The sequence below is a fragment of the Rhodococcus sp. RCBS9 genome, from assembly GCF_029457415.1.
Taxonomy (GTDB): Bacteria; Actinomycetota; Actinomycetes; order Mycobacteriales; family Mycobacteriaceae; genus Rhodococcus_F; species Rhodococcus_F qingshengii.
This window is the reverse complement of record NZ_CP120422.1, coordinates 2,224,847-2,338,274: the sequence shown is the minus strand read 5'-3', so window position 1 is coordinate 2,338,274 and position 113,428 is coordinate 2,224,847. Positions and strand designations below refer to the sequence as shown.

Genomic DNA, 113,428 nt, shown 5'->3' with positions numbered 1-113,428 from the left:
ACGAAGGCCGTCCGCTGTATTGCATGGTCGTGGAGTGTTGCCTCGTGGAGTGTGAGCACGGGTGTGACACAAGCGTTCAGGCCGTCGAAGACCTCGACCCAGGCGTCGCGATCGTGTGTGGCGAAGGTTCTGCCGAAGCGTTCGGACAAGTCGTCCCAGGTCGATTGGTCCCAGCGATTCGGCAATGAGGCGGGATCCAATCCGAGTCCGAACACGAAGCGGTCGTAGTACACGTCTTCGAGGGCCCCTACCGCCATGTACCTGTGGTCTGCGCACTCGTACGCGCGGTAGAACGGGGCAGATCCGTCGAGGAGGTTGGTTCCACGACGGGCTGACCAGCGGCCGGCATGCTGCCACGATCGGACGAGCGCAGTCAACGAACTGGCGCCGTCGACCATCGCTGTATCCACCACCTGGCCTCGGCCAGTGCGTTCTCTTTCGTGCAGCGCGGCAAGTACTCCTACGAGCAGGAACATCGATCCGCCGCCGAAGTTCCCGACGTAGTTCAGCGGCGGTGACGGCGGCCCGGAAGCCGGTCCGAGCTGTTCGAGCGCGCCCGAAAGCGCAAGGTAGTTCAGGTCGTGCCCGGCTTCTCGGGCCATCGGTCCCTTCTGGCCCCAGCCACTCATTCGGCCGTAGATCAGCCCCGGATTGTCCTGCAGGCAGATCTCGGAGCCCAGGCCGAGCTTCTCCATCGTGCCGGGCCGAGAGCCCTCCATCAGGACGTCCGCTCGGCCGATCAGCCTGCGCACCTTGGCGAGATCTTCGGTCTTGGTCAGATCTGCAGTGAGTTCGGTCCGCCCTCGGAGCATCCCCGCATTCGCATCGTCGATTCCGTCATCTGCTCCCATCGAGATGGGGCGCACGATGCGCACGACATCGGCGCCAAGATCTGCCAACATCAGACCGGCGTGCAGTAGCGGCCCTATGGCCTCCATTTCAATGACCCGGATACCCGACAGCGGCCCGCCGTGCACTCCGCCGGTGGCTTCGTCCTGCATGATCACCCTCGCGCGGTCGGAGTCGGGACCGACTCGGAGCGTGCCGGCTCGGTACGAAAATCTGCCGGGTCGACTCGGTAGGTCATGGCCCAGTAGTCGTTGATCCGCCATGGAAGGACCGACACGACGCGACCGTCCGGGTTTCGGTACCAGTTCTCCATTGCCGGATGGGTCCAGACCATCTGTGCGTGCTGTCGGTCGACGGCCTCGTTGTATCGATCGTTGACCTCGGCCCGGCACTCCATCGCGCCGAGGTTTTCCGATTGCATCAACTTCAAGGCATCCATGATGTAGCGGACCTGACATTCCAGGATCGTGATGAAGCTCCCCCCATGTCCCAGGCCGGTGTTCGGTCCGGTCATGACGAAGAAATTGGGGAAGTCAGGAACTGTGATTCCCAGGTAGGCGCGCGCGTCGTGCTCGCCCCAGATTTCTCCGGTGGACCGGCCGGATCGACCGACGATGTCCATCGGGTAAAGAACGCGCACACTGTGGAAACCCGTCGCCATGACAATGACGTCCAGCTGGTGCTCGACGCCGTTCGTGTCGACGAGTCCAGAAGGTGTCAGGGCGTCGACTCCGTGGGGCACCAGTGTGACGTCGGGCTTACGAAGCATCGTGAACCAGCCATTGTCCAGCAGCATTCGCTTACCAAAGGGCGGATAGTCCGGAAGAGATGCCTCGATCAGATCTGTTCGATCACCCAGCTGATCGCGGAGATAGCGTTCGTAGAACTTGCGATGACCATGGTTGGTCGCATTGATCGAGGCGCTCGGCTCTGGCCAGTCGGGGTCGACCTGGAGGGACGAGTACACCTTGTCGTTGAAGATCCACGACAGACGCGCCCGGTACCACTCGCGATAGCCGGGGATGTTGTCCATCAGCCAGTGGACGCCGTCGTCGATGGTCGTGAAGTAGTCGTCGTTCGGTGCGATCCACTGTGGTGAGCGCTGGAAGATCGTCAGCGATCCGACACGATCCGCGATGGCCGGGCCGATCTGCATAGCACTGGCTCCGGTACCGACGATGCCCACTCGCTTTCCGCGGAGCGACTCGGGATCGTCGAGCTCGTTCGGCCACTCGGCGGAGTGGAAGAGGCGACCACGGAAGGTCTCGATTCCCGGTAGATGCGGGATCTTCGGACGATTGAGCAGACCGACCGCGCTGATCAGGATGGGAGCCTCGAGGGTCTCCGGCGCCTCACCTGGTCGCTGGACGGACACACGCCAACTCTGTTTCGACTCCTCGAACTCGGCGCGCGTCACCTCATGGCGGAAGCGGACATTGCGCCGGATGTCGTTGGCCTCCGCAAAGTCCTCGAGATATCCCTGAACCTCGTCGCGCTTGCCGAAATGGGTCGACCAGTTACGAGGGAACGACGAGATCGAGTAAAGGTGGCTCGGTGTATCAACTCCGGCGCCCGGATAGCGGTTCTCCCACCATGATCCGCCGACGTCGTCGTTCTTCTCCAGGATCACGTGAGGGATTCCAGCGCGGGTGAGCTCGACGGAGGCCAGCATCCCCGCGATGCCGGCTCCGATCACGATGGCGTGGAGTCGCTCGTCGCACTTGGCGGTGGCAGGCTTGATCTGCGGACCATTGACTATCTCCGCCATCATCGGCGCGAAGTCCGGCGGCACGGTCTCGCTGCAGGTGAAGTTGAGGATTCGCTCGACTTCCGAGCTGTCCAGCGTCCGCCGGGACGGCTCGTCCAGCGTCCACCAGCGTTCCACTGCGTCGATCAACGCGCTCCGGATTTCGGACTGAACTTCCTCCGGAAGTCCTCCCGTGGAGTTGTCATCCATGCCCCGACTGCGCGTGGGTTGATAGCGGGGTGCCACCCACCGCTCATCGGCGGTCAGCTCCAGCAACACGGCGAGCATGGTCGGAACGTTGCCCCGTAACACCGCCGAACGCAGGTGGTCACGGTCCAGGTCAGTGACGATAGTCATGTCATGCAGGCTAACAGCCGTTAGCGACACAACCAAGTGTGATTTCGATATTCCCATTGTTGCTTGGAAACTCTGCTTGACCCGCGTGGATGCCGATGACAGTATGAGCCACATCATACTAACCGCGGTAAGCATTCAGGAAGTTGAGGAACCATGGATCTGTCGACAAGTGTCGAATCGGATGCCACTGATATGCGACGGAGTTCAGGTCCGCTTGTCCGATCCCTCACAGCGACCCAGTCGTCACCGCTAGGGCGAGCGACGTTGGGCGACCAGCTTCGCCGCCACTCGCAGAGTCGACACTCGAAGCCGGCGATCGTGTCGTATGCCCCAGGTGGTCGACGCACCGTGACCACCTACGGTGCGCTCAATCAGGATGCCAACCGGGCATCCCACATGTTCCTCGGACTCGGTGTTTCCCGCGGTGACCGGGTCGCCGTGATGGCCCGCAATCGCGTGGAGTCGGTAGTCGCCTACTACGGTGCTCTCAAAATAGGGGCGGTGTACTCCGGCATCAATGTCCTTTTCGGGCCGAACGAAGTGGCTCAACAGATCGGGCACCTCGAGCCCGCGGTTGTGGTCGTGGCCGCGGAATTCCTGCCGGTACTGGAAGAAGCGCTGGCGGGACTCGGTACCCGCCCCGAAATCGTTGTTCTCGACAGCACGGACGAGTTCGGCGGCCACTGCTTCGATCAACTCCTCGAGTCCTCGTCGCCGACAGAGCCGGATTGCGATGTCGACGAGCACGATCTCGCAATGATCGTGTACACCAGTGGAACCGAGGCGGCTCCGAAGGGCGTCATGCTGCCGCATCGCAACTACCTGGTCTCCACTGCACCTGCGTACACATGGGGACTGCGATGCCTGGACGATGACGTCTGGCTCTACGTCATGCCATTCCACACTATTGCCGGAATCGGCTCCCTGACCTCGCTCCTGCTGTTGGGAGCGACGCTCGTGCTCCCGGCCAGCCTCGCGCCTGCCGACGCTTTGCACATGATCAAAGCGGAGCAGATCACCGTCCTGGCTCAAACCCCGACGTTCTTCATCTCGCTCGCAGATCATCCTGACTTCGGTCCTGAGACTGTCGGGACCATCCAGCGCTGCCTGACCTATGGAGGTCAGGTCTCGCCGCGAACGGTGGACGCATGGCACCACGCGGCGCCCGCATCGGTGTGGGGCACCTACTGGGGTCAGTCCGAGTTGACGCAGTTGGGCTCCGTCGGCTGGTTCAAGCGACTCGAGGACATTCCCGATCAGGATCCGACCTGGATCGGCAAGCCTGTAGGCCATCTCGAGGTCAAGGTGGTCGATGCCGACGGAAATGAAGCAGAGCGAGGTGAACTCCTCTGTCGCACGCCGTCGGTGATGCTGGGTTACTACAAGGATCCCGAGAAGACCGCCGCTGTCCTCGACGGTGGTTGGGTCCACACCGGCGACATCGTACGTCGCGATTCGGAGGGCAACATGTTCTTCCTCGATCGCAGCAAGGACATGATCAAGACGGGCGGCTACAACGTGTCCTCGCAGGAGGTCGAGCGCGTACTACAAGCCCACCCCGAGGTGTCGCGCGCCGCCGTCGTGGGACTTCCGGACGAATACTGGTCCGAGGCGGTCACAGGCTTCGTCATCGTCATAGACGGCAGCGACCTCACCGGCCAGGAGTTGCGAGACCACTGCAAGACCGTGCTCGCAGGCTATAAGGTTCCAAAGGCGATCAAGATTGTGGATGAGCTGCCCACGGACCCTCAGGGGAAGCTGCTCAAGAGAGAACTACGCCGCCTGTATGCAAAGGACTGAAACGCTGAACATCGATCCTGCCAGCAGCGCGACACCCGGATCCGGTCGACCACGGCTTGAAGGGCTTCCAAGCAGACGTGACGACATACTGGCCGCGGCGGCCGAATACTTCGCTGATCAGGGCTACCACTCGGCAGGCATGCGTGGCATCGCAGATTCGGTGGGAATCAAGGGCGCGAGCCTCTACAACCACTTCACCTCGAAAGAGGAGATCCTCTACGCGATCGCGCTCAAGATGACCCGGGACCCGGTCGAGGAGCATCTACTTGTCCTCGACGAGACTGGAACTCCGGTCGAGCGACTCACCTCGCTGATCGATGTTCATCTGCGGTATTTGGCGATGAACAGGGTCGAGCATCTGGTAAGCCTACGAGAGATCTCGGCGCTTACCGACGAACACCGTATGAGGGTGCTCGAGTACCGCAAGTACTACCAGAGGCGTGTGCGCGATGTGATTGCTGCCGGGGTCCGCGCCGGAGAGTTCGAGATCGCCGACCCACAGCGTGCGGCTGTTGCGGTGCTCGACCTCATGAATGGCGTGAGCTGGTGGCTTCGAGACGACCACGATATCGAGGCGCTGGTGGCAACCTACGTGGATTACATCGTCGTCGGAATTCTCCGTCACCGTCCCGGAACGCAGAGTGGTAACGGCGGTACGCCCAGCTGACGGTTACGCCCGTTCAGCCCGAAAACAAGTGATCCCCCTCCACCCGACGTGGAGGGGGATCACTTGTTTTCGAGCTCGATCAGAGTGCCCGCCGCAACAAAGGAACCAAAGCATCCGGATTCGCGATGGGGTTCGGATTGGTCCCGCACCAGATGTCCTTGAACGTGTACGTAGCCAGACTGGGGAGGTCGTTTTCGGTCAGCCCGACTTCTCCCAGCGATCTCGGCATGCCGAGCCGCCGGATGAGCGAGTCCGCCAACTCGTGTGCGGGCGTTTGCGGCGCACCCAAGGACGCACTGATCAGCGCCTGGCGATGCTCGTTGACTTCGCGGTTGTACTCGAGCGCGAAGGGCGCCATGACGCAGGAGGTGTACCCGTGTGGGACGTTGAACGAACCGCCGAGTGCATGCCCGACGGCATGGCTGACGCCCATGTCGAGGCCTGCGACGATCGCGACCATTGACGACCACGCACCGACCTGGCACATCAGACGCGCATCCACGTCGTCGGTGTTCTCCTTCACTCGGACGAGTCCTTCGGAGAGCAGTCGTATGGCATTCATCGCCATCCCGTCGTAGTATCCGTTCGATTCGAGCGAGCCCAGGGTCTCGAAGGCGTGGTCCAGTGCGCGAACCCCGGTCGATAGCCACAGCCACTCCGGAGTGTGCAGCGTGAGTGCAGGATCGAGGATGACAGCCTTCGGGGTCATTGCCGGATGCAAGTAACCCTCTTTGACGTTGCTCTTCTCATCCGTCGACCCGGCCAACGCGTTGAACTCACCTCCCGCCAGGGTCGTGGGCGCCACCACTACCGGGATCTTCGGGGCGGAGAAGGTGGGGGCGGTCACCGATGTGTCGGGATTGACCTGCAGGTGGTAGGCGTCCATTTGCGATGCCTCGCGAACTCCGTGCTCCAGAGTGATTGCAAGGATCTTCGCCAGGTCCGTCGCCGATCCGCCGCCCACGCACAACAGCATGTCCGGATCGGCGTCGGCAGCAACTCGGGTGGCAGCAATGACGTCTTCGCGCGGTACATGAGGTCGAACCGCATCGAACAGTCCCACGAATCGATCACCCAATGCCTCGATCACCCGAGCGATCTCGTCGGTCTGCGAGTTGAGCGTCCCGCTACATACGACGAAGACTCGGTTCGCCCCGAGCAACTCTGCTTCCTGGGCCGCGGCCTCCGCGACCGGAGCGCCAATGCGGACTCTCTCCATGGACGGCAGAGAGACAAGTGATGACTGCACGGCAATACCATCTTTCTTTCTTGATCCTCAATCCACCACGACGTCGTCAAGAGCGCTCAGCTCTCGCTCGGTCTGTTCAGGAGTGGGATAGAGCGTGGATCCGGCGCTGGGAAATGTCTCGCACCCCGTCGCAGGCTAACAATGGTTACCCTATAGAAGATTTGTGGCGCACGCCACAATCGTTTGTCTTTTGGCCAGCGGAACCAGAGGGCGAGGTTAGTCCGTGGGCGTCAATACTGACTTGATCTGCAGTTTTTCAGAAATCCTCATGGCTCTCGGCGGCGCGCCGTTGCATCTCCAGTGGAGGGCGAGAATCGGTTACGGTGGATTCGATCCCCAAAAGGTCGAATTACCTAACCGCCGATTGCCTAATTTCGGGAACAGCTGCGTGATGACGCCTGGGTTGAGTACTGGGGCTGTAGCCATCACTGGCACTCTGGTGACGGACGCCGAATCCAGTGCGCACCCTTCCCGGCACTCAGGTGAATGGTGTCGGCGGCGCGACATGCATCGACTTCGCCGTGGAGAAGCGCCTCGAACTTTCCTTGGTCGGAACAGCGGCACTGAGGTGAACAATTATCGCGAGGCGTGCCGCGGGCCGATCCCGCTGCAAAGAGACTTTGCATATCGGGGACGAAGGTTCTTCTTCCGAGATTCACTCCGCCGAAGCTGACCATTGCAGTCGGTCCGGCAAAGTTAGTCGAGACCCTCGGCTTCTGCTGGGGCTTCGAGACTGGGCATACCCACGGTAAATCCGCTGCTGTCGTACGACGCGAACTGTTTTTCGACTGGATGGACCGTCAGCTCGAGGACATGATTTCGGGGTTCGATTACCTGCGTATCGAAAGGAGGTGCTGCGTTATCTGCGTGAGCAAGGGGCCCCGAAGAGCAGATCACGATGATGTTGCGTCACTTCGGTTCTAAGAGCGCGGTGTCACATCGGCAACCGCCTTTTCTGCTTGCCGCGCCACCCTCGCCGGAGGCCCTGGTCGTGTCACTCGCCCTCGATCAATGGATCTTCCAGTTCGAGAAGCGCGACCTCGTCCGGATGCAAGTTTTCGTTCGGATCCACGGACCGGGTCAACCGATCGTTCGGACCCAATTCGTCTGGCGCCTGGATGATTTGAAGACCTCGAGCCAAGATCTCGACTCGTCCACGGTTCTCGTTGCTCGTGAGATCTGCTGCGAAAGCAGCAGCTACGGCGTCGCGTGCCAGAGCCTCCGCCAGGTCCCAATCATGGATGTAATCCTCGACCGAAAGGTTCGCTTCTCGCCGGCTCAGCGCGGCCGAAGTGCATCCTTGAAAGTAGAGAGCGACCAACTCCTGAGCGCCGTCCCACTCCGCCTCCAGGCCGAGGGCTACCGCGTTCTCCCGCAACGCGGATCGAAGGTCGAGCGCGTCAGCTGCTCTCATCGGGGGTGACGCGCGCACCTTGCTCACGTACTCCTCGAACCCGATCACGGCGACAGTCCCGACGACATCGATTACTGCGGGCCAATTCGGCCCCAGATGGCTGGCGAGGTCGACGTCCGTGATGGTTGTCGACTCGATGTGCCGGACAAGCGAATCGAGCGAACGATCTGCGTCGTCGTAGAGTCCATCTCGTTGCGCCTGACGAAGCCACTCCGCTTCTGCGACTATCGCATCTCCGGGAATCGAACCGGCGTTCTCGAAAGCTTCATCAATGGATAGCTCAGTACCGACAGCGACTTGGGGCCCCCAAGCCGCTCCGTTGACTCGCAAGAGCTGCGCAGCAGTCTGTACCACGTTCGTCAAACGAACCGACGCGTCAGAAGAGCGACGCAACGTAGCTGCATCGGGCCTCGACGGGATGGGTTCACACGCTGGATTGTGCCGTCCACGTTCCGCTTTCGTGATGGTCTCTTCGATATTCGCAGAGGATGGGCGTGCAGCGAAGATCTTCGATACACCGATAGCACCAGCAGTAGCCACAGCGATGATCAATCCCGCTGCAACGAATTTCGCCCTCCGGGTCGGTACCGCATGCATGCTCTTGATTCCCCTTCGGTGTGCCCCGGACGATGCGAGCGAAATATCGGATTCTATCGCGAACGCTATCGGGCGCGTGAGACTTCAGTGTTCGGTCAAGCGCAAGATTGTTGCGGGGATCGGGGCGCCATAGGGAGTAGGTGCCTTGAAAGGGTTGTCAGACGACTTCGACGATCGCACAGTCGGGACGGGCGCGCCGGGCTCTCGTCCTTGCTGTATGCAGTCGAAGCCAAGAAATGTCGGTGGACGTAATGGGGGGAGCTGCTGCGGGCCGACGGTGATGTTTTGGTAGCCCCATGGCCACAACGTCGAGTAGATCGTGTTCGGTGCCGATCGAAATCCTTGCGGTCGTCACTCTGATGACCCCAAGCAATTCGGAGTACACCTCCTTTCCTCGTCCTGACGTCAATGATCGTCCGGACGCACCCGAAACGATCGAGCGGCGATGGCAAGCCGCGAGGCGATCTGGAAGAGCTCCCCGTCACCGCACGACGCATCGAGGACGAGGTATCGGCGGCACGCGGGTCGACGAGCGCAACGGCAGGGGCATTCGCGAAGAACTGGCCGACGGTAGCGCCCAGTGGGTTCGGACGTAGTCAGGCGCTGACTGGGTCCAGGAGGCCGGTAAGCCGTCCGGCAATCAGTGCTTCGGCCTCTGTGACAATTCGTTCCACCAATTCACCCACTGTGGGGATGTCGTGAATCAATCCTTGCACAGTGCCAGCCGTCCAGATGCCAGCCTCCTGGTCGCCGCTGTCGAACACCGCTCGGCCCCGCGCACCGGCCACAAGATGTCGAACGTCTTCGAATTTGCCACCACTGGAGAGGATTTCGACAACTTCTTGGCTGATGCTGTTGCGTGCTACGCGAGCGGTATTGCGCAGTGACCTGAAAATCAGCTCCGTGTCGACCTCCGAGGCAGCGACTATCGCCTGCTTGATGTTGTGGTGAATCGGGGACTCCTCGGTACACATGAACCGAGTGCCCATGTTGATGCCGTCGGCGCCGAGCGCGAGGGCCGCCACTAATCCTCGCCCATCGGCAAATCCACCGGACGCGATCATGGGAATGCTGATCCGCTCTGCTGCTGCAGCGATGAGGACGAGACCCGGTACGTCGTCTTCCCCTGGATGCCCGGCACATTCGAACCCGTCGATGCTGATGCCGTCGACGCCGAGGACTTGGGCTTTGGCCGCGTGGCGGACGCTGGTGCACTTGTGGAGCACCTTGATGCCTGCGCCGTGAAAGTGCGGCAGATGGGGCGCGGGAGACGATCCAGCTGTCTCGACGACTTTCACTCCGCAGTCGATGATCACGTTGCGATACTCATCGTAGGGCGGAGGTGTGATCGTCGGGAGGATTGTGAGGTTGACCCCGAAAGGTTGATCGGTGAGCTCGCGCGTTCGGGATATTTCTCGGGCAAGATCGTCAGGTGTCGGCTGTGTCAGGGCAGTGAGCATGCCGAGCGCGCCGGCGTTTGCAACTGCCGCTACGAGTTCTGCTCTCCCCACCCATTGCATGCCGCCCTGCACGATTGGGTGGCGAACTCCGAACGTCTCGGTAAATGCGGTGGTCAGCACTGGACATCTCCTCGATGGTGCATGGCTATCTGTTTGTCAGTTACGTTGGTGCAAAGTCAATTTCGACCCGAACGGCGCATTCAGCGCGTCGATGTTGTCCACTCGTTCAAGGCCGGAACCTGTGAAAGTTCAGTTCGTGCCATCGGAGGTTCGGCGCGATAGGGCATGGCAGGCGTCAAGTATTGTTCGCCACGTTCGTTGGTGCCGGGGATGAAGGTACGGTTCGCAACCACGTCGTCGGCGCGGATCACCTGGTCGTAGTCACGCACAAGTGCGGCAACCACTCCGGCCGCAGTGAGATGCTCAACCGCTTCCGCGGCGCTACGGTGGCACAGCTGCTTCTCGATCGTGGCGACGAGGTCAACACGGTTTTCCACGCGCAGCGCGTTGGTGGTGAACCTCGGGTCGTCGGCCAACTCGGGTAGGTCGATCGCCTTGCACAGTTCGATCCATGCGCGCGGTTGGTATCCGCTGATCACCAGCTCGCCGTCGGCGGCGCGAAAGACGTCTGCTGCCGGTGCGACGCTTGGTTGTCCGTTCCCTTTGCGACTCATGGGCTTTCCGGATACCTGCCACTCGATCCAGTTGGCGGTCTGCAAGTGGATTGCGACGTCCAGCAGGGAGACTCGGACGGACGATCCTTTGCCGGTGCGCTCACGTCGAAGTAGCGCTGCTAGTGCCGCCTGCGCGACGACATAGCTCGTTGCATGGTCTATGACCGGTGCGCCCACACGTTGTGGTGGGCTATCCGCCTCACCCGTCACCGACATCAGTCCGCTCTCTGCTTGCGCAGCGATGTCGAGCCCCGCGCGGGTGGCGGACGGGCCTTCCGCCCCGTACCCGCTCACCGAGACGGCGATGATTTCCGGTCGCAGGCGTTGGAGTTCGGTAGAGGAGAATCCCAATCGATCGAGGGTTCCCGGGCGAAGATTGTGCAGCAAGATGTCGCTCGATGCGATCAGATCCCGAGCTCGCTGCAGATCGGCGGAGTCTTTGAGGTCGAGGCAGATTGAACGCTTTCCACGGTTGTACCCGTAGAAGATGCCGCGCGCGTAGTCGGCGTCGATTTGTCGGGCCGGTTCACCGCCGGGGGGCTCGAGCTTGATGACCTCCGCACCGAGGTCGGACAACTGCTGCCCGGCGCTGGGTATTGCGATCAGCTGACCGATCTCCACTACTCGGACACCTGCCAACGGCAGGTCTACTTCGTCGGTCATCGAATGATCTCCACATGAGGCGAAGTGACATCCTCAGCGGGCTCCAGGCAGCGCGCCAACAGAATTCCTTCGGTGTGGTTGCAGGGGTTCAGTCGGTTTCTGTCACCTTCTGCTCCCCCGATTCGGATCGTCACCGTTCCATCGTCATTGCGTTCGAAGTGTGCGTCGTTGAGGTTGACGGTGTGGTCGCGGTACTCGAAGGACTCGAACCAGTGGTTGTACAGCATCACTCCGAAGTAGGTGCAGTCCGGGAGAGTGAATGTAATATCCACGGCAGTAGCGTCTTTCAGTGACCACCAGCCGGCAACGTATTGGTTGGAGCTGGTGCCGTAGAAGTCTCCCCACCCTCGCTGCTCCGAGGTCACGCGAATCTCGTTGGGAGACTGACTGAGTGTTTCGATGAGCTGAAGACTGCGTCGAAGGCTCACGTCCATGCCACGAGCAAGTTTCGTGAGGCGCTGGGTCAGCCACGCCGTGTCGAGATCGGGGCGTGCACCAGGCGGCGGACCGAGGCGCTCGATGTGGAGAACAGGATCGATCTCCGCGTTACGCGTCTTGTGATACACACGAACTACTACGTCGAAGCAGCGCTCATCCAGCCGAATGCCGCTGCGCCCCTCCAGCTCTTGTGCGACGAAGATCTCGAAGTTGCCGTCCGCGTCACACACCTTGTCGTCGATGACGATGTTGTCGGCGACCCGGTCGGTCCCAGACGCGCCCACACGATTGGCGAGGACGGCGACGTAGGGCACTGTGCCACGGTTACCGTGAATGCGATATGTCTCGTTGGGGTCGATCATCGCAGTCCAGTAGTCGACGTCGATGCCGTCTCCCCAGAACTTTCGCATCGGTGACATCAGGGTGAAGAGTTCAGGCCGGAGCACGTCTTGGCGCTCGATGTTCATCTCGGCGAGGTATCCGAACAGGCGAAGTGCGTGCCGTACACCTTCGGCGCTGTCCAGCGGCGATCCGGTAGCGGCAGCGGTCGAACCGAATGTCGCAAGGCTGTCGGTGACTGCAGACCAAGCCTCGGTGAGCTGCCGGCGATCGTGCTGGGACTCGGATTGTGTTGACTGGTCAGTGAGTTGTGTCATCGTTTCTTCTCTCTCGTGGTAGACGAACTGGATTGTGTATGGGGGCGTTGGTCAGCAGAGGGGGTCGAAAGGGACGTCTGCGTCGGACTTGCCCGAGGTCTGGTTGTTCACCCATCTGACGTTCTGGGTCCATCGGTCGGCCGAAATCTGCACAGGCCAGAGGCTCTTCTGCGAAGCCCACACCTGGTTGGCTTTGTCAGCAGGAACATTCATTCGCTCGGTGAGAAGTTGAGCTCCTGCTTGCTCGTTCGCGGGATCGGCTATCCACCCTGCTGCGGCCTCGAGCGCCGCACACACGGGGGCAGCAGCATCGGATTCAGCGAATGTGGCTGTCGTGACGAGCACCGTGCCCAGGCCGTATGAACTCACGCCGTCAGAGCCCACCGGGTCTACTTCTGTAATCGCCGTCATCGGAATTCCTTGAGCATCGAATACGGCCTGGCTGGCAGCGGTGAGAACGGCGGCATCTATGTCGCCCTTTCGTGCGAGTGGTATCTGACTCGCGGTGGGTGCCGCTGCGATGAATTGCACCGTGGAGGCGTCGATGTTTCTCTCTGCGAGAAGCTGATTGACGAATTGCTCGGCCGCGCCGCCACGCGACGGTATGGCGATCCGCTTGCCGGGCAAATCCTCGATGGTGGTGATGCCGCTGTCTTTCGTCACGGCGATGGCAAGATCGATCGACCCGTAGGGGGACAGTGGCCGCAGACTCTGCCCTTGCTCTATGGCCGGCACGACGGTTCCGGGTGCACCGACCGCGAGATCGGTTGTACCGCCGATGAGACCGCTGATGAGTTCGGGCCCGTTCTTTCCGTCGATGAGCTCGACGTGGAGGCCTTCCTTGTCGAACATTCCTTGTTGGACAGCGACGTAGACAGGCAGGGACAAAGCACTCGCAGGGTAGACCCCGATGGCGACGCTACCGTCGTTCGGACGCCCTCCCCCTCCACACGCGGAAAGCAGTAGGGCCGCTGCAATGACTGTGCCGACAAAAGGTCGAAGTTTCATGGGATTCCTGTTCCTTGATGGCTGGGCGCATCAGAAATCAAGCTGAGTTGGCTGGGCACATCAGTGGTCGAGCTGACCACGCAGCCGGTTGAAGATTTCGATGTATCGAGGTTCGGCGGTGAGGGTTTCGAGTTCGCGGGGGCGTTCGATGTCAATGCTGACGTCGTCGATCACCCGGCCGGCCCCGAGCAGCAGAACGCGGTCGGAGAGACAGATGGCTTCGCCGAGGTCGTGGGTTACGAAGATGACCGTCCGGCCTACCTGAGATTGCCAAAGCTCGAGGAATTCTCGCTGTACTTCGACTCGGGTTTGCGCATCGAGGGCGGCAAAGGGTTCGTCCATCAACAAGATGTCCGGATCCAGTGCCCACGTTCGGGCCAACGCGACACGCTGGCGCATCCCTTGGGAGAGTTGCCAAGTCCACAGCCGTGACGCCTCGGACATTTGAACGGCCGCAAGCCAGCGCGCTGATTGAGTTCGTCTCTCCGCCTTGGGTACTCCCCTCAATTCGAGACCGTACTCCACGTTCTTCTGCGCTGTTCGCCACGGGAACAGCGCATCTCGGGCCATCATGAAGCCCATCCGAGAACGAGCGTCGAATGGTGTTGTGCCGAGGACCTCAGTCTTCCCTTCTGTTGCGTCCACCAATCCAGCGAGCGCGTTGAGCAGAGTGGTCTTTCCGCAACCGCTCCTGCCGACCAAGCTCACGAACTGTCCGCGAGGGATGGTGAGGTCGAGATTGTCGACCACAGTTTTCGTCGACCCTTCGGGTGAGGGGAAGGATATCGTCAGTCCGTCGAGTTGTACGGCGGGTGTAATCACGTTGGTATCCATGATGATTCCTGTCATCGTCGAGCCGGCGGCTGCCACCGAAGGAGGTAGCGCTCGGCGAAGTTCATGACCTGGTTGAGGACGACTGCGACGATTGCGAGAAGTATGAGGATCGCGTAGACCGCTTCCATCCGGAACTGGGCCGAGTAGATCGACACAAGCTGGCCCAGCCCGTCCCGTGACGAGATCAGTTCCGAACCGACAACGCCAAGTAGCGAATAGATCAGCCCCAACCGAAGACCGGCAAAAATGCCAGGTGTTGCGACGGGGAGGAGGATGTGCCAGAACACCTGTGTCTTACTGGCATTCAGGACAGTGGATAGTCGGAGCCATTCGTCGTCCACTGTCTTCACACCGGCTCGTGCACTCGAGCAGACGATGAAGAAGACGAGTGTGAACGCGAGAGCGACCTTCGCCGTCATCGTGATCCCGAAGATGACGATAAGCAGAGGCGCCAGCGCAAGACGTGGCATGGCATTCGCCGCATCCAGGAACGGACTCATGATGCGTTCGAGGGTCGGAAGCAGTCCGAGAGAGAGTCCGACCGCCACCCCGACTGCGCTGGCGAGGATCCACGCGATCACGACGGCAGTCATCGTGGCACGCAAGTTCGACGAAATCTCGCCCGACTGCACCGCTGCGGTGAAGTAGGCCCAGGCCTCGCCTGGCGTTTTGGCCAGAACTGGCTCGATCCAACCTTGCGATGCGACGAGCTGCCACGCTCCGAGTAGGACCAGAAGCAGCGCGACCTGGGCCAGTCGTACCCCGATGGTGAGTCGCGTACCGGATCGACGCTGTCGAGCGGGCTTCGGCTCAGAGCGTGCCCGCCTCGCAGAACGGGGTGACGTAGCACCGGATGGCGAACTTGCGGTGATGGTTTCGGTCATTTCGGCGCCTCCTCCGTGGTGCTCGCAGGCGGCGATAGGTGCTCGACAAAAGCAGACGGGTGCCTCTGGTCGAAGCTCCCCGGGTTGTTGCTCACTGCGTTCATATGTGAAGCAGATCACGGGATTCTTCTTCCCGTCTACGCCACATTCGAGAGGTATGCCATAGGGTTTCCCTATGCCTGACGGGCGCAAAATCGGGCGCGCGCGAGGACTGCCACGAGAAGGGAACCCCGAATGGACCGGCGTCATCTGGAATACTTTCTCGCCCTTACTGATCGGGGCAGCATTTCCGCTGCGGCTCGCGGACTGGGGGTCAGCCAGCCGACAATCTCGGAGGCTCTCGCCAGAATGGAGAAAGAGTGCGGCCTGACGCTCGTCCGCCGTGGCTCGCGGGGAGTCACCCTGACCGACGCTGGACGCGATCTCACAGGTCCGGCGGCCCAAGTACTTCGGGCATACCGGGATTTGGATCACGCTTTGCATCCATTGAACGTCGTGCAGCGGGGTCGGCTGACGGTCGTGTGTCCGCGAACACTGGCGCGTGATCCAGCGGCCACGGCCCTGGGTGCGTTCAAAAGCAAATTTCCGAACGTTGCGGTGACGATGCTCAGCAATGACACCGACGGAATCGGAACGGTGGTCGCCTCGGGTCAGGCTGATATCGGCCTCGGGGTGGACGAGGTGTTCGACGAGGGCGTTGAACGTATCCTTCTCGGCCGGCAACAAATCGTTGCGCTGGTGCCGGCCGCACGAAGTGAAGGCGAGGGGGCAGCGGCGTTGACGGATCTGTTGCGAATCGGATTGATCACCAGCCCGCGTGACGATGTCACTCGGCGACTGTTGGCGGAACGCCTGGGCGAAGGCACTGTGGACGAGGCGGTGGTTGCGGAGACTATCTCTGTGGCTTCGATGATCCCACTTGTACGCGCGGGAGTCGGCGTCGCTTTCCTTCCCGAATCTGTCGCCGATACAGTCGGAGAAGGTGTGGTGCTGTGTCGTACTCGGCCCCCGCTCACTCGTGATATCTGGATGTTCCACGGTTCGACGCCATCGCCTGCGGCACAAGCGTTTATCGAGACGACCAGCCGATTACGTGACGAAGGTGGAATGGGGAACGCCGGATGAGCAAGTTCGGAGAGTCCGCCACCCCGCGAATCGATCCGCGGCAGCTACAAGACTTCCTTGCCGTCGTCGAACACGGCAGCATCACGGCGGCAGCGGCAAATCAGTTCACGGGTACATCGAGCGTCTCTCAATCAATTGCGCGGCTCGAAAGACGCGTCGGAGGACGGCTTTTCAATCGAGGCCGGACCGGCGCGACGCTGACTGCGCGCGGACGGAATCTCATCGATCCAGCACGCGAAGCGCTGGCCGCGCTCGACCGATTAGTGGTCGAGCGCGAGTTCTTACTGTCAGCAGTCCCCCACCTCAGTGTTGCCACGACAGCGAGCCTTGCGGACGATCCCGCAGCGGTACTGCTCGGAGCGCTGCGCACGGAGGTGCCGAACCTGAGGATCACCATCTCGGATCCGCCTGGGTCGTCCGTGGCCGATGCGATTCACCCGGTCATGGCAGGCACCGCTGACGTGGCAATAATGGAGTCGCTGCCCACCGGTGTTCCCGGGACGCGCACGGTGCGCCTTCCGGACCACAAGTTGCGGCTCGTCTGCCCGCCCGGTACCCCGCCACCGGTGGACGGGGTATTCATCGGCGAGGACCTCATGCGCATCGGCTTGGTTGTCGCACCACGGTTCGAAACTTCCGATGTCTATCGCCATCTGCGGTCGATCGAACCGCGAATCGACCACGCATTCGTGATGAGGTCACAGCACCGCGATGCCTTCGCGGATTTCGCGTACGAAGGGATCGGTGCTGTCATCCTCGAACTCTCCAGTGCCGAGCGAGCATCCGAACGCGGGTGCACTGTGGGCGAGATATTCGAACTGCCCCCACGGAAGATCGCAGCCGTGGCAAGGGACGGCCCGAACACGCAGATCGTCGAACATTTCCTACGGCTGTGTGCCGAGCAATCCGCGCGGAAGCCGTAGGCCGAGGCGAACTGGACCTTGCGCTCTGGGTATTCGCGTCGGCCGGGCGTCCACCGAGAACGATGATTTTGTCCACAGACACAACACTTCTGGGATAGTCCGTTTCCTGAAACAAAGCCGACGGGTTGCCTTCCCGTGAATATGTAATACACGTCACTCCGGATCAACTTCGAAAGGTTGACTTTCATGCGAAAGTCTGTGAAACATTTCGTGAATGCTGCAGCGGCGGTTGCGTTGTGCGCGACGCTAGGACTCACGGGCGCAACCGGAACAGCGGCTGCCGATGCGCCCGGCATCCCGAGCGTCGGGCACGATTGGGCGAGTGCAGGGCCGTACACCCCGAACGTCTCGATCGGGCTGGTGCACACTCTGTACTACCCGCGCCAGCTCGGCGCGCGCGGCGAGAAGCACCCTGTTGTGATCTGGGGGAACGGGACCGGTGTGCTCCCCGGTGCGTACACCTCCTTGTTGCGCCACTACGCCAGCCACGGATTCATCGTGGTCGCCGCCAATACCCCGGCAAGCAATTTCGCCATCACCATGCGGTCGGGAATCGACCTCATCGCGGACAAAGCGGCCAGCCCGTCGAGCGTCTTCTTCGGCAAAGTCGACCTGGAACACATTGGTGCGGTGGGGCACTCGCAGGGCGGGTCTGCGGCGATCAACGCGGCGATCGACGACCGCGTCGACACCGCCGTCGCGATCCAGCCAGGCCCGCTCAATGATGTCGATCTCATCGACGAGCCCGTTCTCTATCTGGCCGGCCAGGCCGACGCAATCGTTTGGCCGGCGATCGTGCGGGCGATGTACGAGGACGCAGACCACGTGCCTGCCGAGTATCTGGAACTGCGCGGCGCCACGCACTTCGGTACGGCGATCAACGGCGGCGATATGCGCGGGCCGAGCACGGCGTGGCTGCGGTACTGGCTACTCGACGATCCGAACGCTCGCACCGAGTTCTTCGGAGCGAGCTGTGGATATTGCACTGACACCCAGCAGTTCTCCGACTTCGACCGCAACGATCTGGCCCGGCAGATCCCGGGCTGACGGTAAGTCGGGAGTCGAAGACGAACGACCTGTCTGTTCAGATCGGCGGAGTTGCGAAGCTCAAATGACGACGTAGCCGTACATTCGTTCGCCCTGAGCCACAGCTCTGGTCGCTAGTTCGACGAAGGCGGTCAGGAACGGCACTGAGTCCTCCGACGGTTCACTGGTCTCGTCGATCGCCCAGGCGGCCGCAGCGGCCGCGACGCCTTCTGCGTTCAATTCCGCTAGTGCATCACGCAATTCGTCGGTAACCGTGAGCACGAGGGTGTCGCCGTCGTCGCTCATCGCGACGAGTTTCCCGCAGCGTGGACCTTTTGCAACTTCGTCGTAGGGGCGAGCGGTGAGGGCTGCTTCCAGTCGGCCGAGCGCGACAACTGGATCGACGCCTTTCGCCTGCAGAACTGGAGTCCCACTCGCAGCCAACTGGATCCGCGGGCGAGAAGCTGCGTTCGCCTCCATCACCTCTGGGTCCAAGTCGACGAGTCCCTCGAGGGCAGAGGTGGCATGCTCATCCGTGCGCGCGGTGAAGTAGTCGGTGATCGCAGACATGGCGCGATCATCTCACACACGATGCATCTCAATGCCCCGGACTCCTTCCGCGACTTACTGATCGACGTCAGGAGGGACAGGTGTGTGCTTCCTCGATCGCTTTCGCGAAAGCGCGAAGTCGTGGGCTTTCGAGATCGGTACGCCACACGAGACCCAAAGCAGATTCGGGTAATCCGTTGATCGGTACGAATGTGATGTCCGAGCGCTGGCTGTATGCAGCGGTTGCAGCGCAGAGGATGAGGCCGACCTGACTGAATGCGACCTGCGACAGGCCTTCCTGAACGGTGCTCGCCCCACCCTGCGTGGGAATCGTGGCTCCGCCCGGCGTCGTGCTCGGGGAATTCACACGCTGCCAATAGTCGGGGGCGGGGCCGGTGATGGGTACGAGACAGATCTGCGCCAACTGCTCGGCGTCGATCACGCCCAGTTCGCTGAACGGGTGATGGACTGAGATGGCGAGGGTCTGGGGCTGTCGAGAAAAGACGAGCCCGGTTGTCAGTTCCGGCTCATCTACGGGGAGAAGGGCCACTGCCGCATCGATTCGCCCGGCGAGTACATCACTGAACGGATCACCCAGGGGTAATTCTTTGATGGTCACGCATGTTTGCGGATGTTGTATCTCGAAACGAGAGACAGCAGCCGCGATCGAATCGTAAATTGCTCCTTGGAAACCCACCCGAAACGGCGTCGGCGTGTTGCGTGCTCTCGATTGAGCGTCCTCGATTACTCCGACAAGCGCACGATGCGCGGGAGCCAACGACGCAAGAAAATCGGCACCGAATTCAGTCAGGTGCACGCGGCGACTGGTCCGCGCCACCAGGCTTGTGCCGATACGACGCTCCAATGCGCTGATCAGCTGACTCACTCGGCTCTGGGAGATGAACAGCCGCTCGCCGGTGCGACCGAAGTGCAGTTCTTCAGCGAGAACGAGGAAACACTCGATCTCACGCATCGGAGGCTCCGACATTTTCACTCCGACCTTCGACTCATTCGACCACTCCATCATGGCTCATCGATGAATTGAGCTAATGGTTGGATGAGCGATTCGCCGTTGATCCTTCGGCGTGCAGGAGCTTCTCTGGTTACATGCCCCACTCCGCATCTGCACAGAACAGCCCTGCGTCCACGTCCTCAACCCACGCACACACCATTGAGAACCACTGGGCTGCGGTCGCGCTGATCGCAGCGTCCACCTTCATCGTTGTCGCGGCAGAGATGATGCCGGTCGGGCTACTCACCCCGATCGGTGCTGCTCTGGTGGAAAGTGAAGGGACCATCGGGCTCTCACTGGCCATTACCGGATTGGTGGCAGCGGCCACTGCCCCGTTTGTGCCCATCGTGACCCGGCGCTTCGATCGTCGGTCGACGCTTATCGTTCTGATGCTTGTAGTCGCCGCGGCGAACGCCCTCACGGCCCTTGCTCCGAGCTTCGTTGTCCTCGCTGTGGCTCGCGTCCTTCTAGGCGTGAGCATGGGTGGAGTCTGGGCGCTCGCCGCAAGCCTGGCTCCCAGGTTGGTGGAGACCAGATCCGTCGGGTTGGCGACCACGATCATCTTCAGCGGAATCGCGGTCGCCTCAGTTCTCGGTGTCCCCGCGGGGACGTATATCGGAGCAGCGGCCGGGTGGAGCGTGGCATTCTGGACTCTCAGCTGCGCCGCGACGCTGATCGCGATCGCCATGATCGCTGTCCTACCCACGATGCCAGCTGATCGGGCCTTGTCGCTCGGGAGTCTCGTGGCGGCCTTTCGGAACCCAGGAGTCCGGGTCGGATTCGCGATTACCGCGCTCATCGTCACCGCTCATTTCGCGGCGTACACCTATGTGCGTCCGGGGCTGGAGTTCTTCGCGGGGTTGAACGCTTCGCAGGTCGGCACAATGCTCCTGATCTACGGTGCATTCGGTGTCGTCGGCAACTTCATTGCCGGGCCGTCCGCTGCAAAGTCCCCGAAGGCGGTGGTCGTCAGCCTCAGCGTGGGAATAGCGGTCACACTCGCCCTGTTTCCGATCTCGGCTACCACCTTGATCACAGCTGCTCTGCTCATGGCGGCTTGGGGCCTCTTCTACGGTGGTGTATCGGTGAGTACTCAAACATGGATCGCACAAGCCGCTCCCGTTCACCGAGAGGCCGCTGCGGCTCTGTGGGTTGCAGTCTTCAATGCAAGCATCGCCCTCGGCGCGTTCGCGGGTGGACGCATTCATGACCACTCCGGTTCCGAAACGGTCTTCTGGACAGCCGCGGGAATCGCCACTCTCGCAATGCTGCTCGCCACATTCCGCAATCCCGTCGTGGCAAAGCATGAACTGACAACCTAGCCGCCTACACAAAACCTTCATAGAGGCAGGACAACAGATATGCGCCAGACACCCGTTTCAACCTTCATGGATGTGACCGAGATGATCGAACGCTACCGGGATAAATCGCTGTCTCCGGTGGAGGTACTCGAGTCCACCATCGAACGTATCGAGGCGCTCAACCCGACCTTGAATGCAGTGGGACACACTTTCTTCGATGCGGCACGGGCGCAAGCGAAGTCAGCGGAACGCCACTACGCCCGCGGCTCGGATGTCAGCCTTCCGCTCGCCGGTGTTCCCGTTGTGGTGAAAGAGGATGAACCGGTGCAAGGACAACCTTGGACTCAAGGGTCCAAGGTCTATGAGGATGTGATCGCCACTCACACTTCGACTTTCGTGCAGAGAATCATCGACGCCGGTGCCATCGTCCACGCGCGATCGACGGCGCCCGAATTCTCCTCGGCCGCGTTCACACAGTCCGAGTTGTGGGGCGTCACTCGCAATCCGTGGAACACGAAATACTCCTCCGGCGGGTCTTCCGGTGGATCGGCAGTCGCACTTGCCGCCGGTATGACGCACTTGGCTACCGGTTCCGATGTTGCAGGTTCGATCCGAACTCCGTCGTCTCTCAACGGAATTGTCGGGTTCAAGCCACCGCACGGCCGTGTCCCCGTCGATCCGCCATTCAATCTCGATCGCTACTGCCACTGCGGTCCGATGGCTCGCACCGTAAGTGATTGCCTCACAATGCAGTCGGTCATCGCGGGACCGACCTCCACTGACATTGCCTCGCATGTACCGGCATCGCCGCTGTCCGGCCTCGCAACGCATTCGTTGACAGGAATGCGTATCGCCGTGATCCCCGCGTTGGGTGACTGGCCGGTTGATCCGGACGTTGCCGCCAACACCGCCAAGTTGGTGGACACCCTCACTGCGCTGGGCGCACGCGCGGAGATCATCGAAGTCGACTTGTCACGCGCTGCAATCATGCGTGCGGCCGCCATTCACTACGATCACGTGTTCGGTGCATCGATCTCCGCCGAAGCGTCCGCGCACCCCGACAAAGTCACGGAGTACGCGAAGGAATTCGCGCAATGGGCACGCCGCACCCGTGGTGACGCGACTTTCCTCGACGGACTCGCGATCGAAGCCGAACTGTATTCGTCGATCGGATCCCTGTTCGACACCTATGACGCGTTGATCACTCCGGCAGTGGCGACGGAGGGCTTTCTTGCCGGCGACGACTACGTGGGGCACGGAATCAATGTGGCTGGAACAGAATTGGAGTTCTACCTCGAGGCTGTACCGGCCATCACCTTCAACATCCTGAGTAGCTGCCCGGTGCTGACAATCCCCACAGGTTTCGCTCGGAACGGAATCCCCACGGGCACACAGATAGTTACGCGACCGTACGACGACCAGACGGCCTTTGCGATTGGGCTCGCCCTCGAGAAGGTCCTGCCGTATCCCGGCAATCACCCGGACTGCCATGCGGCCCCGCAGGTATTGTTCGGCGTTTGAAGCTAGCTCTGGTGGAGAGTTGACCAGAATGTAGTTAGGTGCCATATTAGTTGCATGGCAGTGGACGGAACCGATCACGACTCACCCACGTTGGATCAGGCGCGGCGGCAGTTGGAGCACTACGGCCTCGGGTCCGATCCGCAGGCTGTGCTGGTTGCGGTGCGGCTGATCTCGGCGGGCGCGCGGCTCGGTCGAGCAACCGAGGTTCACTTCGCGAGGTATGGACTGTCGACCGGCCGTTACCGACTGCTTGCGGATCTGGAAGACCACGACGGGGAGAAATCTCCCTCGCGACTGGCCGCTGATCTCGGCGTCTCGCGAGCCACGGTCACCGGCTTGGTCGATGGGCTCGAGCAGGAGGGTTTGGTCGCTCGACGTCCGTCCGCGGAGGACGGGCGTGGTGCGGTGGTCGTCCTGACTGCTCGCGGCGCTCAGCGTTTACGTGACATGGCGCCCGAACACTTTGCTCGTCTCGAGGAAATGGTCGACGAGCTCACTGTCGACGAGCGTGCGGTTTTTCTGGATCTGCTCTCGCGGGTCGTTCGCGGTATCGGTGCGCTGACTGCGGAGTAGTCGGCTGGGATTCCAAGTATTCGCGTAGCGATTCGAATCGTCGTCAATTCTCGACAGAGACTTCTCTTTTCATGCCCAAATAGTTAGTCACCTAATTATAATCGGAAAGTTGGTCTCCTTCATGTCCGGACTCACCCCACCGATCCGTCGCGAAAACGAAAGGGAGATAACCGATTCCAATCGACGCGTCCCGGTTGCCGATCGTCGCGGCGCACGACCTTTCACCCTGTGGAGGGAGGTGCTGGTCGCCTACCTTGCCCCTGCGCTGATGGCGGGTGCGGGCGGAGTCGCATCCGGCCAATCGGGCCTCACGATGGCGGCATTTACGTCCATCGCGGGCACGTCGGCAGTGGTGGCGTTGCTGATCGGCTCCTGGCTGCAGCGTCGCGGGAGGTCACGGCCGTGGACCACGACACTGCCTCGCGTCATGGTGGCGGCAATTCTTGCCGTCGCAGCCGCTGTGATTGCAGGCCTCGTCGGGTGGTTCGCCTCCCGTTGGCTACCAGCTCACACGAGCGTGGTCGACACTGCTTGGCTTGCTCGCCTGCAACTCGATCTACCGATATCTGCCGCGGTCGCTGCCGTCATCGTGAGCTGGCGATGGCGCCGTCAGAATCCCTGACCGACAACACATGTCAAAGATCCCCGGCTTCCCGGGGAAGACCGAAAGGAACACGATGATCGTCATCATGGGAGCGTCCGGAACCACAGGCGGCGCGTTGCTACACAGTCTCGCATCCTCGGGTGTGCCGAGCCGAGCGCTGTCCCGCGACCCGGACAGGCTGCGCGCCCACCTCGGCGACTTGGCCGACGGTTTGGTCGAAGTAGTGCCGGCCGATGCCTCAGACCCAACTTCGCTACGGACGGCTTTCGAAGGGGCCGAACAACTTTTCCTCGCCATGGCCAACGGCCTCGAACAGGTCGAGCTCGAGACGCGTGTGATCGACATCGCCGCCGAGAGCGGCGTCGAACACATCGTCAAGATCTCCGACCCCGCCGCCGCGGCCGACTCCCCCATCGCTCTCTCCCGCGGCCACCATGCCGTCGGCGAACACCTGCGTGCATCCGGGATCCGCCACACTCTGCTCCGCCCTTATGCGTTCATGCAGAATCTGTTGCTCCTGGCTCCGGCGGTGGCTGCGCAAGGGGTGATTCTGGGCGCGATGCGGGACGCGCCGTGCAACTGGATCGACTGCCGAGATATCGGTGACGTCGCCGCGGCCGTGCTCACACGCGCCGACCTCGCCGGCGGTACCTACGTCCTGACGGGTAGCGAGGCAGTCGGCTACGGCGGCATCGCCGATTCTCTGACCCGCATGCTCGATCGCCCCGTCCAATATATCGACCTGCCACCGCACGAACTGCGGCAAAACCTCGTCGATCATGCCCACATGCCTCCGTGGCTGGCCGAGCACATTCTGGAGATCCAGCAACTTGCCGTCTCGCGCCCGGAGTCACCCACCGACACGGTGGCACGTGTCCTGGGGCGTGAGCCACGAACCCTGGATGCGTTCCTGCGTGAGCATCTGGACCGTTTCCGCTGATTCACGCTGCGAGAGCAGTGCCGCCAGAAGTCACGCGGTTGATCAACGAGCCCACCGAATCCTGATCGGACCTCGTACGGATTCCGGGTCGACGACTTCGCCGCCTTGGGTGATCTGCACTTCGCCGTGGGCCACCATGTGGCGGGCAGCCTCTCGGACGGGTTCCATCAGCGGACGCCAATTGTCGGGTGCTGCTGCGCGGGCCACATCGGAGGGGCAGATGCTCGACTCGGCCGATCGGGCATTGAGTAGTTCGCGGATCTTCGCCGCCAGTTCTTTCTCTTCCACCGTATGACCTCAGTTTCCGGTCGTGACCGTAGGCCTTTAACAGAGTATGAACCTTCGGTTCGGCGAGTTGCGGCGAAGGAATGGTGCACATCGATAATTATTGACGGCGTGGAGAATTCGAGTGCAACGCGCCGCGACGTAGTCCGAAAGTCGTATTCGGCCAGATCCCAGGAGTACACGGACCTCTTCGGCTCGATGGATTCGACGCACGTATCTGATCGGGACCTGGTGACCAGCTGGGCCGCCACTTTGACCGGCCCCGTACTCGACGCCGGGTGCGGGCCGGGGCAGTGGACAGACTTCCTGGCCCAGAGCGGGCTGGCTGTGAGCGGGATCGATCTAGTGCCCGAGTTCGTCGAACGAGCCCGCACCCGATACCCCGATCTCTCGTTCGAGGTCGGGGGCTTCGAGGCATTGGACGCGAAAACGAATTCACTGGGCGGCGTGCTGTCCTGGTACTCGCTCATTCACCATCACCCGCAAGATATCGAGGCACCGCTCGCTGAATTCGCGCGCGTGATCCGCCCAGGTGGTGGGTTGCTGGTGGGCTTCTTCGAAGGCACAACGGTAGAGCCTTTTGATCATGCCGCGACGACTGGTTATCGATGGCCGGTGACCGAACTTGCCGAGGTGCTGGTCACAGCGGGTTTCGACGTGATCGAGACCCATACCCGGACGGGGAGCGGCTACAGGCCGCACGGCGCAATCACTGCCAGCCGGCGCGGCGTCGAATAGCGGATCGAGACAGGGCGAGCAATTCTCTTTCATTCATTTCGTGTGAGTGGTGTGCTGGATGAGTCACTTCCCGGCTTTTTCAGCACCGGATCATCCACAGTTGAAAGAAGGCGCCATGACCACGATCCATCTTCACAAGACGACCACTGCGACGCCCGAACAGGTCCTTGCCGGCCTGACCGACTTCGGTCCGGGCCGTGAGGAAATCTTCGGCCGCAGTGCGGACAGCTACCTGAAAGTGCACAAACAAGGACCCCACGATGCTGATGTCACCGAGGGCTCCAGTGGTATCTGGGAGCGTCTGCATTACGACTGGACCGACCCGCACCGCGTCGTGATGACAACCACCGACTCCAACCTGTGGGGCGGGGCGTCGAGCCATACCTACACGCTGACCCGGCAGCCGACGGGCCTGACCGATGTCGACGCCGTCGTGGTCCGGGACGGCAAGAACCTCAAGGGAAAGCTCCTGGCGTCGGTACTCGGACTCGTCGGCACCCAAGTGCTGGGAAAGTCGTTCACGAAGTCCATCGATGCCATCGAAGCTCGCAACGGTGGCGCGAGCGGCGGCAACACACAGTGACAAGAACCTGACGGACTTGTCAGAGCGCTTCGAGGGCTTCCGTCATCTTCTTCACCGTCTCTGGTGCCACTTTGGCTTCGAATCCCGCCTTCAGGAGAGGCGACGCAATCTTGGCGGCACCGTTGAACTCGACGTTCGCGTGATACTCGATCTCGGTCGAGTTCGGACCCACCGAAGTCAAGGTGATGTCGTCGGTACTGGTGGCAGTCTTGTTCTTTCCTTCGAGAACAACGTGATTCAGCTCGTCGGTCACCAGCGTGTACGTCAGTTCCGTGGTGACGCCGAACAGCTTCGACACGTTGTGCCACTGGGTTCCGACGCCGACAGGACCGTCGGAGATCTGCGTGCAACTCTCGGTGCCCGGATCCCACGTCGGCGCATTGGCGAAGTCGCGGAGAAACGCCGCAGCCTTCTCGATCGGTACCTCGGCGGTGAAATTGCGGGTGACGTCAACCATGCGGTGGGCCTTTCGGTTCATTTTTCGGCGGTAGTGCCGCGGTGAGAGTTCGTTCCGACGCCCGGGCTACCCAAACTCGACAAACGGTAACCGTCTTCAGAGGACTGCGCGGTCCAGTGGACGCGGAAGCGGATCGAGTGCGCCGGTCTCGCGCAGGCGCTCGTACGCCCGAACGACCCCATCGACGGCCCCGATCTGTAGCAACACGCCGCCCGGTAACGCGGCAACGCCTACGGCCAGGTCATCCGGGATCGCGTCAGCGCGAGCGGAAGAGAGGTAGCCGACGCGGCCGATCACGGGATCTCCGACGCGATAGTCGGACTCGTCTTCGAGAGCGTCGAGGATGTTGTCGTCGGTGACGTCCCCGAAGTCCGGTTCCCACACCGCGGCGAGCATCCGAAGTAGTTCTGTCTCAGGAACTTCGGCGGCGTCCGGCGCGCTGACGGCAATAATCATCGACTGAAGGACGATTTCAGGTTCGCCGCCCGCCAACCCGGAGAGCTCGAGCCCCCATTCGGGCCCTCCACTGGATGCGAGCCTCAATCCGATTCCCAGACGATCCGACCAGTCTTCGGCGGCCTGCGCTTTCTCGAGGACCTGCGCCAACTGGTCGACGGTCACGGCAGTAGCAGGTCCAGCGGAATGGATCTGTTGCCACGACCCGCCGACCACCTCGGGCAACAGGAATTCGACTTGCTCCAACGTCCGACGCCACCGGGAGGCCACGGCCGGCACCGATTCCGGCCGTCGTCCCCAGAAAACTCGAATAGCGCGTCGTGTCATCGAGTCCTCCGGTAAGGATCGTCCATGGGTAGCCATATCCCGTCTTCGTGGATTCCGAGATCAGTGGCACCGCCGGTGAGAGCGTCGACGGCCGCGAGAACGGCAGGGCGCGTTTCGTTCTCACGACACAGGAGTGACCACGTCCAGATTGCCGCCGGGTCGATCATCGGGCGTGCCGTGAGATCGCTCGGCAGCGTGATGGTCTGCCCTTTGGGCGAGTTGACGACCGGACGGCCGACGGCACGGACGTGATCGAAGAATGCCGGACCGGTGATACCACCGTCGTTGATGCGCAGGATCTGTGCGCCGGTATCGCGAGCGAATTCTTCGGCGTAGACGTTCCACGAATACCAGGAGGTGGTGTCGTCGTCGACGAGTACGACGACGTCGCGTGCCCGCACCGGTGTGGTGTCCTCTCCGGTGGAGACGGCGTAGAGCCGATCCGCGCCGAGCAGTTTCGCGCTCAGAGCATGTTGGGCGACATCGGTTTTCCGCACCCAGGCGATCGCCAGGTCGAGGCTGCCGTCCGCCACCCGCGCGGCCTGTGCGTGCGATGGCACCACCCAGGCGTCGACGTGCAGTTGCGCGACCCCTGAAGTGCGCGCGATCAGATCCGTGGGGAGCCAATTGACGTAGCCGATCCGGACGGGCTCCGCTCCGGACAGACGCTCCGCGCGGCGTCGCAGATTCTCGGCACTCTCGAGTAGCGCACGGACATCAGGGAGCAAGGCCGCGCCGGCTGGCGTCAGAGCGACGGAACGGCGGTCGCGGACGAACAGCTTGACGCCGAGGTCGCGCTCGAGTGCCATGATCTGCTGCGACAATGACGGCCCGGCGATCAGTAGTCTTGCCGCGGCTCGGCCGAAGTGCAGTTCCTCGGCGACGACCTCGAAGTATCTCAGCTGACGCAGCTCCACGATCCTTCATGCTACGTGCGGTGGGAGGTTGCGCCTATCAGTCAGGAGCAAAGCGGTCGTGGCGGTCCGGCGCGGCCGGGGCACACGATAAGACCATGACCACAATCCACAACGGCGTCTCCTCGCGAGCGCACGCTGTCCAAGCTGCCGCTGCGCTGGCGGCGAGCATGGGAATCGGTCGATTCGTCTACACACCGATTCTGCCGTTGATGCACACGCAGGCCGGTCTGTCCGCCTCGCTCGGCGCCACCCTGGCGACGGCCAACTACCTCGGGTACCTCATCGGCGCGCTCGCGGGAATCCTCATTCCCGGCGTGGTGCGCTCGGCAGCGGTGATGCGTACGTCGTTGGTGGTCCTCATCGCGACTTTGGCGCTCATGCCCACTACCCACGACGGATCCATCTGGTTCGCCCTGCGGCTCGTCGCAGGCATTGCCAGTGCCCTCGTCTTCATGATCGCCGTCAGCGCTTTGCACGCGCACCTTCGGGGGCAGTCCCAATTCCTGGCCGGATGGGGATTCGGCGGAGTTGGGTTGGGTATCGCCCTGTCCGGGGTCCTCGTGTTGGTCGTCCGCTTCATCGGTACCTGGAGTACAGCCTGGCTGGCATCTGCGGCCCTTGCAGTGGTGTGTGCGGTCGCAGCCTGGGGATTGACGCCGGAACCGCGTCCGGCCATCACACCGGACGCGCCGGGAACTCCCAGTTCCCAACGCGGGTTCACTGCCTTGTTCATCAGTTATTTCCTGGAAGGCATCGGCTACATCATCGCGGGCACGTTCCTTGTTGCCGCAATCGATCTCGCCGCTCCAGAATGGGTCGGCAGCGGCGCTTGGATAGTGGTCGGTCTGGCCGCATTTCCCTCGTGCGCCCTGTGGGCTTGGCTCAGCCTGCGTTGGTCGAGGCCGACTCTGCTTCTCGTTGCCCTGTTGATTCAGGCGGTGGGCATAGCGCTTCCTGCTGTGATCGGAGGCGTCGGCCCCGCACTGATTTCAGCTTTCCTGTTCGGTGTCACCTTCCTCGGTATCGGGTCAATTGTGTTGGCAATCGGCGCGCACCTGCAGTTCCCACGCGCCGTGGCGTTGCTGACCGCTGGATACAGCGTCGGTCAGATTCTCGGCCCACTCGTTGTCACTCCGTTGCTGCGAGACGGGTATCGCGACGCTCTGCTGTTGGGTGCGGCCGTCGTCCTGGGCGCGGCAGTGGCCGCCGCGGTTTTGCGGTTCCGATTCCCTTCCGATCTCGATGCGGACCCTCGGACGGCCACCTCGACTGAGGAGGTAGTTTTTGATGTCAGATGACGAAACCGCCGGAGCACTACCCGACGTAGGACTGGAGATGTTCGAATGAGCGCACTCACAACCGATCTCGACCTGAAGGTCCCTGTCATCGCAGCCCCCATGGCCGGCGGCGCTTCCACACCGGCACTTGTTGCTGCTGCCTCTCGCGCAGGCGGTCTCGGCTTCCTCGCCGCCGGGTACAAGACGCCTCAGGCTCTGTCCGACCAGATCGACGCCGTGCGCGCCGAGGGAGTGTCCTTCGGTGTCAACGTCTTTGCGCCCAACCCGGTGCCTGTCGATGTCGATGCCTACCGTGCCTATGCCAGGGCGATCCAGGTCGAGGCGGATCGCTACGGCATCACACTGGCTGACGGTGAGCCGGTCGAAGACGACGACTACTTCGAGGACAAGATCGATCTGCTCCTGGCCAGCCCGGTTCCGGTGGTCAGCTTCACCTTCGGCTTTCCCGCACCCGGCGTCATCAAGGCGCTGCGCGCTGCCGGTTCACTTGTCGTCCTCACAGTGACTTCGGAGGCAGAGGCGGTCCTTGCCGTCGACGCCGGTGCCGATCTGCTTGTCGTGCAATCGTCGGCTGCCGGCGGCCACTCCGGAACGCTCACCCCCCTGCAGGTTCCGGCAGAAACACCGATCACCGAACTGATCGCACAAATCCGTCACCGCACGTCGGTTCCGCTATTGGCGGCCGGTGGACTGGCGACCTCCGCCGACGTCGCTGCTGCCTTACGTGCCCGAGCGGACGCGGCAGTGGTCGGTACTGTGCTGCTGCGCACCGAGGAGAGTGGTGCCTCGGCTCCGCACAAGGCAGCTCTGGCCGACACGTCCCGCGGGAACACGGTCGTCACAAGAGCTTTCACGGGACGTCCTGCACGGGCGCTTCGGAACGAGTTCATCGATCGCTACGACGCACAAGCGCCCATCGGGTATCCGGCCATCCATCACCTGACCAACCCGATGCGCAAAGCCGCTGTTGCGCAGGCAGATCCCGAGCGAATGCACCTGTGGGCCGGTACTGGCTATCGCCACGCGACGGAGGAACCAGCCGGGGTAGTGCTTTCGCGATTGGCTAACCTGTGACGGCGCGGACACCGAACATCACATTGCCCGAGGTAGTGACATACGACGGGTTGCCCGGGTCCGCCGGTGGTGCACACTCGCTTCGAGTCAAGCGTCCCGATGTTGCATTTCAGCGGCTGCAGACATTCCTGGAATCCTGCACCGAACCAGTGTCGTTGCCGTCGTGGACGTTCGAGATCTACCAGAGGGGGCCATCCGAGCCGACCGCGCAGTTGTCATCGTTCGCTACCGAGCTCTTCGGTGGGCCCCGCTACAAAGCGCAAACCCATACCGAATGGAACGTCCCACCTGGTTCTGTCAACGAAGCGCTCGATGCCCTCGTTGGTTCCGATGCGGTCACAACCCACGGACGTTCTTTGGCGGCACTGACCTGCAGCACGCCCGTACGCCTGATCGACCCCAACACGCGCGCGCCGTACCCTGACATCACCCCCGACGCGTTCGGCCGTTTTGCCGTGGATGGATACGGCCGGACTCTGGGTGACTCAGGCATACGCGCAACCCTTGGCAACGCGGCATCCTCACTGTCCCTGTGGCTCAACCTGCCTGCAGACGAACGGTTGTCGTCCGGTGCTCGTCACCTACAAGACCATCTCCCGTTCCGGTTGTCCGCGAAACACTGGCGTCTCTGGCGGCCGAACCGGAGCGCAGACTCTTACCGTTCCAACAAGATTCCGTCGCCGGTTCACGACCACGTTTGAATCACGCAGCAAGCATTCCGAGTTGCGCACCACCCATACCGCGCGTGGCACGTTGTCAGAATGCGTCTTCCTCGAGTTCCATGATCTCGTTGTCGAGGGAACCCAGGATTTCTTTGGTCGACGCCAGGACGGGCAGGATGTTCTTGGCGAAGTACGACGCGATCACCACCTTGCCCCGATAGAACGACCGGTCCTTTGCCGACGCGTCACGGTCCAAGGCTGCCAACGCGACTTCCGCTTGCACCAACAGGCGCCATCCGATGAGCAGGTCGCCTACCGCGTACAGAAAGCGCACCGAGCCGAGGCCTATCTTGTACAACTCGGAGGGTTGGTCCTGGGAAGCCATCAGATACCCGGTGAGCGTCCCGGCCATCTCCTGCACGTCGGTCAAGGCGGTCTCGAGTAGGACTCGCTCGGCCTTGAGTCGACCGTTCCCGGCCTCACTGTCGATGAACTCTCGTATGCGACCGGCTACGTGAGCGAGTGCAACGCCGCGGTCGCGTGCGATCTTTCGAAAGAAGAAGTCCTGCGCCTGGATCGCCGTGGTGCCCTCGTACAGGGTGTCGATCTTGGCATCGCGGATGTACTGCTCGATGGGGTAGTCCTGAAGATAACCGGAGCCGCCCAGGGTCTGCAGGCTCTCGGTGAGCAGTTCGTAGGCCTTCTCGGAGCCGACGCCCTTGACGATCGGCAGCAGCAGATCGTTGACCCGCGCCGCCAATTCGGCATCCGCACCCGAAACCAACTCGGCGACATCGGCATTCTGGTGTGCAGCGGTGTAGAGGTAGACCGCTCGGAGGCCTTCGGCGTAGGCCTTCTGCATCGCCAGGCTGCGTCGGACGTCGGGGTGGTGCGTAATGGCCACGCGGGGCGCGGTCTTGTTTGTCAGCTCGGTGAGGTCTGCGCCTTGAATTCGTTCTTTCGCGTACTCGAGGGCGTTGAGATAGCCGGTGGACAGTGTTCCGGTAGCCTTGGTGCCCACCATCATTCGAGCGTTCTCGATGACCTGGAACATCTGGGCGATACCGTTGTGGACATCACCCACGAGCCAGCCGACGGCAGGAACGTCCGTCGCTCCGAAGGTGAGCTCGCAAGTCGGGGAAGACTTGAGACCCATCTTGTGCTCGACGCCGGTGACGTACACACCGTTGCGCTCTCCCAGTTCAAGTGTGTCCGAGTTGAAATGGGACTTCGGAACGTAGAACAGGCTCAAACCTTTGGTTCCTGGACCGGCTCCCTCGGGCCGGGCAAGCACCAAGTGGAAGAGGTTCTCGGCCGTGTCTCCGACGTCACCGCCGGAGATGAATCGCTTGACGCCCTCGATGTGCCACGTGCCGTCGTCCTGCGCGATTGCCTTTGTTCGGCCTGCGCCTACATCGGATCCGGCGTCTGGTTCGGTGAGCACCATCGTTCCGGCCCATCCGCGCTCGAATCCTTCTTTGGCCCAGTGTTTTTGCTGTTCGTTTCCGATGGTGTAGAGCACGCTCGCCATCAGTGGACCCATGTTGAAAAAGCTTGCGGATCCGTTTGCCGCGACCAACATTTCGCCGATCGCCCAGACCAACGGTGCAGGAGCAGGAACACCACCCATGCCTTCTGGTAGGCCGAGTCGCGACCAACCGGCCTCGTTCACCGCCTCGACCGTCTTGCGCAGAGGTTCCGGGACCACAACTGCGTGATTGGGTGCGTCGAATTCGACAGGGTTCCGATCCGCGTCGGCGAAGGACGCGGCGACCGGGCCTTCTGCCAGTCTCGCTACTTCCGCAAGAATGTTGCGCACAGTGTCGGTGTCGAGGTCCCCGTAAGCGCCGGCATCCAACAGTTCGCCGATCCCGAGCACCTCGAACAGATTGAACTCGATATCACGCACGTTGCTTTTGTAGTGACCCATTGTTCTCCGACCTTGGTTCGTCAGCAATACGGTTCGTCAGCAGATACGGCTCGTCAGCAGTACACAAGAAAGCCTGCCCCACAAGGAATTCAGTACGCAACCGTAGGTAGAGACGAGTTTCGTTGCTGCAAAGTAGCGCCGAGTCGCTCTCATTGAAACATTCACTCGTACAATCGGTTTCCGCCGGTGGGGGTGCATATCAGTCGCGTAGCATCCTCTGGGATCAAAGCGACTGCGCACCAATAGAAGTACCCATCCTCACCTTCGGCGTCATACGCATTCGCTGTGATCAGTGAACATGCTGCTCGGTAAACCAAGAGCGCCTCTCGTTGGTAGCCGAGACGTTTCTCGATCGGCGTGTAGAGCCCAGTTCTGTCTCGTGAGCCTTTGGTATCGGTCAGAGGGTGAGTAGCACTTTGGTGGCGCGCCGCTCGTCCATCGCCCGGTAGCCTGCGGCGGCGTCCTCCAACGGGAGAGTGAGGTCGAAGACGATGCCTGGGTCGATCTGGTCGGTCATGATGAGCTCGATCAGTTCGGGTAGGAATCGCCTGACCGGCGCGGGACCGCCGAGCAGGCTCACCGTCGCGAAGAACAGGTTCATGCCGTCGAGTTCGACGCCGTGGGATACCCCGACGTAGCCGACATGTCCGCCGGGGCGGGTAGCTCCGATAGCCTGCATCATCGATTCTTGGGTACCTACGGCTTCGACGGTCGAGTGGGCGCCGTAGCCGCCGGTGAGTTCCTTGATCTTCGCGATGCCCGCGTCGCCCCGCTCTTCGACGATGTCGGTGGCGCCGAATTGTGTGGCGAGTGCCTGCCGGTCGGCGTGACGTGACATGGCAATGATCCGCTCGGCGCCGAGTTGTCTGGCAGCGAGGATCGCCAAAAGTCCGACTGCGCCGTCGCCGACGACGGCGACCGTTTTGCCAGGTCCGGCTTCCGCAGCTACGGCGGCGAACCAACCGGTGCCGAGTACGTCGGAGGCTGCAAGGAGGCTGCGGGCCTGCCGCTCGGTCGGCTCTCCGTGGACAGGGACGAGGGTGCCGTCCGCGAGCGGGATGCGAGCGTATTCGGATTGGGTGCCGACCGAGCCCATCATGACCTGGTGTATACAGCGAGACTGAAAGCCGGCCTCGCAGATTTCGCAGGTGTTGTCCGACGCGACGAACGAGCCCACGACGAAGTCCCCAACTTCGATGTCGTTGACGTCGGGGCCGACCTGTTCGACGACGCCCACGTATTCGTGTCCCATCGGCGTCGGGCCATTCAGCTCTTCGATGCCGCGGTACGGCCAGAGGTCGGAACCGCAGACGCAGGTGGCTGTAACGCGAATGATCGCGTCGGTCGGTTCGACGATCACCGGCGCTTCGATCTCTTCGACCCGGACGTCGCCGGGGGCATGCATGACGACAGCGCGCATGACGTGGCTCCTCACCATCGGTTTTCTCGTGTCACTTCAACCTGATCACGATTCGGCGGCGTGCGGGAGTCCCGCGCGATAGTGGTACTGCGAGGGACTCCCTCGCTACCGGTCACTGACTTAGGCTCGATGGCATGGACGATCGAGCGCAAGTACGCGAATTCCTGACCTCGCGGCGCGCCCGAGTCACGCCCGAACAAGTTGGACTTCCGGCCGGATCGAACCGCCGCGTGGACGGTCTACGTCGAAGTGAAGTGGCAACCCTCGCCGGCGTGAGCGTCGAGTACTACACGAGGCTCGAGCGCGGAGCGATCAGCGGCGCATCGCCGGGTGTACTCGACAGTATCGCGAAGGCCTTACGACTCGACGACGCCGAGCGCGCCCACCTTTTTGATCTCGCGCACGCGGCAAGCCCGGTAGCCAGGCCCCCGCGTCGGCGAAATGCGAAGGGCTGGAAGCCCCATCAGAGCCTGCAGTGGGCGCTTGATGCAGTCACCGCGGGACCCGCTTTCGTGCGGAACGGTCGCATGGATCTTCTTGCTGTCAACCCACTCGCGCGTGCGTTTTACAAGGACCTGTACGACATGCCGGGGCAGCCCCCGAACATCGCGCGCTTCACGTTCCTCGACGAAAGGGCTTTCGAGTTTTATCCGGACTGGAACGCGTTTGCCGAGGTGACCGTCTCGATTCTGCGAACCGAGGCTGGGCGAGATCCTCACAACAAGGAATTGCACGATCTGATCGGTGAACTCAGCACTCGGAGTGAGGAATTCCGGCGTCGGTGGGGCGCGCACGACGTCCGCCATCACGGCACCGGATTCAAGACTTTTCACCACTCCGCCGTGGGGGAGCTGACGCTTGCCTTCGAAGGTTTGGAGATGGCCGCCGAGCCGGGGTTGACGCTCACGATCTACACCGCAGAGCCGGGATCGCCGTCCGCGGAACGGATGCAGCTACTCGCCTCGTTGGCAGCCAGTGAGAATGCGGACTCTGCTCCTCACGTGTCGGAGCGGTCGCTGACGGACGGCTGACGAACTGCGCGACGGTTGATCGGGTCGTCAGTTGACGACTTCGACGGTGGTGCGCTTCGTGCGTTCCTTGCGCAACAGGATCATCAGCGGCAGAAAGTAGAGAGCGGCAACGCCGGTGCCTACCAACACCGGCCCAGTGGCACCGAGACTCGAGGCGAACGCAAACCCGGCGATCCAGGAGCCGACCGCCGTGCCCAGATTGAACGACGAGGTGCTGAGAGCAGAAGCCATCGTCGGCGCCTGATCGGCATAACGCACAGCCATCCCGATCAGGATGGGATTGGTCGACATGCCGAACAGTCCCAGCATGACTACGAGAATCACCGTCACGATCACGTTGTGCGAGAAGAGGCAGAGCGCCCCGAGTACGAGAAACGTCATCGCTGCCGAGACGAACAAGACCCCGTACTGATGCTTCGCACCGAGTCGACCGCCGAGATTGGAGCCGACGAACGCACCGAGTCCGTAGCCGACAAGCACTAGCGGCACTGCCGACGCAGCAAGTCCCGTGTTCTCGGTCAACAGCGGAGAGATGAAGCTGTACGCCGCCAGCGACGACCCGCACACGACGGCGCAACCGGACAGAACGAGCCAGATGCGTCCGTCCCGTAGGCTCGCGATCTCCGCTCGCCAGGACGGCACCGCACCGGAGTCGGTGTCGGCGGGTACCAATCGGTGGACGACGGCCGCGGCAACGAGTGCGAGGGCGGCGAGGGCCCAGAAAGGACCACGCCACCCGATGCTCTGACCGGCCAGAGCGCCGAGCGGAACACCGATGACGTTCGCGAGCATGCCTCCACCCAAGACGATGCCGAGCGCGCGCGAGGAAGACGCCGGGCCGGCCGCTTTTGCCCCGACCACTGCAGCGACTGCCCAGAATGCGCCCGTCGCCACGGCTGTGAGGAAGCGGGCGCCGAGAATGAGTCCGAAGTTGGACGAGAGCGCAACGATGACGTGTCCGATCGCGAAAACAACCAGCGCCGAGCTCAAGGTCACGCGTCGAGGAACCCTGAGTGTCAAGATCGCCATCGCCGGCGTGCCGACAATCATTCCGATCGCGAAGACGGTGATCATCAGGCCGACGTTCGCGATCGACGTACCGAGGTCACCCGCGATCTCGGGAAGAATGCCGGCGACGACGAATTCGGTTGTACCCATCAAGAAAACTCCGACGGCCAGCACGTAGATCACGAGCGGCAGGCGGCCGGTTTCTTCGACGGTCGGGGCGGAAATCATGAGGTGGTCAGTTCTCTTTCTGTTGACGACGCGTATGTCGTGGCGCACCCGTCCAGGGCATCACGCCCGTCGCCTGCGAGGGAGTCCCGGTCGTTGGGGGTACTCGAAGGGACTCCCGGTGTGGCCGATTGCGCGCTACCGTCGGCGCAAAGACTGCCTGAACCCGGGAGGCGCGCCCATGACACGACGACAGATCCGAGGGCTTGGCGCCGCCGTGCTCCTTTCGGCCTTCCTGACGGCCTGCGGTAGCGAGGATCCTGAAGGGCCCGGTCCACAGGCAAGCACGACAACACGATCGGCGCCCGCCGCGGCCTTCGGTGAACCCGAGACCGTCGCCGACGGCTTGGACGCGCCCTGGTCGATCGCATTCCACGGCGATACACCACTTGTCAGTGAGCGCGACAGCGCGCGAATCCTCGAACTCGACGCCGGCGGAAACAGCCGCGAGGTGGGAGTCGTCGACGGCGTCAGCCCCAGGGGTGAGGGCGGTTTACTAGGGATCGCAGTACGTGAAAACCGCCTGTACGCGTACTTCACCGCGAACGGGGAGAACCGGATCGAACGCTTCGACATCATCGGTGCTCCGGGGGAATTCGCGCTCGGGCCGGCCGAGACGATTCTCGACGGGCTCGCTTCGGCCAGCTACCACAACGGTGGTCGCATCGCGTTCGGCCCGGACGGGATGCTGTACGTGACCGTCGGTGATGCCGGTAGTCGAGACAGAGCTCAGGACCTCGACTCGATGTCCGGGAAAATTCTGCGCATGACTCCGGATGGCGATGTACCGCTAGATAATCCATTTCCGAACTCGTTTGTCTACAGCTACGGCCACCGCAACTCCCAGGGCATTGCCTGGACCGAGGACGGCACGATGTACGCCAGCGAGTTCGGGCAGGACACCTGGGACGAACTCAACCGGATCGAAGCAGGCGGAAACTACGGGTGGCCCGAGGTCGAAGGGATTGTGGGTGAAGACGGATTCATCGACCCGCTCCAACAATGGTCACCTGACGACGCCAGCCCCAGCGGAATCGCCATCCACGACGGCACGATCTACATCGCCAATCTTCGTGGTGAGCGACTCCGCACGGTGCCCTTGACCGATCCCGCGACCGCCGACGAGCAGTTCGTCGACGAATACGGGCGCCTCCGTGACGTTGTAGTCGCACCGGACGGGTCGCTGTGGATACTGACGAACAACACCGACGGTCGTGGCGACCCCAACCCCGGTGATGACCGCATCCTTCGCGTGCCGTTGCGCTGATGTCGATTTCCGGCGAACGCAGTACTTCCAGCCCGAGGGTCCTGGCCGAAGCCTGTGATTCACTAATATCTTTACGACAGGTGCGCCGGGTACGGATCGGAGAGACAGCATGGGGACTTGGGGTTCAGGACCTTTCGACAACGACGTAGCGGGCGACCTGCTCAGCGCAGTACAGGCGGGTGACTACGACATCGACGATTACGCTAGCCACCCCGATGGCGGTTATCTCGATGCCGATGATGCTCAAACAGCAATCGCCGTCGCCGAGATTCTTGCGGTTGCGCACGGCGTTGCGGCGAAGCCTGTGCAGCTGGATGGAATTGACGCCGCCGGGTACGTCAGCACCTTGAGCCCGGAGCAGAAGAGTTGGGTCCTTACCGCACTCGAGCGTGCAGTTTCCGACAGCGACACTTCGGAGTTGTACGAGTTGTGGGAAGAGAACGGTCCGGAAGACCTCGCAGCTTGGCGGGCACCGATCCTGAGCAGATTGGCCAGCCTCAAAACGGTGGGGTGAGCGTCACTCGTTTGCAGTCCCTTGCTTACTCGGAGTTCGACGAGGACAGACTCCCCTTGACGTACCGGGTGGTGTCGTCAGCGAGGATCTCGGCGAGCCCGCTTTCGATACCGTCCAGTGCTTGCGCGGCGACGTCGGCAGGATCGATCTTCTGTTCGGCGGGTACGCCAGCGGCCATGTCGGTATCCATGTATGCGACATGCAGTGCCGATACGGAGATTTTGCGCGGCGCAAGTTCTTCTCGAACGGCGTCGGTCATCGCCCAGGCCGCTGCCTTCGACGACGCGTAAGACCCGAGCGCGGCTGGATGGAACCAGGACAGCACCGACAGAACGTTGAGTATTGTTCCGCCGTCGTTGTTTTCGATGACGGGAGCAAACGCCCGGGTCACGGCGAGCGGGCCGTAGAAGTTGACGTCCATCTCTCGTCGAATGTCATCGATGTCGCCCCCGATCAAGGGCGCCGAGGTAGAGATACCTGCGTTGTTGACCAGCAAGGTCACATCCGATGCGATTTGCGCGGCGGCGGTTATCGATTCGGCGTCCGTCACGTCCAACCTCAGGGGGATGACGCCGGGTAGATCGACAGTTTCCGGATTGCGCGCAGCCGCGTACACCTTTGCGCCGCGCTCGACGAGTCCCGCAGCCAGATGGCGTCCGAGCCCGCGATTGGCTCCTGTGACGACCGCAACCGTCTTGTTCAGGTCCATGATTCTCCCAGAGTTGTGATTGCTCGTGACGTTTAGATTATGAATCAAATCTAAGTGTCGTCTAGGATAGATGTCAAGTGAAATCCAAACTGGAAGGCGTTGTGATGGGCCGCGTATCGCAGCAACAAGCGGAAGAGAACCGTCGGCGCGTCGTGGAAACCGCAGCCCGACTGTTCCGAGAGAAGGGCACTCACCTCAGCGTCGCCGACCTGATGAAGGCGTCGGGGCTGACCCACGGTGGCTTTTACAAGCAGTTCGCGTCCAAGGACGCTCTCATCGACGAAGCGACCACCCACGCCTTCAAGGAACTGGCTCAGCTGCACTCTGCGGGACTCGAAGAGCATGCAGGGCAACGTGACTCCGCCCGAAAAGCTTTGATCGATACCTATCTCTCGGTGGCGCATCGCGACAACCCGGCAGACGGATGCCCCGCTGCTGCGCTCGCCGCCGACATGGCGCGCGAGCCTGCAGACAGCGAGGCCCGTCGGGTTTACACGGAGGGAGTGGGGGATTTTGCCGCAGCTCTTGCCGACGACGAAGCTGTCGGTCTCCTCCGGCTCTCCACCATGCTCGGTGCACTGGTTCTTTCGCGAGCTACCAAGGGTTCCCCGCTCTCCGAGGGAATTCTCGATTCCGCGCGCGTCGAACTGATCAGAGGGCTTCGAGAGCCGCTGTCATCTTCTTGACGGTCTCGGGTGCCCCTGGCCGCGAATCCCGTTTTCACGAGGTCCAGTGCTCGCGATTCCGAGAGTCGGACTCTCGATATGTCGATTGAACGCTCTAGTTGATTCCGACGACTTCCTGGGCGATCGCTGCGAGTCTTGCCTGGGCAGCGGATACGACGCCGTGTCGGTTCTTGTGCGCTTCCTCGTACGCAACGATGTCCCGCACCTGTGCGGCGTCGGTCAGTTCCTTCACGGCGGAGACGGCTTGGGTGACGTTGAGTTCGTCGAAGTCTTCGATGGGAAGTTCAGTGGGGTCGAGTAGCCCACTCGACTTCCGTACCGAACGGAAGACGTCGGCGGCACCGTCAGCACCTTCTCGGCGAGTGACCTTCTCAGCCGTGGCGATGGCCGCATCCCTACTGGCCGAGAGTGTTTTCACAGTCACGTCACCGGCATATGCGCCCCAGCTGATCAGCTCACCCAGTACCGGCGGTGAGGTGCGAACAGCGTCGATGGCACGGTCGAGACTGCGGGTCGACCAGGAGACCGGAACGTTGACCAGCCGTATCGCCGCGCCGGTGGCAGCTTGCATCGGTGTGCGGCGCAAAGCTGCCGGTCCACCGAGTGCCTCTTCGGCCAAGACAGTCGTGAGCCAGTCCACGGTCGCGGAGTGTGCAGTGATGAGGCGGTCGGCCAACGCCGCGACGGTCTGATCGCCGCCGGCAGTGGCCAGGGCCTTGAGGTAGCGGGAACGGTCGAGGAGTTGATGTTCGAGCGCAAGGTCTCCCAATACCGCTTCGTCGAAGGGCTGAGCCTGTTCGACCATCGCTTTCACTCCGGCTGTCGCGCGTCCGATGAACGGACCGACCAATTCCGGCACGCCCCCCAGATCGCGAATCGTGGACTCTATGGAACTCGCCCTTTCACGGCCGTTCTCTGCGTTTTCCGTCAATTCGCGTCGAACAGCCTCGGTTCTGGCCTGTGCGACGCGCGTTTCGGCGACCTGGATCTCGGTGTGCGTCAGACCGAGGAGGATGCGTAACTGGGTGATCAAGGCGGACGTGGTTTCGGAGTTGCTCATATCGGGGTCGTCCCTTCGTCGGTGCGTGCTTTACGTGATGTTCAGCTTCTGCTCGACGAGTGCTCCGCGGGTCGCGGAGCCACCGCCGCTACGCGGGCTACCCCGACCTACCGCGTAGTAACCACAACGAACAAGTGGGGTCGACGCACCGAGATCGTCGGCGCCAGGACGAGTGAGATCCCGGCCACCCCGAGGTTTCGATTTCTATTCGGCGGGAAGGAGGCATGTGCAGTGCATCCATCCAGAAGCCCACGAGAAACTGCGTCACCTGAGGAGTATCGATATGCCGGACCAGTACGCAATGCAGGACCCGACCACGCGGTTCCCCGCTCCTGTGCGTGAGCGGCAGGCGGAGATCGCACACCCCGGTCTCACCGCAGACATGATTTCTCCTCCCGACCACGGTGAAAACACCTATCGAGGGAGCGGTCGACTCGAAGGAAGGCGTGCGATTGTCACCGGAGCAGATTCGGGCATCGGACGTGCGGTCGCGATTGCATTTGCCAGAGAAGGCGCGGACGTTGTCCTGAGTTATCTCGACGAGGAAGAACAGGACGCTCGGGAAACCGCTCGCTGGGTCGAGGAGGCAGGTCGCAAAGCCGTCTCGGTGCCGGGAGATCTCCGAAGCGAGGAACATTGTTCTGCTTTGGTCGAAACCGCGGTGCGTGAACTCGGCGGACTCGACATCTTGGTGAACAACGCCGCGTTTCAGATGGTGCAGATGGGCGGCATCGCCGATATCACCACCGAACAATTCGACCGTGTGATGAAAACCAACCTCTACGCACTATTTTGGCTCTCCAAAGCAGCGATCGCGCAGATGGAGCCCGGATCGACGATCGTGAATACCTCGTCCATCCAAGGTGCGTCCCCGTCGCCCGAGCTGCTCGATTACGCCACGACAAAGGCGGGCATCATCGACTTCACCAAGGGGCTGGCCGCCGATGTCGCACGGAAGGGAATCAGGGTCAATGCCGTTGCACCTGGACCGATTTGGACGCCACTGATTCCGGCGACGATGCCCAAGGAGAAGTTCGAGACGTTCGGGGACGACGTTCCGCTCGGGCGGGCAGGTCAGCCGGCCGAGCTTGCTCCCGCCTATGTATTTCTCGCCTCTGGCGAATCCAGTTACACCACTGGGGAAGTCATCGGCGTGACGGGTGGAAAACCGCTCACCTGAATGTGCGACTAGACAAGGCGTACGACGACGGCGTAACGGTCAACCGTTGTCGAGGCCCGCGGCGACCATCGCTGCGGCGGTCTCTCGTTCGGAGAATGAGCCCTTCTCCAGACCCCGGATGACGCCGGAGCGATCAGCGGGGGAACGGTTTTGATTCAACTTCGCTTTTCCGTAGACACGGGCCACGTGCAGTTCGATCCCCACAATCCCTCGCAGCTGCGCATCGACGAACTGCGGCGGCGCGTCGGTGACCTTCCATTCGTTCTCACGGCCGGATTCATGTCGAGCTGTCAGTGCGGTGACGTGCGCACGCAGCCACTGCTCGTCGTCGTGCGCAACCAGTTGGCCGTAGACGTAGAGAACTTCGTAGTTCCACGTCGGGACGACCTTCCCGTGGACGCTCTTGCTCGGGTAGAACTCGGGGCTCACGTAGGCGTCGGCGCCGGGGAGGATCACTAGAGACTCCGATGTCCCGGTGTATCGCCAATGCGGATTCGTCCGGGCGAGATGCCCCTCCAACACGTTTCCTTCGGCGTTGTACAGCAGTGGCATCGACGTGACTTCGAGGGTCTCGGGGCCCGGTGTGACCAGGTGTCCGAATCCACCGGCGTGGAGAGAGTCGGCGACCGCGTCGTCGGAGAGGCGGAATTGTCCGGGCAGAATCATGTGTCTCCTCACAGATTTTTTGTCATGTGACAATGTGTCACAGCGTGGAGGTTTTGTCATGTGCTAATAGAGTGAGCCTGTGACCAGCACTGTGGCGGACCAGGTGAGGCTCTATGTCGTCCGCGGGACAGCGGGCGAGATTTCCGAGGGCATCCGCAATCTCATCAGTGCTGGGGTACTGGCTCCAGGGGATGCGTTGCCGCCCATACGGGCCTTGGCCGACGATCTCGAGGTTCACCGGAACACAGTTGCCGGAGCCTATCGCTTGCTCGTGGCGGCGGGAGTTGTGGAGACACAGGGCCGGCGCGGCAGCTTCGTGCGAGCCATACCGTTCCTGGAAGGAGAAGGCGGTATCGCTCTTCCTGGCAGCGTGGATCTCGCCAGCGGAAATCCTGATCCGGCATTGCTGCCTGATCTCAGAGCCTCGTTGGACCGGACCACTTACACGCCCCGGTTGTACGGCGCCGCAGCCACCGAGCCTCTACTCGATTCCTGGGCACGTTCCTCGATCGAGGACGAGGTTCCAAGGCCGTGCTCGATCACCATCACCAACGGTGCCGTTGACGCGGTCGAGCGACTGTTGACCGCTCATTTGACCCGAGGTGACGCCGTCGCGATCGAGGATCCGTGCTTCCTGGCGAGCATCGGAACGCTCAAAGCCAACAGCTTCCGAGCGGTACCGATGGACATCGACACTTCGGGTATTACCCCGCAAGGGCTGCTGCGTGCTCTCGAAAGTGGTGTGCGCGCGATTATTTGCACCCCTCGTGCGCACAACCCCACCGGGGTCAGCATGAGCGCCGACCGAGCGGCGATTCTCGGAAGCATCCTGGCCGAGTTCCCTCACGTTCTGGTAATCGAGGACGATCACTTCTCTGCCGTGTCCAGCAATCGGTACTGTCGGCTCGCTCCGATGAGCACGACGCGGTGGGCGCTTGTTCGTTCCGTGTCGAAATTTCTCGGGCCCGACCTGCGCGTGGCAGTGGTCGCCTCGGACCTCGACACCGGCATTCGGCTGAGCACTCATCTCCGGTCGGGCGCCAACTGGGTCAGTCACCTGCAGCAGCGCTTGAGTGCTGAACTGCTGAGTGATCCGACGGTGATCGACGGCCTCGCCAATGCTCGCGCTGTCTACGAGCGCCGCCGAACCCTTCTGAAATCTGCACTGTCAGAACATGATATCGAGGTTCCTGACACTTTCGACGGACTCAATGTCTGGGTTCCGCTGGATCGGGATTCCGAACCGATTGTCGAGCGACTCGCCGAGTCTGGCTGGCTCGTGCGGGACGGAAGTCAGTTCTCGGCGACGCCGGGTCAGTGCCACCGGGCACTTCGTGTGACCGCCTCCACCATCACCTCTGACCAAGCACGCGAGTTCGCCAGTGCCCTGGCTGAAATATTGGCGAGCCCGTAGTTGTCCAGCTGCACTACGGTGCGAATCTGAGTCTCTCGCTTCTCGACGAAACTACCGGCGACGGCTGGATCGATAGGATCGGTTCGAGCGACGACGAAGGGTGTAATTGTGGCGAGGGCGGTTGTTGTCGGTGCGAGCCGAGGTCTCGGTCGTGCTTTGATCGAGGGACTGAGGAGCGACGGCCACGAAGTTCTCGGCATCTCTCGGCGGCGCCCTGACGGGTTCGACGTCTCCGAGTGGATCGAAGTAGACCTGACCGACCCTGTTACGGCGGCGAACTCGATCGATCAGGAGCTTGTCGGAGGTGTAGACACCCTGATTTGCAACGTCGGGATTTGGGAAGGGGACGCCTTCACCACTGACTATGCATTCGCAGAACAATCGGACATGGAAATGCTCGAAATGATCAACGCCAACATCACGGCCACAATTCTCCTGCTCAAGCGCCTGATCCCGAGAATGATCGGCCGTCCTCGACCTCGGATCATCTTGACCGGGTCCACCTCGGGACTCCCGCGAAGCGGTAGGCCGGAGGTTGCGTTCGGTGCATCGAAGTTCGCGATCAACGGCATTGCCGACGCGTTGAGAGAGGGCTACCGGAAGGACAGACTCGCCGTGACTGTCCTTCATCTCGGATATCTCAATACAGAAGACGGACTCGACGTGCCCCGAGACGTCGCTGCCGCCAGGGGAGAGGGATCTCTGGTCCCGGTACATGACGTTGTGGATACGGTGCGCTCGATCTCGAGTTTGTCGTCTTCGACGTCAGTGCGGGAAGTAGTCCTCACTGCGATCGACGATCCGCGATTCTGATTTGCGGCTGTCGACTCAATCTGGTTGCTGAACAGACGTATTCAGAGAATCTAAACCCCGATCAAGAAGTAAGCTCCGGTCAGATACGTCAGGGTGAGGCCCGCCAAGGCCCACGCCATGTACGGCCGGATGTAGAGGCGCCGCAGGCGGTGCAATCGCAGGGAGGCTCGCAAGAACGCGCCCACGGTCCCGAGCAGCAACATCAGGCTCGGGACGAAGACCGCCAGTCGGCGATCCTTCTGTGAGCACAGCAAGGTGTCGGTACCGAAGCATTCGCCCCGCCGGGAGCCCAACCACACGATCGCGATAACCAAAACCGCGGTAGCCAGAACGACTGACACGCCGTACGTCAGGGTTCGCCTGTTGATCTTTCGCTCTCGACGCTGAATTACATCTGACGCGTCAGAACTGTCGGTCATCACACCGGCTCCTGTACATCGCACCTCACTTCGTGGATCGGCGGTGGGAGATGGCGTACAGCACTACTCCGACGGCCAAGAGTAATGATGCGCGTAACCACGTCGCAGCGCTCTGCTGGGTGAGCAACGCAACGCACGTACCGAGAGCGAGGATCGGGAAGATGATCGGCGTTCGGAAGTGTTTGTGTTGCACTGCGTCACGGCGCAGAACCAGGACGGCGATGTTGGTGCTGATGAATACGAAAAGCAGCAGGAGTACCACCGTCTCCGCCAGGGCTGACAGCGATCCGGTGACGCAGAGAGCCATGGCAACTGCTGTGGTCGCGATAATCGCCACCCAGGGGGTCCGTCGCTGCGGCAGTACCCGAGCGAAGACGCTCGGGAGCAAGCCTTCCGATGCCATCCCGTATGTCAGCCTGCTCGCCATGATCATTGTCAGCAGTGCGCCGTTGGCGACGGCGACCAACGCGATCAGGCTGAACAGGCGAGGCGGAACGCCGACGTCGGCAGCTGACACAACTTCCAGCAGTGGCCCGGAGGATGCGGCAAGTTCGTCGGCGGGCAGGACCACCGAGACAGCCAGGCCGACAAGGACATAGGCGGCGCCGGCTGTCAGTAATGCTCCGAACAGTGCGCGTGGGTAGACCTTGCTCACGTTCTTCACTTCTTCGGCGACGTTCGCGGACGTTTCGAAGCCGACAAAAGAGTAGTACGCGAGGAGTGCCGCAGCCAGCACCGCGAGTGCAGGCGATCGGCTGTCGTCGAACTCCACGACGCGGCTCAGGGTTCCGTCGCCGCGCCCGAGAACTATGCAAGCGAGGACGACAACGAGGACGAGCCCGGTGACCTCCACGACTGTCATGACGACGTTGGCGCGCATCGACTCCTTGATGCCTCTGGCATTGAGAAGTCCCACCAGGAGCAGGAAGACGAGCGCCGCTGGAACGGTTGGGACGTCGATGAAGGCTTTGAGATAGTCGCCCGAGAATGCGAGGGCGAGTCCCGCCGCACTGGTTACGCCGGCCGCCAGCATCGAGAAGCCGACAAGGAACGAGATCAGTGGTTTCCGATACGCCCGTTGGGCGAAGACGGCTGCGCCGCCCGCTCGCGGATATTTGGTGACCAGTTCGGCATACGACGTTGCTGTCAGCAATGCCATGACGAGCGCTACGAGCAGTGGTACCCAGACGGCTCCACCAACTTCACCGGCGATGACGCCCACCAACGCGTAGATACCGGCGCCCAGAACATCTCCGAGGATGAACACGAAAAGGAGTGGGCCGGTTATCGCCCGGGTCAGAGTGTTCGTACTGCCGCCTTCGTCGCGGCGTGCGGTTTCGTCCACGTTCTCGGCCCTCGCGGCGCGTCGCATGTGCAAGGTTCATCCTGTCTTCATGGTGACGTGCCGCCACCTCAGGAGCAGTCATGTACCCATTGGCCGAGGTTTCAAACGTAGGTCGCCCGCCTTCCCGTGCTTTGCTTGTAGGGGAATCGCAGAAGTAGTGACTGGAGGACGAAGTGGCCGAAACGACGGTTGCCGCGGTGATGGACGAGTTGGCTGCTCTCGAAGATCCGAAGGCGCGTGCGGTGAACGAGAAGCACGGTGACGATCACGGTGTGAACCTCACAAAACTGCGCGCTGTTGCGAAGCGATTGAAGACTCAGCAGGAACTCGCACAACAGCTTTGGGCGACGGGCGATACCGCGGCGCGATTGTTGGCCCTTTTGATCTGCCGCCCGAAGGCGTTCGAGCGTGACGAGTTGGATGTCATGTTGCGAGAGGCCCGCACTCCGAAGGTGCAGGACTGGCTCGTCAATTACGTGGTGAAGAAGAACCCGCATGCCGAGGAGTTGCGGGTGGCCTGGACCGCTGACCCTGATCCTGTGGTCGCTAGCGCCGGGTGGGCTCTGACCACCGAACGTGTCGCGAAGAAGCCCGAGGGACTTGACCTTTCAGGGCTACTCGACGTCGTCGAGGCGGAGATGAAGGATGCTCCTGACCGCCTGCAATGGGCGATGAATCACTGCCTGGCTCAGATCGGGATCGAACATGCCGAGTACCGCGCCCGGGCAATCGAGATCGGTGAGCGACTGCGGGTGCTCGAGGATTACCCGACTCCACCGAACTGCACCTCGCCGTTTGCGCCCATCTGGATCGCGGAGATGGTGCGGCGTCAGTCTGTAAAGTAGCTCGATCTTGTCGCGGGGCCGGCGTGCGGTTCTTGACCCTATTGGAACTGAGGCAAGGGTAACCTTTGTGCTACGTTTGGCGTCGTCACCCGCTGGAGGTGTCTGAGCAGGTCAATCGGTCGAGAGGTGCTTCAGTGACAAGGATTCCGGGTCGAGCGTCATCGGAGCGGCGCAGCCGTGTCCGCGGGATGGTAGCTGTCCTGGCGGCATGCGGCCTCGTAACTGGAATGGCGGCCTGCAGCAGCAACGACGACGGTGGTGGCACCGAGACTTCGTCCGCGGCGAATGCCGCGTTTCCGGTGACGATCACGTCGGCTCTCGGCACGGCCGAGATCAAGGACGAGCCCAAGCGGGTTGCTACCTGGGGTTGGTCCAACCAGGATGCCCTTCTGGCGCTCGGGGTCGTCCCGGTCGCGATGCCCACGTTTTCCGGACCTCAGTACGGGGCCGACGCGCAGGGCATTCTGAAGTGGGACGCCGAGGCACTCGACAAGCTCGGTGGCGAGCAGCCCACCTTGTTGTCGGGTGACGGAACGGGCGAAGCACCTGTCGAGCAGTTCGCCAAGGCTGAACCAGATCTCATCTTCGCCCCGTACTCCGGGCTCACTCAGCAGGAATTCGACGCACTGTCGAAGATCGCGCCGGTGGTTTCCTTCCCGGACGAGCCGTGGACCGCGTCGTGGCAGGACCAGGTGACCATCGCCGGTCAGGCGCTGGGTAAACAGGCCGAGGCCGGCACGCTCATCGACAAGACCAACGCCGCGATCAGCGCGACGGCTGCGAAGAACCCTGCGTTGCAAGGTAAGACCGTCACCATCGCACTCCCGAACAGCCCGAGCACGTTCGCGGTGAGTAAGAACGCCGACGTGCGTGTCGAGTTCCTCGAGCAGCTGGGTCTGAAGAACGAGCCGACGATCCAGCAGGCCGATCCCGCCAAGGATCCGGAGGCCGTGTACTTCGAGCTGAGCACCGAGCAGGCGCCGCTGATTGCGTCTGACGTGCTGTTCGTGGTGGCCTACGACAAGGACTCTCTGAACGCGTTCCTCGCCGAGCCACTGGTGGCAGCTCAGCCGGTGATCGTCGATGGGCGTACGGCATCCACCAAGGACTTCAGCGTCGACAAGAACTTCGCGTTCGGCGGACTGACGGTCCTGACCATCCCGTACATCCTCGACGACGTCGCCACAGTTCTGAACACCGCTGCCGGCAACGTCAAGGGCTGACCCGGCCCGCTAGCGGGAAGTTCGAAACTGCGTCCGGTATCGCTGTGGACTGGTACCGACCAGGTCTCGGAAGCGTTCGCGGAATGTCGTGACGGCATTGAATCCGACTTGTCCCGCAACACGTTCGATCGAGTGGTCGGTAGTCTCGAGCAGAAATTGCGCTTGGCGGAGCCGCGCGTGATGGAGCCACTGCAACGGCGTCGTACCGATTTGTTCCTGGAATCGGCGGTTGAGCGTGCGAGTGCTCATCGTTGCCTTGGCCGCGATTGTCGTGATGTCGAGTTGCTCCCCGAGGTTCTCTTCCATCCAGTTCAGTAGCGGCCTGAGGGTTGTCCCGCTGGGTACGGGAGGCTCGTGAACGATGAATTGTGCTTGCCCTCCGGCACGTTCGAGCGGCATCACACTCAGCCGCGCCGTGTCGGCGGCGACCGCGGACCCGTAGTCCTGACGGACCATGTACAGACACAGGTCGAGTGCGGCCGCGGCGCCGGCGGAAGTCAGGACGTGCCCGTTGTCTACGTAGAGAACGGCGGCGTCGACGTCGACAGCCGGGTGCCGGCGGGCCAACTCCGACGCAGCCGCCCAGTGCGTCGTCGCGCGAAGTCCGTCGAGCAGGCCTGTGTCGGCGAGGGTGAATGCGCCGACGCACAGTGAGGCGATGCGCGTGCCGCGATCCGCGGCAGTTCTGAGGGCTTCGATGATCTCGGGGTCGATCGGCACATCGAGATCGGCGGTGCCCGGGATGATGATCGTGCTGGCCTGGGCGAGACGTGACAGTCCGTGCGGTACGCGCATCGTGAACGTTCCGGTCTCCACCTCCTCGGTGAGCGCGCACACGGCGGTCCGGTAGGCCGGTGCGCCTGAGGGAAGCCTGCATCGTCCGAAGACTTCGAGGGGTGCTGCCAGGTCCATCGGCACCACTCCGGGCAACGCGAGAACTGCAACGTCATGCATGTCTGAAACGTAGCGTATGTGGCGCGAGATTCTGTGATCTCGTGTCGTGAAATATCCTCTCAACTGGTATTTCACAGAATATGTGAGGTTGGCTGAAAGCCGTCGAAGGTTGGCTTTCAGCCGTCGCCGCAGGGGTCAACTTCCTCCTACTGTCGTAGGAACAGCGACGCGCACAGGAGCGCGTCGCACAAAATCGGAGGTTGCAGTGCACGCGCAGATCGTGTTGTTCGACGGATTCGATCCCATGGATGTCGTGGGTCCGTACGAGGTGCTCTACGCCGGGGGTCTCGCCAGCGGTGGGGCGTTGAGTGTCGAACTCGTCAGTGCGGAGGGGCCTCGGACTGTCCTGAGCGGAAGTGGTGAACTCGCTATGACCGCCACTGCAACCCTCGATGTCGAACACGCGGATCTGATCATCGTTCCCGGAGCATCGGGTCTCTTCGAACCCGATGCGGACCAGCCGGGCACCAGTTTGCCGGAAAGACTCGCGGCCACAACGGAAACCGAACTGCCCGTCATGATGCGGCGTGCACTCGACGATCCTGGTGTTCTTGTTGCGACCGTCTGTGGAGGATCTTTGGCGCTGGCGATGGCGGGGCTTCTCGAAGGGCGCCGCGCCGTGACACACCATCTTGCCGTGGACGCACTGGCGGCCGGCGGCGTTATTCCGATCCAGGCACGAATCGTCGACGACGGTGACCTGATCACCGCCGGCGGTGTGACGTCCGGTCTCGACCTTGGCCTGTACCTGTTGGAACGATGCCTCGGGCCCCGGATAAGTCTCGAGGTCGAAGCGCTCTTCGACTACGAGCGTCGTGGAACGGTGTGGTCGGCCAAGGGCGCCGAGCCTGTAATCACCTTCGCCCCGGACGCTGCGTGAATACGCTTGTGCGTACCGAAACGCGAGAAATCTCATGACCGGAATCCTGCTGTCCCTCCACGTGATTGCGGCCATTCTTGCCATCGGCCCCGTCGCTGTGGCGGCGAGTATGTTCCCGGTGGCGAGCCGCGCCGCGCTCGCCGATCCGGACAGCGCCAGTGTTGCGACGACGGGCATGCTGCATCGCATCGTTCGGGTGTATGCCACGATCGGCATTGTCGTTCCGATGCTCGGTGTCGCGACCGCCGTCAATCTCGGAGTGCTCGGTGACCTGTGGATCCTCACCTCGATCGCACTCACCGTCGTTGCCGCCGTGATACTCACCGCGGTCGTGCTTCCCGCCCAACGGCTGACAATGGCGGCGATCCAAGGAACCGGGTCCGTTGTGGATGTCGCAACGCGGCTCACCCGTCGACTGGGCACAGCGACGGGGATCTTCAATCTGCTCTGGGTCGTTGTCGTCGTGTTGATGATCTTTCGGCCAGGATCGACAACCGGCGTGTGATCCGAGGCGATATTTCCCGTGTCGGAGACAGCGACGCTTGACCTTGACACAGTGACAAGGACTCCAATGGTCGACGAAGGAGGTGGTTGTCGTGAACACAACCAACCATGGTGGACAGAATGCTCACCTCGTCGACGCATTGGCCGCGGCTGATCCCTCGGTTCGGCTGCGCGCCGCGCTCGCTGTCGGCACGCGCCCGGACCCTGAGCTGACGGATGCCCTGATCGATCGGTGCGCCGTCGAGCCGGACTTCTTCGTCCGCGACATGCTGACCTGGGCTTTGTGCCGCTTGCCGGCCGAAATTACGGTGCCGAGGCTGATCCGTGAGCTCGGGTCCGATGGTTCGCAAGCCCGCAGTCAGGCGCTCCACACCTTGTCCAAGATCGGCGATCCGATCGCGTGGCCCGAGGTCTCTGCGCTGGTGCACGACCAGGACGACGAGGTCGCGCGCAGTGCGTGGCGCGCCGCAGTGGCACTCGTGCCGGCAGGAGTCGAGGGTGCATTCGCAGCGGATCTGGCGACCGAACTCGGGCGGGGTGAACTGCAGATGCAGCTCAGTCTGAGCCGTGCTCTGACCGGGCTCGGCGAGGCTGTACTCCCGGTGCTCGACGCGGCCGGAATGAGCCCGAATCCGCGTGTCCGGGCGCATGCTGATGCTACAAAGCAACTCTGGCACGACCCCGACGGTGGGTTCGCACTCTCACACGAGTTGGCGAAGCGCGTCGCGGCAATCGGCCCGGACGCGTAGGAAGGGGAGACGGATGTTGATCGGCGAGGTCTCGCGGCGTTGTGGTGTCAGCACACGGATGCTGCGTCACTACGACACCTTGGGACTGGTGAAGCCGACGGGCCGCACGTCCGGCGGTTACCGGGAGTACTCCGCCGACGACATCCGTCGACTCTTCCACGTCGAGAGCTTGAGGACGTTGGGGCTCTCGTTGAACGAGGCCAAGCGTGCACTGGACGAACCCGACTTCGCGCCGGCCGATTTGGTGGGTGAACTCATGCAACACACTCGGCAACGGATCGCGGCGGAGGAGGAATTGCTGACCAAACTCGAAAGGGTCGATGCCAGCGCCCCTTCGGAGTGGGACGACGTCCTGCGCATGGTCTCGCTGTTGCGTGCACTCGAATCCGAGTTCGCTGCTCATCGTCAGCAAGCGATCCTGTCGCAGGAGCTGAATGCGGCGTTGCCCGTCGACGCACTCGTCGAGGCCATCCTGTCGGAGAAGGATGCCAACGTGGCCGGAGCGTTGCAGTGGGCGTTGGCGAGGACCGAAGGTGCGGGCCTTGCAGGTCTCACGAAGGGGCTCGAATCGGAGGACGTCGAGGTTCGACGCCGCGCGACGTCGGCCATCTCCGGGATCCACACCGAGGAAGCAACTCGGGCGCTGAAGCGAGCTCTCGATGATTCGGACGCGATAGTCCGCGCTGATGCCGCTCTCACCCTCGGATCTCGCGGAGAGGCCGTCTCGATGCCCGCTCTCCTCGAGATGGTCGCCGACGGGCGACGCGACGTCGAGGCCGGAGAGGTGCTCGGTCTTCTCGCGGAGCACTCACCGACAAGCGGTGAGGTCGTCGATGCCGTGCAGGCAAGACTCGACGGCACTGACGACGCCCCGACGAGGTTGCGAATCACGCAGGCACTCGCTGAGATTCCCGGCGCGGCGGCCCGGGAAGCGCTCGCCCGGCTGACACGCGACAACGACAAGACGGTCGCGTCCACGGCAGCCGCGATCCTCGAGATGCGGGACCGTGGACCACGCCGGCGCGAACGACCGCGTATCGGGAACTGAAATCGGAGAACTAGGGCACCTCTGACAAATGCGGGCCCGGGTGGTCAGCGCCGCAACGATTTTGCCGCGGCGTTGCCCTTCAACGCTGCACAGAGCAGGACAAGGAGCACCGCTAGAAACACGACTGTTGAGGCGCCAGCCGACACCACAGATCCGAAACCTGTCACGACACCGATGACGACCTGCATGCACAGTCCCACTACGGCTGTCCACGCCGTCCGGCGTAGAAGGGGCCACGCAATCCGATGGGCCAATTGCCACGCCTCGGGGCTCGAGATCGTCGCCTTCGTGCGTATGCCGACAACGGGATTCGGTTCATCACCGACGACTCGCGGAAGAATCCCGGCAACGAACGCGAGGACAAGCGTCGACGACGACAGTGAGGCCGTCAGACCCAGTAAGTCAGGCGATTCCATCCGTCCAGCCCCCTGTCGGCAGATTTGACACAGCGGACATTCCAGTCTGGGGTGCCGCTGGGACACATCCGACTGTATGCGAACGAATGTATGTACTGCTGATCGGGTGACGCACTTTCAGGCTTTGTCGGATGAGCAGTGGACTCGATCTCGGACTAGTTTTCAGACAAGCCCTAGTGTGGATTGCCTAGGCAAAAAAGGTTTCCCGCCGGATCCGCCAACACGTGCCGGATGATCCGCCCGAATCAAGTCGAGGTGAACCGTATTCCTTTGGCTGTGAGCCTGATCCATCTCAGGCAAAGCCTCGAAGCTGCTGCGCACCCGCTGCGCGGTGATCAACGGATATGGTCTCTCACGTGGTGGATCAACGGCGAATGAGTTTGCGACGCAGGTACCTGAGCCTCGGTCTTGGCGAACTGGCCGCCGCGGGAGTGTTTGCCGCCGTGGCTGTCAGCGTCGTGATGCCTCGGCTCGAAGGTCCGAAAGACTCCGCGGCGCTGTGGTCGGCGCTGGCCCCAATGCTCGTGGTTCTCGTGCAAGCGGGTGTCTATTGGCTGCTTGCCCGAGGCTGGGTCGAGCAGGCGCCGATGCCTGCCCGCCTCGCGGCGCTCTACCGTGTGTTTCGGGTCCTCGACATTGTCGTCTTGGCGGTCGGTCTCCTCGGCGTGCTCATTTGGCTACCAGATCATTTCGTCACTGCGGCGGCCATCATGGTGGTGTGGGCTTTCGGCGTCGTCGAATACGTCAATTACTTCGTGGCCCGTCTCGCTTATCCGCTGCGGCGGTGGCCGTTCGAGGTCGGCAAGTGGCGGACGCCTCAACTTGTGCGCGACCTGCATTCGGCGCGGTGATACCGGCAATTAAGCCGGCCTTTGCCGCAACGGCAAAATTTGATGCGGGATCGGCGTGAGTTCGGAAGGATCGGTACTGCCTATCCAGGAATGAAGCCTCTTCGTCGTTCTTCACCGAGGAAGGAGATCCACCATGGCAACGTCGCGTCGGAGCCGTCGTGATGTCCCACCGCCCCGGACAGGGATTAGCGAGACCGATACGCTGCGCGCGTTTCTCGACTACCTGCGTGATTCGATCGCTGCCGAGGTTGAAGGTGCTCCGGAACCTCAGGTGCGCACCACAATTGTTCGGTCGGGAACAACCTTGCTCGGGCTGGTCAATCATTTGACCTTTGTCGAACGATCGATGTTTCTCGCCGAAAACGTGACGGATTGGAAAGCGACGTTTCAGCGAAGAGACCGGGCGCCATGCCGGGCACGCTGACATCCTCCGCGAACTTATCGACGGTTCGACCGGTCGGTGACATCGCAACATCGATCACAACAGTGGTTCGAAGTCGTCCGTCTCGCCGACAGCTTCCGCGCTTCATTGAGGCGAATGTCCACTACCGAAATCGGGGCCCACAGGTATCGGGTCGGTCGCTCCGTCGGGAGTTGTTACTTCCCAGTGCAGTTCGGATGCAGTCGGGGGAACGAGCGCGCCGATCCACTCGGCAACGACACCGACGATAACTTTCTCGAGTTCCGTGCGTGACCACTCTCGCGGACGAGTGGGAACCGGTGGCTCCCAGCCTTCCTCACCCCAGATCACGCTGAAAAGCTCCCGCTCGTCGCCGATCTGCTGATTCAAACTGAACGCATCCGGATCGTCGAATCGCGCCCGGACGCCGAAAGTGCCCTCGCCGTCCTGGTCCACGGAGACGTCGATGACAATGCCTTCGGCATGTGCTGTCGCCGCGGCGCGCATCGCCGCCAGCCGGCTTTCGACTACCGACGATGTGGTGTCGAGGACGGACCTCAGCGAGTCACGGTATTCGGTAGCTTCCACGGACTCAGAATATAGAACTCGTGGCTTCGAGCATGGTGGTATCGGGTCTTGGCCGAAATGTGGAGCGATGACGAGACCTGGGGGACTCGCAGTGCATCTTCGTGTCAAAGGATAACCGTTCGCCTGCAAGCATTTTCGGAAATCGATAGGGTTTGGCTTGTATTGATGTGGGGAGACTCGCAGCGTTGAGTGCGGAATCTGCGCACGACGGTTTCGCTCCTCGAGATCAGAGCGGTGAAGGTGGCATATGTCCGTTATCTTTTAAGCGGTGGTCCCATCTCCGGCCGCCACGCACTTGCGAGTGCGGACTGCAAGTGGAAGGCGGCCCTCGTGCAACAGGTATCGAGCCGAGTCTTGTGACGGCCCTGCGAGTGGTCATCGCCGACGACGACGTGCTCCTACGGGAGGGGGTGGCCAGCCTGCTCACTCGGGCAGGCCTGGAAATCGTCGGACAGGCAGGGGATGCGGACGAACTGCTGACACTGGTCGACGGGCAAAATCCGCAACTGGCCATCATCGACATCCGGATGCCACCGTCACACACTTCGGAAGGGCTCGACGCAGCGCTGCGTATAAGAAGAGAGTTCCCCTCCGTTGCAATGCTTTTACTGTCAGCACATGTCGAGGTCGATCATGCGTTGGAGCTTCTCGACGGAGGGAAGGGGATCGGGTACCTCCTCAAGAGTCGAGTGACCGACGTAGACGATTTCGTCGCGACGCTCGACAGGATCGCAGCCGGCGCCTCGGTCATCGATCCCGCTCTGGTCTACGAATTGGTGGCGGCCAGGCGACGTGACGACCCGTTGGCGGCACTTAGCGTCCGCGAGCGAGAAGTGCTGACGCTGATGGCAGAAGGCCTGTCGAACGTGGGGATAGGGCGTCGGCTGTGGATCACCGAGGGCACCGTCGAAAAGCACGTGCGGAGCATCCTCACCAAGCTCGATCTGGAGAGTACCGCCGACGACCATCGCCGCGTGCGCGCAGTCATCATGTATCTCGATGCCGTCAGCTGACGGGTGTCTGCGTTTGAATCGGCACACTCATCCTTGCGAAAGAATCCGCGCAATCGAGTCTGCGGACAGTTCGAACTTCGAGAGGAATCCGATGGCTGAACTCGATTCGACAAGATCGGCGAAGTCTTCTTCGTCGTGTGTCGACACAAGGATGATGGCCGGCGTCGGCGCCAAACCGGCGGCGTGGAGAATCTCCACCACGTCGAATCCGCTTTCGAAACCGAGGTCGATGTCCACCAGGACCAGGTCGGGGTGGGTAGCTTCGGCCACTGTGATGGCCGTGCCGAGGCTGGATGCGGTTCCGACAACCGTCATACCCGCGGCCTCGAGCACTCGTCGTGCAGCGGTGCAGAATGCATCGCTGTCGTCGACGATGAGGCAGCTCCGGTCGGAAGACTTCACCCTGTCAAGGCTGTCAGACGTCGGCGCACCCGGCATTACCGCTACCCGTAATTTCTCGGGGAACCCGGGCGTCCGATGACTTCGTCAGTTCCGTTGCGCGGCCGTCTCGTCACGTCCGTGCTGCGTCCGAGCGCTCCTCCCCTCGGTTGGGGCATCGCCCTGGCTACGGGATTGATTGTCGTGGAGATTCTTCTCGTTCTGATGTTGAAGCGGATTGCACCCGAGAATGCGTTCGGCGCGGTTTTTCTTTTCGGTGTCCTCGTCGTTTCGGCAGGCTGGGGATTTCGGCTGTCAATTGCGACGGCGGTTGCCAGCACTGCCGCGTACGCCTACATCCACGTCGTCGAAAGCCGTGAAAGCCTTGTACCGGCAGTGGTGGTTTTTCTCGTCCTGGCCTTGCTGACCAACGTTCTCGTCGGTCAGTCACGTCTTCGCGCCATGGAATCGGATCAGCGTCGTCGTGAGGCGGATCTGTTGGCTGCGCTGGCTCGGACGATGCTTCGGACGTCGAATGTAGTGGAGATGCTTGACGACGCGAGCGTGCGATTGTCCGCCGTGCTCGACCTGCCCGCGCCGTATGCGAAGTTAGGGCCCGCGGATGCCCCGGTGGGGCGCGGGCAGAGGCGGATCGTTCTACGGGATGGAGCCTGTGTCGCGGGTTCGCTACTTGTACCGGCAGAGTTGACCCAGGCCGATGCTCGCCGCGTTCAACGAATCGTACCGTCGCTCGAGGCCCTGCTTGCCGCTGTGCGAGATCGCGGGGTACTTCTCGAACAGACTCTCGCGTTGGCGCGTCAGCAGGCTTCACTGCGACGCGTAGCGACACTTGTTGCCTCGAGAGCCGAACCCGACGATGTCCATCATGCTGTCGCCGCGGAGTTGGCCGACGGACTGGACATCGAACACGTGTCGGTCGTGCGTTACGACGACGACGACTACTTCACAATTCTCGCTGCGCGGGACGATACTACAACCGGAGAACGATTGATCCCGGGTGAACGCTTCCCTGTCGGTGGATACAACGTCTGCACGATCGTCGAGACTTCGGGTGCGCCGATTGCCATCGACTTCACCACTGCGACAGGGGCGATCGCGGGGAGGCTGCGCGGACGCGGGTTGCGTACGGGAATCGGGGTACCGATCAACGTCGACGGTCGGACGTGGGGAGCTGTAATCATCGGCGGTACGGGACGTGTTCTCGCGAGTGACGTCGAGGACCGGTTGACCGACTTCGCAGACCTGCTCGCAACCGCGGTCTACAACGGTGAAACCAGGCGCGAGCTCACACGGTCCAGGGCGCGCGTCGTGGCTGCAGCCGACAAAGCCCGCCGAACCATCGAACGTGACCTGCACGACGGGGCGCAACAGCGGATCGTCACTCTCGGGATGGAGTTACGCGGCGCGCAGGCCGCAGTTCCCGACGGATTCGATGAGCTGCGAATCAGCTTGGCCCGCACCGTTGAGACACTGGCTCAAGTCAATACCGATCTTCGTGAACTCTCGCGAGGGATTCACCCGGCGATCCTGTCCCGCGGGGGTCTCGCGCCGGCGCTGAAGACTTTGGCTCGCCGCAGTCCGATCCCGGTCGCGCTCACAGCCGAGATCGTCACTCGACTAACCGATTCTGTGGAAGTCGCGGCGTACTACGTTGTCGCTGAAGCGCTCACCAACACCGCGAAATATGCCGACGCGTCCGTGGTTACGATCGCGGCCGTCTCGCAAGAGGGTCGTCTGGACCTCACCATCAGTGACGATGGCAAGGGGGGAGCAGACGCCGAAAGCGGTTCGGGTCTGATCGGGCTGCAGGACCGCGTTGCCGCGGTTGGAGGAACTCTGACGATCTCGAGCCCGGTCGGTGGTGGCACCACCATCACCGTTCGCATCGATCCCTCTACCAGTTAGCCGGTAGTGGGTTCCCCGGGTAGCGCTCCCCCACAATGGAAGCCAGCAGCGACGACATCGCTCCTGAAGTGGACGAATGTTCTTGTTACCCAACGAGAACCTTTCGCCCAGGAGGACATCATGCCGTACATCACCACTTCCGACGGAACCGAGATCTACTACACCGAACAGGGCGCCGGGAGGCCTGTGCTGCTCAGCCACGGTTGGCCCCTCTCCTCGGACGCCTGGCAGTTGGAACTCAAGGTGCTCGCCGACGCCGGTTACCGTGCCATCGCACACGACCGTCGCGGCCACGGCCGGTCCTCGAAGACCTATCAGGGCAACGACATGGATACCTATGCCCGTGATCTGGCTGAACTCGTCGAAGCGCTCGACCTCCACGATCTGACGCTCGTCGGTCACTCGACCGGAGGCGGCGAGGTCGTTCGGTACGCAGCGCAACACGGCGCAGGGCGTGTTGCCAAGGTGATCACCGCCGGCGCCGTTCCGCCGATCATGGTGAAGTCGGAGAACAACCCGGAGGGCACACCGATCGAAGCGTTCGACGACATCCGGTCCGGAGTTCTCACCGACCGTTCGCAGTTCTATCGCGACATCGCCGAGCCGTTCTTCGGCGCAAATCGCGAGGGGTCGAACGTGTCCCAGGGGGCGAAGGACGATTTCTGGCGCCAGGGAATGCTGGTCAATCTGGCAGCTGCCTACGACTGTGTCAAGGCGTTCTCGGAGACGGACTTCAGCGAGGACTTGAAGGCGTTGACCGTTCCCGTCTTCATTGCGCAGGGTGACGACGACCAGATCGTTCCCATTGGCGCAGCCGCCCTCAAGGCAATCGAATTGGTCAATGACGGCACATTGAAGATCTACAAGGGTGCGCCGCACGGAATCTACGGCGACTACCAGAAGGCTTTGGACGCAGACATTCTCGACTTCATCGCCAAGTAAGCCATTCAGCCCAGGCCGGTGGTGACCGTATGGTCACCACCGGCCTTTACGTGACAGAGTCCCGCCCTCGTCCGGAGACGGGACTCGGGTGTCAGCGAACTCGGCAGCGCGTCAGACTGCTTCCTTTGTCGCCTGCGCTGCGAGGGTGAGCGCGATGTCGACGATCATGTCCTCCTGACCACCCACCAGACGGCGGCGTCCAGCTTCGAGCAGCAGTGTGCGAACGTCGATTCCGTAGCGCTCCGACGCAGCTTCGGCGTGGCGCAGGAAGCTCGAGTACACGCCGGCGTAGCCGAGAGTGAGGGTTTCGCGATCGACGCGGACCGGCCGGTCCTGCAGCGGTCGGACGATGTCGTCGGCGGCATCCTGCAGGGCGAACAGGTCGCAGCCGTGCTCCCACTCCTCGATGTTGGCGACGGCGATGAAGGCCTCGAGGGGGCAGTTGCCGGCACCGGCGCCGTGACCGGCAAGCGAAGCATCGACGCGGGTGACGCCGTTCTGCACTGCAACAACGGAATTGGCAACCGAGAGCGAGAGATTCTCATGGGCGTGGATACCGATTTCGGTGCCCTCGTCGAGGATGTCGCGGTATGCACGAACACGATCCGCGACGTCGTTCATCACCAGACGTCCACCCGAGTCGGTGACGTAGACGCAGTGCGCGCCATACGATTCCATCAACTTGGCCTGCTTGGCCAGTTCCTCGGCAGGCGCCATGTGGCTCATCATCAGGAAGCCCGAGACGTCCATGCCGATCTCGCGGGCGGTTTCGATGTGCTGCGCGGAGACGTCGGCCTCGGTGCAGTGCGTGGCAACGCGAACCGAGCGAACACCGAGGTCGTAGGCATGCTTGAGTTCACTGATCGTGCCGACACCCGGAAGTAGCAGCGTGGTGAGACGAGCGTGCTCGAGTACCTCGGCCGCTGCTTCGATCCATTCCCAGTCGGTGTTCGAGCCGGGGCCGTAGTTGAGCGAGCCGCCGGCGAGGCCGTCACCGTGTGCTACTTCGATCGCGTCGACGCCGGCAGCGTCGAGAGCTGTGACGATCCGCTTGACGTCGGTGGGCGAAATGCGGTGGCGGACAGCGTGCATGCCGTCACGAAGGGTGACGTCCTGGACGAAGATCTTGCGGTTGCTCACTTGGTTGCTTCCTTCTGCTGGGCGATGCGCTCCGCGATCTGCATTCCGGCGGACGTCATGATGTCGAGATTGCCGGCGTACGCAGGCAGGTAGTGTGCCGCGCCCTCGACCTCGAGGAACACCGACACCTGGTGGGTGGGGCGATTGCCGTCGACGAGCAACGTCTCGACGGGCTGGTCGGCCGGGATCTCGGTGATCTGGACTTCCTGCTTGAGCCGGTAGCCGGGGACATACGCGGACACGTCGCCGACCATCTTCTCGATCGACTGACGGATCTCGTCGTGAACAGCCGGGTCCGGTGCGTCGACGAGGCAGAAGACCGTGTCGCGCATGATGAGCGGCGGCTCAGCGGGGTTGAGGATGATGATGGCCTTGCCGCGACGAGCGCCGCCGACTGCCACGATCGCCTCGGACGTGGTCTCGGTGAACTCGTCGATGTTGGCGCGCGTTCCGGGGCCGGCCGACTTGGAGGCGATGGACGCGACGATCTCCGCATACGCCACCGGGACGACCCGAGAAACAGCGGCAACCATCGGGATGGTGGCCTGGCCGCCACACGTCACCATGTTGACGTTGGGTGCGTCCAAGTGCTCGTCCGCGTTGACAGCCGGTACGACGTACGGTCCGATCGCGGCAGGCGTCAGGTCGATCATGCGCTTGCCGAGGGGAGCCAGCCGCGCGTTGTTGGCCACGTGAGCCTTTGCCGAGGTGGCGTCGAAGACGATCTCGATCTCGTCGAAGTTCGGCAGACCGACAAGGCCTTCGACGCCTTCTGCCGTGATCGGCACGTTCAGACGCGCCGCGCGAGCGAGGCCGTCCGACGCGGGGTCGATACCGACCATCGCGCCCATCTCCAGGTAGTCGGAGTTGCGCAGCACCTTGATCATCAGATCCGTGCCGATGTTGCCCGATCCGATGATCGCGACCTTGACCTTGCTCATGCGTTGTCCTCTTCGCTGGAGAAACTGGTGGTGACGGAACCGAGCCCGGAGACGGTCACGGTGACTACGTTGCCTGCGGTGACCGGTGCCATGGGGCCGAGAGCGCCGGACAGGATCACCTGCCCTGCGGTCAGCGGCTGCCCCAACTCACGTGCAGTGCGGGCGAGCCAGACGACGGCTTCGATCGGATCGCCCAGGCAGGCGGTTCCGACGCCGGTGGACACCTCGGTGCCGTCGACGGACATCGACATGACGACGCCGGCGGGTTCCACCTCGTCGAGGGTGCGTCGTTCGGTTCCCAGGACGTACACGCCCGAGGACGCATTGTCGGCGACGGTGTCACCGAACTTGATGTCCCACGACTCGATGCGGCTGTCGCAGATCTCGATCGCGGCGACGGCGTAGTCGATCGCACCGCGCACCTGCGCACTGTCCAGCGGTCCGTCCACGAGGTCGGCACCGAGCACGAAGGCAACTTCCGCTTCGACCTTGGGCTGGATCAAACGGCTCATGGGGATGGCGCCGCCGGCGGGGAACTCCATGTCGGCGTACAGCACGCCGAGGTCGGGCTGGTCGACACCGAGCTGCTGCTGGACTGCCACTGAGGTCAGGCCGATCTTGCGGCCTACGACCACGGCCCCCGCCTGCCGACGGATTTCGTCGACGCGGCGCTGGACGGCGTAGGCGGCGGCGAGGTCGTCGGCGCCGATCAGATCGCGCACGGGCGCGCAGGGAGTGCCGCTCGCGATGGCGGCTGCGAGGCGGTCCGCAGCAGCTGCGATGTCGGTCTCGCTAGCTGTACTGGTATTCGTGGGCTGGCTCATGGCCACTACTTTCGCCGCGGCACCGAGATTGCGCCAGGGAACTGTCTCACTCAGCGATACGCTGGGGAGGTGACTGGCAGCGCAAACCTCGACACCGTACTCGGCAAGGCGGTGACGATCCTGCGCGCCTTCCGGGCCGACGACCACGTGTTGCCTCTGGCCACCCTGGTCCAGCGGACGGGCCTGCACAAGGCGACGGTGCACCGCCTGGCCAACGAACTGGTCGCGAACCGGCTACTCGACCGTATCGACGGTGGCTACCGGCTCAGCGGCGGCCTCTTCGAACTCGGCATGCTCGCCTCTCTCGAACGGAGCCTTCTGGAGATGGCGATGCCGTTCCTCCAGGACCTGTACGAGCGGACCCACGAGACAGTCCACCTGGGGGTCCGTGACGGCCACGACGTCGTATACGTCGCGAAGATCGGCGGACACCGACAAGCCAACTCGCCGTCCCGGACCGGTGGCCGGATACCGCTGTATTGCACCGCAATCGGAAAGGCGCTCCTGGCATTCTCCGACAACGAGTTTCGCCGCGAGGTGCTGTCGGAGCCGATGACGCGCCGAACCCCGCACACAATTGTTGCGCCCGGCATTCTCAACACCCAACTGAACCGAGTGGTCGAGACTGGTATTGCGTTCGAGCGCGAGGAATCAGCGCCGGGTCTCGCGTGCGTTGCGGCGCCGGTATTCGGAACCAATGACAAACCCGTCGCGGCCATCAGTGTCACCGGTCCCACCAGTCGCTTCGTCCCCGAGAGCCAGCTGTCCTACGTGCGCGCTGCTGCCGAAGGCCTACACAGCACGATCGCTCGCCGCGAACGATTGCGGTGATCTGGCCGTCCCGACCCGGACGAGCCCGGTCAATGCGTGCGGCAATGGCCCCTCGTGTAGGACGCCGAGACGTTGGGTCGCGCGGGTGAGGGCGACATAGAGTTCAGACGCACCGCGTGGGCCGTCGGCGATGATTCGCTCCGGTTCCACGACGAGCACGGCATCGAACTCCAGGCCCTTCGTTTCCGAAACCGGCACAGCGCCGGGCACACTCGCAGGTCCGATGACGACGCTCGTACCCTCGCGTCCGGCCTCGTCCTGATTGAATTCGTCGATGGCGGAGGCTAGTTCGTCGGCGGATATTTGTCTGGACCACGGCGCGATCCCGCAGGCGCGGACGGACTCGGGTGGCTGGACGTCTGGCGCGAACTCGGCGAGCAAGGCGGCGGCGACGCTCATGATCTCGGCGGGGGTGCGATAGTTCACCGACAGGGATCGGTAGATCCAGCGGCCGGGAACGTACGGCTCCATCATCGTCGCCCACGAGCGAGCACCTGCGGGTGAACGTCGTTGCGCGAGATCACCTACCACCGTGAAAGACCGGTCCGGGCAGCGGCGCATCAGGACTCGCCAGTCCATCTCGGACAGCTCTTGTGCCTCGTCGACCACGATATGCCTGTACGTCCAGTCTCGGTCAGCAGCAGCGCGTTCGGCGAGCTCCCGGGTATCGCGTTCGACGAAACGATCCGCCAGGTCCTCGGCGTACAGCATGTCCTGGGCGAGGAGATGATCCTCGTCGTCCATCAAGTCTTCGCGACTGATCATCATGTCCAGCACGCCCGCTGCATACGCAGCCTCGTCGCGGCGTTCACGTTCGGCACTCTGGTCGACGGGCTTGTCCCGGCCGAGCATGTCCACCAATTCGTCGAGAAGCGGAACGTCGGACACCGTCCAGGCATCGCCCTCTCGGCGCAACAGTGTCTCGTCTGCGCCTGCCTTGCGTAGGCGTTCCGGCGAAGTAAACAGCTGTGTCAGTAGCTCTTTCGGTGTCAAGATCGGCCAGAGTGCGTCGAGTGCGGCGGCGAACGCGTCATTCTCCGCCAACTCTGCGGTCAGATCTGCGCGCACTTGTTCCCAGGCTTCACGGTCACTGCGTGTCAACCATCCCTTGCCGATCCGCGCTATCGCCCGCTCGGTCAGTGCCCAGGTGACGATTTCGGTGAACACAGTGCGAGCGTCGTTGTGGGGGAGTCCGCTCGAACGAGCTTCTTCTCGGGCCCACTCCGCAGTTTCGGCGTCGATTCGCACTGTGACGTCCGCCAATTCGATCAACAACGGGTTCTCGGGCAGTCGCTGATGATCGGCAATCGCTGCGCCGAGAACGTCCAGGATCTTCAGCGAGCCTTTGAGCCCAGCGGCCTCAGGAGCGTCCTCGGCGGTGACGCGTAAACCCGGAACGAGATCACCGGTGGTCATGAACACCACGTCGGACTCGCCCAGCGAGGGCAGTACGCGGCCGATGTGGTTCAGGAACGCCGGGTTCGGCCCGACCACGAGGACGCCGTGACGTTCCATTCGCTCTCGCTGCGTGTAGAGCAGGTAGGCGACGCGGTGCAAGGCGACGACGGTTTTCCCGGTACCGGGGCCACCTTCGATCACCAGCACCCCGGGGTGTTCGAGTCGGACGATGTCGTCCTGTTCGGCCTGGATGGTCGCCACGATGTCCCGCATTCCCTCACCGCGGGGTGCATTGACTGCTGCGAGCAAGGCGGAATCGCTGTGGGTGTCGTGTTCTGCGCCGTCAGGGCGCCCGAGTACCTCGTCGGTGAAATCGACCACGTGTCGACTGCGTGTGTGGAACTGACGGCGTCGACGCATGTTCTCCGGGTTTGCAGCGGTGGCAACGTAGAACGGGCGAGATGCCGGCGCCCGCCAATCGAGCAGCACCGGTTCGTAGTCGTTGTCCGCATCGAGAAGGCCGATTCGGCCGATGTACGAAGTCTCACCCGACAGCGAGTCCAACCGGCCGAAGCACAGGCCGTTGTCGGCTACGTCCAGCCTCTTCACCTCTTTGGCGAGCGCGCGCACCTCTGCATCGCGTTCCATGAGTGCTTCGCCGTTTCCGCGCAGAGCGGTGCTGTACCTGCCCTTGACTCGGGCGCGCTCCGCATCGAGGCGTGCGTAGAGTGCCTCCACATAGTTCCGCTCGGATCGCAGTTCTTCTTCGTATCCCTGGGTTGGCACGTGCCCTCACTTCCGCTGGCTGTTCCGATCCCGTAGTGGGTCGTGCGGGATCGGAAGAGCCATTCTGCGGCACTACCCGGGCCTTGCCGCAAGGCCCCCGGTACGATATACATTGATAGTGGAAGGGAGTGTCGATCCTCCCTCGGCTTTTTCCCACAGATCCTCTCGCGACCCCCCAGTCTGATGCACGGCTCCCAGCCTGGTCGATGTTTGGACCCCGAGTGTCACGGGTACAAATCCAGTGACCGGTGTTCCAAAAACGGTTCCCCTCATGAACTTACGTGGATCGAGGGATTGTGAAGGCGATACTGGCAACGGCCGCGAGCATCCTTCTGGTGGTTGCCTTGGCCGTCGCCGTCTTGCTTCTCCTTTCCGGATCACCGCGCGAAGGTACTTCGCACGAGCTCGCCGATACGGTTCACACGATCGGTGGGAAGCCGACAACCTGCACCGAGTTGTTCGGTGAAACATGCAGCTTTGCTTTGCAGTCGGACTACAACCAGTGGGGACAAAACCTCGAGGGTTTTGTCAATGCCGGGACCCTCGGACCTTTCGCCCGCAGTATCGGCTTCGTGGCGGAGGCGAAACTGAGCTTGCAGGCATGCGAGGTCAGCGCAACCGCCGGGCGGACGATTCTCGATTTCTACACTCTCGCCGAGATCGACCACCCCACGGCCACCACCACCGACCTCTTCCCCTTCTGGAACGAGTCCCGCCAATTCCTGTGCCCGGTAAACAGTTTCTGAGAATGCTGTTTGCTATTTGAGATGTTCGAGACGCGTCGCTCGCTCGGAGCCAGGTTGGGCGCAAGCGCGCGAATCGTGGACAGCGTTCCGCCCACGGGCGGGATCGGTCTGTAACTGGCTCATGAGCACTGAATAACACACGAGAGTGAACGGCACTCCCCTCGGTGGCCGCTTCTTGTACGCGTTGCGGAGTGTCGGTGCACGGATGTTTATGCGAATTTCGACGGGGTAGGGCCTTCTGTGGGGGATTCCTACCTGTGTGGGATTCCTGAGCAACAATCCGAAACGTATTGGAGGGTCAACGTGCCAGATGACAAGAGCGGTCCCAGCGAGGGAATCAAAGGCGTCGTAGAGGACGTCAAGGGTAAGGCCAAGGAAGCCGTGGGTGCGGTTTCCGGAAACGACAGTTTGACCCGAGAGGGCCGCGCCCAGCAGGACAAGGCCGAAAGCCAGCGAGAAGTCGCGAAGAAAGAGGCAGAAGCCGAGAAGGCTCGCGCAGAAGCGGCCGCGGACGAAGCGCGACAGAAGTCCGAGCAATAGCCCTGACGCACTCGTCACCCTCGGCCTGGGATTGATCCCAGCCGGGGGTGAGCCGTGGCTCCGCGTTCAGTTTGAAATCTCTACTTACATAAGGCGTAACAAGATTCTTGCGCCCAGCATGACGATCAAGAGGAGCTGTTCGATGCCTTCATCTCAGTCCGTCCCAGGTGCACCGGCCCCGAAAGCGCCGGACCTGAAAGAGCCGGTCAAGCCTCGACAGCCGTTGCCGCCCAAGGATGACCAGCGGCAGCCGGAGGTGCGTACCGTCGCGGGTGCCGAGGAGAAGGTGAAGGGAAATGGTCGCGGCCAGCGGGGGGAGTACCTCACCACCGCAACCGGTACACGTCTCTACGAGACCGACCACTCACTCACTGCCGGCGAGCGTGGCCCGACTCTTCTTCAAGACCACCACCTGCGTGAGAAGATCACACACTTCGATCACGAGCGAATTCCGGAGCGCGTCGTCCACGCCCGCGGGGCGGCCGCACACGGAACGTTCCTGGCGAATGGCGCGGCCGAAAACATCTGTAAAGCATCGGTGTTCGCTTCCGGTGCTCGAACCCCGGTCTTCGTGCGGTTCTCGACGGTGCTGGGTTCACGAGGTTCGGCGGACACCGTACGCGACACACGCGGTTTCGCCACCAAGTTCTACACCGACGAAGGTGTCTTCGACCTGGTGGGCAACAACATCCCGGTGTTCTTCATCCAGGACGGCATAAAATTCCCGGACATCATCCATGCCGCGAAGCCCCACCCGGACCGCGAGATCCCGCAGGCGCAGAGCGCGCACGACACATTCTGGGATTTCGTGTCGCTGCACACCGAGGCCACGGCGCACACATTGTGGAACATGTCCGATCGCGGCATCCCGCGCTCCTATCGCATGATGGAGGGCTTCGGTATTCACACGTTCAGGCTCGTGAATGCCGACGGCGAGACGAATCTGGTGAAATTCCACTGGAAGCCGGCCGCCGGAGTGCATTCACTCGTGTGGGAGGAAGCGCAGATCGCCGGCGGTGTGGATCCGGATTTCCATCGACGCGATCTTGCCGACGCCATCGAGGCGGGCGCATATCCGTCCTGGGATCTGGGCGTGCAGGTGTTCCCTGATACCGAAGACGAAATGTTCGAAGGCATAGATCTATTGGATCCCACCAAGATCGTGCCCGAAGAACTCGCGCCGGTTCAGGTCATCGGAACGATGACACTCGACGCCAATCCGACGAACTTCTTCGCCGAGACCGAGCAGGTTGCATTCCATCCGGGTCACTTGGTTCCGGGTGTCGACATCACCAACGATCGTCTCCTGCAGGCGCGTTTGTTCTCGTACCTCGACACCCAGATCACGCGACTCGGTGGCCCCAATTTCGATCAGATCCCGATCAACCGGCCTCACGCGCCTGTCAACGACATGCTTCGCGACGGCTTTCATCAGGACGGTGTACATACCGGAGTTGCGCCGTACCATCCCAATTCGTTGGACGGTGGGTGCCCGTTCTTGGCCTCGGCGGAGAGCGCGGCCTATATCGAGGTGCCCGAAGAAGTTTCAGGGCGAAAGGTGAGGCAGGCGCCGGCATCGTTCGACGATCACTTCTCGCAAGCTCGACTCTTCTATCGCAGTCTCTCCCCTGTCGAACAGGAGCACGTCGCGCAGGCGTATACCTTCGAATTGGGTAAGTGCTACGAGGAGAACATCAAGACCCGGAATCTGGGCATCTTGGCAAATATCGACGCGGGTCTCGTGTCGATCGTCGCAGGGGGGCTTGGCCTTCCGGTTCCCGAACCGACCGAGCCGTTGAGTGATCCGGAGCTCAGCCCTGCACTGTCCCAGGTTGGTGCGGAATGGCCGGTAGACGGAAGGATCATCGCACTACTGGTCGATGAGAACTCCGATCTCGAAACGGTTGTCGCCGTTCGAGACAAGATCTTCGACGCCGGCATGGTGCCGCTGATCCTCGGCCCGCACGGCGGAACCATCGGGGACGGTGACGACGCGGTGACGGTGCAGCGAACCTACCTCACAGCTCGTTCGATCGAATTCGATGCAATCCTGCTGAGCGGCGACGTTTCTCGGATCGGCGAGGGCAAGTTGGATCCACGGGTGGAGACTCTGCTGAACGAAATGTATCGTCACAGCAAGGCGATTGGTGGTTGGGGAGAGAGCATGAGTGCGCTGGCTGCGGCCGGTATCGACGAGTCTGCATTGGGAGTCGTCGTCGATGCAGACGCGGAAGGAGCGCTCGCCTCGCTGGCTCAGCTTCTGAAGACGCACCGCGTGTGGGGGCGTTTCGAGGTGCCGCCTACATCCTGAGTGCCGACGTAAGTTCGAACCTGCGGTGTGGCCGAATTGCCAGTTCGGCCACACCGTCGGAGTGAAGACGAGTGAAGGGACGAAACAGTGGCTCGCAAGGACTCACAACCTCAACTCAAGGATCAAGAACTCTACGAAGAGCTACGCGAGAAGGGCGATTCCAAGGAGAAGGCGGCCCGAATCTCCAATGCGGCCGCCAATCGAGGGCGGTCGAATGTCGCCAAGTCCGGCGGACAATCCTCGCCGTACGAGGAGTGGACAGTCGACGAGCTGAAGAAACGTGCCAAGGAACTCGATCTGCACGGCTATTCGAAGCTGAACAAGGGTGAGCTGATCGAGCAGCTCCGCACTCACTGAGCTGTGTTCTGCTCGAGTCGTATTCTGCTTGAGCAGAATACGACTCGAGCGGTCGGTTCAGTGCCCTTCTTGATCGAAGAGTTCCTGACCTTCCAGTCGTTTGACCCGTCGGTGTTCCATCAAGATGGCCAGTGTTCCGACGATGAAGGACACCACACACACGACGCCGGCAATGACTGCCCAACCACGAAATCCGTAACCTGCTGCCACCAAGGTCAATCCGAGTGTTGCCAGACCCAGCCCGATCAGCAGGTATCCGGGATAGTTGCGACCGTCGCTGATTGCCTCCCCTACGTGCGATCGATTTGTGTGTTCGTCATCTACCGGTGAACTTTCGCTCGCGTTTGTCACGGCACACTCCATCCTGAGCTCATGAAGACTTGCGATTCTTCGCTCGTCGTCGGTCCACAGGGCAACTACCCGATCGGTGACTGGATGAAACGGTCGGAGTAGTGCCGAAAGGGGTAGAAGGTCGTACGCTCGAAGTATCGGATGTGGATGAAAAGCGGTGCGAGGAAGCCCTATGAACGCGAAGCCGACTCCCGACATATTCTCGGTAGGTACACCGACTCTCGGTGTCGAAGAGGAGTTCTTGCTCTGCGATCCGCAGACTGGACATCCCACTCTGCGCAACTCCGAGGTTGCTGCCGCCGGGCGGGAACTCGGTATCTCGCTGCAACTCGAACTCACGCGCTGTCAGGTGGAGACGTCTACGTCGATCGGAAACCATATTCGTGATCTTCGTGATCAACTCTGTGAGTCGCGTGCCGTCACCGCCGACGCCGCTGCCCGTGTGGGTTGTCAACTCATCGCAGTCGGGACGCCGTTCTACGATCCGCCGGTGGACGAGATCACTCAAACGTCGCGATACCAGCGAATGGCCGGTCAATTCAGAGCGATCACCGAAGGTGTTATGTGTGGTTGCCACATTCATGTCGGTGTGGAAGATCGAGAACGATCGGTCCAGATCATCAACCATCTGCGCCCATGGTTACCGACCTTGTTGGCACTGACGGCGAACTCTCCGATCAGCGCCGGTCGCGATACCGGTTATGCGAGTTGGCGTTACGTTCTGTTCGGCCGATGGCCCAGTTCGGGTCCGCCGCCCTACTTCGAGTCCGTGGCGCACTACGAAGATGCTGTTGCAGCAATGCTGGAGACAGGGGTCATTCTCGATCCACACATGGTCTATTGGGATGTGCGCATGTCGGATCACCTTCCCACCGTGGAGATTCGGATCAGCGACGTGCCCGCCACCGTGGAGGAGACGATGACTCTGGCCACACTGGTGCAGGCACTCGTCGGTACCGCATCCGCCGCGATCACGAAAGGTGAAGCAGCGCCTGCTGTCGATCACGAACTACTCCGCGCGGCTTGCTGGCGGGCGGCGCGTGACGGACTCGACGGGAGGTCGCTGGACGTGGAATCCGTGCGCTTGCTGACTGCACACCAGGCGGTTCGGCAATTGGTGGATCACGTCGAACCTGCGTTGACTGCATTCGGAGAATTCGAGCAGGTCACGGCCTCCTTGGACAAGGTGTTCAGCAACGGAAACGGGGCGATCGTGCAGCGCCGTGAACTCACGCGTCGGTCACGTGTAGCTGATGTGATCGACGAGTGCGCTCGACGCACTTTCGAAGGGTGCAGTTCGCAAGGGGGCAGTGAGCTGTAAGGCACGGTTGGAATGGGCATTCGAGAACTTTCAGTGTCTTGTCGAAGTCACCGATCGGACTGCAGGAGGAGGAACATATGAATGGCGATCCACGACCCGAGCTTCCGTCGGACAAGGATCTCGACGATATGTGCAGGCAATTGGCTGCGGCAGTAGAGGAACACGGTCTGTCGGTGGCGACGACGGAATCGTTGACTGCCGGGAACATCGCCGCACATCTGGGAAAGGCGCCGGACGCCGGATCGTGGTTTTGTGGTGGGATCGTCGCGTACACCCGCGAGGTGAAACATTCCGTACTTCATGTTCCGGACGGGCCAGTGGTCTGCGAAGAGGCAGCCCGGGTCATGGCGCACAGCACCGCCACACTGATGGGTGCGTCGCTGGCGCTGGCCGTCACCGGTGAAGCCGGTCCTGATACCCAGGAGAACGTTCGACCCGGAACTGTGTGGTTCGGAGTCGTCGACCATGGGACCGCCGAAACGGAGAAGCAGGTTTTCTCGGGCGACCCCGAAGCTGTCCTCGGTGCAACTGTCGAGCACGCGATCCAACTACTTCTGCGTCACGCATCCGGTCGCCACACACCGAGTTCGAGAGTTGTGAACTAGTCGAGTTTTCAACTCTTCGAACGGTTCTTCTTGTGACGACCTGTGTGTTTCGCAGGCGCCTGCGCGGTTGGAACCAGATGACCGTCGGCCGTGTATTTTTCGACTACGAGGTTCTTGCTGACTCCTCGGTTCGCATCCACTGCGCAAGTGATTGCTTCCTTGTCGGAATTGAAAGGTTCCTCGGTCGAAGAGCCGTCGGGCATCGTGATTTTGTACCGATCCATACATCGACTATTGCGGGTTGATCCGTCTCCGACAACCCGAGTTCACGGAAATATCGGTCTGGGAGTCAGGCGGATCAGCGGGTCCAATACTCTTCGGGACGTTGACCCGGACGGAATCCGTAGTGCGCGAGCATCGCGGTCGCTTCCGGAAAATTGGCTGCCAGAGCTTCGGGCACATGTGCATCGCTGCCGAATGTCACCGCTTTACCTCCCTCTTCGCTCCACCATTGGGGTATCCAGGGCAACAGCCGACGGGTGTTCATCTCGAGGATCCGGTCGCTGTCGGCGATGGCGCGCATCGCATTTCGGAATCCCTCTTCGAATCGACGGGGATCGAAAGGTCCGGCACTTTCGATCGGCCATGCACGCACCGCGTAGTCGATATGGGTGAACACCTCGAAGGTCCGAGAGCCAGCCACCATACGCGGGATCTCATCGAGGTATGCCCACATGACTTCGTCGGCACTCCACTTTCGAAACAGAGTGTTCGGTTCACTCCGATCGTCGCCGACCTCAAGCGTGTGCAAGGAACCCACTACCCGGTCGATGACACCGAGATCAAGGAGGTGCGACGCCTGCGCTTCGTGCAGGTGCGGTTGTCCGAACTCGACGCCGGTGAGTATCCGCAATTCAGGAAAACGGTGTCGGCATCGTTCGATGCTGTCGAGATAGCCGTCGACGTCCAGGATCGGTGCGCGGACATAGCCGTCGGTGCTCAGCAGGTGATGTTGATGGGGCATCAGATCTGCGGCGGTTGTGCGCCACCGAGCATCGAAGTCGAGATGCTCGGTGAACACCAACGCCGGCAATCCGATTGCTTCGGCACGCGCGCAAGTTTGTTGCATTCGTCCGGATGCGTGCGACAGCGGTCCGCCGGTGTCCCACGACCACTCGCTGTGAACATGACTGTCCGCGGGTAGTTGCATGTTCAGTTCGTACCAGAGCCGGGAGTTTCGGGGGGCGGTTAAAGCTCGGACTGTCGCGCGAATTCGCTCTGTGCAGTGGTTCCCCAGATCTCGGAGGACTGAGTCTCGGGCTCGCTGTCCAGCTTTCGGACGTCGTGAATGAACTCCACACCGTGCAGTTCGTCGGACGGAACCGACAGAAGCTTGCACGTGGTGCTGACGAAGAATCGCTGGACATCTTCCAACTCGAGACGCCCACCGGGCCGGTACCAATGCGCGACCCCGGTACACATCTCGAGTATCGCGAGCCGGCTCAATGCCAGATCTTCGATGTCGAAGGCGCCCACGCGTTGTCCGCGTTCGAGGATCTGTCCGAAAAGTTGCTCGTACTCGTCGCGCAGGGTCTGCAACTCGATGCGGTTGTCTCCGGTCAACCCGCGCATCTCGTACTCGGCGACGCGGGCAGTCAGTTGGTTGACGGCGGTAATGCCGACGTGTGACGACACCAGGCCGGCGAGCTGGACTACGGGATCGGCGCTTCGGCGCATTGCCCGCTCTCCCGACTGCGTCAGCTCGTCGAGGCAAGACCGAATGATCGAGGCCAACAGTGACTCTTTGCTGCCGACGTAGTGGTAGAGCGTTGCCGAGTTGATGCCGGCTTCGGCTCCGAGCTCACGAATGCCGGTGGCGGCGAATCCTTTCGTCGCGAACAGCGTGACTGCCGCCCGTTGAACGCGCCCCAGGTCCATGATCCTCATTTCGGTTGGTTGCCCAATCATGCTAGCATCGCCGCCGAAATCGACCGGCTGTCAATCAGTCGATTGATAGCTGTTTGTGTACTGGCAAATTGCATCCCAACTAATCAATCGATCGATTGAAATACGCTTGACTGTGCCCTGGGTCACTGCATAGTCTCCTTGTCGAGCCTCCCTCTCGGTGCGAGAGCTAACAGGGCACTCCATACAAGGAGCAATGACATGAACGACGCGAATCCCCCATCTCCCGCAACTGTCGACAGGCCTGCCCTGCGGCGTGTGGCCGGATCGGTTCTGGTCGGCACCACGATCGAGTGGTACGACTTTCAGATCTATGGCGCCTCCGCCGCGTTGGTCTTTGCGCCGCTGTTCTTTTCGGGCGCAGACCCCGCGCTGGCGACAATTCTTTCCTTCGCCACCTTCGCGGTCGGCTTCCTGGCGCGGCCACTCGGCGGTGTTGTGATGGGCCACTTCGGCGACCGCATCGGACGCAAGAAGGTCTTGGTGCTCGCACTTCTCTTGATGGGAGCAGCGACGTTCCTGGTCGGCGTCCTTCCGACCTCCGCCCAGATCGGTGTGTGGGCCCCGATTCTTCTCGTATTGCTGAGACTGATTCAGGGCTTCGGCGTCGGGGGTGAGTGGGGCGGTGCAGTTCTGACTGCTGTGGAATACGCACCCAAGAACCGCCGCGGTTTCTACGGCAGTATGCCGCAGGTCGGTGTGCCTGCTGGCCTTCTGCTGGCGACGGCCGTCATGTTCGGCACCAAGGCGCTCACCGGGGACCAATTCCTGGTGTGGGGGTGGAGAATTCCCTTCCTGCTGAGTATCGCGTTGGTCGCCGTCGGGCTTTACATTCGCACCGCGTTGGAAGAGACTCCCGCATTCGCTCGCGTGAAGCAGCAGAACACTGCGGTCAAGATTCCTATGGTCGACGCGTTCAAGAACTACCCTCGTCAAATCATTCTTGCCGCAGGTTCGATGATCAGCACGGGCGCTTACTTCTACATCCTCAACACCTACAGCCTGACCTACGCCGATCAGTTCGATCTGCTGTCCGGAAACCTCATGCTCGGAGCGGTCATGGTGTCCGCGCTCGTTGCAGTCATCTTCATTCCGATCTTCGGTCAACTGTCCGAAAAATTCGGCCGACGCCGGATCCTGATGGTCGGCATCACCGGCATGGGAGTGTGGGTCTTCGTTGCATTCGCCGCGATAGATACCGGCAACTTCTGGATCACCACCGGCGCATTGGCAGTCGGCGCATTCATGCTCAGCATCTCGTACGGGCCGCAGGCGACGTTCATCGCGGAACTGTTCGACGCACGGGTGCGGTACAGCGCAGCGTCCATCGCTTTTCAGATCGGGGTGCTCTTGGGTGGTGCAATCGCGCCGATGGTTGCCGCCATGTTGGTTCGCGCAACCGGTGGATCGCTTGCGGTCGCTGTGTATATCGCTGCCCTGTCTGTTATTTCGCTGATCAGCGTCTACTTCGTCCGTGACACCGACCTCGACGAAGGAAGTCGCGACATGTACATCGATGACAACGGGGCGTATCTGCCGCCGGTCGATCAACGCTCCACGGTTGTCAACTAATAGAGGAAACTTCAATGATCACAAAGAGTTTCGAAGAGATCTCTGTCGGAGACATTGCGGTGACGGACCCGCGGGTCGTCACCGAAGACTATGTGCGAAGTTTCGCCGACCTCACCTGGGACCGCCATCCCCTTCACCTCGACCCCGACTACGCGCAGCAGACGCGCTTCGGTCGCCAGATCGCCCACGGTGCCCTCATGTTGTCCACCTTGCTCGGTCTGGTGGAGTTGGACCCCCGTTACCTGCAGTGCTTCTACGGGCTCGATCAGGTCAGATTCCACCGGCCGACTTACCTCGGCGACTCGGTGCATGCGGTGTCGGAAGTGCTGTCGGTGCGCCCTCGCTCGGACGGTGAGACCGCGATCGTGACGTCGAAAGGCTCACTCGTCAACCAAGACGGAGACCTTGTCTTCTCCGGCGAATTCTCATTCCTGGTAGGCGAGACCCATTCCCTCGACCTCGAAGTGGGTGCTCGGTGAGTTCTCGGCGGCATATGTCATGGTGGCAGGACCTCGAAGCAGAACACTTCGAATGGGCTGTGCCAGAGCACTTCAACATTGCGCACGCATGTGTCGATGTACAGAATCCCGATGATCTGGCCCTCGTCGTAGACACCGGTGGGCACTGGGCGCGGTACACATTCGGTGAAGTCGCCACGATGAGCCGAAAGTTCGCGACCGTGCTCGCGGATCTCGGCCTGGTCTCAGACGATCGCGTCGGTGTGATGGTCCCACAGGGAATCGAGGTTCTGGCGACACATCTGGGCGCCTTCCGATCCGGAATGGTCACCGTTCCACTTTCGGTCAAGTTCGGATCGGATGCGTTAGTACATCGGATGCGTGACTCCGGCGCGAAAGTTCTTGTGGTCGAGAAGGACTGCTATGAAAGAGTTGCCGACGGAATCGGTGAGATGCCGGGTCTCGAAGCCGTAATCGTGGTCGGAAGGCTCGATCGGCTCTCCGATTCGACGCCCGTGCAAATCCTCGATTTCCACAGCCTCGTCGACGATGCCGCAGAAAGTAGTGAACTGGTAGCCACGGGCCCCGATTCACATGCCATCATCATCTACACCTCAGGGACGACCGGGAATCCGAAAGGCGCGCTCCACGGGCACCGAATTCTCCTGGCGCACATGCCCGGTATGCGGACGGCGTTCGACAATGCTCCGCAGCTGGGAGACGTCTTCTGGACGCCGGCAGACTGGGCCTGGATCGGTGGTTTGTTCGACGTACTGTTCCCCGCACTTGCGTTGGGGTGCCCCGTAGTTGCGACGCCCGACAAATTCACGCCTTCGCGTGCGGTCGAGATTCTGAGCCGTCACAAGGTGACGGGCGCCTTCATTCCTCCCACTGCCCTCAAGCAGATGCGAAGCATCGGCGTCGACAAGACTGCTGCGCGTGGTATTCAGCTGCGGGCATTGGGAACCGGTGGTGAGGCACTCGGTGACGCGCTGCAAGCCTGGGTTGCGAGCACTCTCGGCGTAGCTGTCAACGAGTTCTACGGGCAGACGGAAATGAATCTGACCATCGGCACGTCGCGGTCGAAGTGGAGTCCCGCCAGCGGTTCGATGGGCCGCGCCTTCCCCGGCTTCGAAGTCACCCTCCTCGATCCACTCGGCGAGCCGGTCGAGATTGGTGAGGTAGGCGAGATCTGTGTGAAGGCAGGCAACCCCGGACAGTTCCTCGGATATTGGAACCAGCCGTCGAAGACCGATGAAAAGGTGTACGACGGTTGGATTCACACCGGTGATCTGGGTCGGACTGATGACGCCGGGAACTTCTGGTACCAGGGACGTGCCGATGACGTCATTTCGTCCGCGGGGTACCGAATCGGCCCCGGAGAGATCGAAGAGTGCCTGCTCTCGCACGACGAGGTAGCCATGGCAGGTGTCATCGGTGTTCCGGATCCGTTGCGCGGCGAAGCGGTTCACGCTTTTGTCGTACTGTCCGAGGGGTCGAACTCCTCGGAGGAGCTCCGTCAGGAGTTGCAGACCCACGTGAAAAGTCGCCTTGCTTTCTACCAGTACCCGAGGGAGATCACGTTCATCGACAGCTTGCCGCTCACCACTACCGGCAAGATCCTCCGACGTGAACTCCGAGCGCTGGCCACCTCCGCGAACGGACTCGGCTAGCAGAGGGCTACATGTTGGGTAGGACCACGACGAAGAACCAGCCGCTCAGTGCCAGACCGATGAATCCGGTGAAGAGGCCGACTATTGCATCCCATGGCAGCTGGCGGGCATTCGAGAGCAGATGCCCGCCAGACTTCTTCGGGTGACGTCGGAGCGCGAAGATTCCTGTTGTGATCGCGCCGACGCCCAGCAGGATGCCGAAGCCGAAAGCCCAGAACAGGAGTACCGACAGCGCGCCGAGCATCTCAGACCGCTCACTCCAGCGTGCGATGCGCTGTGTTTCGGTGGGCGGAGGCCACTTGTGTGAAGGCGACAGAGCTGCTCCGAAACGGCGGGTGTGGTGACGAATTGACTGGTCGCTGAGAAACATTGTCCACCACGCCTGGAGTTGAGTCGATGTGCCGCTGGTATGTACTCGTCTACCCCGTCTTCGCGGATGTATTCCGCTGATTTCGAGGCTAGGTGGTTGCCGCTTCTTCCCAGGAGTTTCCATTCCACACGATGGAGATGGGGTATTCGTTGTTGACCCCGTTTTCCCAGTAGTCGATGACGCCGTGGCGCTCCGATTCGAGTTCGATCCAGCCGATGCTGAATCCCCCTCGAAGTACGCGTTGAGCCCGGCGGTCGATCTTGTCCAGGGAACTGCAGAGTCCTCGCACGCGGGAGTCGATCCAGCCCGCAGAGGCATCAAGAACGGTGATCTCGACGATGCTCGCGTCGCTCAGCGGAATCTCGATGAGAAGCTCGCCGGAATCTCGTACCTCTCGAGTCGATCGATTCTCGTAGGCGTGCAACAGCTCTCGCGGTTCGAACACCGAAGGGTCGCCGTCGGACCGTCGAGACCAACCGAAACGCTGCACGGACACATTGTCTCCCACGAATTGCAGGAATGTCATTCGATGTGAATGAGGCCGTCCAGGGCGTCCAGTACCCGGTCCAGCCCGAACTCCCAGGCCGCCTCGGGGCTGTACGGGGAGTTCTTGGCCTCGCCGGCCGCCCCTCCGACTCGCTGCGCCAGCGGGAAGTCGTCGCCGAGATAAGCAGCCAGACGCTGGTTCCAGGACGACCACACCTCGGCCATGTCGGCTGCTCGGGGGTCAGGGCGCCGCGCTTGCGCCGAGGATCGGGCGAAGTCGGCGACAAATGTCAGGGCGGAGTCCCGGTCGATGTCGCTCAGTCCCGTGCCGTCGAAGGCGTGAAGTTCGTGGTCGTACTTCGCGATAGTTCCCGGACCCAACGCGGAGCGCTGATCGGAGATGTCCAGGAGCCACCAATGCTCCGTATAGAGGGCAAGTTCTTCCTCAGCGACCCGACGCACACGTTGGCGCCAGGTCATGTTCCCGTACGGCAGGAGTGGGCTGTGTCCGTGTACGGCGTCGACCATGAGCACCAGCAGATCGTCGCGGGATCCGACGTGGGTGTACACCGCCATGCCCGAGATTCCGAGTTCGGCGGCCAATCGGCGGACCGTCACGGCGTCGAGGCCGTCGGTATTCGCGACGGAGATCGCGACGTCGACCGCCTGTGAGGTGGTGACCTTCGCTCGCGGGCCGCGGGTGCCACCCTTCGGCGCGAGGGGGTGATCGCGCCAGAGCAGGTCGATCAGTTCGCGTGCCATCAGTCGTCTCCAGAAATCGGGAATACCTCAACGGTGGTATACCTTATACAGTGCATACTGTATGCACTGCATAAGGTTTATCGATCATGGGAGGCCCACGATGAAAATCACCAGCACTGCTCTGTCCTTGAACGTCGCCGACACCGACGCATCGGCAGACTTCGCGAAAACCCATTTCGGTTTCACCGAGGCCATGGCCGATGACGGCTTCGTTTCCCTGAATCATCCGGATGCCGGGGTCAACGTGGTCTTCCTGCGCACCGGGCTCGGGACGTTCAAGCCCGACTTCGTCGCAGGTCCGGCCGGTCAAGGCTTGCTCATTGCATTCGTGGTCGACGATGTCGACGCCGAGTTCGCCCGCATCGCTGCTGAAGGTGCCTCCGTCGTCACCGAACCGGAGACGGAACCGTGGGGTGAGCGTTACTGCCAGTTCGTCGACGCCAACGGAATCGTGTGGCAACTCGTTCAGTGGGTGTGAAGAACCCGAGCGCTCGGCTCCGCGGCGCGCGGCACAGAACGTAACCAGAGGGCGCGTTCGACGGACTGGGCTTGGAAGCGCTGCGGTGAGATCCCGTGCGCAGTGCGAAACGCTCGGCTGAATGCGGGCAGGTGCGCGTAACCCAGGTTCCTCGACACCGTGCCGGGTGCAACCCCGAGTTGGAGTTGGGTGCGTGCCTGGGTCATCCGTGAAAGCGATCGCCACTGCGGATACGTGGTGCCGGTTTCGATACGGAACTCCCGGCGCAGCCTGGCCGCGTCAGTACCGAACTCTTGCGCCCACTCGTCCAGAGTGCGAGGGTCGGCCGGGCGGGCGGCGGTCGTCGCTGCCAGTCGTGTGGCAATCGAAGCGGCGGGCGAGGTGTTCGAAACCGGTTGTGCAAGAGGGCCGGTGGCGATGATGTCGAATGCCATGGCGCTGTCGTGGCCGCGCGGGCGCAAGGGCGTGTAGGCGGCGACGAAAGTGTGCAGCAATGCCAACTCGTCAGCGGGGGAGAACTGCACGGTCTCGAGGGCGTCGGCAGATACGGTCGACCCGTTCGAGGAACGGAAGCCGAGCGGCAGAAGCAGTGAACCAGTCGGAACCGTGACGGTATTGAGGACGCCTGCAGGAAGAATCATGGCCTCTCCGGTGCGCAGTTCCCAGCTGCGGTCCGCGACGTCCACCCGGGCTTGGCCTCGGTAGACCCACACGGCGACGTGGGCGCCGTTGACGCGCGGCCACGTCGCATTGGCCGGTATCGGCGGCGCTGTTTCCCCGGGCTGCCTGGTCTCTGCGAGCATGCGGACCAATGCTTGATCGTTGTCGGTGTCCACGCTGCGATCGGTTGGACCGGAGAGGGCCCGGCGGCGATAGTCGCTCGGGCTCTCTCCTATCTGGGACCGGAACGCACGCGTGAATCCGCTGCCCGTTTCGAAGCCGACTTCGTTTGCAATCCAACCGATCTCGCGGTCCTGCTTCAGGTACTCCAACGACGCGGCGATCCGAGCTCGTAGCCGCCAGCGCGTGAAGGTGAGGCCGGTTTCTTCCACGAAGTACCGCTGGAGCGTTCGAATGCTGATCCCGGCACGCTTCGCGAATTGTGCCTCGGTGTCGTCGGTGCCAGGTGTTCGCAACAGGGCGTGCGCGATCTCGAACGCTTCCCGTGATTGCGGCAATTGCGGCAGCGAGGTGGCCCCGTCGTCGGCCCGGGTAATCATTTCGAACAAGGACGACGGGTGTGCAGCGTCGCCGCGCAGATAGCCCAGGTTGTGAACGAACTCGTGGATCAGTCTGTCTTCCCATCCGGGCGGAACGCGCAGACGCGTCACGGTAGCCGGCCCGGCGCTGACGCCGTTCGAGGGCGGAAGCAGGATGGGAAACGCGACGGAATCCGAGTCCGTCTCCATCGAATATCGCACGCCCGCCGGGATCCACAACAACTCGCCCGCCGGCACCTCGTAGACGGTCGATCCGGTCCTGACGCGTCCACTACCTGCGAGAACCCAGAACAACAGCGGTGAGCGGCCGATGCTTGGCTCGGTGCGGCAGGCGCGGATCGGCCCCAAGTCGATTGCGTCCGACCTTCCCGATAGTGGTAACACGTTGGCGCTCCTGGACAACCCTTGCGACTTAAGTATGGCTAACTTTACCTCTGCCGACTGTGTTCGCAGCGGCGCACTCTCGTATCTTCAGAAAGCCACATACTCATGCGCAGATCTCTACGCCCGGCGGCGGCAGTACTCGCCGCGGTCGTCGCCCTCGCTCTTGCCGGCTGCTCGAATTCGTCAGGTAGTGACACCGGAACCGAGGGCACCCAGGAAACCTCCGGGGCCACCGAGGGCTGGCCGCGCACCGTCGATCACGGCGGCCGTAGTACCGAGATCACTGCAAAGCCGACTCGGATCGTGTCCACCTCGCCGTCGTTGACCGGCACGCTGCTTGCGATCGGAGCGCCGGTGGTCGCGAGTGCGGCGACAACGCCGTCGGGAATGACCGATGACCAGGGGTTTTTCTCCCAGTGGTCGGGCGTGGCGGCTGATCGTGGCGTCGCGGTGCTCTACCGAAATCTCGAGCTGGACCTCGACGCGATCGAGACCTTCGAGCCCGATCTGATCATCGGCTCCGCTAACGGCGGCGACTCGACACTCGATGCCTACTCACAGCTGAGCGACATCGCACCCACTGTTCTTCTCGACTACGGCGCCAGCTCCTGGGAGGAGCTCGCTGATCAGCTCGGGACTGTCACCGGACTCGAGAGCGAGGCCGCCAAAACCGTCGACGAATACGACAGCTGGGTCACCACCCAAGCCGCGAAGATCAAACTTCCCGAGCAGCCGGTGACGGCACTGGTCTACATGGGTGCCGACGGTGTCTGGACGTTCCGAGCCGACAGCCCGCAGGGCAATCTGCTGGCCTCGCTCGGCTTCACCTATGCCGAGCCCGCCGAGCAGTTTGTCGCTCCGGACAAGCGGGGTGCCTCCGGCGTCGCGATCGTCAGCTCCGAAAACATGTCTGCCGCACTAGACGGGGCGCAGACGCTGTTTGCCGTCTCGATGGGGCCCAAGGACGTGGAGAAGCAACTCGCGGCCGACCCGCTCCTTGCGAATCAACCTGCGGTCAAGGGTGATCGGGTATACGCGATGGGAACGGCAGCCTTCCGTCTCGACTACTTCAGTGCAAAGCAGACGGTCGAGTCGCTGGTGTCTACGTTCGGTGGATGACCGCGTGGGCGTTTCTGCGCAGTCCCGGACCGAAGCGCCACTGCGGTCCGGGACGGCCGCGCGTGCGGGGTTGTTGGTCCTCGTCTCCATCGTTGTAATCGTGCTGGCATCCGTCGGCGGACTCGTCATCGGCTCACGCAACATCCCCGTCTCCACTGTCCTCGATGCAGTTCTTTCCTACGACGCCGGTAACAACGAGCACCTGATTGTGATCGAATCACGTTTGCCTCGAACAATTCTCGGGCTTGTGGTCGGGGCCGCGCTCGGACTGGCCGGCGCGCTGATGCAGTCGATCACCCGCAACCCTCTGGCCGATCCGGGACTACTCGGTGTGAACGCCGGAGCATCAGCAGCAGTCGTGATTGCGATTGCCTATCTGGGGGTGACTTCGGTCGGCGGCTATCTGTGGTTCGCGCTTGCCGGCGCGGCCGTTGCCTCGGTAGGTGTGTACATGTTGGGGTCGGCGCATCGCAGCGCCGCGACCCCAGCGCGCATGGCGCTTGCCGGTGCCGCTGTTGCGACGGCGATCACGGCTCTCACCAGCATGGTTCTCATCAGTAACGAGGCCGCATTCAATCAGTTCCGATTTTGGGCAGTGGGTTCGTTGCAAGGCCGCGGCGGAGACGTGATCGTCACTGTTCTGCCCTTCGTCATCGTCGGTATCATTCTGTCGTTGTTGCTGATTCGTCCACTCAACGCAATCGCGCTCGGCGAGGATGTCGCCAAAGGGCTCGGTGCCAGCACCGGACCCGCACGGGTCGGATCCGCTGTCGCAGTCATCCTGCTGGCAGGGGCCGCCACTGCGGCGGCTGGACCGCTCGGATTCGTGGGCCTGGCTGCACCGCACATCGTGCGCGGTGTCGTCGGGCCGGATCTGCGATTTCTTCTGCCGTGCGTGCTCGTTGTCGCCCCGGCATTTCTGCTCTTGGCCGACGTTCTCGGTCGCGTTGCCACAGCGCCGGGAGATCTGCAGACGGGGATCGCCGTGGCGGTGCTCGGTGGCCCCTTGTTTGTTGCGCTCGTGCGCTCGCGGCGGGTGGCGTCGCTGTGAATGCGATTGCAGCACAGCCGGTTCCACCGCTGTTCCGCGGTTGGGTGGTTCGAATCGGGTCGTACTCGTGGCGGATAGTTCCGCGAGTGCTGTTCGTAACCGTGACAATCAGTGCGGCATTGGCGGCGCTCTCGTTTGTCGCGCTGATGTATGGAACCCTGGATCTGTCCTTGGGCGAAGTATGGCGTGCCCTGCACGGCGAAGGCGCCCCAGCGGCGGTTCGGTCCGTCCAGAATCGCAGGCTGCCGCGGCTGATCACGGCGATCGGTGTGGGCGGAAGCCTCGGTGTGGCCGGCGCGGTTTTCCAGACGCTTTCGCGCAATGTTCTCGGATCGCCGGACATCATCGGTTTCACCACCGGCGCTGCGACTGCAGCCGTGGTTCAGATCGTCTTCTTCGGAGGCGGGGTACTGCAGACCGCGGGCGCCGCTGTTCTCGGCGGCATGCTGACGGCGCTTCTGGTGTACGCGCTGGCACGCAAAGACGGCGTCAGCGGCGGTCTTCGACTTGTCCTGGTCGGTATCGGCGTGGGCGCGATGCTGAGCGCCGTGATGTCGTTCCTGGTGGTGCGTGCGGATATCGACGACGCCACCGTTGTGCAGCAGTGGACGGCCGGCTCGCTGACCGGGCGCGGTTGGCCACACGCGGTCAGTGTTGCCATCGCCGTCGGTGTTCTCGTTCCTGCTCTCGTCGTGGTGTCCCGGCGCGTCACCATGATGGAGATGGGCGACGACGCAGCGTCCTCGCTCGGGATCTCCGTGGAGCGATACCGATTTGCCGGCATTCTGCTTGCGGTCGCGCTCACCGGCGCGGCGACCGCGGCCACCGGCCCCATCGCATTTGTGGCGCTCGCCGCTCCCCAGATCGCACGACGGTTGGCACGGCGCAGCGGTGTTCTTGTCGCGACTTCCTTCCTGCTAGGCGCAGTTCTGCTGGCGGGCGCCGACTTGATCGCGCAAGCGGTCGAGGTCGGTCTCCGCACTCCTGTCGGTCTTGTCACCAGTCTGCTCGGTGGTGCCTATCTGATCTGGCTGCTCGCTCGTCAGGCCTGAAAAAAACTCGCTACGAAAGAGATTCATGACTACTGCCACCCCAACATCGCGGCTGCGCGCCGAGAAGATCGAACTACGGTACGCCGATCGAACCATCGTGGACGAGTTGAGTCTCGAGATCCCCGATGGAGGGTTCACCGTCGTCGTCGGACCGAACGGGTGCGGCAAGTCGACATTGTTGCGTGCGCTCGGCAGAATGCTGACACCTCGATCGGGTCGTGTTGTGCTCGACGGTAACGATATTCGGTCCTATCGAACCAAAGAAGTCGCCCGGCGAATCGCCCTGTTGCCACAGTCCCCGCTCTCGCCTGGAGCGATCAGTGTCGCAGACCTCGTATCCCGCGGCCGATATCCGTATCAGAGCATGCTGCGCCAGTGGTCACCCGAAGACGAGCATGTTGTCTCCGAGGCCCTGAATGAAGTCGGAATGCGATATGCAGCAGACCAATTGGTGGACGAGCTGAGTGGGGGACAACGTCAGCGGGTATGGATCGCCATGACGCTTGCGCAGCGCACCCCGGTGTTGTTGCTCGACGAACCGACCACCTTTCTCGACATCGCACACCAGATCGAGGTTCTCGACCTCTGTTCCCAACTCCACCAGTCCGGTCGAACATTGGTCGCGGTCCTGCACGACCTGAACCTCGCGGCCAGATATGCCACGCACGTAGTTGCCATGCGGTCCGGAAAAATTGTCATGCAGGGCAGTGCCTCGGACGTCTTCACCCCTGAGTTACTGCGCGAAGTCTTCGACCTCGAGGCGCTGGTTCTCGAAGACCCGGAAACCGGACGGCCACTTGTTGTTCCGCGTGATCGAAGACCTGTCAGTCAACTACCCGTCCACAACTGAACCACCGATCAGGAGATATCAATGACTACCGCATCTCGACCTGAAGAAACTGAAACGTCTGCGTCGGCAAAGGCGCCACGCGGAGAAGACCACGACCGCGGTCTCAACGACGTGGTTGCCGTCGTCGAACGCGTCGAACGGCCGACCGAGAGCATCTTGCGCATCGCCGTCCAGTTGACTTCGTCGGCGGACGACCCGAATTGGTTGCGGCCCAACGTCGCATTTCGCATCCAGCTCGGTCCGCAGTACGGCGATGTCTCTCGCGTCTACACGGTGCGCACCTGCAACGCGCCGAGCAGTTCGATGACCTTCGACGTAGTGCTGCACGGTCACACCAGCCCGATGATGAGGTGGGCCGACGACCGTCGTGTGGGTGACACGTTCTCGCTCACCGGCCCTCGCCCGCATTTCCTCGTTCCCGAGATCGCTGGTCGCCGCGTCGCACTTTTCGCCGACGACACCGCGATACCTGCCCTCTATTCGATTCTGCTTCAGTGGCCCGAGGGACTGACCGGCGTCGGCTGGGTCGCCACCGGTGGCGCCGAGGCTTTCGCGGAACTACCCGTGATCCCCGGCCTCGAGCTGCACCATGTCGAAGACGGCCTCGCCGAGTACGCCGTCGAACTCGATAACCCAGGAGACTACGCGGTGTGGGGTGCCGGGGAACGGGACGAGATGCGAGCCATTCGAGCGCATTTCCGCAAGACAGTCGGCCTGGCGAAGGACGATGTAGTTGTCTTCGGGTACTGGAAGCGAGGGGTCAGCACTACCGAGATAGATCAGAACCGACTTCGGAACTACACGAGCATCCTCGAAAACGGCGGCACGCTCGCAGACATCGACGATCTGGCAATCGGTATCTGACGCTATCACCGGGAACTAGTGCCGGCGGGAGGTTCGGGAACGTCGTGCCTCATCGCCTGTGAGACGTACCCCGTGCCGATTCTGACGCCGCCCAGCCACTCGGTGAGGCGCGCCGCCTCGGCATCGAGAGAACGTCGCGCAGACGCTGACACGGTCTCGAGCAATCGGACGTGCACCACACCGGTTTCGTCTTGGATCCAGCACCCCACGACGCGACCGTCGACCCAAGCGGTGGCGCCGGCATTACCGCGGGTGTCGAAGAGTTGGTTGCGGTGCGGGCCGAGGTAGAAGTCACGGTTCTTCCACCCCATGACCGTCGGGTCGAGCACCGGTAGGAGTGCCACCCAAGGACCTGGATCAGGCACCGTGGCGACGTCATCGGGTAGCAACCAGCCGGTGTCGCCTCCGTCGAGTGAGACTGCAACGGCGTCGAGTTCGGCGAGGGCTGCCCGGACGACCGTCTTCGTCGAGCCCAGCCACCAGACGATGTCGTCTTCCGTGCCCGGTCCGAAGGTGTAGAGCCAACGGCGGACCATTTCTCGATAGCCGTCTGCAGATTCGAGATCGAAGGGGGCGTCGTCGAGCCAGTGTCGAGTGAGAGTCCACAGTGGGCGTGAGACGGGGAAGCGGGCGGTGTTGGTGCCGCGCATGATGTCTGCGGTCGCCCCGAGATGCGTGAGAACCCTGGGTGCCGACCAGATTTCACCTGCCGAACCCTCGACCTTGACGTCTATCATCGGCACGGCCTGACGAATCTCTACCGCTGAAAGCCCTTCAGGCCTATCGGTGAGCAACTTCAGCACTTCCGTCCGTGCGCGATCGAGCCAGTCGTTGCCGTCGACGGCGAGTCCGGCCTTGACGACATCCTTGGCCATTCGTGCCCGCTCGGTGTTCGCGACGCGGGCGGACGCACTCGACCACGCGGCCGGCAGCAAGTCGCGGGGAAAGGTGAAGAGTGTGCGGCGCATTGCCAATTGCTTCACGAGACTGCGTTGGTCGTACAGGGCGCGGTCGACGTCGGCGGCGTCCACGGACCGAACCCTCGCCCAGCAAGACAGATAGACCGTCGCTGACTCGGTGGCGTGCAGTACCGTCATCGCCCGCGTGGCAGCTTCCGGCGAATCGACGTGGAACATTGGCTCCAGCGCATGACGTACTCCTATGCGAGCACGGCGTTCGTCGTCGGAGACATGGCGCATCAGGCCATCGTGCCACAGTCCAGGTGCGTCGTATCAGCTAGTTGCACGAGGGTTCGGTTGCGCCAGTAGTCGTCGTGTCGGAGATGTGTGATTGCACCCGGGGTGGTCGCGAAGGTCGCAAATCCTGCGGCGTCGACGGGAATCTGTAGCCAGGCGGAGACGACGAATGTGTGTGCAAAGCCGTGGGTTACGACGATGTGATCGTGATCGAGATCGTCCATCAGTTCGCGCATGCATTCGTGAACCCTTGCTGCGATGTCGCGGCGGGTCTCGGCACCGGCAACGGGGCCACGGTGATCGAGGCGGTTGTTGTCAGGGGCCGGGACCTGCCGCTGGGCCAGCCACGAGTTCGGGCGTCCTTCGGCTTCTCCGAAGCTGATTTCGCGCAATCGAGTGTCTGTTGTCGCCGGAGCATCGAGTGTCCGGGCGATGATCGTGGATGTCTCGGTGCACCGTTCGAGGTCGGACGAGGTGATGCGGACCGCGCGCGAAGTTCCGGTGCGTCGTCGTTTCAGTGCTTCGGCGATCAAACCTGCATCGCGCCGACCAGCGGGGGTGAGAACCGAATTGTGCCAACCGCCGACTATGTCCTGCGCTGTGTGTTCGGCATGAGGATGAGTGACGACGTAAAGATCCTGCATGAGACCCCTCTTGCTTACCCGACTTTTTCCGGCAACAGTATTCCAGGATTGAGGATTCCACGGGGATCCCAGGAGGATTTGATCAACTGCATTGCGGCGATGTCGGTTTCAGTGCGCCCCAGCGATATCCACGGCGACTTTGCGCGGCCTATCCCGTGCTCGGCGCTGATGCTTCCATGGTGGGCGGCGACGAGTCGGAACACCATATCGGTCAGTTCGTGTGCGACCCTCGGCTCGGCATCCAGAAGGTTCACATGAATGTTTCCGTCGGCGAAGTGCCCGAACAGGATTGGCCGCACGAGGGGGAATCGTTGTGCCAGGCTTTCTCGGAGGTTGTCGATGAACATTCCCATCACGGACAAGGGGACGGAGATGTCGAGCTTGACTACCGGCGTCGTCGACGACGCGCTGATGCTTTCGGTATGGCTTTCCCGCAGAGTCCACAGTTTTCGAGCCGGCCCAGGCTCGACCGTCGCGTCCTCGATGAGGTCGGCAGAGTCGGAGAGTACTTCGAGGAGCGACTCTTCCGTTTCGCGCGGTGATGACACCTCGATGAGTGTGTACATCGGTGAAGGGGTGCCGAACGGGCGACGGGCATCGGTGTGTGCGCAGACGAGGGAGATGCCGTCGTCAGTCATGATTTCGGCGGCTTCGACGGTCAATCCGCTCTGACGCACGCGATTACACAAATGAAGCGCTTGATCGACGTCGCGCACACCCGCGAGCACGACCTGGGTGTCGGTCGCCGGGGTGACCAGCTTCATCAGGACCTTGGTGATGACTGCGAGCGTTCCCTCGCTGCCGGCAAGAAGTCCTGGAATATCGTATCCGACATTGTCTTTGACGAGTGGAGTCCATCTACTCAGTACCGAACCGTCCGCGAGCACGGCTTCGATACCGAGTATCTGTGCGCGTGTATTTCCGTATCGGACCATGCGCGTCCCACCGGCGTTGGTTGCGACGATGCCGCCGAGTGTTGCGGATTCCTTTGATGCCAAATCGATTCCGAAGCGGAGACCGTGTGCCGATGCGGCCAGGTCGGCGCGAGCAACGGTCACGCCGGCGCCGGCTGCGATTGTCCGACCGATGGGGTCGACGGCTTCGATCGTTTCCAGACGTCTGGTACTCAGCACCACGGACCCAGTCGAGGCGATTCCACCACCGACCAGTCCGGTGTTGCCGCCTTGCGGTGTGACGGGAACCCCCGCGTCGAAGCATGCTCGAAGAACCGCAGACACTTCCGAGGTGTTGCCGGGGCGGATGACCGCGATCGCGTCGCCGATCCAACGTCCCGTCCAGTCACGTGTGTAGCCCTCGATCAGTTCGGGATCGGTAAGGACATGCGTGTGGCCGACGATCTCTGCGAGGGCGTCGAGAAGCCTCGCGTCTGTTGCAGGTTCAGTGAGTGCTCGGGGATTCATGTGCAACCTTGTGATCGTTCGGGTGACAATTTTCGGGAGACAGACGGTGGATCAACGTGAACTCGATCCTCCGACCTCAGGTGATGCCGTGTCCAAGACCAAGTAGTGACACCACCATCTGTTTTTCTTATAATCGCCGTATGAACCTGCAGCGTGCCCGTTATCTGATCGCTCTGTCGGATCATGGGAGCTTCACTCGAGCCGCTGCGAACGTCCACGTCGCGCAATCGGCCCTCAGTCAGCAGATCAAGGTTCTCGAGCGCGAACTCGGAGTTCCGCTGGTGGATCGTCGGGGTCCGCAGTTCACCTTCACGGAAGCCGGCAAGGTGGCGGTACGAGAGGCGCGCTTTTTGATCGGGTGTGCGGACCGGGCTGTCGAACGAATTCGGTTGGCCGCGCGCGGTGTGGACGGAGAACTGCGCATCGCGTACACCCGTTCGTGGGCGGGCGGCGCAGTCGCGGATCTGGTCAGCACCTATCGAAGGCTCTACCCGGGCGTCGAAGTTGTCGTTCATCGTGGCACTTCGGCGCAGACTGTCGACCTCGTCCGAACCGGAGCCGTCGACATCGCGGTTGTTCGCCCGCCGCTCGATGAAGACGATCGAGAACTTCCCCTGATCGTCCTCGATACCGAACCTATCCTGGTCGCTGTTCCCGTGGATCATCCGTTCGGAGATCGAGCGACGCTCGAACTCGGAGATCTGGTGGACGTCCCCGTTGTGTTCTGGCCGGAGGCCAACGCCCCGGGGATGTATTTGCGTACGCTCGAACAACTTTGGCCAAACGGGGCGCCCAGCATCGTTCGATTCGAGGCCGACGACGAGCAGGTGCTGCATGCCGTCTCGGACGGGGTGGGTATTGCGCCGATCCCCCAGGGCAGAGCGCGGATGCTCCGCATCCCGGGTGTCCATCTATGTGAGATCGCCGGTGAGCAACCAACTCTCGACGTGGCAGTGACCTACCGGCCGGATAATCCGAATCCGGCGCTTGCGCCGTTTGTTGCGCTCGCTGAACGCGAAAGATCGTCAACCACTGCGTAGTACCTGTGATGCGCGGTGGGTCCTATCCGCCATCGAGGACCAGCATCATGGCCGTTGCGCGTGCTCGGTTCTCGATGGAATCGACGTGGAATCCGACGTGCTGGGACAGTTTCGCCAATCGGTGCGCGACGCTGCTGTGGTGAAGATGCATGGAATCTGCTGCGGCCCTCAAGGTTCCGGACTGCAGGTATGACCTCAAGGTTTCGAGTAGTTCTAACCCCTGTTTGGTATCGCCGATCTCTTCGGCACGAACCAGATCCGGTATTCGCGAGTGATCGATGTGTGGTCCCGGCGCCAAGAGGTTGAGGGCGCCGAGATCGTCGGCGTTCACGATCGGTGTTGTTGCCGACGCCTGTGCTCGAGCGAATCGTGCAGTGCTCAGTATTGTGCTCACTTCGGAAGCGGGAGCAGTCAAAGATATTCCGGCGCGAATGAATGACGACAGCGCGGCCTCGGACAGCTCGGGTGTCGCCGCGAACGAACCCGTCACGAGATTCAGATACTCGCCGTCAGCGTCTATCCCAGTGGCTTTGCCAGGTTTGTAATCTGGCGAAATGACAAGGTGTGCAGCACCTTCGGCCGTGCCTGAGACTGCCTTGGTTGCCATTACACGGACTGGGGTATGGGGTTCGATACCGAGACCGGCGCAGGAGGTGAGCACCGCGAGTTCGTCCATCGGGAACAACAGATTTCGAGTGTGCTCGGCTTCGGTAGGCAGGCGTCGCGGTTGCAGAATTATCGCTGCGGTCAGGGCCATCCGGTCGACGAGCATTTCGTCGAGTGGCAAGCTGGCCCCGGGTCGTTCGATCCATACCGTTCCGAGAACCTCGTCGTCTACGGCAATGTTTCTGGTCATGCTCGGTGGGAGCTGAGGATCGGGTGACCATCGGCCGCGCGGATCGCAACGGCGCAAATTCTTCTTGCTTCTGCCGCGCTCGACGATCTCGATACCCACGACGCAGTCCGCCAACTGCGCGCTCGCACGAAGCAAAGACGCGGTGTCGGAGCCGTGCCGCACGAGGGCGTCGAAGTAATCGATGACACGTACCAGGCCTGCCGAGTCTGCATCGAGCTCGGCAAGCCGGTACATCAGTCCTTGCATCTCGCAACGCTACGAGACCGGCGAGAGCGAACGCAACCCTCTCCTGAGCGCAGTGAGGGCTTCGGCGGCACCTCTTTCGCTGACCGCGGCGGTCGCGACCAGTGCCGACCCGTGAAAGGTTCCGGGGAAGGAGTGCAATTCGACGCTGACTCCCGCTTGCAGCAGCCGAAGGGCGTATTCGATTCCTTCGTCGCGGAGCGGGTCGAGTTCCATGGTGGACAGGTAGGTCGGCGGCAGGCCGGTGAGGTCGGTAGCCCGGGACGGCGCAGCGTAAATGGACACGTCAGGATCTTCGGGACCGGAATACGACTCGCCGAGATAGTACTTCCACGACAGGATGGCGTTAGGGCGGTGCCAAAAGGGGGTGTCGACGAAGTTCGTCATCGAGACCGTCGCCAGGCGGTCGTCGAGTTCAGGGATTTCGAGGAATTGGAAGGCCACGGGCACAACGCCCTCGTCACGGGCTTTGAGGACAGTGCCTGCGGCCAGTCCACCGCCTGCGCTCTGCCCTCCCACTGCGATGCGGCGTGGATCGACCCCCAGCTCCTCGGCATGGGCGTGGATGTAGAGGAGTGCGGCGTAGCAGTCGTCGACGGGGCCGGGGAAGGGGGTTTCGGGGGCGAGGCGGTACTCCACGTTCGCAACGGCGAATCCGAGTTCCCGCGCCACCTCGACGCAAAATGGATCGCTGGATTCTGCGGTGCCGATTGCGAATCCGCCGCCATGGATCCAGAGCAGAACGGGGACAGGGCCGGCAGTGTTGTCCGGGGTGAAGAAACGAATCGTGACCTCCGGATCGCCGTCCAGGCCGGGTGCCGACAGTTCACGAAGCGAGACTCCGTCGAATGACAGGTCGGCCAACATGGTGCCGACCAGAGCGTCGTAGGTGGCCCGTGCGTTGGGGAGGTCAGCGAAGTCCACCTTCGGGAGCATGGTGAGTGCCGCGGCGAGTTCGGGGTCGAGAGTCGGGAATGTTGTCATGCACCCATCATCGAGCCTGATTGTGGCCTACGTCACCAGCGGATTGTAGGAAATCGGAGAGTCTCCCTCCGACACCCGTCGGATCTCCCTAGGATGACGCCGGTGGACAGGGTACATCTCGGGGTGGGTTCGAGCGATTCGAAAAGTGGGGCACGGATTGGTGGACGACCTCCGCAGGTTTTCGCTGGTCAGGCGATTCTGCGGTCGCACGAGTACCTTCTGACGCTCGAGGCACACACGGCGCCGTGGCTCGGCGTGCGAGAGCTTTCGATCTTCATCCGTCGAGGTTTCTCCATCGGCGACGACGACCTCGAATACCCGGACATCGGGGTTAGGGCAGTCCTGCACTTGCCGTCGTCACGAAGTGCGGAATCGGCGGGCAGCCATGCGGGCCTTGGCAGCGCGGCGTTGATCAGGATTCCCTCGGACGACGAGGTGATGCCGTTGGTGTTGATAGCTCCGCAACCGGTGCTCATTCAGAACGAACCGTCCTACGCCGATGCCGTCGAGGCAGATGGACACAGCTTCCTGTTCCAGATCAACGAAGAGGGGTGGCCGGTGGTTGCTGAGTCCCACCCCGATTTCGTAGAGGAGTACCTATTCGGTTACGGGTCGGTGTATTTCTACGGGAGCTCTGACGCGACCGGGCTCGTTCGCGAAGTTGTGCCGGGATTTCTCGACTTCTGACCGGCCCGACGGCCCGTCCGCCGATACCGTGGGCAGCGTATCGCGACCGGCGGTTATGTCCTCGGAAAAATTGTTTCGGAAGTTTGTCGATCGGTGAGTGCGCCGTTCGACGTGTAAGCAGAGGGACCGAACAGAGCGGTCCACGAACGAAGGAGATTCTCATGAAGTACATGCTGATCATGCGTTCCACCGATGAGGCTATCGAAGCATCCAAGGACATGGACTTCGACGAGATCATCGCGGCGATGGGGCAGTACAACGAGTCCCTGATCAAGGCAGGTGTCTTGCTGGCCGGTGAGGGACTGGCGATGGAGGAGGGATTCATCGTCGATTTCGAGTCCGATCCTCCGCTGGTCTCCGACGGCCCGTACGGGGAGACGAAGGAGTTGTTCTCGGGATTCTGGATCATTCAGACGTCGACCAAAGACGAAGCCTTGGAATGGGCGAAACGCTGCCCGCTCGGGCCGGGAAGCAAGCTCGAGGTACGCCGCGTGAGCGAGATGTCGGACTTCGATCAGGACAACGAGTACATCCAGAAAGAGGCAGGCTGGCGTGAAGAGCTCGGTACCGATCGTCCGGTCGCAGGCTGACCATGACCGACGAGGCGGTGCGAGAAGAAACGAGAAAGGCTGTCGACGCGGTCTGGCGTATCGAATCCGCGAAGATTGTCGCCACGTTGACTCGCACCGTCGGAGATCTTGATCTCGCCGAGGATCTGGCCGCGCAGGCTCTGCTCGAAGCCGTCGAGCAGTGGCCCGCGACGGGGGTTCCGAGAAACCCCGCTGCCTGGCTGACATCTGTGGCGACACGACGAGCGATCGACGGGTGGCGACGACGTGAGAGGTTGGACGAGCGCTACGCCCACTTTGCGCGTGAACTCGAGAACGACGCTTCACATTTCGACGACGTCAGCTGGGATCCGGACCGCATCGACGACGATGTCCTTCGCCTGATGTTCATCGCCTGCCATCCCGTGTTGAATCGAAAAGCGCAGGTGGCGTTGACGCTTCGGGTGGTGGGCGGTTTGACCACGGAAGAGATTGCGAAAGCGTTCCTCACGCCGACGGCGACGGTGCAGCAGCGGATAGTCCGCGCGAAGAAGGCGCTGACCGCCTCGAAAGCGGTTTTCGAAGTTCCAGGGCGAGAAGAGTTTTCGAGCAGATTGAGCGCGGTCCTCGGAGTGCTGTACCTGGTGTTCAACGAAGGCTATGCAGCCAGTTCCGGGGACGAGTGGATGCGGGCGGAGCTCAGTGCTGAGGCTCTGCGGCTCGCGCGAATACTCGCCGAATTGGTCCCCAGGGAGTCCGAGGTACACGGCCTTGTCGCTTTGATGGAGCTGACAGCCTCGAGATTCGGCGCTCGGACAACCTCGACCGGTGAACCCATCCTGCTGGCTGACCAGGATCGGACGAGGTGGGATCGCCTACAGATCTCGCGTGGGCTTGCCGCGCTGGAACGAGCTGACGCCGTCGGGCGTGGACGAGGCCCGTACGGCCTGCAGGCGGCGATTGCCGAATGTCATGCGCGAGCAGCAACTTTCGAAGACACTGATTGGAAGAAGATAGTCATCCTCTACGAGGCTCTGGCGCAACTGGCGCCATCGCCCGTGGTCGACCTCAATCATGCGGCGGCGGTATCCATGGCATACGGTCCTGGCCCTGCGCTCGAATTCGTCGACAAGCTTGTCGCTTCAGGTGAACTGGCCGACTACCACCTGCTTCCCAGCGTTCGGGGGGAGTTGCTCAGTCAGCTCGGCCGATCCGAGGAGGCTAGAACCGAACTCCTCGAAGCGGCTCGTCTGGCCGAGAACGAGCGTGAGCGCGCTGTGCTGGTCGCGAAAGCCGATGCGCTGCTGCCGGATCGGTAGTGACGCGATTGTTAGTCGTGCGATTGATAGTCAGGGCTGAGTCGGATCATCATTGGGCACCATGGGCGGCATCCCGACTCCGTAGGGATCGAGCATGTCCGATACACGTCGACCCCACCGTTCATGCGCGGACTGACGGGTCATTCCCGCTGCGCGGCCGATGGTTGACCATGTTGCGCCGAATCTACGCAGGCTCATGACGCTTGCCGTCGAATCGATACCTGCGGCGAGCTGAATCCGGAAACAGGCCAACTGCCACGCCATCTGACGCTGCGCCGGGATGTCGGTGTCCTGTTCTGCCTCCCACTCAGGGCTGCCAGGTAAAGGATCTGTTCCGACAATCTTGTCTGCCTGAGTGCCGGCCTCGGTGATCGCGGCGTTGACCGTGGTGATCGCGGCGGTCTCGATCTTCGCGGTCAGGGCGCGTTCGATCAGGTCTTCCATGAGAAGTTCTCCTTTCGTCAGGACTAGCCTGACAGTCGCCGTTGAACTTTGTCAAGAATCCCCTGACGGAGTTCGAGTTTAATTAATGCACGATTTATTTGTGTACTATCTAAATAGTTTCCGGTTCTGTTGACCGTCGTCGAAGGGGTTGCTGGTGAAAATCGTGGTTTTGTCGTTCCTGGTGGCGTTGACTTTGATGACGGTCGGGATCATCGCCGCGCGCAACCACAGCACTCGACCTGCCGTGACCGGGGCAGTTACTGCGGCGTCAACGGTTCTCGCTGCCGCCTGGACACTTTTTGCCGTGGCCTTCGTATTGGCCTGATCGTGCTGCAGTGCCGATGCGCCGGTAGTGGTGGTGAAGGAACTTCGCAGCAGGTCAGATGCGTTTTGTGTGCGGCGCGATGCCGCATACTCTGGCAGACGTGGCAATTGCTGAAACAGACAGAAACTACGGCGGAAGGTCGGTCGCGGCTCGCAAGGCCGAACGCCGTTCCCTCTTTTTGAATGCTGCTCTCAGCGTGTTTGCAGACCAGGGGTATGCCGGAAGTTCGGTGGCGGATATCTGCGCGTCCGCGAGTCTGGCCAGAAGGCAGTTCTACGACGAGTTCGGTAGTCGCGAGGATCTACTCCTCGCGCTGTATGACCAGATCCAACTCGACGCCAGAATTGCAATGGTCGACGCACTCGATGCAGAGCCTTCGGTCAATCTCCGTGACAAGGCAGCGACGGCCATGGCCGCCTTCGTCGAGTCGGTCGGAAGTGACCCACGACGCGCACACGTTGCCTTCATCGACGTCGTAGGTGTCAGTCCCCGGGTGGAAAAGCATCGTGTGGACCAACGTTCGGTCTGGGCAACATTTTTCGAGTCGATCATCAAAGGGGTCGTGGGCGACGATTACGAACCGCCGGGTGGTTACCGGTGGGCGTCCACCGCCTTCATCGGCGCGCTTACCGCGCTGGTGCACCAGTGGAGCACTGCGGAGCCTCGTCCTCCCGTGTCGGTACTGGTCGATCTGATGACGGTGCTCTTGAATGCGTTGATCGACGACGCGCCCCTTCACGCCGACGAATAGGTCACGAACACCAGGGGATTGTAATCCGGCCCACAACGCTCTACTCTCGTTCTCAATGTGTTAGACACTCGCATCTAACTTGTGCGCTCGTGATGAGAACTGCGGCAACACAAGGCAATCTGTGCTTTTCCGGGGAGGAATTGGTATGGGACGACGCTGGACAACTGACCGACAATGCGGGGGCCTCGCAATTGCCGTGATTGCAGTAATCGGGCAGATCGGACTTTCGGCACCTGCCTCAGCGGCACCGGACGAAGGTGTTCCCGCCCAAATTCAGGTCCAGCCTGCCCTGCCGCCTGCGGTTGCACCGCCTTTGCCTGAACTGGACCAGGCCTTCTATGAACCGCCTGTCGAGGTCGTCGAATCCAAGCAACCGGGTGAGATCATCGCCGCTCGTGCGGTGAATCTCGGTACTCTCAACCTGATTCCGACCAACGTGGATGCGTGGCAGATCTCGTATCGATCCAATAATGCTGCGGGCGAGGCGATTCCTGCTGTCACCACAGTGATCAAGCCGCGTGGCGACACTCGCGATGGAGGCCCGCGCCCGCTGCTGTCCTTTCAGATGGCAGAGGATTCACTCGGAAACTACTGCGCACCTTCGTATGTCATGCAGCAAGGCGCGTTGCCGTGGCTGGTGACGGGCGCTGCGACCGGTGGGGCTCAATTCCTCGAAGTGCAGGCGGCACTGGCGCAGGGTTGGGCATTGTCGGTGCCCGATCATCAGGGACCCAATTCTTCCTTCGCCTCCGGCCCCGTCGCGGCCCGGATCACGCTCGACGGTATTCGTGCTGCTGAGAACTTCGAACCCATGGAGCTGCAAGGGCGGTCAACTCGCGTAGGGCTGCTCGGCTACTCGGGTGGATCGATTCCTACCGGTCACGCAGCTGAAATACGGCAGGCGTACGCGCCGGAACTGAATATCGTCGGAGTCGCCGAAGGTGGTGTTGCCGCGGATCTCGGCGCTTTGCTCGACAATGCCAACAACGCTCTAGGGGCCGGGATCGTCGCTGCCGGTGTAATCGGAGTGAGCCGAGAAGATCCTGAACTTGCAGGCTTCATCGATCAGCACATAAACCCTGCCGGCCGAGCGCTTTTCGCTGCCAAGGACAACCTGTGCATGCTCTGGACGTCAGCTGCAGTGCCCTTCCTCAACATCAAGGGCTTCCTCGATGTCCAGGGAGATCCCGTCCAACACCCCACGGTGAGAGCTGCGCTCTCTCGAGCTGCCATGGGTAAGTCGGTTCCTGACGTGCCGATGTACATCTATCAGTCGAATCCCGACTGGTTGGTGCCTGTTGGCCCGGTGAACAAACTTGTCGATACCTATTGCCAAGATCCTTCTGCGAGTGTCGTTTACACCAGAGACCACTTCAGTGAGCACGTCAGCATGGAAGTCGTCGCATTGCCGAGTGCTCTACTGTGGCTTCGTGATCGGTTCGCTGGTGTGCCTGCTCAGCAGGGATGCAGCACCTTCGACGCTGGATCCATGGCGCTTGATCAGAGGACCTGGCCAGTCTGGGTGGATGCGGTCGGTGAACTCGTCGCAGGACTGTTCGGCAAGCCGATCGGGACCTGACGGGTGACGTGATTCTGCGGTGGTGAGGAATTCTCACAAGGGCAGCGTGTTGCACTGACTGGACGTTATTTCATTGATCGGGCCTTGAAGATGGTGTCTTGTCACCAATGGGTTCCTTTACCGACGAAAGGTTGCGCGATGACAAAGCTGTTGTTTGCGGTCACTTCTGCAGATCACTGGACGCTGAAGGACGGAACACCCCACCCGACCGGGTACTGGGCGGAAGAACTGGTCGAGGCGCATCGCGTTTTCGTCGACGCCGGCTACGAGATCGTGATCGCGACGCCTGGCGGTAAAGCTCCCGTTGTGGACGAGGGAAGCCTGGCGCCCGAGGTGAACGGCGGGCAAGAAGGCGCCGACCGTATGCGCAAGTACATCGCCGATCTGCAGCCGGTGCTCGATTCGCCGGAGATTTTGGAGAACGCCGATGCTGCCGATTACGACGTGGTCTTTGTACCGGGTGGACATGGACCGATGGAGGATCTTGCGGTGTCGGCATCCTTCGGTGAGCTTCTCGTGAACTTCTTGGACGCGGACAAGGTGGTCTCGGCGGTCTGTCACGCGCCGGCGGCACTCCTGCCGGCCCAGAGACCCGATGGAAGCTGGCTGTTCGACGGCTATCAGCTGACCGCGTTCACCAACGAAGAGGAGACGCAGGCTGGTCTGGCGGACAAGGCTCCGTGGCTGCTCGAAACTCGCCTACGCGAATTGGGCGGCAAATTCTCGAAGGCCGAGGCGTGGTCGCCTTATGTCGTGGTGGACCGCAAGCTCTACACCGGTCAGAATCCGGCGTCGTCACGGCCTCTCGCCGAGCGGATTGTCGCCGACTTGGGCTGAGCATGTTTTTTGGCGCCGCATCGAGGTCTCCTCGATGCGGCGCTGGTCCGTGTTCTGTTGTCGCCAAAGAGGTTTGACCTCTCAGGTTTTGAAGGTGGTGTTCGCCGGCCTGGGTTGCTGTCCGGGGTCGATCGAGGGTGGCGGGATGAACCAGGGTTTGTTGTCGACTCCTATCCGAATTTCCCATTTGCCGACGAACCCGGATTTTCGGTGCATCAACCGGTGGTGTGAACGGCACAGCAGGACCAGATTGTTCATCACCGTCGGGCCGCCGTTGGCCCAGTGCCGGATATGGTGCGCATCGGTCCACGCCGGTACACATGTGCAACCCGGGAACGCACAGCCTCTGTCTCGGGCAATCAACGCAGTCCGTTGTTCGGCGGTGACCAACCTCTTCCCTGGTTTCGCATCGAGCGGCGCCCCGTGACCGTCGAGCAGAACGGTCGACAGGAAACAGTCGCAGCCGAGAAGCCTGCTCTGCGACACCGACAGTGGTCCGAGCCACGGCATGTGCCCGACATCAAGATCAGACGGAGACTCTTCACCATCGGAGGGCGCGGCGGCGCAATCCCGATGCTCAGCGAGATCACGCGCGTTGATGTGCACGTTCACGTGCGGGCGCTGGCCACCATCGGTTCCGGTCTTGGCACAGTCCAGATAGCGGCGGATCAGTTCGCTGAACCCGTCCGCCGTGCGTTTCGCCGCCGACCTAGAATCCGGGGTTCCATCCGGTGCCGGGGTCGGCATCGTCAGATTCGACAACGCCGACAACAGCATTTCGCCGGTGAGGGCGTCGAAATCCCCGCGCACCACCACTCGACCATTCAATGTCGACGCGATCCGCAGCTCATTCCGGTCGACGTCTTCGGCGGGTGGAATCTCATCGGACTCGAACAACCGCTCCAAGGTCGCGATCACGTTCCGCACCTTCGTGGTCGTCGCTTCCACCCCCGACGCAGCAGCGAGCAACAAATCGATGCACTTCGGTAGCGCCTCCTCCGGCATGCCTTTAGGTGGTGATTCACAGAACGCCACGATCAACACGGCGTGCTCGAAGGAGCAATCCCCGCCATCGAACCGAGCCGCCACCGCAGGAAACGGCCGCAAAGCTGCACCCAACGCGGCGATCTTCTTCCCGTCCCGAACCTGCAGCATCGTGTTCGCCGCCAACCAGGACCCCACACCGCGGCTGGCAATCACCTGATCATCCGGGCGCAACGACAACTCGTCCACCACCGCCACACGAACCGCCTCGAGGCGCAGAATCTCCGCACTCGCCGACACCGCAGCAGCGCGCAACTCAGCAGCAGACAACTGCCACAACCGTCCACGTAACCCCACCGCAGAACCAGACACCACATCCGACAACAAGACACTCATTGAATCCCCCGATCCCCTCCCCAAAGGGTACTCGAACACGCGTTCGAGTCAAGAGGGAATTAGGCGAGGGCGCGAAGGAGTGGAGTGGGGTCCGCGACGACGAACAGATGGCCGCCTCCGTTGATCTCTTCGAAGCGAGAGTCGGGAATCAACGAGTGTGCCCAGCGGGCTACTTCGATGGGTACGTTTCCGTCGTCGGTTCCGTGTAGGAAAACCGTTGGTACCGAGATCGATTGGAAGAGTCCAGGCACCTCGAGGCGATACCGAGCCAAGTCGACAACCCCTGCGGATCCACCCTGTGCGATCCCTTCGGATGAATCCAACTGGAGGGCGGGGCGATGTACCTCGTCGGTCATGACTGCCTGATCGGCGGCCGGCCAGATCGAGACTGAGTCGCTGCGTAGCTTGGAGAACACTCCGGTTCCTGCGAGCATTGCGCCGGCCACACGGGGAGCCCAGGTGGCGGCAAAGTACAACGCAGATACCAGTTTTATTCTGCGTCGCAAAGTATCTCGCGGTGCCCCGGGGATCATGGCGCACGCCAGCACCAGTTTCGAGACTCGTTCGGGAACGGCTGCAGCGACTGCGAGCGCGTAACCGCCGCCTCCGGAGAAACCCATCAGTGTGGCCGAGCCCAACTCGAGGTGATCGACCAGGGTGACGAAGTCGTCGTCCCAGGAATGAAATCCCTTGTCCGTGTACGGATCCGTGCGTCCGAAGCCGGGTCGATCGGGGACTATCAGCCGTATGCCTGCCGTCGAAGACGCGTTGTGGAGTGAGAGCCCTTCGTATCGGCTGCCAGGTGATCCGTGGGCCACGACTACCGGGTTGCCAGTCGGATCGCCGTACTCGCAGAATGCGATACGACGCCCCGACGCGTCGCGAATTTCGGTTGTGGTCACGCTGCTCGTCATGATGTGGTTCCTTGCTGCGCGATCGACGCCACACCGTCCAGGATGAGGGCGACTCCGAACTCGAACCTTCGGGTGGGATCGTGATGAAGTGCGAACACCGATGCCTCGCGTCGATCGGCAGGTGCGCTGTCGAAAGCGCCGCGTCCCAATTGAATTGCGACGTGTCCGGTGACGAAATCATGCAGCGCGCCGTATGCGTACGTGGCCTGCTCGTCCTCGAGGCCGGCCAAGGAAAGGGCGCTCACGACTCGGTGGGCGGTATCGTCGGCCCCGGGTGCTTCCAGTGATGCCTGCCGATGGGCTTCCAGGACCAGGGGATGGCGCATCAGGAGGTCGTGGAGGCCGTAGGCGAACGTGCGGGCAACCCCGCGCCAGTCGGTCGGCCAGTCGATCGACGAGACGGCTTCGCCTACGAGAGTCGAGATCAGATCTCGCCTCAAGGCGTCGATGCCGCCGGTTGTGCGGTGGACGGACATCGGCGATATGCCGAGTCGTTCGGCGAGCACTCGAAATGACACCGCATCCAGGCCGTCCGTATCGGCGATCTCTGCCGCGGCATCAAGAATCTGTCTGTGACTCAATGCTTTTGGTCGACCAGCCCTTGCAGAGCTGGTGGATTCGGATACCATGCTGACAACAATAGCGATACGCGTATCGAAATTACAAGTGTCCATCGACCTCCAAGGAGCGCTGCCCGATGACCGATCTCCATCAACTGTCTGCCGTCGAACTTGCCGGTGTGATCGCCGCCAAGCAGGTCTCGATTCCCGAAGTCACCAGGTACTTCGTCGACCGTGCGACCACTGCCGATGACGTCGGCGCCTTCACGACGATCGCCGGGGAGCACGCTGTCGCCCTCGCCGAACAAGCGCAGCGCAGGTTGAACGAGCGGGACGCCGGGCCCCTTCCGCGTCTGTTCGGCGTTCCGACGGCAATCAAAGACCTCGACGCAACGCGCGGCATTCGCACGACCTTCGGCTCGGCGCTCTTTCGCGACTTCGTGCCGGACGCTGACGACGAGATCGTCGAGGCGATCCGAGAAGGTGGGTTGATCGACATCGGTAAGACGACGGTGCCCGAGTTCGGGGCAGCCTGTTACACCGAGCCGGAAGTCGCTCCGCCTGCTCGCAGCCCGTTCGATCGCACGCGGAGTGCCGCCGGCAGCAGTGGCGGCGCTGCTGCCGCCGTCGGCGCTGGTCTGGTGCCGTTTGCACAGGGAAGTGACACCGCCGGTTCGTTGCGTTCGCCGGCAAGTACGTGCGGAGTCGTTGGCCTCAAGCCGAGCCGCGGTTTGATCACGATGGGCGTGGCGGGGCATGACAACTTCGGATTTGCGAGCAAGGGGCCGATCGCCCGGACAGTTCGCGATACCGCTGCGCTGCTGGACGTTCTGGCGACGCGACCCGGCGCCGGAACTATCCACCCGCCTCGGCCGAAGTCGTTCGAAGAGTTCGTCGTACAGGCTGGGGGAGTTCGGGCTCGCCCCTTGACCGTCGCTCTTGCTCACGGATCGGTCTCCGGCGGAGCCGTGGATGCGCAGCTCTCGGCTGCTGTATCGAAGGTTGGGTCTGTGCTGGAGGGTTTGGGCCACAACGTGTTCGAGCGACTGCAGGCTCGCGATGACATTTTCATCGATGCTTTCGTCAAGATGTTCTCGTCTTTGGCGGGAACCAAGCCGATCCCGGAGGAGTACGAACACCTTCTGCGTCCGATAGTGCAACACTTGCGAGTTCAAGCAAACGAGGTGCCTTCGGGTGAGCTGGCCGCGGCAATCGGAATTGTTCAGGCCTGGGCGCGACGATGGAGTCTCGACTACGCCGACGCCGACCTTGTTGTCACTCCGACTGTGACGAAGCCGCCGCTTGCGATCGGGGAGTTGCGCAACGACGAAGACCCCGCGACCGAACTGATCGACATGGTCGCTTTCACCGGAAACACCGTCGTCGCCAATGCAACCGGTTTCCCGTCGATCAGTCTGCCACTCGGTTGGACGGAAGACGGCGTTCCACTCGGCATCATGATCTCGGCGAAATGGGGTTGCGACGCGGAATTACTTTCTGCCGCTGCAATGCTCGAGGCCGAGATGCCGTGGAAGGATCGGTACCGATTCGACCGCGCAACCGTGCTCTAGTTCGGGAGCGGTACCCGGTCGCTCGCCGATGCGAACCCCAACCACGTGTGGCGGTTACCCCACCAGCACCACCCGACTTTCGGGGCGTTGCGGTTGTCTTTGCCGTCGCGACCGGTTCCGTTGCTGATCCACACGGCGGGAGTTCTGGTGTCGAAGGATCCGTCAGGTTTGCGCAGTCGGGAGCCGATGGTCATGAAACACTTTCCGCGTTCGAGAATGTCGGGGCGCTGCAACAGCCAGTGGATGCCTTCGGTAAGCGTCAGCGGCGTACGGTCTGCGTCGACGATTGCGGGCAATGCTTCGTCCGGGCTCCAGTTGGCCAGGTGATCCCCGCGGTCGACTCCACTGAGCAGATGTAATGGGCTTTCGGGCAGCGTTGCCTGCTCGGTGGGGGCGAACAGATCGACGTCCGCCATGTCGACAACTATGAATCCGCGCTTGTTCTCGAGCTCGAGCAGCGGAGTCAGAACTGAAGCCGGAGCCAGTTTTTCGTGCACGGTGAGTAGTCCGACATCACCGTGCCCGGTTGCGGCCTCCCTGACATCGCCGGCAGAAAGTCCGGCCATCTCGTGAACACCGAGTTCGATCAATCGCTCGGCCTGCTGATCGATGGGCGGGAGGTCGAAATGCATACCTGCGATCCTACCGATCGTGAGCAGAGCGATCGGAGGGTTCGGCCGCGAGGGAAGTCGGCCACGCAACGCCCAACGCGCGCATGATGAACGGGACGGTGGTCGCTACGACGGCGTCAACTCGGTCGCCGGCCATGAGCATCGGGCGTCGGCTTTCCACGCAGGCGAGGATGAGTTGCGCGGATGCGGCAGCATCGGAATCGACAAAGACACCGGCGTCGACACCTTCCTGAACGAGCTGTTCGACCAGAACCGACAGCGGGACAATATGTTCGAGGAAAATTTCGCGATCATGCGCTGACAACAATTCGACCAACGCGATTCCTGTGAATCGTTGCAGTGAGAACTCGACGAGTGTCAGTTTGACGAGGATTTCGAGTCGGTCCACAGGATTCTCGCGGTCCGCGAGTTCACGCTCGGCCAGGAGTAGGAATCTATCCATCTCGCGTGTGGACCAGGCGAGCAGTAACGCGGATTTGTCGGGGAAGTAGTTGTACACCGCTGTCCGCGAGACGCCGGCCGCCTGGGCCACGGTCTGCAGCTTCACGTTTTGCCAACCCTGCTCGTGAAGTTCGCGAATGAATGCGTCCAACATGGCTTCTCGGGTGGCGATTTTGTGCTCAGCGGTTGTCGCACCACCGGTCAACTTCGGCATGGTCGATCCTCCTGGGTCTGATTCACGGTCACGGGGAGGTCGAACAGGTCCGCAACAAGGCGCGGATCACCTTGCCACATCGAGACGGGTGCGAGCATCATCTGCTGCGCGATCGAGCGTACGGATCGGCAGACCTCTTGCTCTTCGGCGAGTGTGAGCGTCGTGCGTTTGCGCAATCGCTCCATCTCCGCGGTAGTGAGATCAGTGATCCATTCCTCAGCTGCAAGCGAGAGGGGTGAATCCGGTGTCACGACCGATCCAACTCGGCACTGGAGAACCGCGAAGTCATCACGGACAGCGTGATGACGGCGACGACCGAGACGGCGTGTGCCGCCGCCAGCCAGAGCGACTCGGGTGCGTGTTTGTGAAGGGTGGGCGCCATCAGCATGGCCATGAGGAGGGCGAGACTCGACAACATCGCGGGACCGTTGGGGCGGCCGACAAGCAGGCTGACCAGAAGAACGAGCGCGACGACGCTGCACGCCACATCTACAGGCGGGTACGTGGCCGGAACGATTCCGCTGACAGTGTCGGTGAAGTTCAGCCCGATCGACACCAACTGCGCGAGACCTGTCGCGCCGGCCAACCAGGCCGTCCAACGCAGTCCGTGGAGTCCGGCTTTCCGAAGGCCGGTCAGGGTTCCTTCGGCGGATTCCCACGCTTCGGACGTCGGTGTTGTCACGGTTACTCCTTTTTATGACGAGGTGTCGTCATAAAGTAGCAGTGCGCGATCGCGAGATTCTTGCCGGTAGGTGACTGGCCTGCTTCGAAGGGATAGCGTCGAAGTACCGGCCGAAATGACAATCGCGGGGAGGTGGCTCGATGACGACCTCTGCCCACACGGATCGGCCCTCGTCGAAACAGAGTTGGTTGGCGCGCGCAGCCTTCGCGGCCCTGGTTCTTGCAGTCGCGGTGCTCCTGATCTTCGCCGGACTGAAAGCCTTGACCATGCTGATCCTGGGGATCGGTGGGGTGGTCGTGTGCGTCGTGGCCGTGTACTGGTTTCTGACCACCCGCGGATTCCTCCGCTGGATCTCGTTGGCGGTGGTGGTACTGACCCCGATCGTGGTGCTCACGTTCCTGGTCCGAGAACGACTCCTGTGGGTGGTATTGCTCGCGATCGGGTTGTTCGTGGTAGCCGGTATCTGCGCTCGCACCGCCTTGGCGGGGGAGGAGAAGGAATTGCCGGTTGTCGAGCGACCGGCACCGCCGCCCGTCAAGCCGTTCTTCGTGATGAACCCGAACTCCGGTGGTGGCAAGGTCGAGAAGTTCGACTTGAAACGCAAGGCCGAGGAACTGGGGGCCACGGTCGCACTGCTCGAGGGGCCCGAGAAGATCGACGTGACGGCCTTGGCCAGGCAGGCGGTCGCGGACGGCGCCGACCTACTCGGTGTGGCCGGTGGCGACGGAACACAGGCACTGGTTGCTGCTGTCGCGGCCGAACACGACCTGCCCTTCCTCGTCGTCAGCGCGGGAACGCGCAACCACTTCGCCGCGGATCTGGGGCTCGATCTCGAGGATCCATCTCGGTGCCTCGACGCGCTCGTCGACGGCGTCGAGGTCACGGTGGATCTGGGAAATGTCGGCGGTCGAACTTTCGTCAACAACGCATCGTTCGGGGCGTACGCCGAGGTAGTCCAGAGTCCGGAGTACCGCGACGCCAAGACCAGCACCTTCTTGCAGATGCTCCCGGATCTCCTCGCCGGACGTGCCGGAGCGGTGTTGACCGCGCGCTCCCCGAGCGTGTCCGCGGTGGGTCCGCAGGCTGTGCTGGTCAGCAACGGCCCGTACGAGATGAACGACCTGGCGGGGCTCGGTCATCGGCCGCGATTGGACCGGGGCACTCTCGGAATCGTCGCGATCTCCGTCAGCAGTGCCCGTCAGGCCATCGGGTTGCTCCATCGGGCGCATCAACACGGTCTGGCTCAGGGCACCGGATTCGAGGTGATCGTCGACGCCGACACCGACGAGATTCCGGTCGGCGTCGACGGCGAGGCGCTGGTGATGCCAACTCCGGTCAGATGCACGGTCAGTCCGCAGGCGCTGAGGGTCAGAGTCCCCCGAGATCGACCGGGTATCCGTCGCCCCCGGCACGCCTGGGATCTGGTCCGGTTGCGAGAGTTGGCGAAGTTCAGGAGATCCGGCGCATGACCTGACCGACGGCCAGGACTCCCTGCGGATCATGCGTGTCCGCCAAAGCGCTCAGCCAGTGAGCGGTGTCCTCGTCGTAGGTGCGGGCGATCTTCTCCGGGTCGACGCTCGGCGCGAAGTTGGGCAGTGCATGCCCGTTCGTCCATGGCGCCATCGTTCGTCCGAGAGTCTCGGCGTGCGGGACTACCGCGTCGACCATCGGTGGGGCAAGAACTCCGACGGTGAACAGCGAGAAGGCAGCGTCCCGATGGCAGAAGGCGCTGCGGTGCTCAGGTTCCCGTGCGAGGGCGCCCCCGAGGAGACGTAATTCGACGACGGTTTGGGGTGAACCGGATCCGGGGCCGGCAGCGGCCAGCAATGCGTCGACGGCCTCGTGTGACAGCTCGTTGGTCAATGCCGTGGATTCGTGCGTCGGCATCGGGTCGACGGGATCGGCGTGCACTGCCCCGAGGGCGGCATAAGGCAGCACACCGACTGCGTCGATCAAGGGCGTTGCGATTGAACGGATTCGGTCGATCAGTGACTTGGCATCGGATTCCTCGGCAAGACTTGCGAATCTGACCGCGACGGTGAGCCTGCCGGCCAGCGGTGGCGGAACCTGTGGAAGGGGTGGAAGTTGCAGAAAGGCAAGAGAGGTCGAGCTGTGCTCAGGCAGGTCGGCGCACCAGTCCAGCCAGGCGTGCGCGACCGCGCTTGCATCTGCGCCGTCGAAATAGAGTGCACCGCCGTAGAAGTGGGTGACCGGTAGTAGGTCGATCTCGATGGCTGTGACAATGCCCAGTGTGGCCTTGCCGCCGCGCAGTCCCCAGAACAATTCGGCATGTTCGTCGGGGGTGACATGAATGAGTTCGCCACTGCCGGTGACGATGTCGAACGAACGAACGTGATCCGACGAGAGCCCGTACGTGCGCACCATCGGGCCGATGCCGGCGCCGGTGAGGAAGCCGGCGACTCCGACAGTGGGTGAAGAACCTGCCAGTGGCGCCAAGCCGTGGGGTGCGGCAGCGTCGATGACGTCCTGCCAGATCAAGCCCGCGCCGATTCGGGCAGTGCGGTTTTCGGGGTCGACGACGCACTCCGTGAGCCTGCCGGTGTGGACGAGGAGAACGTCACTGCCGAGAGGGACCGCGCCGTGGCCGGTGCGCTGAACACCGACGCGCAGACCCAACTTCGCCGCAAATCGCACCGTTGCGACAATGTCTTGGGCGCTCTCGACTGCCACCACAGCGCCAGGCGCGACGGGAACCGCTGCATTCCACGGAATCGCCAACTCGTATCCCGTTTCGCCAGGCAGGGAAACGGAGCCGGTCACCTCTGCGCGCAGTGATTCGACCGCGGCGTCGAGCGTGGGGGTCTGAAGGTTCATGGTCTTCCTTTCCTCATCCGTCTTTCGGTCAAGGGAAGGATGTCCGAACAGGCTTGGGTGGTTCTTGACGTATGTATCCCGAGCGGATCCAAGTTTTATCCAAGCGCATTCTCGCAGTTCAGGGCCATGTCGATCGCGCTCGTTCAGCTACGCCCCGCATGCCGAGTGTCTCCGATTCGGCCGCCACTTCCGTCAGCTCCCGTTCACGTTCGGCGGACGGCTCTCGGAGCTGCGCCCGAAGCAGTCGACAGCGCAGCAGTGTTGGTGCTCCGCCGGAGCCAGTTGCGATCTTCTCGGCCTGATCCAGGAGAGTCGATGCCTGCTCGACGTGACCGAGAAGCGCGTGCAGACGCGCGGAGGCTTCGGCAACCGAGCCCAGTTCACCGACATGGCCTACCGTTGCGATGCAGCCGGTGTGTGGCGAGAGAAGGCCGATGAAGGTGTCGGCGTATTCGACCAGTTCCAGATCTGCCACGACGCGTGCAAGTAGTGTCTGGTGTCCCAATGTCGTCCACGTCTGTGGCCCGCGATTGATCAGCCACTTCTTGATGCCTTCGGAAGTGGCGTCGCGCTCGCCTCGGGCGGCGTCGATGGCGATGTTCCACGAATCAGGTTCCACGACACCGGGATCAGATTCTGCCAACGCACCTCGCTCCCACTCCAGAGTGTTGAACGCCAGATCTGCGCTGCCAGCCGTGTACAACTCCGTTTGCAGATGGATCTGCCTGGCCGTCTCGTACTGCCGGCGGGCTTGCGCGAAGTCTCCGTACCATTCGGCGAGAGTTGCTTCCATCCAACGTAATTGGACCCGAACCACCGGGAGTCTCAGTAGCTCGCAGCCGATGATCCCCTGCCTGACGTGTTTGACGGCAGCATCGACATTGGCCAGATTCATCTCCGTCATGCTCGCGACGGCGTGTGCGACGACGCTGTCGACACGCGATTGTTGGTGCGGCAGTTCGAAAAGCTCGCGCAGTAGGCGCATGGACTCCGCGCTGTGCACCGCGACTCCGGAGAAAAGCAGAATCCGTCCGAGCAGCGCGTCCGCGATCACATCCGAATCGTCGAGTTCGCGGGCGATGTCGAGAGCACGGGCGCTCCATCGATTCGGGATCTCGGCTTCGGGGTGGTAGCAACTTCCCACCGCCAGCGCAGCAAGAACCCGTGCGTGAGCTGACCTGTCGTTCTCGACCAAGGGCTCGACCGCCGCGAGCCGTTCGAGCAGTGGTCCCGGATCGGTACCGTAGGAAACCCACGGCCACGCACCGGCGGCCCGAAGTAATGCGCCTGCCAATCGTCCGACGGCGGAGGTTCGCCCCTCCCGAACAGCCTCGAGGAGACCGGCATTGACGACGTCGAGAACTGTCTGCCCTCGACCTGCGCGGGCGAGGGCCTCGACTCTGGCCACCAGCAGGTCGTCCCGATCGTCAGCGGATTGCTGGGACACCGGAAGTAAGTCGAACGCGCGGACAGCTGCCTCCCACCACTCGGCCGCGGTCTCCGAACTCCACCGATCGGTCGCATCCTGAGCTGCAGCCGTGCATGCCTCCAGAACGACGAGTGGATCGACCAGGGGAAGTGCCGACATCAGATGTTGCGCGCGGCGGCTCAGCCGGTCCGGATCGGAGGAATTTTCGAGCACTTCGGCAACTCGGGCATGTATCCGCTGGCGACGAAGCGTGGGTATCGCTTCGAGGACTTCGTCTCGGAGAAGGCCGTGAGCAAAGACGTAACCGCCGTTTGCCGAGTCCGCGACGATGATTCGATCATCAGCAGCCGCGTCGAGATGGTCGGCGAGAGTGTCGACATCGAGACGGGTGGCTGCGGCCAGTGTGTACACCTCGATGGCGTCGCCGATAACTGCGGCAACCCGAAGAGCGTGCAACACTGCCGGTTCCACTGCGGCAAGGCGTCGACCGAGGACAGATCGAACGGCGACGGGGATGCCGTCGCCCAGTCGCTCGTTCCGGGGAAGCCTGGCGTACTCCGAGACGAACAGCGGGTTGCCGCCGGTTCGTTCCGCCAGGGTTCGCGCCTCCGCGTCGTCGAGCGTGTCCCCGGAGACGCACCTTGCGAGTGTTGCAACCTCGCCCTGCGCGAGCGCCGGCACAATCATGGTTCGGTTTCCTTCGCCGTGGAGTACGGCTTCTTCGAACTTGCGCACTGCCGGCCCGACTTCCGAGTCTCGGAGCGTCGACACGAACCAGACTCTGGTACTGGTCATTGCGCCGACCAGGTAGGTCAGGCAACGAAGGGACGTGGGATCGGCCCATTGAATGTCGTCGATGACGACGGTCAACAGTGCATCTTTCGCCGCAGCTTCGATGGTGGTGCGAACCCGTTCGTAGACGGCAAATCTCGCTTCGTCCGGATCGATGTCCGTCGGCGGCGTCAGTACGAAATCGGCGTCGGCTCCGAGTTCCCGAACCAGTCGGCGGATCGGCCACCACGGCGGCGTTCCGTCGTCCTCCGGGCAACGTGCCCAGACGGTGGCTCCTCGAATGGACGTTGTTCTCGACGAACACTCCTCGGCGAATCGTGTCTTGCCGATGCCGGCGGGGCCGGTCAAGATCAACCAGCGAGGCGAGCCACGGCGAACGTCGTCGAGCATCTTGTCGGCGACAATCGTCTGAGCGTCGCGCCCGACGAACAAGCGTGAGGAATCCGTCTCGGGCATCGCTGCTACGGCTGGGGGAGAAGCCGGGACCGACACTTGTTCGGCCCCCGTCCATCCCGGAGTGCGCGGCCAGGCGGCCAGGCCGGGTTCGTGGCGCAGGATCGCGCCTTGCAATGCTGTCAGCTCCCCGCCGGGCTCCAGTCCCAGCTCGGCGTCGAGCCGAGACGCGTGTAATCGAAACTGTTCCAACGCTTCCGGTGACCTGCCCGCCCGATGCAGGGCAACCATTCGCAGCCAGCAGGTCCGGTCGCGGAACGGGTACTCGCTACAGAGTTGAGCAGCTTCGACCAGCGCGGGTGCCAGGCGCCCGAGAGCCAGAAGCGCCGTTATCCGGGTCTCCCGGCACTCGGTCCGCACTTCCTCGAAGGCTGCGGCTTCCACCTCCACCCAGTGCGCGTCGTTCAGGTCGTCCAGAAGCTGCCCCCGGACCGAGGCGAGGGCACGGTCAGCGGTCGTCAAAGCCTCCTGCCACCGTTCGTTCTCAGCGTGTTGTCGCGCCGTTTCGGCGTCGTCGAGAAACACCGACAGATCGACGTCTGCCGGAGCGACCTCGAGGACATAGCCCGGCGATTGACGCACTATCGGTGACGCCGTACCGGTTTCGACGCGTAGCGCTCGGCGCAGGTTGGAGATATACGCCTGGATGCTTGCCATCGCACTCGCCGGTGCGTCGTCGTGCCAGAGAGCATCGATCAGCCGGTCGGTGGAGACGACGCGACCACGGTTGAGCAGTAGAACGGCAAGGACCGTTCGTTGTTTTCGAGGGCCCAGATCGATCACGTCGCTCGTCGCCGGACCCCGTGCGACCTCCAACGGCCCGAGCAGTCGATAGATCATCCGTTTCCCCTCGTACCTGCGGACGCAGGACGGTTCGATTCTAAGGAGCGAAATTCATACATGCAGGACAAAACGGTCAACTAGTTCTCGTCAACATCTGCTCGGATTCCTCGGAGAGAGTCTGGTTGACGCTGGTAGTGCGCAGCGTCGCCGCACAGACCAACGCACCGAGAGCTGCGATGAAGGCTGCGACAAACAGTGCCAACCGAAGTCCACCGACAAAGTCGTCCGGTGGTCCGCCGGGCAGCATCGACTGCGCCGGAAGGAAGGCGCCGAGCACGGCAACCCCGACTGCGATGCCGGTCTGCCGGAACGCGTCGTTGATCCCTGCGGCCAATCCGGAATGGTTCGAAGTGCTTTCGCCCAGAACCAACCCACTCATGACGGGGTTGAACACCCCGGCCCCCACGCACGCGACAACAAATCCGGGAAGTATCGCGTACGGCGAACTGGTCACGTCGACGACGGTCATCATGACCAGCCCCACCGAGACGAGTAGAAGCGAGCACGTCAACGAGACCGAGACGGGGATGCGCCCGTCCAATTTCGCGGTGGCGCCCGCGACGACGAACATCGCTATCGTCGCCGGTAGATACACCAGGCCGGCGTCCACGGGAGACAGATGCAGCACGTTCTGCAGGTAGATGGTCGTGTAGACGAACACCGCGAACAGGGAGGCGGAGATCGAGAACGCTGCGATCTGCGCTCCGGCGAAGGCCCGATTGGCGAGCAGATGTGGGGGCAGCATGGGCTCGGTGGTACGAAGCTCGTGCAGGGAGAAACCGATCATGGCGGCCGCGGCGATCACCGCGGCGATCATCGGCTGCGGCTCGAACCACCCATCCTCGTTACCGCGTAACAAACCGAACACCAGAGCTGCCAGGCCGGTGGACACCAGAATCTGCCCGGGCACGTCCGCGCGGCGAGGCCGAGGATCGCGTGACTCGGGAACCCACCGCACCGTCATCGCCAGTGTGATCAACCCGATCGGAACGTTGATCAAAAAGATTGCGCGCCAATCCAACAACTCGGTGAGCAACCCGCCCACCAGTGGGCCGACGGCAAACGCGCCCCCGATCGTGGCGCCGTATGCAGCCAGAGCAGTCGCGCGCTGGGGACCCTTCTCGAACACGTCCGCCAGCAAGGCAAGTGAGCAGGCGAAGAGTACGGCACCGCCGATACCCTGAGCGGCCCGCGCGAGGTCGAGCACCCAGATGTTCGGCGCCAGAGCGCAGAACAGAGATGCCGTGGTGAACCACAGAATGCCGATGACGAAAACATGGCGTCGACCCCGTCGGTCTGCCCACGATCCGGCGCTGAGAACGACCGTCGCCAATGCCAGCG

The 113,428-nt window shown here is 62.1% G+C and carries 113 protein-coding genes and 1 pseudogene (2 of these 114 cut by a window edge); 59 read left to right on the top strand and 55 right to left on the bottom strand.

The genetic code is table 11. The features are described 5' to 3' along the window. On the bottom strand, positions 1-1,001 hold the 5' portion of the coding sequence (locus P0M12_RS11160) for a CaiB/BaiF CoA-transferase family protein (protein ID WP_158170701.1). 190 nt of this gene lie to the left of the window's left edge; only the first 1,001 of its 1,191 coding nucleotides appear in the window; the start codon lies at positions 999-1,001; its stop codon lies beyond the left edge, outside the window. A 2-nt stretch (positions 1,002-1,003) separates the two neighbouring features. Next, positions 1,004-2,953: an NAD(P)/FAD-dependent oxidoreductase gene (locus P0M12_RS11155; RefSeq protein WP_007735571.1), complete on the bottom strand. Its 1,950-nt coding sequence runs from the start codon at positions 2,951-2,953 to the stop codon at positions 1,004-1,006. A 192-nt stretch (positions 2,954-3,145) separates the two neighbouring features. On the opposite strand from P0M12_RS11155, the gene P0M12_RS11150 reads away from it, so the two are divergent. Both P0M12_RS11150 and P0M12_RS11145 read left to right on the top strand, forming a co-directional pair. Next, complete coding sequence (locus P0M12_RS11150) at positions 3,146-4,753, top strand: class I adenylate-forming enzyme family protein (protein WP_039973508.1); 1,608 nt, start codon at positions 3,146-3,148, stop codon at positions 4,751-4,753. Then, positions 4,740-5,420 carry a TetR/AcrR family transcriptional regulator gene (locus P0M12_RS11145; RefSeq protein ID WP_007735574.1) on the top strand — a complete coding sequence of 227 codons (681 nt, stop codon included), beginning with the start codon at positions 4,740-4,742 and terminating at the stop codon, positions 5,418-5,420. The genes P0M12_RS11150 and P0M12_RS11145 overlap by 14 nt, the downstream gene beginning before the upstream one ends. Before the next feature lie 79 nt (positions 5,421-5,499). Here P0M12_RS11145 and P0M12_RS11140 read toward each other — a convergent pair whose 3' ends face one another. From P0M12_RS11140 to P0M12_RS11105, 8 genes are all read right to left on the bottom strand, one after another. Beyond that, complete coding sequence (locus tag P0M12_RS11140) at positions 5,500-6,669, bottom strand: iron-containing alcohol dehydrogenase (RefSeq protein WP_042922071.1); 1,170 nt, start codon at positions 6,667-6,669, stop codon at positions 5,500-5,502. 994 nt (positions 6,670-7,663) lie between these two features. Beyond that, complete coding sequence (locus P0M12_RS11135; RefSeq protein WP_277377723.1) at positions 7,664-8,680, bottom strand: hypothetical protein; 1,017 nt, start codon at positions 8,678-8,680, stop codon at positions 7,664-7,666. 596 nt (positions 8,681-9,276) lie between these two features. Continuing rightward, positions 9,277-10,260, bottom strand: coding sequence for a nitronate monooxygenase family protein (locus tag P0M12_RS11130; RefSeq protein ID WP_193594758.1), 984 nt, complete (start codon positions 10,258-10,260; stop codon positions 9,277-9,279). An 80-nt stretch (positions 10,261-10,340) separates the two neighbouring features. Then, entirely contained in the window at positions 10,341-11,477 is a 1,137-nt protein-coding gene (locus P0M12_RS11125; RefSeq protein ID WP_277377721.1) for a CoA transferase, read from the bottom strand. Beyond that, positions 11,474-12,571, bottom strand: a complete 1,098-nt coding sequence (locus tag P0M12_RS11120; protein WP_042922968.1) for a hypothetical protein — start codon at positions 12,569-12,571, stop codon at positions 11,474-11,476. Before P0M12_RS11120 ends, P0M12_RS11125 begins: the two co-directional genes overlap by 4 nt. 51 nt (positions 12,572-12,622) lie before the next feature. Continuing rightward, the gene (locus tag P0M12_RS11115) at positions 12,623-13,579 is read right to left on the bottom strand and encodes an ABC transporter substrate-binding protein (protein ID WP_003943065.1); all 957 of its coding nucleotides are present in this window, start codon (positions 13,577-13,579) and stop codon (positions 12,623-12,625) included. A gap of 60 nt (positions 13,580-13,639) precedes the next feature. Beyond that, entirely contained in the window at positions 13,640-14,413 is a 774-nt protein-coding gene (locus P0M12_RS11110; protein WP_252194664.1) for an ABC transporter ATP-binding protein, read from the bottom strand. A gap of 11 nt (positions 14,414-14,424) precedes the next feature. Then, positions 14,425-15,297 (bottom strand): ABC transporter permease, encoded by an 873-nt coding sequence (locus P0M12_RS11105; protein WP_042922966.1) that lies wholly within the window; start codon positions 15,295-15,297, stop codon positions 14,425-14,427. 234 nt (positions 15,298-15,531) lie between these two features. Here P0M12_RS11105 and P0M12_RS11100 point away from each other — a divergent pair, with 234 nt between their 5' ends. The 3 genes from P0M12_RS11100 to P0M12_RS11090 all read left to right on the top strand — a co-directional run bounded on the left by P0M12_RS11100 (position 15,532) and on the right by P0M12_RS11090 (position 18,392). Further along, on the top strand, positions 15,532-16,422 hold the full coding sequence (locus tag P0M12_RS11100; RefSeq protein ID WP_042922964.1) for a LysR family transcriptional regulator: 891 nt from the start codon (positions 15,532-15,534) through the stop codon (positions 16,420-16,422). Continuing rightward, complete coding sequence (locus P0M12_RS11095; RefSeq protein ID WP_042922962.1) at positions 16,419-17,345, top strand: LysR family transcriptional regulator; 927 nt, start codon at positions 16,419-16,421, stop codon at positions 17,343-17,345. The genes P0M12_RS11100 and P0M12_RS11095 overlap by 4 nt, the downstream gene beginning before the upstream one ends. A gap of 186 nt (positions 17,346-17,531) precedes the next feature. After that, positions 17,532-18,392 carry an acetylxylan esterase gene (locus tag P0M12_RS11090; protein ID WP_042922960.1) on the top strand — a complete coding sequence of 287 codons (861 nt, stop codon included), beginning with the start codon at positions 17,532-17,534 and terminating at the stop codon, positions 18,390-18,392. 60 nt (positions 18,393-18,452) lie between these two features. On the opposite strand, the gene P0M12_RS11085 is transcribed toward P0M12_RS11090, so the two are convergent. Together P0M12_RS11085 and P0M12_RS11080 are read right to left on the bottom strand one after the other, a co-directional pair. Then, positions 18,453-18,941, bottom strand: a complete 489-nt coding sequence (locus P0M12_RS11085; RefSeq protein WP_042922958.1) for a hypothetical protein — start codon at positions 18,939-18,941, stop codon at positions 18,453-18,455. Between the two features lie 67 nt (positions 18,942-19,008). After that, positions 19,009-19,908 carry a LysR family transcriptional regulator gene (locus tag P0M12_RS11080; protein WP_042923001.1) on the bottom strand — a complete coding sequence of 300 codons (900 nt, stop codon included), beginning with the start codon at positions 19,906-19,908 and terminating at the stop codon, positions 19,009-19,011. Between the two features lie 119 nt (positions 19,909-20,027). On the opposite strand from P0M12_RS11080, the gene P0M12_RS11075 reads away from it, so the two are divergent. From P0M12_RS11075 to P0M12_RS11055, 5 genes are all read left to right on the top strand, one after another. Next, a complete protein-coding gene (locus tag P0M12_RS11075) occupies positions 20,028-21,254 on the top strand; it encodes an MFS transporter (RefSeq protein WP_215516192.1) in 1,227 nt (408 codons plus the stop codon). A 39-nt stretch (positions 21,255-21,293) separates the two neighbouring features. Then, positions 21,294-22,754, top strand: coding sequence for an amidase (locus tag P0M12_RS11070; protein WP_277377717.1), 1,461 nt, complete (start codon positions 21,294-21,296; stop codon positions 22,752-22,754). Positions 22,755-22,808: 54 nt separating this feature from the next. Then, a complete protein-coding gene (locus tag P0M12_RS11065; protein WP_003943230.1) occupies positions 22,809-23,327 on the top strand; it encodes a MarR family transcriptional regulator in 519 nt (172 codons plus the stop codon). Between the two features lie 121 nt (positions 23,328-23,448). Continuing rightward, on the top strand, positions 23,449-23,949 hold the full coding sequence (locus tag P0M12_RS11060) for a hypothetical protein (RefSeq protein WP_003943090.1): 501 nt from the start codon (positions 23,449-23,451) through the stop codon (positions 23,947-23,949). A gap of 10 nt (positions 23,950-23,959) precedes the next feature. Further along, complete coding sequence (locus P0M12_RS11055) at positions 23,960-24,871, top strand: NmrA family NAD(P)-binding protein (protein ID WP_277377715.1); 912 nt, start codon at positions 23,960-23,962, stop codon at positions 24,869-24,871. Positions 24,872-24,913: 42 nt separating this feature from the next. Here the strand turns inward: P0M12_RS11055 and P0M12_RS11050 are convergent, their stop codons facing one another. Further along, the gene (locus P0M12_RS11050; protein ID WP_080712776.1) at positions 24,914-25,159 is read right to left on the bottom strand and encodes a DUF3253 domain-containing protein; all 246 of its coding nucleotides are present in this window, start codon (positions 25,157-25,159) and stop codon (positions 24,914-24,916) included. 108 nt (positions 25,160-25,267) lie between these two features. On the opposite strand from P0M12_RS11050, the gene P0M12_RS11045 reads away from it, so the two are divergent. Together P0M12_RS11045 and P0M12_RS11040 are read left to right on the top strand one after the other, a co-directional pair. Further along, positions 25,268-25,894, top strand: a complete 627-nt coding sequence (locus tag P0M12_RS11045; RefSeq protein WP_021333254.1) for a class I SAM-dependent methyltransferase — start codon at positions 25,268-25,270, stop codon at positions 25,892-25,894. Between the two features lie 115 nt (positions 25,895-26,009). Next, complete coding sequence (locus P0M12_RS11040; RefSeq protein WP_065456480.1) at positions 26,010-26,477, top strand: hypothetical protein; 468 nt, start codon at positions 26,010-26,012, stop codon at positions 26,475-26,477. Between the two features lie 19 nt (positions 26,478-26,496). On the opposite strand, the gene P0M12_RS11035 is transcribed toward P0M12_RS11040, so the two are convergent. The 3 genes from P0M12_RS11035 to P0M12_RS11025 all read right to left on the bottom strand — a co-directional run bounded on the left by P0M12_RS11035 (position 26,497) and on the right by P0M12_RS11025 (position 28,634). Then, positions 26,497-26,934, bottom strand: coding sequence for an SRPBCC family protein (locus P0M12_RS11035; protein WP_215516189.1), 438 nt, complete (start codon positions 26,932-26,934; stop codon positions 26,497-26,499). Positions 26,935-27,030: 96 nt separating this feature from the next. After that, positions 27,031-27,717: a hypothetical protein gene (locus tag P0M12_RS11030; protein WP_042922948.1), complete on the bottom strand. Its 687-nt coding sequence runs from the start codon at positions 27,715-27,717 to the stop codon at positions 27,031-27,033. Next, positions 27,714-28,634, bottom strand: a complete 921-nt coding sequence (locus P0M12_RS11025) for a LysR family transcriptional regulator (protein WP_277377712.1) — start codon at positions 28,632-28,634, stop codon at positions 27,714-27,716. The genes P0M12_RS11030 and P0M12_RS11025 overlap by 4 nt, the downstream gene beginning before the upstream one ends. Positions 28,635-28,729: 95 nt before the next feature. Between P0M12_RS11025 and P0M12_RS11020 the strand changes: the two genes are divergently transcribed. The 3 genes from P0M12_RS11020 to P0M12_RS11010 are packed head-to-tail and all read left to right on the top strand — an operon-like array spanning position 28,730 to position 31,707. Further along, complete coding sequence (locus tag P0M12_RS11020) at positions 28,730-29,932, top strand: YbfB/YjiJ family MFS transporter (protein WP_007735604.1); 1,203 nt, start codon at positions 28,730-28,732, stop codon at positions 29,930-29,932. Between the two features lie 45 nt (positions 29,933-29,977). Further along, a complete protein-coding gene (locus tag P0M12_RS11015; protein WP_007735606.1) occupies positions 29,978-31,006 on the top strand; it encodes a nitronate monooxygenase in 1,029 nt (342 codons plus the stop codon). Beyond that, positions 31,003-31,707, top strand: a complete 705-nt coding sequence (locus tag P0M12_RS11010) for a hypothetical protein (protein WP_065456484.1) — start codon at positions 31,003-31,005, stop codon at positions 31,705-31,707. Before P0M12_RS11015 ends, P0M12_RS11010 begins: the two co-directional genes overlap by 4 nt. A 55-nt stretch (positions 31,708-31,762) precedes the next feature. Here P0M12_RS11010 and P0M12_RS11005 read toward each other — a convergent pair whose 3' ends face one another. After that, entirely contained in the window at positions 31,763-33,598 is a 1,836-nt protein-coding gene (locus tag P0M12_RS11005; RefSeq protein ID WP_042922938.1) for an acyl-CoA dehydrogenase, read from the bottom strand. A 397-nt stretch (positions 33,599-33,995) separates the two neighbouring features. Further along, positions 33,996-35,018 (bottom strand): zinc-dependent alcohol dehydrogenase family protein, encoded by a 1,023-nt coding sequence (locus tag P0M12_RS11000; protein ID WP_030537173.1) that lies wholly within the window; start codon positions 35,016-35,018, stop codon positions 33,996-33,998. 134 nt (positions 35,019-35,152) lie between these two features. Between P0M12_RS11000 and P0M12_RS10995 the strand changes: the two genes are divergently transcribed. Next, positions 35,153-36,049, top strand: coding sequence for a helix-turn-helix transcriptional regulator (locus P0M12_RS10995; protein ID WP_029256657.1), 897 nt, complete (start codon positions 35,153-35,155; stop codon positions 36,047-36,049). Positions 36,050-36,076: 27 nt separating this feature from the next. Here P0M12_RS10995 and P0M12_RS10990 read toward each other — a convergent pair whose 3' ends face one another. Beyond that, a complete protein-coding gene (locus P0M12_RS10990; protein ID WP_064443531.1) occupies positions 36,077-37,285 on the bottom strand; it encodes an MFS transporter in 1,209 nt (402 codons plus the stop codon). A gap of 178 nt (positions 37,286-37,463) precedes the next feature. Here P0M12_RS10990 and P0M12_RS10985 point away from each other — a divergent pair, with 178 nt between their 5' ends. Beyond that, positions 37,464-38,549, top strand: a complete 1,086-nt coding sequence (locus tag P0M12_RS10985) for a PQQ-dependent sugar dehydrogenase (protein WP_209922567.1) — start codon at positions 37,464-37,466, stop codon at positions 38,547-38,549. Positions 38,550-38,658: 109 nt separating this feature from the next. Beyond that, positions 38,659-39,063, top strand: a complete 405-nt coding sequence (locus tag P0M12_RS10980) for a DUF4259 domain-containing protein (protein WP_125052376.1) — start codon at positions 38,659-38,661, stop codon at positions 39,061-39,063. 25 nt (positions 39,064-39,088) lie between these two features. Here the strand turns inward: P0M12_RS10980 and P0M12_RS10975 are convergent, their stop codons facing one another. Further along, positions 39,089-39,772: an SDR family oxidoreductase gene (locus tag P0M12_RS10975; protein ID WP_007735616.1), complete on the bottom strand. Its 684-nt coding sequence runs from the start codon at positions 39,770-39,772 to the stop codon at positions 39,089-39,091. Between the two features lie 77 nt (positions 39,773-39,849). Here P0M12_RS10975 and P0M12_RS10970 point away from each other — a divergent pair, with 77 nt between their 5' ends. Next, the gene (locus P0M12_RS10970; RefSeq protein WP_238592608.1) at positions 39,850-40,458 is read left to right on the top strand and encodes a TetR/AcrR family transcriptional regulator; all 609 of its coding nucleotides are present in this window, start codon (positions 39,850-39,852) and stop codon (positions 40,456-40,458) included. 94 nt (positions 40,459-40,552) lie between these two features. Here P0M12_RS10970 and P0M12_RS10965 read toward each other — a convergent pair whose 3' ends face one another. Continuing rightward, positions 40,553-41,518: a hypothetical protein gene (locus P0M12_RS10965; protein WP_007735620.1), complete on the bottom strand. Its 966-nt coding sequence runs from the start codon at positions 41,516-41,518 to the stop codon at positions 40,553-40,555. A 283-nt stretch (positions 41,519-41,801) separates the two neighbouring features. On the opposite strand from P0M12_RS10965, the gene P0M12_RS10960 reads away from it, so the two are divergent. Next, positions 41,802-42,698: an SDR family oxidoreductase gene (locus tag P0M12_RS10960; protein WP_007735622.1), complete on the top strand. Its 897-nt coding sequence runs from the start codon at positions 41,802-41,804 to the stop codon at positions 42,696-42,698. A gap of 39 nt (positions 42,699-42,737) precedes the next feature. Here the strand turns inward: P0M12_RS10960 and P0M12_RS10955 are convergent, their stop codons facing one another. After that, positions 42,738-43,364: an FMN-binding negative transcriptional regulator gene (locus tag P0M12_RS10955; RefSeq protein ID WP_030537447.1), complete on the bottom strand. Its 627-nt coding sequence runs from the start codon at positions 43,362-43,364 to the stop codon at positions 42,738-42,740. A 79-nt stretch (positions 43,365-43,443) separates the two neighbouring features. Here P0M12_RS10955 and P0M12_RS10950 point away from each other — a divergent pair, with 79 nt between their 5' ends. Beyond that, on the top strand, positions 43,444-44,778 hold the full coding sequence (locus tag P0M12_RS10950) for an aminotransferase class I/II-fold pyridoxal phosphate-dependent enzyme (protein ID WP_223257969.1): 1,335 nt from the start codon (positions 43,444-43,446) through the stop codon (positions 44,776-44,778). Positions 44,779-44,886: 108 nt separating this feature from the next. Next, complete coding sequence (locus P0M12_RS10945) at positions 44,887-45,591, top strand: SDR family oxidoreductase (protein WP_003943023.1); 705 nt, start codon at positions 44,887-44,889, stop codon at positions 45,589-45,591. A 50-nt stretch (positions 45,592-45,641) separates the two neighbouring features. Here P0M12_RS10945 and P0M12_RS10940 read toward each other — a convergent pair whose 3' ends face one another. Together P0M12_RS10940 and P0M12_RS10935 are read right to left on the bottom strand one after the other, a co-directional pair. Beyond that, positions 45,642-46,010, bottom strand: a complete 369-nt coding sequence (locus tag P0M12_RS10940; RefSeq protein WP_007735659.1) for a hypothetical protein — start codon at positions 46,008-46,010, stop codon at positions 45,642-45,644. A gap of 25 nt (positions 46,011-46,035) precedes the next feature. Further along, entirely contained in the window at positions 46,036-47,382 is a 1,347-nt protein-coding gene (locus P0M12_RS10935) for an APC family permease (RefSeq protein WP_277377711.1), read from the bottom strand. Positions 47,383-47,528: 146 nt separating this feature from the next. On the opposite strand from P0M12_RS10935, the gene P0M12_RS10930 reads away from it, so the two are divergent. Both P0M12_RS10930 and P0M12_RS10925 read left to right on the top strand, forming a co-directional pair. After that, positions 47,529-48,200, top strand: a complete 672-nt coding sequence (locus P0M12_RS10930) for a DNA alkylation repair protein (RefSeq protein ID WP_277377710.1) — start codon at positions 47,529-47,531, stop codon at positions 48,198-48,200. Between the two features lie 134 nt (positions 48,201-48,334). After that, entirely contained in the window at positions 48,335-49,423 is a 1,089-nt protein-coding gene (locus tag P0M12_RS10925; protein WP_277377709.1) for an ABC transporter substrate-binding protein, read from the top strand. Positions 49,424-49,432: 9 nt separating this feature from the next. On the opposite strand, the gene P0M12_RS10920 is transcribed toward P0M12_RS10925, so the two are convergent. Continuing rightward, positions 49,433-50,377 carry a helix-turn-helix domain-containing protein gene (locus P0M12_RS10920; RefSeq protein WP_054826711.1) on the bottom strand — a complete coding sequence of 315 codons (945 nt, stop codon included), beginning with the start codon at positions 50,375-50,377 and terminating at the stop codon, positions 49,433-49,435. A gap of 205 nt (positions 50,378-50,582) precedes the next feature. Between P0M12_RS10920 and P0M12_RS10915 the strand changes: the two genes are divergently transcribed. From P0M12_RS10915 to P0M12_RS10900, 4 genes are all read left to right on the top strand, one after another. Next, on the top strand, positions 50,583-51,257 hold the full coding sequence (locus P0M12_RS10915) for a DJ-1/PfpI family protein (protein ID WP_007735669.1): 675 nt from the start codon (positions 50,583-50,585) through the stop codon (positions 51,255-51,257). A gap of 34 nt (positions 51,258-51,291) precedes the next feature. Then, the gene (locus P0M12_RS10910; protein ID WP_277377708.1) at positions 51,292-51,762 is read left to right on the top strand and encodes a DUF2269 family protein; all 471 of its coding nucleotides are present in this window, start codon (positions 51,292-51,294) and stop codon (positions 51,760-51,762) included. Between the two features lie 82 nt (positions 51,763-51,844). Next, positions 51,845-52,510 (top strand): HEAT repeat domain-containing protein, encoded by a 666-nt coding sequence (locus tag P0M12_RS10905; RefSeq protein WP_192712704.1) that lies wholly within the window; start codon positions 51,845-51,847, stop codon positions 52,508-52,510. 13 nt (positions 52,511-52,523) lie between these two features. Beyond that, positions 52,524-53,558, top strand: coding sequence for a HEAT repeat domain-containing protein (locus P0M12_RS10900; protein ID WP_064689079.1), 1,035 nt, complete (start codon positions 52,524-52,526; stop codon positions 53,556-53,558). A gap of 44 nt (positions 53,559-53,602) precedes the next feature. On the opposite strand, the gene P0M12_RS10895 is transcribed toward P0M12_RS10900, so the two are convergent. Beyond that, positions 53,603-53,974: an SdpI family protein gene (locus tag P0M12_RS10895; protein WP_231782696.1), complete on the bottom strand. Its 372-nt coding sequence runs from the start codon at positions 53,972-53,974 to the stop codon at positions 53,603-53,605. A 374-nt stretch (positions 53,975-54,348) separates the two neighbouring features. On the opposite strand from P0M12_RS10895, the gene P0M12_RS10890 reads away from it, so the two are divergent. Together P0M12_RS10890 and P0M12_RS10885 are read left to right on the top strand one after the other, a co-directional pair. Further along, positions 54,349-54,825: a hypothetical protein gene (locus tag P0M12_RS10890; protein ID WP_030537437.1), complete on the top strand. Its 477-nt coding sequence runs from the start codon at positions 54,349-54,351 to the stop codon at positions 54,823-54,825. A gap of 133 nt (positions 54,826-54,958) precedes the next feature. Continuing rightward, positions 54,959-55,249 (top strand): annotated as a pseudogene (locus tag P0M12_RS10885) (DUF664 domain-containing protein); the annotation flags it as partial. Between the two features lie 102 nt (positions 55,250-55,351). Here the strand turns inward: P0M12_RS10885 and P0M12_RS10880 are convergent. Beyond that, positions 55,352-55,813, bottom strand: coding sequence for a DUF6389 family protein (locus P0M12_RS10880; protein ID WP_277377707.1), 462 nt, complete (start codon positions 55,811-55,813; stop codon positions 55,352-55,354). Between the two features lie 356 nt (positions 55,814-56,169). On the opposite strand from P0M12_RS10880, the gene P0M12_RS10875 reads away from it, so the two are divergent. Next, entirely contained in the window at positions 56,170-56,826 is a 657-nt protein-coding gene (locus P0M12_RS10875) for a response regulator transcription factor (protein WP_030537435.1), read from the top strand. A 27-nt stretch (positions 56,827-56,853) separates the two neighbouring features. On the opposite strand, the gene P0M12_RS10870 is transcribed toward P0M12_RS10875, so the two are convergent. After that, complete coding sequence (locus P0M12_RS10870; protein ID WP_030537434.1) at positions 56,854-57,228, bottom strand: response regulator transcription factor; 375 nt, start codon at positions 57,226-57,228, stop codon at positions 56,854-56,856. A gap of 75 nt (positions 57,229-57,303) precedes the next feature. Here P0M12_RS10870 and P0M12_RS10865 point away from each other — a divergent pair, with 75 nt between their 5' ends. Both P0M12_RS10865 and P0M12_RS10860 read left to right on the top strand, forming a co-directional pair. After that, positions 57,304-59,130: an ATP-binding protein gene (locus tag P0M12_RS10865; RefSeq protein WP_030537433.1), complete on the top strand. Its 1,827-nt coding sequence runs from the start codon at positions 57,304-57,306 to the stop codon at positions 59,128-59,130. A 120-nt stretch (positions 59,131-59,250) separates the two neighbouring features. Further along, complete coding sequence (locus P0M12_RS10860; RefSeq protein WP_030537432.1) at positions 59,251-60,072, top strand: alpha/beta hydrolase; 822 nt, start codon at positions 59,251-59,253, stop codon at positions 60,070-60,072. A 111-nt stretch (positions 60,073-60,183) separates the two neighbouring features. Here the strand turns inward: P0M12_RS10860 and dmpG are convergent, their stop codons facing one another. From dmpG to P0M12_RS10845, 3 genes are read right to left on the bottom strand one after another with little or no spacing between them, the layout of a single operon-like run. Further along, the gene (gene dmpG, locus P0M12_RS10855; protein ID WP_020909650.1) at positions 60,184-61,212 is read right to left on the bottom strand and encodes a 4-hydroxy-2-oxovalerate aldolase; all 1,029 of its coding nucleotides are present in this window, start codon (positions 61,210-61,212) and stop codon (positions 60,184-60,186) included. Beyond that, on the bottom strand, positions 61,209-62,153 hold the full coding sequence (locus tag P0M12_RS10850) for an acetaldehyde dehydrogenase (acetylating) (protein WP_003943168.1): 945 nt from the start codon (positions 62,151-62,153) through the stop codon (positions 61,209-61,211). Before P0M12_RS10850 ends, dmpG begins: the two co-directional genes overlap by 4 nt. Continuing rightward, on the bottom strand, positions 62,150-62,977 hold the full coding sequence (locus P0M12_RS10845) for a fumarylacetoacetate hydrolase family protein (protein WP_265154316.1): 828 nt from the start codon (positions 62,975-62,977) through the stop codon (positions 62,150-62,152). The genes P0M12_RS10850 and P0M12_RS10845 overlap by 4 nt, the downstream gene beginning before the upstream one ends. A gap of 69 nt (positions 62,978-63,046) precedes the next feature. Here P0M12_RS10845 and P0M12_RS10840 point away from each other — a divergent pair, with 69 nt between their 5' ends. Continuing rightward, positions 63,047-63,808 carry an IclR family transcriptional regulator gene (locus tag P0M12_RS10840; protein WP_277377706.1) on the top strand — a complete coding sequence of 254 codons (762 nt, stop codon included), beginning with the start codon at positions 63,047-63,049 and terminating at the stop codon, positions 63,806-63,808. Here the strand turns inward: P0M12_RS10840 and helR are convergent. Beyond that, on the bottom strand, positions 63,770-65,992 hold the full coding sequence (gene helR / locus P0M12_RS10835; RefSeq protein WP_151098469.1) for an RNA polymerase recycling motor ATPase HelR: 2,223 nt from the start codon (positions 65,990-65,992) through the stop codon (positions 63,770-63,772). The genes P0M12_RS10840 and helR overlap by 39 nt on opposite strands. Positions 65,993-66,273: 281 nt before the next feature. On the opposite strand from helR, the gene P0M12_RS10830 reads away from it, so the two are divergent. The 4 genes from P0M12_RS10830 (at position 66,274) to P0M12_RS10815 (ending at position 69,946) form a co-directional block, all read left to right on the top strand. Further along, positions 66,274-66,738: a hypothetical protein gene (locus P0M12_RS10830; RefSeq protein ID WP_225320190.1), complete on the top strand. Its 465-nt coding sequence runs from the start codon at positions 66,274-66,276 to the stop codon at positions 66,736-66,738. 303 nt (positions 66,739-67,041) lie between these two features. Further along, positions 67,042-67,278, top strand: a complete 237-nt coding sequence (locus tag P0M12_RS10825) for a CsbD family protein (RefSeq protein WP_003943084.1) — start codon at positions 67,042-67,044, stop codon at positions 67,276-67,278. Between the two features lie 142 nt (positions 67,279-67,420). Beyond that, complete coding sequence (locus P0M12_RS10820; protein WP_003943216.1) at positions 67,421-69,589, top strand: catalase; 2,169 nt, start codon at positions 67,421-67,423, stop codon at positions 69,587-69,589. A gap of 87 nt (positions 69,590-69,676) precedes the next feature. Continuing rightward, positions 69,677-69,946, top strand: coding sequence for a Rho termination factor N-terminal domain-containing protein (locus P0M12_RS10815; RefSeq protein WP_003943161.1), 270 nt, complete (start codon positions 69,677-69,679; stop codon positions 69,944-69,946). A gap of 57 nt (positions 69,947-70,003) precedes the next feature. Here the strand turns inward: P0M12_RS10815 and P0M12_RS10810 are convergent, their stop codons facing one another. Further along, positions 70,004-70,309 (bottom strand): hypothetical protein, encoded by a 306-nt coding sequence (locus P0M12_RS10810; protein WP_007735689.1) that lies wholly within the window; start codon positions 70,307-70,309, stop codon positions 70,004-70,006. A 160-nt stretch (positions 70,310-70,469) separates the two neighbouring features. Here P0M12_RS10810 and P0M12_RS10805 point away from each other — a divergent pair, with 160 nt between their 5' ends. Then, complete coding sequence (locus tag P0M12_RS10805) at positions 70,470-71,618, top strand: glutamate--cysteine ligase (protein ID WP_277377702.1); 1,149 nt, start codon at positions 70,470-70,472, stop codon at positions 71,616-71,618. Between the two features lie 77 nt (positions 71,619-71,695). Beyond that, on the top strand, positions 71,696-72,223 hold the full coding sequence (locus P0M12_RS10800) for a CinA family protein (protein ID WP_277377700.1): 528 nt from the start codon (positions 71,696-71,698) through the stop codon (positions 72,221-72,223). A 298-nt stretch (positions 72,224-72,521) separates the two neighbouring features. On the opposite strand, the gene P0M12_RS10795 is transcribed toward P0M12_RS10800, so the two are convergent. Further along, entirely contained in the window at positions 72,522-73,373 is an 852-nt protein-coding gene (locus P0M12_RS10795) for a PHP domain-containing protein (protein ID WP_277377698.1), read from the bottom strand. Between the two features lie 38 nt (positions 73,374-73,411). Then, entirely contained in the window at positions 73,412-74,101 is a 690-nt protein-coding gene (locus P0M12_RS10790; protein ID WP_007735696.1) for a TetR/AcrR family transcriptional regulator, read from the bottom strand. A gap of 228 nt (positions 74,102-74,329) precedes the next feature. Here P0M12_RS10790 and P0M12_RS10785 point away from each other — a divergent pair, with 228 nt between their 5' ends. Genes P0M12_RS10785 through P0M12_RS10775 form a run of 3 tightly spaced genes read left to right on the top strand, consistent with a single transcriptional unit; the run spans position 74,330 to position 77,831 of the window. Beyond that, positions 74,330-75,700: an MFS transporter gene (locus P0M12_RS10785; protein ID WP_007735697.1), complete on the top strand. Its 1,371-nt coding sequence runs from the start codon at positions 74,330-74,332 to the stop codon at positions 75,698-75,700. 14 nt (positions 75,701-75,714) lie between these two features. Continuing rightward, positions 75,715-76,179, top strand: coding sequence for a MaoC/PaaZ C-terminal domain-containing protein (locus P0M12_RS10780; RefSeq protein ID WP_003943225.1), 465 nt, complete (start codon positions 75,715-75,717; stop codon positions 76,177-76,179). Next, a complete protein-coding gene (locus P0M12_RS10775; protein WP_233272432.1) occupies positions 76,176-77,831 on the top strand; it encodes an AMP-binding protein in 1,656 nt (551 codons plus the stop codon). The genes P0M12_RS10780 and P0M12_RS10775 overlap by 4 nt, the downstream gene beginning before the upstream one ends. Positions 77,832-77,838: 7 nt before the next feature. Here the strand turns inward: P0M12_RS10775 and P0M12_RS10770 are convergent, their stop codons facing one another. The 3 genes from P0M12_RS10770 to P0M12_RS10760 all read right to left on the bottom strand — a co-directional run bounded on the left by P0M12_RS10770 (position 77,839) and on the right by P0M12_RS10760 (position 79,449). Then, on the bottom strand, positions 77,839-78,201 hold the full coding sequence (locus tag P0M12_RS10770) for a hypothetical protein (protein ID WP_225320185.1): 363 nt from the start codon (positions 78,199-78,201) through the stop codon (positions 77,839-77,841). A gap of 88 nt (positions 78,202-78,289) precedes the next feature. Continuing rightward, the gene (locus P0M12_RS10765; protein WP_007735701.1) at positions 78,290-78,727 is read right to left on the bottom strand and encodes a hypothetical protein; all 438 of its coding nucleotides are present in this window, start codon (positions 78,725-78,727) and stop codon (positions 78,290-78,292) included. Then, positions 78,724-79,449 carry a TetR/AcrR family transcriptional regulator gene (locus P0M12_RS10760; protein WP_007735703.1) on the bottom strand — a complete coding sequence of 242 codons (726 nt, stop codon included), beginning with the start codon at positions 79,447-79,449 and terminating at the stop codon, positions 78,724-78,726. Before P0M12_RS10760 ends, P0M12_RS10765 begins: the two co-directional genes overlap by 4 nt. 100 nt (positions 79,450-79,549) lie before the next feature. Between P0M12_RS10760 and P0M12_RS10755 the strand changes: the two genes are divergently transcribed. Then, positions 79,550-79,927, top strand: coding sequence for a VOC family protein (locus P0M12_RS10755; protein ID WP_030537422.1), 378 nt, complete (start codon positions 79,550-79,552; stop codon positions 79,925-79,927). Here P0M12_RS10755 and P0M12_RS10750 read toward each other — a convergent pair. Beyond that, positions 79,915-81,531, bottom strand: a complete 1,617-nt coding sequence (locus P0M12_RS10750; protein WP_277377695.1) for an AraC family transcriptional regulator — start codon at positions 81,529-81,531, stop codon at positions 79,915-79,917. The two genes, P0M12_RS10755 and P0M12_RS10750, sit on opposite strands and share 13 nt — an antisense overlap. Positions 81,532-81,636: 105 nt before the next feature. Between P0M12_RS10750 and fepB the strand changes: the two genes are divergently transcribed. Genes fepB through P0M12_RS10725 form a run of 5 tightly spaced genes read left to right on the top strand, consistent with a single transcriptional unit; the run spans position 81,637 to position 86,467 of the window. After that, entirely contained in the window at positions 81,637-82,650 is a 1,014-nt protein-coding gene (fepB, locus tag P0M12_RS10745; protein ID WP_030537421.1) for a Fe2+-enterobactin ABC transporter substrate-binding protein, read from the top strand. Positions 82,651-82,654: 4 nt separating this feature from the next. After that, on the top strand, positions 82,655-83,701 hold the full coding sequence (locus tag P0M12_RS10740) for an iron chelate uptake ABC transporter family permease subunit (protein WP_257216729.1): 1,047 nt from the start codon (positions 82,655-82,657) through the stop codon (positions 83,699-83,701). Then, the gene (locus P0M12_RS10735; protein ID WP_082900930.1) at positions 83,698-84,753 is read left to right on the top strand and encodes an iron chelate uptake ABC transporter family permease subunit; all 1,056 of its coding nucleotides are present in this window, start codon (positions 83,698-83,700) and stop codon (positions 84,751-84,753) included. The genes P0M12_RS10740 and P0M12_RS10735 overlap by 4 nt, the downstream gene beginning before the upstream one ends. A 25-nt stretch (positions 84,754-84,778) precedes the next feature. Further along, positions 84,779-85,603, top strand: a complete 825-nt coding sequence (locus P0M12_RS10730; RefSeq protein WP_003943123.1) for an ABC transporter ATP-binding protein — start codon at positions 84,779-84,781, stop codon at positions 85,601-85,603. Between the two features lie 21 nt (positions 85,604-85,624). Continuing rightward, positions 85,625-86,467 carry an SIP domain-containing protein gene (locus P0M12_RS10725; protein WP_277377692.1) on the top strand — a complete coding sequence of 281 codons (843 nt, stop codon included), beginning with the start codon at positions 85,625-85,627 and terminating at the stop codon, positions 86,465-86,467. A gap of 5 nt (positions 86,468-86,472) precedes the next feature. Here P0M12_RS10725 and P0M12_RS10720 read toward each other — a convergent pair whose 3' ends face one another. From P0M12_RS10720 to P0M12_RS10710, 3 genes are read right to left on the bottom strand one after another with little or no spacing between them, the layout of a single operon-like run. Then, entirely contained in the window at positions 86,473-87,666 is a 1,194-nt protein-coding gene (locus P0M12_RS10720) for a winged helix DNA-binding domain-containing protein (RefSeq protein WP_042448190.1), read from the bottom strand. After that, complete coding sequence (locus P0M12_RS10715) at positions 87,666-88,307, bottom strand: histidine phosphatase family protein (RefSeq protein WP_277377691.1); 642 nt, start codon at positions 88,305-88,307, stop codon at positions 87,666-87,668. The genes P0M12_RS10720 and P0M12_RS10715 overlap by 1 nt, the downstream gene beginning before the upstream one ends. A gap of 14 nt (positions 88,308-88,321) precedes the next feature. Then, positions 88,322-89,728 (bottom strand): FAD-binding oxidoreductase, encoded by a 1,407-nt coding sequence (locus P0M12_RS10710; protein ID WP_277377690.1) that lies wholly within the window; start codon positions 89,726-89,728, stop codon positions 88,322-88,324. 140 nt (positions 89,729-89,868) lie between these two features. On the opposite strand from P0M12_RS10710, the gene P0M12_RS10705 reads away from it, so the two are divergent. Further along, positions 89,869-90,768: a LysR family transcriptional regulator gene (locus P0M12_RS10705; protein WP_003943243.1), complete on the top strand. Its 900-nt coding sequence runs from the start codon at positions 89,869-89,871 to the stop codon at positions 90,766-90,768. Positions 90,769-90,790: 22 nt separating this feature from the next. Here the strand turns inward: P0M12_RS10705 and P0M12_RS10700 are convergent, their stop codons facing one another. Continuing rightward, positions 90,791-91,870, bottom strand: a complete 1,080-nt coding sequence (locus P0M12_RS10700) for a helix-turn-helix domain-containing protein (RefSeq protein ID WP_232329945.1) — start codon at positions 91,868-91,870, stop codon at positions 90,791-90,793. A 9-nt stretch (positions 91,871-91,879) separates the two neighbouring features. Further along, on the bottom strand, positions 91,880-92,851 hold the full coding sequence (locus P0M12_RS10695; RefSeq protein ID WP_277377689.1) for an alpha/beta hydrolase: 972 nt from the start codon (positions 92,849-92,851) through the stop codon (positions 91,880-91,882). Between the two features lie 93 nt (positions 92,852-92,944). Here P0M12_RS10695 and P0M12_RS10690 point away from each other — a divergent pair, with 93 nt between their 5' ends. The 3 genes from P0M12_RS10690 (at position 92,945) to P0M12_RS10680 (ending at position 95,405) form a co-directional block, all read left to right on the top strand. Continuing rightward, the gene (locus tag P0M12_RS10690) at positions 92,945-93,538 is read left to right on the top strand and encodes a hypothetical protein (RefSeq protein WP_054188299.1); all 594 of its coding nucleotides are present in this window, start codon (positions 92,945-92,947) and stop codon (positions 93,536-93,538) included. Between the two features lie 161 nt (positions 93,539-93,699). After that, positions 93,700-94,128 carry a YciI family protein gene (locus P0M12_RS10685; RefSeq protein WP_007735729.1) on the top strand — a complete coding sequence of 143 codons (429 nt, stop codon included), beginning with the start codon at positions 93,700-93,702 and terminating at the stop codon, positions 94,126-94,128. Positions 94,129-94,130: 2 nt separating this feature from the next. Beyond that, positions 94,131-95,405, top strand: a complete 1,275-nt coding sequence (locus tag P0M12_RS10680) for an RNA polymerase sigma factor (RefSeq protein WP_277377688.1) — start codon at positions 94,131-94,133, stop codon at positions 95,403-95,405. Positions 95,406-95,435: 30 nt separating this feature from the next. Here P0M12_RS10680 and P0M12_RS10675 read toward each other — a convergent pair whose 3' ends face one another. Continuing rightward, positions 95,436-95,849 (bottom strand): hypothetical protein, encoded by a 414-nt coding sequence (locus P0M12_RS10675; RefSeq protein ID WP_003942828.1) that lies wholly within the window; start codon positions 95,847-95,849, stop codon positions 95,436-95,438. Between the two features lie 154 nt (positions 95,850-96,003). Here P0M12_RS10675 and P0M12_RS10670 point away from each other — a divergent pair, with 154 nt between their 5' ends. The 4 genes from P0M12_RS10670 (at position 96,004) to P0M12_RS10655 (ending at position 99,341) form a co-directional block, all read left to right on the top strand. Then, on the top strand, positions 96,004-96,174 hold the full coding sequence (locus P0M12_RS10670; RefSeq protein ID WP_277377687.1) for a hypothetical protein: 171 nt from the start codon (positions 96,004-96,006) through the stop codon (positions 96,172-96,174). Positions 96,175-96,232: 58 nt separating this feature from the next. After that, a complete protein-coding gene (locus P0M12_RS10665; protein ID WP_208690089.1) occupies positions 96,233-96,925 on the top strand; it encodes a TetR/AcrR family transcriptional regulator in 693 nt (230 codons plus the stop codon). Positions 96,926-97,070: 145 nt separating this feature from the next. Then, the gene (locus tag P0M12_RS10660; protein ID WP_277377686.1) at positions 97,071-98,504 is read left to right on the top strand and encodes a lipase family protein; all 1,434 of its coding nucleotides are present in this window, start codon (positions 97,071-97,073) and stop codon (positions 98,502-98,504) included. Positions 98,505-98,642: 138 nt separating this feature from the next. Beyond that, positions 98,643-99,341 (top strand): type 1 glutamine amidotransferase domain-containing protein, encoded by a 699-nt coding sequence (locus P0M12_RS10655; protein ID WP_030537402.1) that lies wholly within the window; start codon positions 98,643-98,645, stop codon positions 99,339-99,341. Between the two features lie 81 nt (positions 99,342-99,422). Here the strand turns inward: P0M12_RS10655 and P0M12_RS10650 are convergent, their stop codons facing one another. The 3 genes from P0M12_RS10650 to P0M12_RS10640 are packed head-to-tail and all read right to left on the bottom strand — an operon-like array spanning position 99,423 to position 102,216. After that, on the bottom strand, positions 99,423-100,721 hold the full coding sequence (locus tag P0M12_RS10650) for an HNH endonuclease signature motif containing protein (protein ID WP_277377685.1): 1,299 nt from the start codon (positions 100,719-100,721) through the stop codon (positions 99,423-99,425). A 59-nt stretch (positions 100,722-100,780) separates the two neighbouring features. Further along, positions 100,781-101,635, bottom strand: coding sequence for an alpha/beta hydrolase (locus P0M12_RS10645; protein WP_209910432.1), 855 nt, complete (start codon positions 101,633-101,635; stop codon positions 100,781-100,783). Further along, on the bottom strand, positions 101,632-102,216 hold the full coding sequence (locus P0M12_RS10640; protein ID WP_230359246.1) for a TetR/AcrR family transcriptional regulator C-terminal domain-containing protein: 585 nt from the start codon (positions 102,214-102,216) through the stop codon (positions 101,632-101,634). Before P0M12_RS10640 ends, P0M12_RS10645 begins: the two co-directional genes overlap by 4 nt. A gap of 116 nt (positions 102,217-102,332) precedes the next feature. Here P0M12_RS10640 and P0M12_RS10635 point away from each other — a divergent pair, with 116 nt between their 5' ends. Continuing rightward, a complete protein-coding gene (locus tag P0M12_RS10635) occupies positions 102,333-103,766 on the top strand; it encodes an amidase (RefSeq protein ID WP_277377684.1) in 1,434 nt (477 codons plus the stop codon). On the opposite strand, the gene P0M12_RS10630 is transcribed toward P0M12_RS10635, so the two are convergent. Genes P0M12_RS10630 through P0M12_RS10615 form a run of 4 tightly spaced genes read right to left on the bottom strand, consistent with a single transcriptional unit; the run spans position 103,763 to position 105,735 of the window. Continuing rightward, positions 103,763-104,398, bottom strand: coding sequence for a DUF5701 family protein (locus P0M12_RS10630; RefSeq protein WP_007730217.1), 636 nt, complete (start codon positions 104,396-104,398; stop codon positions 103,763-103,765). The genes P0M12_RS10635 and P0M12_RS10630 overlap by 4 nt on opposite strands. A gap of 10 nt (positions 104,399-104,408) precedes the next feature. Then, positions 104,409-105,053, bottom strand: coding sequence for a TetR/AcrR family transcriptional regulator (locus P0M12_RS10625; RefSeq protein WP_007730219.1), 645 nt, complete (start codon positions 105,051-105,053; stop codon positions 104,409-104,411). Beyond that, entirely contained in the window at positions 105,041-105,304 is a 264-nt protein-coding gene (locus P0M12_RS10620; protein ID WP_007730221.1) for a hypothetical protein, read from the bottom strand. The genes P0M12_RS10625 and P0M12_RS10620 overlap by 13 nt, the downstream gene beginning before the upstream one ends. Continuing rightward, a complete protein-coding gene (locus P0M12_RS10615) occupies positions 105,301-105,735 on the bottom strand; it encodes a hypothetical protein (protein ID WP_007730223.1) in 435 nt (144 codons plus the stop codon). Before P0M12_RS10615 ends, P0M12_RS10620 begins: the two co-directional genes overlap by 4 nt. Positions 105,736-105,875: 140 nt before the next feature. Between P0M12_RS10615 and P0M12_RS10610 the strand changes: the two genes are divergently transcribed. After that, complete coding sequence (locus P0M12_RS10610) at positions 105,876-107,204, top strand: diacylglycerol kinase family protein (protein ID WP_136471008.1); 1,329 nt, start codon at positions 105,876-105,878, stop codon at positions 107,202-107,204. Here the strand turns inward: P0M12_RS10610 and P0M12_RS10605 are convergent. The 3 genes from P0M12_RS10605 to P0M12_RS10595 all read right to left on the bottom strand — a co-directional run. Next, on the bottom strand, positions 107,185-108,570 hold the full coding sequence (locus P0M12_RS10605; protein ID WP_161120502.1) for an FAD-binding oxidoreductase: 1,386 nt from the start codon (positions 108,568-108,570) through the stop codon (positions 107,185-107,187). The two genes, P0M12_RS10610 and P0M12_RS10605, sit on opposite strands and share 20 nt — an antisense overlap. A 118-nt stretch (positions 108,571-108,688) precedes the next feature. Further along, entirely contained in the window at positions 108,689-112,084 is a 3,396-nt protein-coding gene (locus P0M12_RS10600; protein WP_277377682.1) for a BTAD domain-containing putative transcriptional regulator, read from the bottom strand. A 76-nt stretch (positions 112,085-112,160) separates the two neighbouring features. Next, positions 112,161-113,428 carry the 3' portion of an MFS transporter gene (locus P0M12_RS10595; RefSeq protein ID WP_083954726.1) on the bottom strand. Its footprint extends 178 nt past the window's final position, so only the last 1,268 of its 1,446 coding nucleotides appear in the window; the start codon falls outside the window, past its right edge; it ends in the stop codon at positions 112,161-112,163.

Coding starts and splice junctions, on each gene's coding strand:
- P0M12_RS11155 (WP_007735571.1), bottom strand. CDS start 2,953: ATGACTATCGTCACTGACCTGGACCGTGACCACCTGCGTTCGGCGGTG.
- P0M12_RS11150 (WP_039973508.1), top strand. CDS start 3,146: ATGCGACGGAGTTCAGGTCCGCTTGTCCGATCCCTCACAGCGACCCAG.
- P0M12_RS11145 (WP_007735574.1), top strand. CDS start 4,740: ATGCAAAGGACTGAAACGCTGAACATCGATCCTGCCAGCAGCGCGACA.
- P0M12_RS11135 (WP_277377723.1), bottom strand. CDS start 8,680: ATGCATGCGGTACCGACCCGGAGGGCGAAATTCGTTGCAGCGGGATTG.
- P0M12_RS11125 (WP_277377721.1), bottom strand. CDS start 11,477: ATGACCGACGAAGTAGACCTGCCGTTGGCAGGTGTCCGAGTAGTGGAG.
- P0M12_RS11120 (WP_042922968.1), bottom strand. CDS start 12,571: ATGACACAACTCACTGACCAGTCAACACAATCCGAGTCCCAGCACGAT.
- P0M12_RS11115 (WP_003943065.1), bottom strand. CDS start 13,579: ATGAAACTTCGACCTTTTGTCGGCACAGTCATTGCAGCGGCCCTACTG.
- P0M12_RS11110 (WP_252194664.1), bottom strand. CDS start 14,413: ATGGATACCAACGTGATTACACCCGCCGTACAACTCGACGGACTGACG.
- P0M12_RS11105 (WP_042922966.1), bottom strand. CDS start 15,297: ATGACCGAAACCATCACCGCAAGTTCGCCATCCGGTGCTACGTCACCC.
- P0M12_RS11100 (WP_042922964.1), top strand. CDS start 15,532: ATGGACCGGCGTCATCTGGAATACTTTCTCGCCCTTACTGATCGGGGC.
- P0M12_RS11095 (WP_042922962.1), top strand. CDS start 16,419: ATGAGCAAGTTCGGAGAGTCCGCCACCCCGCGAATCGATCCGCGGCAG.
- P0M12_RS11090 (WP_042922960.1), top strand. CDS start 17,532: ATGCGAAAGTCTGTGAAACATTTCGTGAATGCTGCAGCGGCGGTTGCG.
- P0M12_RS11085 (WP_042922958.1), bottom strand. CDS start 18,941: ATGTCTGCGATCACCGACTACTTCACCGCGCGCACGGATGAGCATGCC.
- P0M12_RS11080 (WP_042923001.1), bottom strand. CDS start 19,908: ATGTCGGAGCCTCCGATGCGTGAGATCGAGTGTTTCCTCGTTCTCGCT.
- P0M12_RS11075 (WP_215516192.1), top strand. CDS start 20,028: ATGCCCCACTCCGCATCTGCACAGAACAGCCCTGCGTCCACGTCCTCA.
- P0M12_RS11070 (WP_277377717.1), top strand. CDS start 21,294: ATGCGCCAGACACCCGTTTCAACCTTCATGGATGTGACCGAGATGATC.
- P0M12_RS11065 (WP_003943230.1), top strand. CDS start 22,809: ATGGCAGTGGACGGAACCGATCACGACTCACCCACGTTGGATCAGGCG.
- P0M12_RS11060 (WP_003943090.1), top strand. CDS start 23,449: ATGTCCGGACTCACCCCACCGATCCGTCGCGAAAACGAAAGGGAGATA.
- P0M12_RS11055 (WP_277377715.1), top strand. CDS start 23,960: ATGTCAAAGATCCCCGGCTTCCCGGGGAAGACCGAAAGGAACACGATG.
- P0M12_RS11040 (WP_065456480.1), top strand. CDS start 26,010: ATGACCACGATCCATCTTCACAAGACGACCACTGCGACGCCCGAACAG.
- P0M12_RS11035 (WP_215516189.1), bottom strand. CDS start 26,934: ATGGTTGACGTCACCCGCAATTTCACCGCCGAGGTACCGATCGAGAAG.
- P0M12_RS11030 (WP_042922948.1), bottom strand. CDS start 27,717: ATGACACGACGCGCTATTCGAGTTTTCTGGGGACGACGGCCGGAATCG.
- P0M12_RS11020 (WP_007735604.1), top strand. CDS start 28,730: ATGACCACAATCCACAACGGCGTCTCCTCGCGAGCGCACGCTGTCCAA.
- P0M12_RS11015 (WP_007735606.1), top strand. CDS start 29,978: ATGAGCGCACTCACAACCGATCTCGACCTGAAGGTCCCTGTCATCGCA.
- P0M12_RS11005 (WP_042922938.1), bottom strand. CDS start 33,598: ATGGGTCACTACAAAAGCAACGTGCGTGATATCGAGTTCAATCTGTTC.
- P0M12_RS11000 (WP_030537173.1), bottom strand. CDS start 35,018: ATGCGCGCTGTCGTCATGCATGCCCCCGGCGACGTCCGGGTCGAAGAG.
- P0M12_RS10995 (WP_029256657.1), top strand. CDS start 35,153: ATGGACGATCGAGCGCAAGTACGCGAATTCCTGACCTCGCGGCGCGCC.
- P0M12_RS10990 (WP_064443531.1), bottom strand. CDS start 37,285: ATGATTTCCGCCCCGACCGTCGAAGAAACCGGCCGCCTGCCGCTCGTG.
- P0M12_RS10985 (WP_209922567.1), top strand. CDS start 37,464: ATGACACGACGACAGATCCGAGGGCTTGGCGCCGCCGTGCTCCTTTCG.
- P0M12_RS10980 (WP_125052376.1), top strand. CDS start 38,659: ATGGGGACTTGGGGTTCAGGACCTTTCGACAACGACGTAGCGGGCGAC.
- P0M12_RS10975 (WP_007735616.1), bottom strand. CDS start 39,772: ATGGACCTGAACAAGACGGTTGCGGTCGTCACAGGAGCCAATCGCGGG.
- P0M12_RS10965 (WP_007735620.1), bottom strand. CDS start 41,518: ATGAGCAACTCCGAAACCACGTCCGCCTTGATCACCCAGTTACGCATC.
- P0M12_RS10960 (WP_007735622.1), top strand. CDS start 41,802: ATGCCGGACCAGTACGCAATGCAGGACCCGACCACGCGGTTCCCCGCT.
- P0M12_RS10955 (WP_030537447.1), bottom strand. CDS start 43,364: ATGATTCTGCCCGGACAATTCCGCCTCTCCGACGACGCGGTCGCCGAC.
- P0M12_RS10940 (WP_007735659.1), bottom strand. CDS start 46,010: ATGACCGACAGTTCTGACGCGTCAGATGTAATTCAGCGTCGAGAGCGA.
- P0M12_RS10935 (WP_277377711.1), bottom strand. CDS start 47,382: ATGCGACGCGCCGCGAGGGCCGAGAACGTGGACGAAACCGCACGCCGC.
- P0M12_RS10920 (WP_054826711.1), bottom strand. CDS start 50,377: ATGCATGACGTTGCAGTTCTCGCGTTGCCCGGAGTGGTGCCGATGGAC.
- P0M12_RS10910 (WP_277377708.1), top strand. CDS start 51,292: ATGACCGGAATCCTGCTGTCCCTCCACGTGATTGCGGCCATTCTTGCC.
- P0M12_RS10900 (WP_064689079.1), top strand. CDS start 52,524: ATGTTGATCGGCGAGGTCTCGCGGCGTTGTGGTGTCAGCACACGGATG.
- P0M12_RS10895 (WP_231782696.1), bottom strand. CDS start 53,974: ATGGAATCGCCTGACTTACTGGGTCTGACGGCCTCACTGTCGTCGTCG.
- P0M12_RS10890 (WP_030537437.1), top strand. CDS start 54,349: ATGAGTTTGCGACGCAGGTACCTGAGCCTCGGTCTTGGCGAACTGGCC.
- P0M12_RS10865 (WP_030537433.1), top strand. CDS start 57,304: ATGACTTCGTCAGTTCCGTTGCGCGGCCGTCTCGTCACGTCCGTGCTG.
- P0M12_RS10860 (WP_030537432.1), top strand. CDS start 59,251: ATGCCGTACATCACCACTTCCGACGGAACCGAGATCTACTACACCGAA.
- P0M12_RS10850 (WP_003943168.1), bottom strand. CDS start 62,153: ATGAGCAAGGTCAAGGTCGCGATCATCGGATCGGGCAACATCGGCACG.
- P0M12_RS10845 (WP_265154316.1), bottom strand. CDS start 62,977: ATGAGCCAGCCCACGAATACCAGTACAGCTAGCGAGACCGACATCGCA.
- P0M12_RS10820 (WP_003943216.1), top strand. CDS start 67,421: ATGCCTTCATCTCAGTCCGTCCCAGGTGCACCGGCCCCGAAAGCGCCG.
- P0M12_RS10810 (WP_007735689.1), bottom strand. CDS start 70,309: ATGGAGTGTGCCGTGACAAACGCGAGCGAAAGTTCACCGGTAGATGAC.
- P0M12_RS10805 (WP_277377702.1), top strand. CDS start 70,470: ATGAACGCGAAGCCGACTCCCGACATATTCTCGGTAGGTACACCGACT.
- P0M12_RS10800 (WP_277377700.1), top strand. CDS start 71,696: ATGAATGGCGATCCACGACCCGAGCTTCCGTCGGACAAGGATCTCGAC.
- P0M12_RS10795 (WP_277377698.1), bottom strand. CDS start 73,373: ATGCAACTACCCGCGGACAGTCATGTTCACAGCGAGTGGTCGTGGGAC.
- P0M12_RS10790 (WP_007735696.1), bottom strand. CDS start 74,101: ATGGACCTGGGGCGCGTTCAACGGGCGGCAGTCACGCTGTTCGCGACG.
- P0M12_RS10785 (WP_007735697.1), top strand. CDS start 74,330: ATGAACGACGCGAATCCCCCATCTCCCGCAACTGTCGACAGGCCTGCC.
- P0M12_RS10780 (WP_003943225.1), top strand. CDS start 75,715: ATGATCACAAAGAGTTTCGAAGAGATCTCTGTCGGAGACATTGCGGTG.
- P0M12_RS10770 (WP_225320185.1), bottom strand. CDS start 78,201: ATGTTTCTCAGCGACCAGTCAATTCGTCACCACACCCGCCGTTTCGGA.
- P0M12_RS10765 (WP_007735701.1), bottom strand. CDS start 78,727: ATGACATTCCTGCAATTCGTGGGAGACAATGTGTCCGTGCAGCGTTTC.
- P0M12_RS10760 (WP_007735703.1), bottom strand. CDS start 79,449: ATGGCACGCGAACTGATCGACCTGCTCTGGCGCGATCACCCCCTCGCG.
- P0M12_RS10755 (WP_030537422.1), top strand. CDS start 79,550: ATGAAAATCACCAGCACTGCTCTGTCCTTGAACGTCGCCGACACCGAC.
- fepB (WP_030537421.1), top strand. CDS start 81,637: ATGCGCAGATCTCTACGCCCGGCGGCGGCAGTACTCGCCGCGGTCGTC.
- P0M12_RS10730 (WP_003943123.1), top strand. CDS start 84,779: ATGACTACTGCCACCCCAACATCGCGGCTGCGCGCCGAGAAGATCGAA.
- P0M12_RS10725 (WP_277377692.1), top strand. CDS start 85,625: ATGACTACCGCATCTCGACCTGAAGAAACTGAAACGTCTGCGTCGGCA.
- P0M12_RS10720 (WP_042448190.1), bottom strand. CDS start 87,666: ATGCGCCATGTCTCCGACGACGAACGCCGTGCTCGCATAGGAGTACGT.
- P0M12_RS10715 (WP_277377691.1), bottom strand. CDS start 88,307: ATGCAGGATCTTTACGTCGTCACTCATCCTCATGCCGAACACACAGCG.
- P0M12_RS10710 (WP_277377690.1), bottom strand. CDS start 89,728: ATGAATCCCCGAGCACTCACTGAACCTGCAACAGACGCGAGGCTTCTC.
- P0M12_RS10705 (WP_003943243.1), top strand. CDS start 89,869: ATGAACCTGCAGCGTGCCCGTTATCTGATCGCTCTGTCGGATCATGGG.
- P0M12_RS10700 (WP_232329945.1), bottom strand. CDS start 91,870: ATGCAAGGACTGATGTACCGGCTTGCCGAGCTCGATGCAGACTCGGCA.
- P0M12_RS10695 (WP_277377689.1), bottom strand. CDS start 92,851: ATGACAACATTCCCGACTCTCGACCCCGAACTCGCCGCGGCACTCACC.
- P0M12_RS10690 (WP_054188299.1), top strand. CDS start 92,945: ATGACGCCGGTGGACAGGGTACATCTCGGGGTGGGTTCGAGCGATTCG.
- P0M12_RS10685 (WP_007735729.1), top strand. CDS start 93,700: ATGAAGTACATGCTGATCATGCGTTCCACCGATGAGGCTATCGAAGCA.
- P0M12_RS10680 (WP_277377688.1), top strand. CDS start 94,131: ATGACCGACGAGGCGGTGCGAGAAGAAACGAGAAAGGCTGTCGACGCG.
- P0M12_RS10675 (WP_003942828.1), bottom strand. CDS start 95,849: ATGGAAGACCTGATCGAACGCGCCCTGACCGCGAAGATCGAGACCGCC.
- P0M12_RS10665 (WP_208690089.1), top strand. CDS start 96,233: ATGCGTTTTGTGTGCGGCGCGATGCCGCATACTCTGGCAGACGTGGCA.
- P0M12_RS10660 (WP_277377686.1), top strand. CDS start 97,071: ATGGGACGACGCTGGACAACTGACCGACAATGCGGGGGCCTCGCAATT.
- P0M12_RS10655 (WP_030537402.1), top strand. CDS start 98,643: ATGACAAAGCTGTTGTTTGCGGTCACTTCTGCAGATCACTGGACGCTG.
- P0M12_RS10650 (WP_277377685.1), bottom strand. CDS start 100,721: ATGAGTGTCTTGTTGTCGGATGTGGTGTCTGGTTCTGCGGTGGGGTTA.
- P0M12_RS10645 (WP_209910432.1), bottom strand. CDS start 101,635: ATGACGAGCAGCGTGACCACAACCGAAATTCGCGACGCGTCGGGGCGT.
- P0M12_RS10635 (WP_277377684.1), top strand. CDS start 102,333: ATGACCGATCTCCATCAACTGTCTGCCGTCGAACTTGCCGGTGTGATC.
- P0M12_RS10630 (WP_007730217.1), bottom strand. CDS start 104,398: ATGCATTTCGACCTCCCGCCCATCGATCAGCAGGCCGAGCGATTGATC.
- P0M12_RS10625 (WP_007730219.1), bottom strand. CDS start 105,053: ATGCCGAAGTTGACCGGTGGTGCGACAACCGCTGAGCACAAAATCGCC.
- P0M12_RS10610 (WP_136471008.1), top strand. CDS start 105,876: ATGACGACCTCTGCCCACACGGATCGGCCCTCGTCGAAACAGAGTTGG.
- P0M12_RS10605 (WP_161120502.1), bottom strand. CDS start 108,570: ATGAACCTTCAGACCCCCACGCTCGACGCCGCGGTCGAATCACTGCGC.
- P0M12_RS10600 (WP_277377682.1), bottom strand. CDS start 112,084: ATGATCTATCGACTGCTCGGGCCGTTGGAGGTCGCACGGGGTCCGGCG.